The sequence below is a fragment of the Streptomyces sp. NPDC024555 genome, assembly GCF_055559335.1.
In genome coordinates, this window is record NZ_JBVHKV010000012.1 from 109,811 (window position 1) to 220,744 (window position 110,934).

Genomic DNA, 110,934 nt, shown 5'->3' on the forward strand with positions numbered 1-110,934 from the left:
AGCATCCCGGCCACCGAGAAGAGGACCAGCGGGAAAACCTCGGTGGTGGTGAACCCGGCCCGGACGGCGGCCTTCTCGCTGTCGCTGCCGGGCACCGAGGCGGCCTGGGCCGCGAAGGAGTCCACCCGGTTGCCGTGCGAGGCCGGGTCCAGCCGGCGCTCGGCGAAGGTGAAGACGGCCACCAGGGACGTCAGCAGGATGGTGCCCTGGAGGAACAGGGCGGGTCCGTCGACGGCGACGGCGCCCATCGCGGCGATGTGCGCGTCCGTCGTGCCGTATCCGGCGGCGGCCAGGCCGATCACCGCGGCGAAGGCGGCGACCAGCGCGGCGACGGTCAGCAGGACCTGGGTGTGGTAGCGGGCCCGGCGCGGCACGAAGGCCTCGACGAGGACGCCCAGGACGGCGACTCCGATCACGATCAGGACCGGGGACAGCTGGGTGTACTCGATGACCGGCGCCGTGAACTTCTCCTCGGGCGCGGCCGTCGTCACCCCGCCCGCCACGGTCCACAGGCTGTGGACAGCTGTTGCGCTCACTTGGCGGCCTCCACCTCGGGCTGGGGGTCCTTCTTCTGTACGTCCGACATGGTGTGCTGCACCGCCGGGTTGACGATCTCGGTGAGCGGCTTCGGATAGACGCCCAGGAAGATCAGCAGCGCGATCAGCGGGACGACCACCGTCAGCTCACGGACCTTGAGGTCCGCCATGCCCTGGACCTCGGCCTTGACCGGGCCCGTCATCGTCCGCTGGTAGAGGACGAGGACGTAGATCGCGGCGAGCACGATCCCGGTGGTGGCGATGATGCCGACCGCCGGATAGGCGGAGAACGCGCCGACCAGGACCAGGAACTCACTGACGAACGGGGCGAGCCCCGGCAGCGACAGCGTGGCGAGTCCGCCGATCAGGAAGGTGCCGGCCAGCACCGGGGCGACCTTCTGCACCCCGCCGTAGTCCGCGATGAGCCGCGAGCCGCGCCGGGTGATCAGGAAGCCGGCCACCAGCATCAGCGCGGCGGTCGAGATGCCGTGGTTGACCATGTAGAGCGTGGCGCCCGACTGGCCCTGGCTGGTCATCGCGAAGATGCCCAGGATGATGAAGCCGAAGTGCGAGATCGACGCGTAGGCGATCAGGCGCTTGATGTCGCGCTGGCCGACCGCGAGCAGCGCCCCGTAGACGATGCTGATCAGGGCCAGGACCAGGATCACCGGGGTGGCCCACTTGCTGGCCTCCGGGAAGAGCTGGAGGCAGAAGCGGAGCATCGCGAAGGTGCCGACCTTGTCGACCACGGCGGTGATCAGCACGGCGACCGGGGTGGTCGCCTCGCCCATCGCGTTGGGCAGCCAGGTGTGCAGCGGCCAGAGCGGGGCCTTCACCGCGAAGGCGAAGAAGAACCCGAGGAAGAGCCACCGCTCTGTGCCGGTCGCCATGGTGAGCGAGCCGTCGGCGCGGGCGTCGGCGATCTCGGAGAGCGAGAACGTCCCCGTGACCACGTGGAGCCCGATGACGGCGGCGAGCATGATGAGCCCGCCGACCAGGTTGTAGAGGAGGAACTTCACGGCCGCGTAGGAGCGCTGGGCCGAGGCGTTCTCGTCGGTGCCGGTGTGCGCCCGGTCCCCGAAGCCGCCGATGAGGAAGTACATCGGGATGAGCATGGCTTCGAAGAGGATGTAGAAGAGGAAGACGTCGGTGGCCTCGAAGGAGAGGATCACCATCGCTTCGACCATCAGGATCAGGGCGAAGAAGCCCTGGGTGGGGCGCCAGCGCGAGGAGCTCGTCTCCAGGGGGTCGGCGTCGTGCCAGCCGGCCAGGATCACGAACGGGATCAGCAGGGCCGTGAGCGCCATGAGCGCCAGGCCGATGCCGTCCACGCCCAGTTCGTACCGGACGCCGAAGTCCGCGATCCAGGCGTGGGACTCGGTGAGCTGGTAGCGCGCGCCGTTGGGCGTGAACCGGGCGAGCGCGATGCCCGCCAGGACCAGGGTGCCCAGCGAGAAGGCGAGCGCGACCCATTTGGCCGTGGTGCGCCGGGCGGCCGGGACGGCGGCGGTGGCCACCGCGCCGATCGCCGGGAGCGCCGCCGTCGCTGTCAGGAGGGGAAAGGACATGGGATCAGACCGCCCTCATCAGCAGGGTCGCGGCGATGAGAACCGCCGTACCGCCGAACATCGAGACCGCGTAGGAGCGGGCGTAGCCGTTCTGCAGTTTGCGCAGCCGGCCGGAGAGCCCGCCCATGGACGCGGCCGTGCCGTTGACGACGCCGTCGACCAGGGTGTGATCGACGTAGACCAGGGAGCGGGTGAGGTGCTCGCCACCGCGGACCAGGACCACGTGGTTGAAGTCGTCCTGGAGGAGATCGCGGCGGGCCGCCCGGGTGAGCAGCGAGCCGCGCGGGGCGACCGCGGGCACCGGCCTGCGCCCGTACATCGCCCAGGCGAGGGCGACACCGAGGACGAGCACCACCATGGTGGCGGCGGTGACGGTGGTCGCGCTGACCGGGGCGTCCCCGTGGCTGTGGCCGGTGACCGGCTCCAGCCAGTGCAGGAAGCGGTCGCCGATGGAGAAGAAGCCGCCGGCGAAGACCGAGCCGACCGCCAGGACGATCATGGGGATCGTCATGGAGCGCGGGGACTCGTGCGGGTGCGGCTCGTGGCCGTCCGCGTCCGGGACCCAGCGCTTCTCGCCGAAGAAGGTCATCAGCATCACGCGCGTCATGTAGAACGCGGTGATCGCGGCGCCCAGCAGGGTGACCGCGCCGAGGATCCAGCCCTCGGTGCCGCCCTTGGCGAAGGCCGCCTCGATGATCTTGTCCTTGGAGAAGAAGCCGGAGAGGCCGGGGAAGCCGATGATCGCCAGATAGCCGAGGCCGAAGGTGACGAAGGTGACCGGCATGTACGTCCGCAGGCCGCCGAACTTCCTCATGTCGACCTCGTCGTTCATGCCGTGCATGACCGAACCGGCGCCGAGGAAGAGCCCGGCCTTGAAGAAGCCGTGCGTCACCAGGTGCATGATCGCGAAGACGTAGCCGATCGGGCCGAGCCCGGCGGCCAGGATCATGTAGCCGATCTGCGACATCGTGGAACCGGCGAGGGCCTTCTTGATGTCGTCCTTGGCGCAACCGACGATCGCACCGAAGAGCAGCGTGACCGCGCCGACGACCACGACGACCAGCTGGGCGTCGGGGGCGCCGTTGAAGATCGCGCCGGAGCGGACGATCAGATAGACACCGGCGGTGACCATGGTCGCGGCGTGGATGAGGGCGGAGACCGGGGTCGGGCCCTCCATCGCGTCACCGAGCCAGGACTGCAGCGGCACCTGGGCGGACTTGCCGCAGGCGGCCAGCAGCAGCATCAGGCCGATCGCCGTCAGCTTGCCCTCGCTGGTCTCGCCGGTGGCCTCCAGGACCGGGCCGAAGGCGAAGGTGCCGAAGGTGGTGAACATCAGCATGATCGCGATCGACAGGCCCATGTCGCCGACCCGGTTGACCAGGAAGGCCTTCTTGGCGGCGGTGGCCGCGCTGGGCTTGTGCTGCCAGAAGCCGATGAGCAGGTACGACGCCAGACCGACGCCCTCCCACCCGACGTACAGCAGCAGGTAGTTGTCGGCGATGACCAGGATCAGCATCGCCGCGACGAACAGGTTGAGGTAGCCGAAGAAGCGGCGCCGGCGCTCGTCGTGCTCCATGTAGCCGATCGAGTAGATGTGGATCAGGGTGCCCACACTGGTGATCAGCAGTACGAAGGTCATCGACAACTGGTCGAGCTGGAAGGCCACATCGGCCTGGAAGCCCTCGACGGGGATCCAGCTGAACAGCTTCTGGTGCAGCGCGCGGTCCTCGGCGCCCTTGCCGAGCATGTCGGTGAAGAGCACCACGGCGACGACGAAGGAGACGGCGGCGAGCGCGGTGCCCAGCCAGTGGCCGGCGCGGTCGAGGCGCCGGCCTCCGCAGAGCAGCACCACCGCTCCGAGCAGGGGCGCCGCGACGAGCAGCGCAATCAGGTTGTTCACGGTCAAGCGCCCCTTACAGCTTCATCAGGCTGGCGTCGTCGACCGAGGCCGAGTGACGGGAACGGAACAGCGACACGATGATCGCGAGCCCGACCACGACCTCCGCGGCGGCGACGACCATCGTGAAGAAGGCGATGATCTGGCCGTCGAGGTTGCCGTGCATCCGGGAGAAGGTGACGAACGCGAGGTTGCAGGCGTTGAGCATCAGCTCCACGCACATGAACACCACGATCGCGTTCCGCCTGATCAGGACCCCGGCGGCGCCGATGGTGAACAGCAGAGCGGCGAGATAGAGGTAGTTGACCGGGTTCACTTGGCGACCTCCTCTTCTTCTGCGGTGTCCCGGCCCAGCCGCTCACCGGAGCGCTGCTCCAGTGCCTTGAGGCCGGCCAGCGACTCGTGGGACACGTCGCGCATCTGGCCGCGCTTGCGCAGCGTCTGCATGACGGTGAGTTCGGACGGGGTGCCGTCGGGGAGCAGACCGGCGATGTCCACGGCGTTGTGTCGGGCGTAGACGCCGGGGGCGGGCAGCGGCGGGAGGTGCGTGCCGCGCACGCGCTCCTCGGACAGCTCCCGCTGGGTCTTGGCCCGCTCGGTGCGCTCGCGGTGGGTCAGCACCATCGCGCCGACCGTCGCGGTGATCAGCAGCGCGCCGGTGATCTCGAAGGCGAAGACGTACTTGGTGAAGATGAGGCTGGCGAGCCCCTCCACGTTTCCGCCGTGCTCCGTGTTGGCGACACCCAGGCCGTTGAAGCTGTTCAGCGAGGCGTTGCCGATGCCGGCGATCAGCAGGACGCCGAAGCCGAGGCCGCAGCCGGCGGCGAGCCAGCGCTGGCCCTTGATGGTCTCCTTCAGGGAGTCCGCAGCCGTGACGCCGACGAGCATGACGACGAAGAGGAACAGCATCATGATCGCGCCCGTGTAGACGACGATCTGGACGATGCCGAGGAAGTAGGCACCGTTGGCGAGGTAGAACACCGCCAGGATGATCATGGTCCCGGCGAGGCTCAGCGCGCTGTGCACCGCCTTCTTCATGAGCACCGTGGACAGGGCGCCGAGCACGGCGACCGTGCCCAGCACCCAGAACTGGAAGGCCTCGCCGGTCGAGGTCTGGGAGGCCGCGGCGGCCAGGCCGGTCATGCGTCCACCTCCTGCGCGGAGCCGTTGCCCTCGCTGTGCGCGTCCTCGGGCTTCTCGCCCTTGGAGACGGCGGTCTGACGCTCCGTACCGGGGGCGGCCTCGGTCACCAGGCCCCGGTAGTAGTCCTGTTCGTCCATGCCCGGGAAGATCGCGTGCGGGCTGTCGACCATGCCTTCCTCCAGGCCCGCGAGCAGCTCGTCCTTGGTGTAGATGAGGCTCTCGCGGGTGGTGTTGGCGAGCTCGAACTCGTTGGTCATCGTGAGCGCCCGGGTCGGGCACGCCTCGATGCACAGACCGCAGAGAATGCAGCGCGCGTAGTTGATCTGGTAGACGCGGCCGTAGCGCTCCCCCGGGGAGTAGCGCTCCTCGTCCGTGTTGTCCGCGCCCTCGACGTAGATCGCGTCCGCCGGACAGGCCCAGGCGCACAGCTCGCAGCCGACGCACTTCTCCAGGCCGTCCGGGTGGCGGTTGAGCTGGTGCCGCCCGTGGAAGCGCGGCGCCGTCACCTTCGGCGTCTCGGGATACTGCTCGGTGAGCCGCTTCTTGAACATGGCCTTGAAGGTCACGCCGAAGCCGGCCACCGGATTGAGGAACTTCTCCTCCGAGGACGGGGAGGATCCCGACGCCCCGGAGCCGCCCGAGGGCGCGACCGCCCCCTTCGGCCCGGTGCGCTTCGCCGGCTTCCCGGACCCCGGGGACCCAGACAGTTCAGACACCGCCGGCCTCCTTTCCGTCACTCGGATTTCCGTCACTCTGAGTATCCACTCCGCCACTGACAACGAGCTCCCGCTCGCGGCGCGGAGTGCGCCGCGGTACCGGCGGCAGGGTCTGTCCGGGCAGCGGTGGCACCGGGAATCCGCCCGCCATCGGGTCGAACGCCGGTTCCGGCTCGGCCCGTCCGGCGGCGGCCTTGTCCTGCTTGTCGCGGAAGATGTCGACGACGAAGGAGATCAGCAGGACCGCGATCACGGCTCCGGCCACGTAGAGCAGGATCCTTGTGAAGTCGTAGCCCTCGTTGCGCAGCGCCCGCACGGTCGCGACCAGCATCAGCCAGACCACGGAGACCGGGATCAGGACCTTCCAGCCGAGCTTCATCAGCTGGTCGTAGCGGACGCGGGGCAGCGTGCCGCGCAGCCAGATGAAGAAGAACAGCAGCAGCTGGACCTTGACGACGAACCAGAGCATCGGCCACCAGCCCTGGTTCGCGCCCTCCCAGAAGGTGCTGATCGGCCACGGGGCCCGCCAGCCGCCCAGGAACAGGGTGGTGGAGACCGCCGAGACGGTGACCATGTTGACGTACTCGGCGAGCATGAACATCGCGAACTTGATCGACGAGTACTCGGTGTTGAAGCCGCCGACCAGGTCGCCCTCGGACTCCGGCATGTCGAACGGGGCGCGGTTGGTCTCGCCGACCATCGTGACGATGTAGATGATGAAGGAGACCGGCAGCAGGATGATGAACCAGCGGTCCTCCTGCGCCTCCACGATCTTCGAGGTCGACATCGACCCGGAGTAGAGGAAGACCGAGGCGAACGCGGCGCCCATCGCGATCTCGTACGAGATCATCTGCGCGCAGGAGCGCAGACCGCCCAGGAGCGGGTACGTCGATCCGGACGACCAGCCGGCCAGCACGATGCCGTAGATGCCGACCGAGGCGACCGCGAGGATGTAGAGCATCGCGATCGGCAGGTCGGTGAGCTGCATCGCCGTACGGTGGCCGAAGATCGAGACCTGGTTGTCGGACGGGCCGAAGGGGATCACGGCGATGGCCATGAACGCCGGGATGGCCGCGACGATCGGGGCGAGGACGTAGACGACCTTGTCCGCCCGCTTGACGATCACGTCCTCCTTCAGCATCAGCTTGATGCCGTCGGCGAGCGACTGGAGCATGCCCCAGGGACCGTGCCGGTTGGGGCCGATGCGCAGCTGCATCCAGGCGACGACCTTGCGCTCCCACACGATGGAGAAGAGCACCGTCACCATCAGGAACGCGAAGCAGAAGACCGCCTTGACGACGACGAGCCACCACGGGTCGTTGCCGAACATCGACAGGTCCTCGGCGGCGAGCACGGAGCCGTGCGGGGCCGCGGCGAGTTGAGCGAAGGCACTCACGCCCCCACCTCCGGTGCGTCGTCGGGAGTGCCGGCGGCGGGGCCGATGCGGACCAGACCACCGGGCTGTACGCCGGTGTCGCCCGGGACACCGCGCCCGGCGGAGTTCAGCGGCACCCAGACCACCCGGTCCGGCATGTCGGTGACCCGGAGCGGCAGTTCGACGGTGCCCGCCGGGCCGGAGACGGCGAGCAGGTCGCCGTCCTTGACGCCGGTCTCGGCGGCCGTGGCCGCGGAGAGCCGGGCGAGAGCGGCGTGCCGGGTCCCGGCCAGCGCGGTGTCGCCCTCCTGGAGCCGTCCCAGGTCGAGCAGCATCCGGTGGCCCGCGAGGATCGCCTCGCCGTCGCCGGGCCGGGGCAGCGGCTGCGCGGGGACGCGCGGCTCGTCGGCGTGGTCGCCCTGCCAGTGGCCGAGCCGGTCCAGCTCGCGGCGCACGGACTTGAGGTCCGGCAGCGCGAAGTGGACGTCGAGCGCGTCGGCCAGCATGTGCAGCACCCGGGCGTCGCCGGGGGCGAGCGTCCGCGTCATCTGCTCGGGCTTCAGCGCGGCCTCGAACATCCGGACCCTGCCCTCCCAGTCGAGGAAGGTCCCGGACTTCTCGGCGACCGCGGCCACCGGGAACACCACGTCGGCGCGGTCGGTGACCTCGCTGGGCCGCAGTTCCAGGGAGACCAGGAAGCCGACCGCGTCCAGCGCCTCCAGGGCACGGGCCGGGTCCGGCAGGTCCTCGGTGTTCACCCCGGCGACGAGCAGCGCGCCCAGCTCACCGGTGGCCGCGGCCTCGATGATCTGGCCGGTGTCGCGGCCGAAGCGGGAAGGGAGTTCGGCGACGCCCCAGACGGCCGCCACCTCGTCCCGGGCCCGCGGGTCGGTGGCCGGGCGGCCGCCGGGCAGCAGCGACGGGAGCGCGCCCGCCTCCACCGCGCCGCGCTCGCCGGCCCGGCGCGGGATCCACACCAGCCGGGCCCCGGTCGCGGTCGCCGTCCGCACCGCGGCGGTCAGCCCGCCGGGCACCCCGGCGAGCCGTTCGCCCACCACGATCACGGCGTCCTCGGCGCGCAGCGCCTCGGCGGCCGCGGCCCCGTCGCCCTCCAGTCCGACCCCGCCCGCGATGGCGTCCAGCCATTCGGTCTCGGTGCCGGGGGCGGCGGGAAGGAGCGTGCCGCCGGCCTTGCCGAGGCCCCGGGTGGCGTGCGTGGCGACGGAGAAGGTGCGCTGGCCGTGCTTGCGGTGGGCCTTGCGCAGCCTGAGGAAGACGCCCGGGGCCTCCTCCTCGGACTCGAAGCCGACCAGCAGCACGGTCGGGGCCTTCTCCAGCGCGGTGTACGTGACGCCCGAGCCGTCCAGGTCCGTGCCGCGTCCGGCGACGCGCGAGGCCAGGAAGTCGGCCTCCTCGCCGCTGTGCACCCGGGCCCGGAAGTCCACGTCGTTGGTGTCCAGGGCGATCCGGGCGAACTTCGCGTACGCGTACGCGTCCTCGACGGTCAGCCGGCCGCCGGTGAGGACACCGGTCCGGCCGCGGGCCGCGGAGAGTCCGGCGGCCGCCGCCTCCAGCGCCTCGGGCCAGCTCGCCGGCTCCAGCTCACCGGACTCGCCCCGCACCAGCGGGGTGGTGAGCCGGTCGCGCTGCTGCGCGTAGCGGAAGCCGAAGCGGCCCTTGTCGCAGAGCCATTCCTCGTTGACCTCGGGGTCGTTGGCGGCCATGCGGCGCATGACCTTGCCGCGCCGGTGGTCGGTGCGGGTGGCGCAGCCGCCCGCGCAGTGCTCGCAGACCGAGGGCGTCGACACCAGGTCGAAGGGGCGGGAGCGGAACCGGTACGCCGCCGAGGTGAGCGCTCCGACCGGGCAGATCTGGATGGTGTTGCCGGAGAAGTACGACTCGAAGGGGTCGCCCTCGCCGATGCCGACCTGCTGGAGCGCGCCGCGCTCGATCAGCTCGATCATCGGGTCGCCGGCCACCTGGTTGGAGAACCGGGTGCAGCGGGCGCAGAGCACACAGCGCTCGCGGTCCAGCAGCACCTGGGTGGAGATCGGCACGGGCTTCTCGTACGTCCGCTTCTTCCCCTCGAAGCGGGAGGTCGCGTCGCCGTGGGACATGGCCTGGTTCTGGAGCGGGCACTCGCCGCCCTTGTCGCAGACCGGACAGTCCAGCGGGTGGTTGATGAGCAGCAGCTCCATCACACCGCGCTGCGCCTTGTCGGCGACGGGCGAGGTGAGCTGCGATTTGACCACCATGCCGTCGGTGCAGGTGATGGTGCAGGACGCCATCGGCTTGCGCTGGCCCTCGACCTCGACGATGCACTGGCGGCAGGCGCCGGCCGGGTCGAGGAGCGGGTGGTCGCAGAAGCGCGGGATCTCGATGCCGAGGAGTTCGGCGGCCCGGATGACCAGGGTGCCCTTGGGCACGCTGATCTCGATGCCGTCGATGGTCAGCGTGACCAGGTCCTCGGGCGGGATCGCCGCTTCGCCGCCCCCGGAGGGCGCACTCGTGGTGACTGTCATGCGTTCACCCCCTGGGATGCGTTCTTGTCGTCGGCCCAGAGGGTCGATTTGGCGGGGTCGAAGGGGCAGCCCTTGCCCGTGATGTGCTGCTCGTACTCCTCGCGGAAGTACTTCAGCGAGGAGAAGATCGGCGAGGCGGCGCCGTCGCCCAGCGCGCAGAACGACTTGCCGTTGATGTTGTCGGCGATGTCGTTCAGCTTGTCCAGGTCGGACATCTGTCCCTTGCCGGCCTCGATGTCGCGGAGCAACTGGACGAGCCAGTAGGTGCCTTCGCGGCAGGGCGTGCACTTGCCGCAGGACTCGTGCGCGTAGAACTCGGTCCAGCGGGTGACGGCCCGCACCACGCAGGTCGTCTCGTCGAAGCACTGGAGCGCCTTGGTGCCGAGCATGGATCCGGCGGCGCCGACGCCCTCGTAGTCGAGGGGCACGTCGAGGTGCTCCTCGGTGAACATCGGGGTGGAGGAGCCGCCCGGGGTCCAGAACTTCAGCCGGTGGCCGGGGCGCATCCCGCCGCTCATGTCGAGGAGCTGGCGCAGGGTGATGCCGAGCGGGGCCTCGTACTGGCCGGGTCCGGCGACATGGCCGCTGAGCGAGTAGAGCGTGAAGCCCGGGGACTTCTCGCTGCCCATCGACTTGAACCAGTCCTTGCCCCGGTTCAGGATCGCGGGAACCGAGGCGATGGACTCGACGTTGTTCACCACGGTGGGGCAGGCGTAGAGACCGGCGACCGCGGGGAAGGGCGGGCGCAGCCGGGGCTGGCCGCGGCGTCCTTCGAGCGAGTCGAGCAGCGCGGTCTCCTCACCGCAGATGTACGCGCCGGCGCCCGCGTGCACGGTGAGTTCCAGATCGAGACCGGAGCCCAGGATGTCCTTGCCGAGGTAGCCCGCCTCGTACGCCTCGCGGACGGCTTCGTGGAGCCGTCGCAGGACGGGGACGACCTCGCCGCGCAGATAGATGAAGGCGTGCGAGGAGCGGATCGCGTAGCAGGCGATCACGATGCCCTCGATGAGGCTGTGCGGGTTGGCGAAGAGGAGCGGGATGTCCTTGCATGTGCCGGGCTCCGACTCGTCGGCGTTGACGACGAGGTAGTGCGGTTTGCCGTCGCCCTGCGGGATGAACTGCCACTTCATCCCGGTGGGGAAGCCGGCGCCGCCGCGGCCGCGCAGTCCGGAGTCCTTGACGTACGCGATGAGGTCGTCCGGGGACATGGCGAGGGCCTTGCGCAGGCCCTCGTAGCCCTCGTGGCGCCGGTAGGTGTCCAGGGTCCAGGACTCGGGCTGGTCCCAGAAGGCGGAGAGGACGGGGGCGAGCAGTTTCTCGGGGCTGTTCCCGTTGCCGCTGCCGTTGTCGTTGAGTTCGGTCGCCAACGTCATCACTCCCCTCCCTGTGGCTGCGGGCGTTCCCCTCGGGGCCCCACCACGCGGGCCTGCGGAGCGGTTTCGCCCTTGGCGAGCTTCAGGCCGATGAGCGAGGCCGGGCCGGCACCGCCGGAGGCGGCGACGGCGCCGGGGCGCTCGTCGGGGAAGCCGGCCAGGATCCTGGCGGTCTCCTTGTACGTGCAGAGGGGGGCGCCGCGGGTGGGCTCGACGGGACGTCCGGCGATGAGGTCGTCGACCAGCTGGGTCGCGCTCTCGGGCGTCTGGTTGTCGAAGAACTCCCAGTTGACCATCACGACGGGCGCGAAGTCGCAGGCGGCGTTGCACTCGATGTGTTCGAGCGTCACCTTGCCGTCGGCGGTCGTCTCGTCGTTGCCGACGTCGAGGTGTTCCTTGAGCCGGTCGAAGATCGCGTCGCCGCCCATCACCGCGCAGAGCGTGTTGGTGCAGACGCCGACCTGGTAGTCGCCGCTCGGCTTGCGCCGGTACATCGTGTAGAAGGTCGCGACCGCGGTGACCTCGGCGGTGGTGAGGCCGAGCATCTCGGCGCAGAAGGCCATGCCCGTACGCGAGACGTACCCCTCCTCGGACTGCACCAGGTGCAGCAGCGGGAGCAGCGCGGAGCGGCTGCCGGGGTAGCGGTCGATCACCTCCTTCGCATCCGCTTCGAGCCTGGCGCGCACCTCGGCCGGGTAGGCGGGGGCGGGGAGCTGCGGCATCCCCAGACTGACTTCCTGACGTGCTTCGGTCACCGGTCGACGCCTCCCATCACGGGGTCGATGGATGCGACGGCGACGATGACGTCGGCGACCTGGCCGCCCTCGCACATCGCCGCCATGGCCTGGAGGTTGGTGAAGGACGGGTCGCGGAAGTGGACCCGGTAGGGGCGGGTTCCGCCGTCCGAGACGACGTGCACGCCGAGCTCGCCCTTGGGCGATTCGACGGCGGCGTACGCCTGTCCGGCGGGGACCCGGAAGCCCTCGGTCACCAGCTTGAAGTGGTGGATCAGGGCCTCCATGGAGGTGCCCATGATCTTCTTGATGTGGTCCAGCGAGTTGCCGAGGCCGTCCGGGCCGAGCGCGAGCTGCGCGGGCCAGGCGATCTTCTTGTCGGCGACCATGACCGGTCCGGGTGCGAGCCGGTCGATGCACTGCTCGATGATCCGCAGCGACTGGCGCATCTCCTCCAGCCGGATGAGGAAGCGGCCGTAGGAGTCGCAGCTGTCCGCGGTGGGGACGTCGAACTCGTAGTTCTCGTATCCGCAGTACGGGTCGGTCTTGCGCAGGTCGTGCGGGAGTCCGGCGGAGCGCAGGATCGGGCCGGTGGCGCCGAGCGCCATGCAGCCGGTCAGGTCCAGATAGCCGACGTCCTGCATGCGGGCCTTGAAGATGGGGTTGCCGGTGGCGAGCTTGTCGTACTCCGGCAGGTTCTTCTTCATGGTCTTCACGAACTCGCGCAGCTGGTCGACCGCGCCCGGGGGCAGGTCCTGGGCGAGTCCGCCGGGGCGGACGAACGCGTGGTTCATCCGGAGTCCGGTGATCAGCTCGAAGAGGTCGAGAACGAGTTCACGATCGCGGAAGCCGTAGATCATGATCGTGGTGGCGCCCAGCTCCATGCCGCCGGTGGCGATGCACACCAGGTGCGAGGAGAGCCGGTTGAGCTCCATGAGGAGCACGCGCAGGACGCTGGCGCGGTCGGGGATCTGGTCCTCGATGCCGAGGAGCTTCTCCACGCCGAGGCAGTACGCCGTCTCGTTGAAGAACGGCGTCAGGTAGTCCATGCGCGTGACGAACGTGGTGCCCTGCGTCCAGCTGCGGTATTCGAGGTTCTTCTCGATGCCGGTGTGGAGGTAGCCGATGCCGCAGCGGGCCTCGGTGACGGTCTCGCCGTCGATCTCCAGGATGAGCCGGAGCACGCCGTGGGTGGACGGGTGCTGGGGGCCCATGTTGACGATGATGCGCTCGTCGTCGGAGGCGGTGGCGTTCTCGACGATCTCGTCCCAGTCGCCGCCGGTGACTGTATATACAGTCCCCTCCGTCGTCGCCCTGGGTGTCGCGTGGGGAGTGGTCATCAGGAGTACGACCTCCGCTGGTCCGGAGCCGGGATCTGGGCGCCCTTGTACTCGACGGCGATGCCGCCGAGCGGGTAGTCCTTGCGCTGCGGGAAGCCCTGCCAGTCGTCCGGCATCATGATCCGGGTGAGGGCGGGGTGCCCGTCGAAGATCAGTCCGAAGAAGTCGTAGGCCTCGCGCTCGTGCCAGTCGTTGGTCGGGTAGACCGGCACGAGGGACGGCAGGTGCCGGTCGGTGTCCGGGGTGGACACCTCCAGGCGGATCAGCCGTCCGTGGGTGAGCGAGCGCAGGTGGTAGACGGCGTGCAGCTCCCGTCCCTTGTCGCCGGGGAAGTGGACGCCGCTCACCCCCGTGCAGAGCTCGAAGCGCAGCGCCGGGTCGTCGCGCAGGGTCCGGGCGACGGTGAGCAGGTGCTCGCGGGCGATGTGGAAGGTGAGTTCACCGCGGTCCACGACGGTCTTCTCGATGGCGTTCTCGGGGAGCAGGTCCTGCTCCTCCAGCGCGCCCTCCAGCTCGTCGGCGACCTCGTCGAACCAGCCGCCGTAGGGCCGGGAGGACGCGCCGGGCAGGGCGACGGTGCGGACCAGGCCGCCGTAGCCGGTGGTGTCGCCGCCGTTGTCGGCACCGAACATGCCCTTGCGTACGCCGATGACCTCGCCGCGGTCGTCGCGCGGGGCGGGGACGCCGTTGGTGGTGTTCTGTTCGTCGCTCACCGCAGGAGCCCCTTCATGTCGATCAGGGGCAGGGCCTTGAGCGCCGCTTCCTCGGCCTCGCGGGCGGCCTCCTCGGCGTTGACCCCGAGCTTGGAGCCCTGGATCTTCTGGTGGAGCTTGAGGATGGCGTCCATCAGCATCTCGGGCCGCGGCGGGCAGCCCGGCAAATAGATATCAACCGGGACAATATGATCAACACCCTGAACAATGGCGTAATTATTGAACATTCCACCGGATGACGCGCAAACGCCCATGGAGATGACCCACTTGGGGTTGGGCATCTGGTCGTAGACCTGGCGAAGGACGGGCGCCATCTTCTGGCTCACCCGTCCCGCCACGATCATCAGGTCCGCCTGCCGCGGCGAACCGCGGAAGACCTCCATGCCGAACCGGGCCAGGTCGTAGCGCCCGGCTCCGGTCGTCATCATCTCGATGGCGCAGCAGGCGAGGCCGAAGGTGGCGGGGAAGACGGAGGACTTCCGCACCCAGCCGGCGGCCTGCTCGACAGTGGTCAGTACGAAGCCGCTGGGCAGCTTCTCTTCGAGTCCCATGGTGTGCCCCTCAGCCCCTCAGTCCCATTCCAGACCGCCGCGTCGCCACACGTACGCGTAGGCGACGAAGACGGTGAGCACGAAGAGCAGCATCTCCACGAGCCCGAAGATCCCCAGGGCGTCGAAGGTGACCGCCCAGGGATAGAGGAAGACGATCTCGATGTCGAAGACGATGAAGAGCATCGCCGTCAGGTAGTACTTGATGGGGAAGCGGCCGCCTCCGGCCGGAGTCGGGGTGGGTTCGATACCGCACTCGTACGCTTCGAGCTTCGCCCGGTTGTAGCGCTTGGGACCGATAAGCGTGGCCATGACCACGGAGAAGATCGCAAACCCTGCCCCGAGGGCGCCGAGCACGAGGATGGGCGCGTAGGCATTCACGCTCCTCGCTCCTTCCAGTCGTCCTTGACCGTTGGACCGCATCGGGCGAACCGGTTCCCCGCCTCACCAAGATCGTGTACATGTGAGGCAGTTCACAAGCCCGACTGCCCCGCATCCTATGCCCGCCGTCCTGTGATCTGCGACACGGGGTACGACAACGCCTTTGTGATCTCCACCACCTGACGAACGATCATGAAGTCGGATGAGCGGTGATCTTCGTACACGAAGCGGCCGAGTGATCACGAGACGTGACATCCACTGCCGTACATGCTGGTCAAACGGGTGTCGCCCTATCAAGCGGAGGCACCATCCGCCAAATTGGCCATGGACGCGAGGGGGTGATAAAGGAATCCTCCGCCGCTTCACAAGCGTTCCTTCACCCGCGCGAGGGCCCCGCATGGAACGAAGTGGACGGAAAGCCGCAACCGCCCCCTAGGGGGCGAATACCCCCTCGCGCGCCGCCCGTTCCGCGCCCCGGCCCCCGGGCCGCACACCTTCCGGCCGCGCACACCCTCCGGTGAGACCATCCTGTGACCTGCGTCACCCGTAGGGGAACGGCGGAAAACCGGGCTTGGCCAACCGTGTGAACGGATGGTAAGTGACGGGCAATTCGGGCGTATTGCTGAAAACCCGTGTTCACGGCCGTGATGACGACTGCCCGTTATGCCCGTTACGGCGTCAATAAAGGTCCTCAGAAAGCGGATTCACAGATTCCGGACGTAACTGTGTCGCAACACACGTTTCTTGATGGGACCCCTACGGCCCTGATAGCGCTAGTACCCATGTCCCACTCCGCTCTCATACCCAGCCACCGGAAGCCCCGCCGAAACGCCTCCAAGACGGCGCTGCGGGCCGGAGTTGCCGGTGGCGTCCTCAGCACGATCGCGGTCGCGGGTGCCGCCGGTCCGGCCCAGGCCGAGCCGGTGACCCAGACCATCGAGATGCCGACCCTCACGGACGGTCTCTCGACCACCGTCGCGGCGTCCGCCGAGGCCACGCAGCAGGTCGCCCTGGACCTGGAGACGCAGGCCCACGAGGACGCGGCCGCCACCAGCGCCGCCAAGGCCGCCAAGAAGGCCAAGGCCGAGGCCGTCCGCAAGGCCGAGGCCAAGAAGAAGGCCGAGGCCGCCGCCAAGGCCAAGGCGGAGGCCGCCGAGCGCGCCTCCCGCACGGCCGCCCGCACGACGCTCAGCACCACCTCGGGCTCCTCGTCCTCCTCGTCGTCGTCCGCCTCCACGGCCACGGCCTCGTACTCCTCCAGCGCCACCGGCTCCGCCGCCTCCGTCGTCGCCTTCGCGCAGGCCCAGGTCGGCGACGCCTACGTGGCCGGCGGCACCGGCCCCAACTCCTGGGACTGCTCCGGCCTCGTCCAGGCCGCGTTCCGCACGGTCGGCGTCGACCTGCCGCGCGTCTCGCAGAGCCAGTCGACCGCCGGCACCCAGGTCTCGCTGAGCAACCTCCAGCCCGGCGACATCCTGTACTGGGGCAGCGCGGGCAGCGCGTACCACGTCGGGATCTACGTGGGCAACGGCCAGTTCGTCGGCGCGCAGAACTCCTCCACCGGAGTCGTGCAGCGCCCGCTGTCCTACGACATGCCCACGGGCGCCGTCCGCGTGCTCTGAGTTCACGGATTCACAAGCGTTCCGGAACCCTTGTTCCGAAACGCTTCGAAGGGCCACCGCTCCCCGCTCGGGGCGGTGGCCCTTCGGCGTCTCCGTTGACGTCGCGAACCTGCCGGACATCATCCGCGTGTGCTTGTGAACTGGAGGGAACAGCCCCCGTTCCACCGAGCACAGGACGGCCCTCCATGCACCGCACGGCCACCACGCCCCCGCCCGTCTCCGGCCGTCCCACCGGCACCCCGTTACGCGGCCGGTCCTCGGTGGGCGCGTTGACCCTGGCCCTCTTCGCCATCGTCACCACCGAGATCCTGCCGATCGGTCTGCTGACCCCGATCGGCGCCGACTTCGGCGTCGCGGACGGTACTGCGGGCCTGATGATGACCATGCCCGGCCTCCTGGCCGCCGTCGCCGCCCCGGCGGTGACCCTCACGACGGCCCGCGTCAACCGCAGGGTGATGCTCTGCGCCCTGATCCTGCTGCTCGCGGTGGCCAACTTCCTCACCGCCGCGGCGACGGCCTACTGGCTCGTACTCGTCGCCCGGGTGCTCGTCGGCGTCACCATCGGCGGCTTCTGGTCGATCGGCGCCGGACTCGCCGGCCGACTGGTCCGCCCCGAGTCGGCCGGGCGCGCGACGGCGGTCATCTTCGCGGCCGTCCCCCTCGGTTCCGTCCTCGGCGTCCCCGCCGGCACGCTCGTCGGTGATCTGGCGGGCTGGCGCACCGCGTTCGCGGTGATGGGACTGCTGAGCACCGGCGCGCTCGCCCTGCTGCTGACGCTCCCCACCCTGCCCCCGGAGGGGGGCGGCACCCGCACCTCGGTGCTCCGCTCCCTGCTGCGCGGCACGGACACCCGGTACGCCCTGCTGATGACGTTCCTCGTCGTCATGGCGCATTTCGCCACGTACACCTACGTAACGCCCCTCCTCCAGCAGATCACCGGGGCCGGTCCGGCACGGATCACCGGGTACCTGCTGATCTACGGCACCGCCGGCGTGGCCGGCAACTTCATCGGGGGCGCACTGGTCACGCGAGCGCCCCGCCTCGCGTTCGGGGCGGCCGCCGCGACGATCGCCGCCGCGACCGCGCTGGCGCCCGTCCTCGGCCGCACCGACGCGGGCGCGCTCACCGTGCTCGTCGTCTGGGGACTCGGCTACGGCGCGGTGCCGGTCTGCTCCCAGACCTGGTTCGTCCGCGCGGCCCCGCGCGCGCCCGAGGCCGCCACGGTCCTGTTCACCGCGTCCTTCCAGGCGACGCTCGCCGCCGGCGCCCTCACCGGGGGCGCGGTCGTCGACCACACCTCGCTCCGCGCCGTCATGTGGTGCGGGGCGGGGGCGGCGGGCCTGGCGGTGCTCGTCGCGTCGCGGACGAGGACCGCCCGGCCCGGCCGCCGCCTCCGCCGGAACACCGAACCGGCCGGGGACGGTCGCTCCCCCGCTCGGAAGTGACGGCTCCCCCGTCCGTGGACGGGCGGCGGGCTTTCGGCGTCACCTGGGCGGAGCGGGCGGAGCGGGCGGAACACGAGGGGCGACACCGCGGGGGTACTCAGCGGGGCCCGAGTCCGGTCCGGCCGTCGAGGAGTTCACGGACGATGTCCAGATGGCCGGCGTGCCGTGCCGTCTCTTCCACGAGGTGCAGGACGATCCCGCGCAGGTCGGCGACCTCGTCGCCCATGGATTCCGGGAGGCGGCCCTTCGGGAGCGCCGACAACGGGGTGCGGGCGATCACCGCGTCGGAACGCCGGCACTGCTCCTCGTAGAACGCGAGAACCGCCTCCGGCGTCCGCGGTGTCGTCAGCGGCGCGTGGTCGTCGCTCCACGGCAGCGGCTCGGCCGTGCCGGTGACGATCTCCTGGAACCAGTACCTCTCCGCGTGCCCCAGATGTTCTATCAGCCCCAGCGGCGTCCAGCCCGACGGCAGGACCGGCGTGGTCAGCGACCGCGCGTCGAGCCCCTCGACAATGGCCAGCACACTGGCCCGCTGCGCCGCGAGGAACGCCGACAAGGTCGCCTTCTCCTTGCTCTCTGTGTCCATGGGCGCATGGTGCCAGGAGGCACTGACAAGGGGGGCGGGGCGGCCCTGACCGCACCTCGGGTGAGCCTTGAGGATCGCCGCGCGCCCCCGTCTCGGAGACGCCCGATCGAGGAGGTCTCCCCGGCCGAGTGGTCAGCGGGCGCCGACCGTCACCGTCGGCGCGGGCTTCGGCTGCGCGGTCTTCGTCACCGTCACCGTCGGGGCCGGCTTCGGCTTCGCGGTCTTCGTGATGACCACCGTCACCGTCGGCGCGGGCTTGGCCTTGAGGCCGGCCACGGTCTGGGCGTTGGCCAGGGCGGTCGGCACCAGCACGGCGAGAGTCGGCAGCACGATCATGCCGGTGACCGCGAGCGCCACACGCCTCCTGCTGACAAGCTTCATGGTGTCCTCCGGGAACCGGCCCTCGTGGATGGCCTGATGGCTTCGGGGCCATCCCAGCAGAACCGGCCGCTCCGCAAGTCCGTGCCCGGGGAAGTCCGCACCGCTTTCACTCCAGGGGGGTACCGGTCGAAACGGGAATCGACCCGGGGCGGAGTTCCCCGGGCCGATCCGTGCTCGCTCCGGCCGTCGAACCGGTGTCAGGCGTTCGGAGCGACCTTCGCCAGGCCGTTGATGATGCGGTCCATCGCGTCGCCGCCCGTGGGGTCGGTGAGGTTGGCGAGCATCTTGAGGGTGAACTTCATGAGCACCGGGTGGGTGAGGCCGCGCTGGGTGGCGACCTTCATGACCTTCGGGTTGCCGATCAGCTTCACGAAGGCGCGGCCCATCGTGTAGTAGCCGCCGTAGGTCTCCTTGAGGACCTTCGGGTAGTTGTTCAGGGCCAGTTCGCGCTGGGCGGGGGTGGCGCGGGCGTGGGCCTGGACGATGACGTCGGCGGCGATGCGGCCGGACTCCATGGCGTACGCGATGCCCTCGCCGTTGAACGGGTTGACCATGCCGCCGGCGTCACCGACGAGCAGCAGGCCCTTGGTGTAGTGCGGCTGGCGGTTGAAGGCCATGGGGAGGGCGGCGCCGCGGATGGGCGTCGTCATGTTGTCCGGGGTGTAGCCCCAGTCCTCGGGCATGGAGGCGCACCACGCCTTCAGGACCTCGCGCCAGTCCAGTTCCTTGAAGGCGGAGGAGGAGTTGAGGATGCCGAGGCCGACGTTGGAGGTGCCGTCGCCCATGCCGAAGATCCAGCCGTAGCCGGGCAGCAGCCGGTCCTGGGGGCCGCGCCGGTCCCACAGCTCCAGCCAGGACTCCAGGTAGTCGTCGTCGTGGCGGGGCGAGGTGAAGTACGTGCGCACGGCGACGCCCATGGGGCGGTCCTCGCGGCGGTGGAGGCCCATCGCCAGGGAGAGCCGCGTGGAGTTGCCGTCGGCGGCGACGACGAGCGGGGCGTGGAAGGTGACCGGGGTCTTCTCCTCGCCGAGCTTGGCGTGCACCCCGGTGATGCGGCCGGTGCGCTCGTCCACGATCGGGGCGCCGACGTTGCACCGCTCGTACAGCCGGGCGCCGCCCTTCTGCGCCTGCCGGGCCAGCTGCTCGTCGAAGTCGTCGCGCTTGCGGACCAGTCCGTAGTCCGGGAAGGAGGCGAGGTCCGGCCAGTCGAGCTGGAGGCGGACGCCGCCGCCGATGATGCGCAGGCCCTTGTTGCGCAGCCAGCCCGCCTCTTCGGAGATGTCGATCCCCATGGCGACGAGCTGCTTGGTGGCGCGCGGGGTGAGGCCGTCGCCGCAGACCTTCTCGCGCGGGAACGCCGTCTTCTCCAGCAGGAGGACGTCGAGTCCGGCCTTGGCGAGGTAGTAGGCGGTCGTGGAGCCGGCCGGGCCCGCCCCGACGACGATCACGTCCGCGCTGTGTTCGGACAGGGGCTCGGTCACGATCGGCTCTCCCGGAGACTCGCATTCGCGTGCCGCGCGGCACTTGTCCCCCGCAGTCTATGGGGGACGCGGGCGCGTCCTCGGAAGGGCTCCCCCATGTCCGCGCCCGCCGCCGCGCCGCCCGCCGTCAGGCGCGTACGCCCCGGTGCAGGGCGACGATGCCCCCGCTCAGGTTGCGCCAGGCGACCTTCGACCAGCCGGCCCGCTGGAGCAGCGCGGCGAGGCCCGGCTGGTCGGGCCAGGCGCGGATGGACTCCGCGAGGTACACGTACGCGTCGGGGTTGGACGACACCGCCCGCGCGACCGGGGGCAGCGCCCGCATCAGGTACTCCGTGTACACCGTGCGGAACGGTGCCCAGACCGGCTGGGAGAACTCGCAGATGACGACCCGGCCGCCGGGCTTCGTCACCCGGTACAGCTCGCGCAGCGCCGCGTCCGTGTCCTGGACGTTGCGCAGCCCGAAGGAGATCGTCACCGCGTCGAAGGTCTCGTCGCGGAACGGCAGCCTCGTCGCGTCGCCCGCCGTGAACGGCAGCCAGGAGTGGCGCTTCTTGCCCTCGCTCAGCATGCCGATGGAGAAGTCGCAGGGCACGACGTACGCCCCGGTCGCGGCGAACGGCAGCGAGGACGTCGCCGTCCCGGCCGCCAGGTCGAGGACCTTCTCCGCGGGCCGCGCGTGCACCGCCGCGGCGACCTCCTTGCGCCACAGCCGGGCCTGGCCGAGCGAGAGCACGTCGTTGGTCAGGTCGTAGTTGGCCGCCACGCCGTCGAACATGGAGGCGACTTCGTGCGGCTGCTTGTCCAGGGAGGCTCGGGTCACCCGTCCATTCAAGCAGCCCGGCCGTACGGGGACGGGGCGGGTCACCGGCGCAGGGCCTCGGCCGGTTCGACGCGGGCGGCACGCCAGGCCGGGTAGAGACCGGCCACCACCCCGGTGATCAGGCCGATGACGGGGGCGGCGGCCACCGTCCCGGGGTGGACGACCGGGGTCCAGTCCCGGAGCACCGCCACACCGACGACGGTCACGGTGCCGAGCGAGGTGCCCACCAGGCCGCCCAGCGCGCCCAGCGCCCCGGACTCGGCCAGGAACTGGGCGGTGATGTGCCGACCCCGGGCGCCGAGCGCGCGCCGCAGGCCGATCTCCCCGGTCCGTTCGAGCACCGCGACCAGGGTGGTGTTGGCGATGCCGACGGCCCCGATGACCAGACAGATCCCGGCGAGCAGCAGGAACAGCTGGTCGAGGTCGGAGGTGACGTGGGAGCGCAGCGCCCTGGGGTCGGGCGGCGGTTCGGCCTTCAGATAGTCCGGGTGGTCGGGGCGCAGCGCCGTCGGTGCCTCCCGGGCCGCCTGACGGGCGGCGCCGGTCTCCGTGGCGACCAGCATCTGCGCCTCCTGGGGGTCCGGGGCGCCCCAGATCCGCTCGGCGGCGGTCCGGGGCACGACGACGGAGAGCAGCAGATCGGCCTTGCGCGCGACGTTCTCGACGATGCCGACGACGGTGAAGGGCTCCTCCCCGATGAAGACCGCCGGGTGGGTCTCCAGGGTGGTGATGCCGAGCCGGGCGGCGACGCCGGAGCCGATGACCGCGACGGGTTCGCCGGATTCGGAGAGGTAGTCGTCGTAGACCCGGCCCTGGGCGAGGGTGGGCCCTGCCGCGGCGAAGACTCCGGGGGAGGCGGCGACGACGTCGATGTCCTGTCCGCCGCCCGGTCCGTCGGCGCCGATCGGTGCGGACCGTACGGTGACGGAGTCACGGAGGCGGACCGTCCAGTACACCCCGGCCGCCTTCACCCCGTTCACCCGGTCCATGCGGTCGTCGGCGTCCTCGGGGAAGACCGGGCCGGACTGCGCGGCGCCCTCGGCCCCGGTCTCCTCGACGGTCACCTCGGTGGCGGTCAGGGCGTTGAACCGGGAGTCGATCTGGGAGGACGTGGTGGCGGTCAGTCCCAGGACCGCCACGAAGGTCCCGACGCCCAGCACCGTGCCGAGCGCGGTCAGCGCCGAACGGGCGGGCCGCTGGAGGATGCCCGCCGTGGCCTCGGACAGCAGGTCCCGGGGCCGGAACCCGGACGGCTCCACGGCCGGCCGCGCCGCCGCGTCCGCCGCACGTCCCCGCCGCCGGAGGAACCGGGGCCCCCGCGCGTTCACACCGCCGCCCGCTGTTCGGCGAGGACCCCGTCGCGGATGGTGACGGTGCGCTCGCCGCGTTCGGCGATGCCGGGGTCGTGCGTGATCATCAGTACGGTCATGCCCTCGGCGTGGAGTTCGGTGAGCAGGGCGAGCACGGTCGCGGCGTTCGCGGTGTCCAGGTTGCCGGTCGGCTCGTCGCACAGCAGCAGGGACGGTCCGGCCGCCAGGGCACGCGCGATGGCGACGCGCTGGCGCTCGCCGCCGGAGAGCCGGGTGGGCAGGCTGTCCGTCCGGTGGCCGAGGCCCACCCGGTCCAGCGCCTCGCGGGCGCGGGGGCGGCGTTCGGCGCGCGGCGTGCCGTTGTAGACCATCGCCAGGGTGACGTTCTCCAGCGCGGAGCGGTGCGGCAGCAGGTGGAAGGACTGGAAGACGAAGCCGATCCGGCGGCCGCGCAGCGCGGTGCGGTCCGCGTCCCTGAGCGCGCCCGTGTCGTACCCGTCGAGGAGGTACGTGCCGTGGGTCGGGGCGTCGAGCAGTCCGGCGATGTTCAGGAAGGTGGACTTGCCGGAGCCGGAGGGGCCGACGACCGTCACGAACTCCCCCGCGTCCACGCGCAGATCGCACGGCCGGAACGCGGCGACCGGCGGCGGCCCCGGATAGGTGAGGCCGACCCGGCGGAACTCGATGACGGGCGGTGCGGCGGTCCGGGTCGTGCCACCGGGCCCGGTCACTGTCCCGCCCCCGTGCCCGTGGTCTTCCGCACGCCGGTGACGACCTTGTCGCCGGGGTGGAGTGCGCCGGAGCCGACGGGGGTGACGGCGACGAAGCCGTCGCCGACGGTGCCGGGTTCGACGGCCACCTGCCGGCGGGCGCCGCTCCCGGTGAGCACGGTGACGGTCGTCCGACCGTCGGCCCCGGCGGTGATCGCGGTGACGGGGACGACCAGGGCCTTGCCGTCGGTGGTCGCCGCCTCGATGGTCAGCCGGACGTCCTGCCCCGCAAGTCTGGGGTCGAGGGGGCGGTCGGGACGGACCTCCAGCAGATATCCGGACTCTCCGGCGGGCGCGTCGCCGCCCCCCTGGCCGTTCCCCTGCTGGTCCCCGCCGCCCGGGGCATCCGCTCCGGCGTCCTGCCCAGCGGTGGAGAGCGTGCCGGAGAGCGAGGTGACACGGGCCCCGGCGCGGATGCCGGTCAGCTCGGAGAAGACCTGGGCCCTGAGTCCCTTCCTGACGAGACCCGTCTGGTGTTCCTGGAGGTACGCGTGGACGACCAGCCGCCCCGCGGAGACGGTCATGACCGTGCCCGAGACCCGCGCCCCCACCGTGCCGGGCACCGAGTCGACCCGTGCCGGGAAGCCCTGGAGGAAGACGACCTCACCCGCCGGCAGCCTCGGCCCGTCGGCGGCACGCGCGGCGGCCAGGGCGGTACGGGCGGCGGCCAGATCCTCCCGGGCACGGGCGAGCTGCCGGCCGGGGGCGGGGGCGCCGGTGCTCTTGGCTGTGGGATCGGTGCTCTTGCCGGTGGGGTCGGTGCTCTTGCCGGTGGGGTCGGTGCTCGTACTGGTGGTGGTGCCGGTGCTCTTGGCGGCGGGGGTGGTGCTCTTGGCGTCCGTGGTACCCGCGTCCCCGGAGGTCTTCCCGTTCGCGGTCCCGTTCGCGGTCCCGTCCGGGGATCCGTCCGTGGTCCCGTTCGTGCTCCCCTCAGAAGGCCCGTCCGCCGGCGTGCTCGCGTCCTCGATGTCCTGGACGGCCCGTTCGGCGGCGGTGACCGCGTCGCGCGCGGCCTTGAGACCGGCGCCGTGGTCGTCGAGCGCGGGCAGCGGGTCGTAGCCGATCGACGCGTAGAAGGCGGTGAGCGCGGCCTTGGTCCCCTCGCCGAAGGTGCCGCGCGGGTCCGAGCCGGTGCCGTGACCGAGTCCGCTCAGCGCCTTCTGGAGCTGGGCGACGTCGTCGCCGGTGGCGCCGGGCTTGAGGTCGCGGTAGACGGGGAGCGTGCCGGGCAGGGCGAAGACCGGCCGCCCGGAGATCTCCAGGAGCACCTTCCCGGCGGTGACCTTCCCGCCGGCCGGCACCCCGATCTTGGTGACCACCGGACTCCCGGAGCCTTCCCCGCCGGAGATCTGCGGGGCGATCCGCACCGACTGCCCGGCGATCACCTGCCCCCGTGTGATCACGGTCGACGCCAGGACCCGGTACTCGACCTCGGCGGTGAGCACACTCGGCGCGGGCGGCTCCGCGTCGGCGGCGGCCTGCGCGGGCGACTTCACGAACGCGGCGGCGGCGACCCCCGCCACCGCCAGGGCCACGGCTCCGGCGGCGAGCACGGCGACCCAGCGCCTGCGCCGGGAGAGCCCGGAGGCCGCGTCCTCGGGCCCCTCTCCGTCGGAGGGGCGCCCGGGGGCGCGCCCGGTGCGGCGGGAGGTGGTCGGAGCCGTCATGTCAACTTTCCTTCGTAGGGCGGCACATCGGCCGGTACGCGGTCGTGGTGGCCGGTCCGGGTTCAGCCGCCGACCGTCGCCCCACCGCTCCCACCCGCCTCACCGCCACCGGAGTTCGCATGTGCGACGGGTCGCAGCGGCTCCGGGGCACCGTCCGTCGCGCCGCTCCCGCAGCCGCCCGGCGGCGCCGACGCGAGGAGCACGACCAGGGCCGCACCTCGGGCGGTGCGGGCGGGGCGCTGCATCGGGACTCCTGGAGCGGGCGGGCCGGACAGGGACGGGCGCGGCGGAACGGGCTGCCGGCCGGGAGCGATGCGCAAGGCGCCCCGTACCGGCCAACCACCTTGGGAACACGAGGCGTTGACCTGGGCTTGTGCGGTTGTCCCGCGGTCGACGCTAGGGGGCGGCCCAGCCCGTGTCCACTGTCCCCGAGGCCAGTAGACGGCCCCTCGGGCGCTGCGCTTTGCTGAGTCCGCTTGCTCCGACATCAGCCGCGGGGACGGCTCGCCACGCCGGGCGGTCGCCGCTGGACCGAAGGAATGACTCAGTGTTCAAGAACAACCTGGCGCGCCGCGCCGCCACCCTCACGCTGGCCGCGGCCGCGCTGACCGGTGCCGGTGTGTTCACTGCCGGCAACGCCTTCGCCGTGTACGCGCCGAAGGACGGATACCTCGACGCGGAGGAGTTCGGCCTGTACTACAGCCCGAACCAGCAGGGCTGTGTCTTCGACCTGTACTCCTACGACTCGGACTTCTCGGACGACTACTTCAAGCCGTTCGTCGGCAGCTGCAACGGGCAGGGCCAGAGCGTGAACGACAACACGGCGTCGTACTACAACCGCGACACCCTGACCTGGTGGGTGTACACCGACGCCAACGCCGGGGGCGGCGAGGGCTCACTGCCCCCCGGCCACATCGGCAACGCGTCGACGTCCTTCCGGAACAAGATCAGCTCGGCCTTCCACTACCACCCCCAGCGGTAGGGACGAGCCGTAGGACCCGAGCCTCACCCCTCCGCAACGCCGTCCCGCCCGTTGGAGCCGGGCGGGACGGCGCCGCGAGCACCCTACAACCCGTCGTCGCCCCCTCCGAGTGCAAGGACCGCCCCATGCCCGCTGTCCCCGGCCGCCTCCGTGCCGTATGCCTGGCCGCAGCCGTCGCGGCCGTCCTGACCGGCTGTTCCTCCTCCGGCGACGGCTCCGGTTCTGGCAGTGGTGAGCCCCCGGTGGCGAAGACCCCGAGGATGACGCTCACCGCGGGAGCGGAGTTCCCGCTCGACGCGTACGAGCGGTCCGAGGACGATGTGTACGCGCTGGCGAAGGCGCAGAACGTCCTCACCGAACAGTGCATGCAGCGCTACAGCTTCGCGTACCGCGCCCCGGACCCCGCGCCGCCGAGCCACAGCCGGCCGAACGCCCGGGTCTTCGGTCTCGTCGACGCGGCGGAGGCCGCCCGCCACGGCTACGGATCGGTGGCCCGGACCGGCGGGGCCCCCGCGAAGCCGAAGACCGCCGCCCTCGGGGAGACCGCCAAGTCGGTGCTGTTCGGGCCGAAGGAGGCCAAGGGCGCCGAGGCGCTCGCCGCAATGCCCATGAGCCAGGCCGCCGCCGAGAAGAAGAGGAGCGGACTCGTCGTGGACGGCCGTCCCGTTCCGGTGGGCGGCTGTCTGCGGGAGTCGTATCTGAAGCTGTACGCCCCCACCTCGTCCAGCGTGGACATCATGTACGTGTTCAACCTCAAGGGCGAGGCGGAGTCCCGCGCCCTGAGCGATTCGCGGGTGAAGAAGGCGACGAAGGCCTGGTCCGCGTGCATGAAGAAGGCCGGATACGTCACGGCCGCCCCCGCATCGGCCGCCCGGGACCTCGGTTTCTCGGGGGCCTCCGCCACCGGTCCCAAGGCGGTGACGGCCGCCGGGGCGGACGTGTCCTGCAAGGCCGAGGTCAACTACGCGGGAATCCGGTTCGCCGTCCAGAGCGCGTACGAGAAGCGGTCCGCGGAGAAGAACGCCGAGACGCTCGGCCTCCTGCGGAAGCAGGCGCAGGACCGGCTCCGGCTCGCCTCGGAGCTGACCTCCTGACGACATTCCGGATCCTGATATCCCCCCGGGGAATCCGCCGGCCCCGTGCTAGTTTCGCGGCGTTGTGCCGGCTTCCCGGGGGGGAACATGATGGACCGATGTGTGGTTTGCGCTGCCCACGGCATGGTCAGCGCGTGCAGGTGCTTACCGGAGCCGCCGCTGGTGACGGTGCCGGTCGCCCATCTGACGCCGACGGAACTCCGTATCTTCGAGGGGCTGCACAGCGCCCCCGCCCATGAGGACATCGCCGCGTCGCTGTTCATCACCACGCGCACGGTCAAATTCCATCTGGCCAATCTCCGCCAGAAGTCGGGTGGTCTCTCCCACCTTCAGCTCTGTCTGCTCTCCGCGCTGCACCACCGGGGTATCCCGGCCCTCTGCGAACCGTGCGCGTCGGAATTCACGGACGGCCCCTTCGTGGCGCGGTCCGCCTGAGCCCTCCGGAGCCCTCGCGCGGACACCGAAGCCCGTGGACCCGCCCGGCCGGCGGGCCCCCGGGTTTCCCCGGTCCGCGGACCCGGCACCGGAAATCTCTTCGCGTCCGTTCTCAACCTTTCCGGCGTGAGGGCGCTCTGAACTGGGTGGAAGCCGACCGTGGAGGACCAGCGGCTCCTGAAGCCGACGCGCTACGCAGACGAACACCCCGTGCTCAAGGACAGTGGAATCACCGGATGAACAGCGAACGACACGACCGAGGCATATCCGGGAGCCGGCCGGCCCCCTCGCGGCGCGCCCGCGGGCGGCGACCGGGGCGCGGGCGGCGGGTGCTGCTCGCCGTCTCCGTCCTCGCCGCAGTGGTCCTCGCGGCGTATCTCGTCACCACGCCGCCGTGGGAGCCGGCGGAGCCCGCCGCGGCCGCCGACCGCGCGACGGCGGGCCCCTCGCCCGACTCCCCGGTCTCCCCCTCCCCCCGCGAGGCGTCCCCCAGGACCTCCCCCGTCACCTCCCCCTCCCCGTCCCCGTCCCCCCGGAAGACCCGGACGGCCCCGCCCGTCGTCCCGGCCTCCGGGCCCGGCACCTTCACGGTGGCGCGGGCGGGCGCATCGGCCGGGGGCGGGAACGCGTACCGGGTGGAGGTGGAGGACGGGTCCGGGGTCGACCCGGACGAGGCGGCGGACCGGATCGCGGACATCCTGGCGTCGCCGCGCGGCTGGACGCACGGTGGGGCGCGCTCGTTCCGGCAGGTCGCCGAGGGGCCGGCCGGGATGGTGGTGAAGATCGCGACGGCGGCGACGACCGACCGGATCTGCGGCTCGGGCGGCATGAACACGCGCGGCGAGGTCAACTGCCGGCTGGGCGAGACGGTGGTGGTCAACCTCAAGCGCTGGCAGACCGGTTCACCGGAGTTCGACGGCCCGCTGGACGAGTACCGGGCGCTGATCATCAACCACGAGGTCGGGCACTGGCTCGGCCACGGCCACGAGACCTGCCCCGGGAAGGGCCGCCCGGCCCCCGCGATGATGCAGCAGATCTACGGCCTCAAGGGCTGCGTCGCCAACGCCTGGCCGTACGACGGCCACGGGTCCTACCTCGGCGGGCCCTCCGTGCCCTGAGTCACGGTGCGCGTGGCCCTTAGTCACGGTACGCGTGTGGACTGAACCCATTGCCCCCGACACCGGTCATACCAACGGGGAGCGGAAACACACGCGGGACCGGGGAGGGTACGGATGTCCACGAGTACGGGGCGCCGGAAACGGATGCATACGGGCGGAGGGCGGCGTCGGCTGGTGCTGACGGCCGCCGTCCCCCTGGTGCTGGTCGCGGCCGGTGTCGTGGGGCTGCGGTGGAACGCCGGGCACGGCGGGGACACGTTCGAGGTGGCCCACGCGGGCGTCTCGAAGGGCACGACGGGCCATGCCTACCGGGTCGAGGTGGAGAAGGACTCCGGGCTCGACCCGGACGAGGCCGCCGCCGAGGTGGCCTCGGTCCTCGCCGCGCCGCGCGGCTGGGCGCACGGCGGCGAGCAGTCCTTCCGCCAGGTCGACGACGCCTCGGCGGGGCTCGTCGTCCGCATCGCGACACCGGGCACCACCGACCGCATCTGCGCCAAGAGCGGTCTGAACACCCACGGCGAGGTGAACTGCCGGGTCGGGACCGATGTCATGGTCAACCTGAAGCGCTGGACGAAGGGTTCACCCGAGTTCCACGGCCCGCTCGCCGAGTACCGGGCGCTGATCATCAACCACGAGGTCGGGCACTGGCTCGGCCACGGCCACGAGACCTGCCCCGGGAAGGGCCGCCCGGCGCCCGCCATGATGCAGCAGATCGACGGGCTGAAGGGCTGCGTCGCCAACGCCTGGCCGTACGACGCGCACGGGCGCTACCTCGGCGGACCCCCCGTTCCGTGATGCCGCGCGCGCTGTGAGCCGCGTCTCACCCGTCGCGTACTGGCCCGAGGGACAGTGGTCGAGAACCGGTGGAGGTTGCTTCAATTCTCAACGGCCCTGAACACCGATCAAGGCCGAACCGACCACCGAGACCCCCGGAAGGGGAGCGATCATGCGCACCGGAACCCGTTCAGCGGCCCTGGTCCCCGCGGCCCTCGCCGCCACCGCCGCCGTGCTCTGTCTCGTCACGGCCGGCACGGCCTCGGCCGCGGAGAAGGACGGCTGGCTGACCGCCGGGGAGATGGGCCTGTACTGCACGCCGAACCAAGGCAGTTCCGTCTTCGACCTCGGCGCGTACAGCTCCGACGACAACCTCGCCGACGACTTCTTCAAGGGGTCGCTGAGCTGCGCCGGACAGCGGGTGGACAACAACACCGCCTCGTACTGGAACCGCAGCGCGGGCAGCCGGATGGTCGTATACACGGGCGCGGGCTTCAGCGGCTCCTACGGAAGTCTTCCGCCGGGTTACGTCGGCAACGCGTCGAGCACCTTCCGGAACACGATCTCGTCGGTGAGCGCGGCCTGGGCCGAGTAGCCGCGTACCGGCCACCACCAAGCACTCCGGAACACTCGCCTCCAGGGCGCGGGCCCGACCACCCCGTTGTCCGTGCGAGGTTCCGGGATCTGAACTGGCTCCCGGGGGGGAATCATGAGGATTCGCTGTCTCGTATGTGCGGACGGCGCGAGCGCCGGCCACCCGCAGGTCAAGCAGCGGACCCCGCTGACGCGCGTCCCGCTCGATCATCTGACCCCGATGGAACGGCAGGTGTTCGCCGCGCTGTACAGCGGACCGTCCAACGAGGAGCTCGCGGCGCGGCTCCACATCACCCCGCGCACCGTGAAGTTCCACATCGTCAATCTCCGCACCAAGCTGGGCGGTCTGACCCGGCTGCGGCTCCATCTGCTGGCGGCCCTGGAGCGGCTGGAGCTGCCGGCGGTCTGCCCGGCCTGCGCCCGGGTCCTGGCGGAGCCGGCCGGTCTGGCCCAGTGCGCGTAGGCGGCCGGTGCACCGGCGGACTCAGCGCCGCCGGTGCACCAGCCGTCCGCCCAGCACCGTGCCGACGCAGCTGCCGGCCCCCTCCGCGAGGAGGGCCGGTTCGTCCGGGGCGTCGAAGGCGGCGAAGTCGGCGCGGGCGCCCTCGGTGAGCGGCCCGTGGGCGGCGGCGGCCAGGTCGCGTCCGTGTGCGAACGGATCAAGACACGGGGCGCCCCCGGTCGTCCGGGCCGGCGGGAGGACGGTGAGGCCCGAGCGGACGACGGGCCCGCGCAGGGTCCCGTCGTCGAAGCGGCCCGCGAGATGGGTCGTGCCGAGGCCGAGCATCCGGTGGAGACCGCGCCGGACGCTGCCGGGACGCCAGACGGAGTCCGGGCCGAGGGCGTCGAGGGCGGCTCCGGTGAGGGGTTCGGTGCCCAGGGCCCCGGCCTCGCGCGGGTCGGGGAAGTACCACTCGGTCAGCAGCCGGACGGCGTCGTACTGGACGAGGCCGGGGGCCAGCAGTCCGGGCCAGCGCCGCACCCGGGCCTCCGGATGGGCGGCGGCCAGCTCCTCGTACGGTCCGAGGGCCGCGACCACCGTGTCCCGCACGGCCACCGCCCCGCCGGGCACGGGCGGACGGCCGCCGCCCGGCAGCAGCAGGGCGGCGGTGTGGATCGTCAGCAAGGCGCGGTCAGCGGGCGTCGAGGAGCTTCAGCTCCGGATGCGCGGTGCCGCCCTCGATCGCGGTGGACGAGATGTGCGAGACGACGCGCTCGTCGACCGGGTCGTTCGCCGGGTCGTCGTGGACGACCAGGTGCTCGTACGTGGTGGAGCGCTGGGCCGGCACCCGGTCCGCCTTGCGGATCAGGTCGATGATCTCCAGACGGTTGGAGCGGTGCTTGGCCCCGGCGGAGGAGACGACGTTCTCCTCCAGCATGATCGAGCCCAGGTCGTCGGCGCCGTAGTGCAGCGACAGCTGGCCGACCTCCTTGCCCGTGGTGAGCCAGGAGCCCTGGATGTGGGCGACGTTGTCCAGGAAGATCCGGGCGATGGCGATCATCCGCAGGTACTCGAAGAGCGTGGCCTGCGTACGGCCCTTCAGCTTGTTGTTCTCCGGCTGGTAGGTGTACGGGATGAACGCGCGGAAGCCGCCGGTGCGGTCCTGGACGTCCCGGATCATCCGCAGGTGCTCGATGCGCTCGGCGTTCGTCTCGCCGGTGCCCATGAGCATCGTCGACGTGGACTCGACGCCCAGACCGTGGGCGATCTCCATGATCTCCAGCCAGCGCTCGCCGGACTCCTTGAGCGGGGCGATGGCCGTACGCGGCCGGGCCGGCAGCAGCTCCGCGCCGGCGCCCGCGAAGGAGTCGAGGCCCGCCGCGTGGATCCGGGCGATGGCCTCCTCGGCGGAGACCTGGGAGATCCGGGCCATGTGCTCGATCTCGGAGGCCCCGAGCGAGTGGATGACCAGCTGCGGGAACTCCTTCTTGATCGCCGAGAAGTGCTTCTCGTAGTACTCGACGCCGTAGTCCGGGTGGTGCCCGCCCTGGAACATGATCTGGGTGCCGCCCAGCTCGACGGTCTCCGCGCAGCGGCGCAGGATGTCGTCCAGGTCCCGGGACCAGCCCTTGTCGGTGTCCTTGGGCGCGGCGTAGAACGCGCAGAACTTGCACGCCGTGACGCACACGTTGGTGTAGTTGATGTTCCGCTCGATGATGTACGTCGCGATGTGCTCCGTACCCGCGTAACGCCTCCGGCGCACGGCGTCGGCCGCCGCGCCCAGGGCGTGCAGGGGCGCGGACCGGTAGAGGTCGAGGGCCTCCTCCGGAGTGATCCGGCCGCCCGCGGCGGCGCGGTCGAGGATGGGCTGGAGGTCGGCCTTCTCGGTCACCGGGCTGTCACCTTTCGGCGGTTTTTCAACGGATCCATGGACCGGCTCAGCGTACGCCAGCCCCGCCGGACCTCAGCGGCCGGACCTGGTCAGCGTGCCGTACGGAAGCCCGGCGGCCCGCTCCTCGGACCGGAAGCGCAGGGTGCCGTCGGCGGCGCGCGTGTAGTGGAGGACGGCCGGGTCGGTGGTGCAGAGGCCGGGGGTGCCGGCGCGGTCCGGGTCGGCCCGTTCCCGCAGGGTGAGCGCCTGGTCGGTGGCGGAGGTGAGGGAGGCGACGCTGTAGCAGCGCACCTCCACGCCGAGGCTTTCGATCGTCGTCGTCATACGGACCACGTCGGCGCCCTCGCGGCCCTTGCCGATCACCGCGGTGAGCGTGCCGTGCGGGGCGCCGGTCGTCTTCTCGGTGAGCGGACCGCGCCAGGTGCCGAGGAAGGCGGCCGGGACCTCGGCGGACCGGCCCGGGGTGGCGGTGCCCGAGCCGGACGGGGTCTCCGGCTCGGAGGTGGCGGAGTCGCCCGGGGTGCCTGGCGAGGTCTCGGCGCCGGTGGTCGGCCGGGATCCGGCGTTCTCGGTGCCGCCCCCGCCCGGCATCAGGTCGTAGAGGAACGCGGCTCCGACGGTCACCCCCGCCAGCGCCCCGGCCACCGCGAGCGCGACGGTGCAGCTGAGCCGGCGCCCGCGCCGCCCGTCCGGCCGGGAGCCCGCGTCCATGGTGAGGGCGAACCGGGGGTCGGCGGTGCGCGGGCCGGGCACTCCGCCGGTCCCGGCCCCGGCCCCGTACGGCCCCGGCTGCGGAGCGGACCCGGTCCGCGGTTCGACCGGCGGCCCGAAGACCCCGAGCACCCCGCCGCCCGCCGCACCCGCCCCCTCGGTGCCGCCCGCGCCGCCCGCGCCTCCGGCGCCGAACGAGGCGCTGCTGAACGGCACCGGGCCCGACTGGACCGGCGCGTCCTGCGGTTCCAGGTCCAGCAGGGCGACCGCCGAGCGGCTGACCTCGCGTTCCAGGAAGGCGGGGAGCCAGCCCGCCGCCACCGCGGCCGCCGCGCCGCCGGGCATCAGCCGGCGGGCCAGCTCGGCCGGGGTCGGGCGGTGCGCCGGGTCCTTGGCGAGGCAGGCGGCGATCACCTCGCGCAGCTCGCCCTCCAGCTCGCCCAGCTCGGGCTCCTCGTGCACCACCTTGTAGAGGAGGACCGCCGAGGAGTCGCCGAGGAAGGGGGCCGAGCCCGTCGCCGCGTACGCCAGCACCGCGCCCAGCGAGAAGAGGTCGGCCTCGCCGGAGATCTCCTGGCCCCGGATCTGCTCGGGCGACATGTAGCCGGGCGAGCCGACGGAGACCCCGGTGGAGGTGAGGGAGACGGTCGCGTCGATGGCGCGGGCGATGCCGAAGTCGATCAGCCGGGGGCCGTCGAGGGCGAGCAGCACATTGGACGGCTTCACATCGCGGTGGATGAGCCCCTGCCCGTGGACGGCGGCCAGCGCCTCGGCGAGCCCGGCGCCCAGGGTGCGGACCGCCTGCTCGGGCAGCGGCCCGTGGTCGGTCACCGCGGACGAGAGCGGCGGCCCGGCCACGTAGCCGTGGGCGACCCAGGGCACGGGGGCGTCCGGGTCGGCGTCCAGGACGGGCGCGGTCCACTGGCCGCCGATGCGCCGCGCCGCGTCCACCTCGCGGCGGAAGCGGGCGCGGAACTGCTCGTCGAGCGCGAAGTGCGGATGGACGACCTTGACCGCGACCGTGCGGCCGCCCGCGCTGCGTCCGAGATAGACGCGGCCCATGCCGCCGGCCCCGAGTCTGCCGAGCAGCCGGTAGGCACCGATGCTCAGCGGGTCGCCGGCTTCGAGCGGCTGCATATGCGGACTCCCCCTGTGGACCGGCCTGACCTCGGACCGAAGCCTAGGCTCTGAAGGTCATCGGCTCACAGAGGAAACCATCCGACGATTTCGCCCCGGAGGGAACGAACGACATCATTCGCCACAACAAAAGGCGTGAATGTGTCGTTCCGCCGGTCGGTTATCGAAGAGATCCGGTCGATTGATCGAGACCTCCGGTCGATTGATCGAACGGCGCCGCCGATTGCGGAATTCAGCCGCCGAGCAGTTCGACCCGCACATCCGACGGGAAGCCGGTCGTCGGACCGGTGCGGCGGGCGAACTCCTCGACCCCGGCGAGCTGCGCCGGACCGAATCGGAAATCGAGGGTGGTGAAGTAGCGCTCCAGCACCTCCGCGTCGAAGGCCTCCCAGCGCGCGGCCTGCTCCGCGACCTTGGTGACCTCTTCCAGGGAGAGGTCCCGCGAGGCGAGGAACGCCTCGTGCACCTGGCGCACGGCGGTCGGCTCGGCGGCCAGATAGTCCTTGCGCGCGGCCCAGACGGCGAAGACGAAGGGCAGCCCCGTCCACTCCTTCCACATCGCGCCCAGATCGTGGACCTGGAGCCCGAGCCGGGGCGCGTCGTGCAGATTGGCGCGGAGCGCGGCGTCGCCGATGAGGACGGCGGCGTCGGCCTCCTGCATCATCAGGCCGAGGTCCGGCGGGCAGGTGTAGTAGTCGGGGGTGACCCCGTACCGCTCGGCGAGCAGCAACTGCGCCAGGCGTACGGAGGTGCGGGAGGTGGAGCCGAGCGCGACCCGGGCCCGGTCCAGGTCCTCCAGGGGACGCTGCGACACGATGACGCACGACATGACGGGGCCGTCGCAGCCGACGGCGATGTCGGGGAAGGCGACCAGGTCGTCGGCGTTGCGGAGGTACTCCACGAGGGTGACCGGACCCATGTCCAGCTCGCCTCGGATCAGCTGCTCGCTGAGCTTCTCCGGGGTGTCCTTCGACAGCTCCAGATCGAGCAGGGTTCCGGTCCGTGCGAGGCCCCAGTAGAGGGGAAGGCAGTTCAGGAACTGGATGTGGCCGACGCGCGGCCGGCTGCGACGGTCGTCGCCTGCGACGGTTGAGACGGTTGAATTGTCCACATCGCGAGGCTAGACCCGTACCCCTCGGCGCGCCCCACCGGGGGCGCGCGGTGTCGCGCACCACTTCTTCACGAAGACCGCGCATTGGCTCTGCGAGCGGCCCTCCGGAAGGCCTCGCGAGTCACCCGGAAGACGCTCTCGGGACGGTCATCCGCACGGCAATCAAACATCCGGGTGAAGTGATCTTTCCCTCTACCCCTCGGCACACGCTGCGTGCTAGGCTCGTCGCCAAGTTGCAGTTTGGTTTCCCTTGCAGTACAGAGCCTGCGGAGCATGTAACCCCGCAGGCTTTTGTAGTTTTCAGACTTCTTTGCAGGTTCTGGAGCAGGGCAACCCTTTGGCCCAAGGAGGGCTTATGGCTACCGGAACCGTCAAGTGGTTCAACGCTGAAAAGGGCTTCGGCTTCATCGCCCAGGACGGCGGCGGCCCGGATGTCTTCGTCCACTACTCCGCGATCAACGCGTCCGGGTTCCGCTCCCTCGAGGAGAACCAGGTCGTGAACTTCGACGTCACTCAGGGCCCGAAGGGCCCGCAGGCTGAGAACGTCACCCCGGCCTAGTTGCCAGGTCGGCCGATCGCGGCCGCATAGAGCAGTACCCAAGGAGCCCCGCTCCTCCGTTCCGGCGGAGAAGCGGGGCTCCTGCCCGTGTACGGCCCCGGGCGGATGCGGCGGAATCGCGGTCATTCCGCCGGCACCCGTCATCCGGGTGTGCGATTACTTCCCGGGGGTCTCGTCGCGGCTGTTCACGACACCCCGGTCGAGTACCGCCTGCATTTCGGTGACGGTGCCCTTCTTGCCCAGTTCGGTGTTCCGGACGAGATAGGAACGCAGTCCCAGATAGTCGTAACTGTTGGCGTCGAACACCAGCTCCTTGCGTTCGTGCGTCCGCTCGTCGGTGCGGGCGAGTGCGACACCGGGCCGGCCGTCGCCGTCCTGGGCCTTCTTCACCATGACGACGCCGGGGATCCCGGCGGCGGCGCGGTAGAGCGCGGCACCGGTCTCGGGCGGCAGGATCGACTCACCGATCAGACCGCCGACGTAGTCGAAGAGGTCCTGGTCGGAGGAGCCGGTGTACGCGGCGTCCGCGCGGAGCTTCCGCAGCAGGGCGCCCTTCTCGGTGGGCAGCTTCTCCAGCGCGGCGTAGGTGTGGTTCCGGTTGTACTGGCGCAGTCCCTCCTCGTCGGGCTCGGACCAGACGAGGTCGTCGCCGGGCTGCTTGAGCCGGCTCTGCACCTCGTCGGGGTTCTGGGAGGTCCAGGACTCGCGGTAGAACGTCTTCAGCCGGAAGGGCCCGTCGTCCTCCGCCTGCATCTGGGAGTAGTGCGAGCGCACGTACACGAACTGGTCCGCGCGGACGCGGGAGGCCGGGCCCTGTTCGGCGTGGCGGGCGACGTTCTCCATGAGCGCGCCCACGCCGTCGGCCGAGGCGACCTCGACCTGGACGACCGGGGCGGCGCTGAGGTGGTAGCCGGTGTCCCCGCCGCCCTGGCCGGGACCGGCCAGGAAGGTGAAGGCCAGCGCCCCGGCGGCGACCATGCCGACCGGCACGGCGTACCAGCCGCGCAGCCGGCGCGGGCGGGCGCTGCCCGCCGTCGCCGTCTTCTCCCCGGCCCCGGCCTGGTGGATCTCGTTCATCACGTACTCCTTGAGCAGCCGTTGGCGGTCGCTCGGCAGGACCGGTCCGTGCGGCTCGGGCAGCCGCGCCCGGAGCTCCCGGGCGACCTTCTCGGCGTCGGCACTCATCGGTTCCCCTCCCTTTCGTTCGACCGGACCGCGGTGGCGCGGTCACTCAGGTACTGTCCGGCTGATCCCGGTAGTTCCATGTTTCTTGCGGTTTTCTCAATTTTCTTGATCTCGTCCTCGGTGAGGTCGCGCAGCCGCTTCCTGGCCCGGGAGAGCCGGGAGCGGACGGTGCCGACGGGGACGCCGAGCGCGCGGGCGGCCTGCCGGTAGTCCAGTCCGTCCCAGACGCAGAGCAGGAAGACCTCCCGCTCCTTGGGGCGCAGCCGGGCGAGCGCGGCGCGCGCCGCCGTGAGCTGCTCCGCGTCGTGGATGCGGCCCACGAGTTCGTCGGCGAAGTCGGGCACGGCGGGCCGGACCGGGACGCGGGTCAGGGCCGCGTCGTGGCGGCGGGCGGCGCGCCGGGTGTTGCGCAGGACGTTGGTGGCGATGCCGAGCAGCCAGGGCTTCAGCTCCTCGTCGGAGTCGCGCAGGGTGGTGCGCAGCCGCCACGCCTCCAGGAAGGTCAGCGAGACGATGTCCTCCGCCCCGGCCGCGTCGCCCGTCGACCGCGCCGCGTAACGGAAGACCGTGCGGGCGTGGTCGTCGAAGAGGGTGCCGAAGGCGTCCGGGTCGCCTGCCCGTATCCGGGCTCTCAGGGAATGCTCCACGTCAGGTCCTGTCCGCGGCGGGCGCCGGGTTCCGGTGACCTGGGTCACAGCCCTCGGGGCGACGGGGGATGCTTGACCCTGACACCGTGTGAGGCCGTGCACTGGGAGACATCATGTTCACCATCGGAGACTTCGCCCGGTACGGGCGGGTGTCGGTCCGCATGCTGCGTCATTACGACGCGGTCGGACTGCTGCATCCCGACCGTACCGACCCCGCCAACGGCTACCGCCACTACGGTGCCGCCCAGCTCGCCCGGCTCAACCGGATCATCGCCCTCAAGGACCTCGGCTTCACGCTCCAGCAGGTGCGGGCCGTCCTGGACGAGGAGGTGGACCCGGAGGAGCTGCGGGGCATGCTGCGGCTGCGCCGGGCGGAGCTGGAGGAGGCGATGGCGCGGGCCGCGGCGCGGCTCGTCCAGGTCGAGGCGAGGCTCCGGTCGATCGAGAGCGAGGGACACATGTCCACGGACGATGTCGTGATCAAGACCATCCCGGCGGTGCGGGTCGCGGAGCTGACGGGGATCGCCGCGAGCTATGAGCCGGAGGACATCACTCCGGTGATCGCGCCGCTGTACGAGCGGCTCTTCCCGCTGCTGGAGGGGGCCGGGGTCCGGCCGTCGGGCCCGGGGATCGCCCGGTACGAGGACGCCCCGGAGGGCGGCGGCGCGATCGTCGTGCACGCCGGGGTGACGGTGTCGGCCCCGGTGGGGCCGGTGGGTGACACGGGCGTCACGGTGGTGGAGTTGGAGCCGGTGGAGGCGGCGACCGTCGTGCACCGGGGTCCGATGGCCACGGTGCTGCCGACGGCGCAGACGCTGGCCCGGTGGATCGACGCGAGCGGACGCGGTTCGGCGGGGTACGCGCGCGAGGTCAGCCTGGAGTGCCCCGAGGACGAGTCGCAGTGGGTGACGGAGCTTCAGGAGCCGCTGACCGCGGGCTGATCGGGGCGGGGCGGGGGCCCGGCCGAGTACTGCCCGGCCGGGGCCGGGCCCCCCTCCCTCGAAGGGCCCCTGTCCGAGGCCCTTGCGGGGCCCTGGTTCAGGCCCCTGTACCGGGCCCCGCCCATAGTCCTTCGGCGGTCAGACCCAGCAGGTCGATGGCGTTGCCCCGCACGATGCGGTCCACCACGTGGGCGTCCAGGTGGCCCATCTGCGCCTCGCCGACCTCGCGCGACTTGGGCCAGGTCGAGTCGGAGTGCGGGTAGTCCGTCTCGTACAGTACGTTCCCCACCCCGATCGCGTCGAGGTTCTTGAGCCCGAAAGCATCGTCGAAGAAGCAGCCGAAGACGTGATCGGCGAAGAGCTCCGACGGCGGGCGGTGGACCTTGTCGGCGACGCCGCCCCAGGCGCGGTTCTCCTCCCAGACCACGTCGGCGCGCTCCAGGATGTAGGGGATCCAGCCGATCTGGCCCTCCGCGTACATGATCCGCAGGTTCGGGAAGCGTTCGAACTTGCCGCTCATCAGCCAGTCCACCATCGAGAAGCAGCAGTTGGCGAAGGTGATGGTGGAGCCGACGGCCGGCGGGGCGTCGGCGGAGGTGGACGGCATCTTCGAGGACGAGCCGATGTGCATGGCGATCACCGTCCCCGTCTCGTCGCAGGCCCGCAGGAAGGGGTCCCAGTCGTCCGTGTGGATGGACGGCAGCCCCAGATGCGGGGGTATCTCGGAGAAGGCGACGGCGCGCACCCCGCGGGCGGCGTTGCGGCGGACCTCGGCGGCGGCCAGTTCCGCGTCCCAGAGCGGGATGAGGGTGAGCGGGATGAGGCGGCCGTGCGCGTCGGGGCCGCACCACTCCTCGACCATCCAGTCGTTGTACGCGCGCACCGCGAGCAGTCCCAGCTCCCGGTCCTTGGCCTCGGTGAAGGTCTGGCCGCAGAAGCGGGGGAAGGTCGGGAAGCAGAGGGCGGACTGGACGTGGTTGACGTCCATGTCGGCGAGGCGCTCGGGCACGGAGAACGAACCGGGGCGCATCTGCTCGTATGTGATGACTTCGAGCCTGATCTCGTCCCTGTCGTAGCCGACGGCGGTGTCCAGCCGGGTGAGCGGGCGGTGCAGGTCCTCGTACACCCACCAGTCGCCGATCGGCCCGTCGTCGCCCCTGGCGCCCATCACGGGGGCGAACTTGCCGCCCATGAAGGTCATTTCCTTGAGCGGGGCGCGGACGATGCGCGGTCCGGAGTCGGCGTACCGGGACGGGAGCCGGTCCCGCCAGACATGAGCGGGCTCCACCGTGTGGTCGTCCACCGAGATGATCTTCGGGAAGGTCTCCATGCGTTCCACGGTAGCGCTGATCTGACGAACCGTCAGCTATCTGTGCGGGGGCCCGTTCCACAATCGTTGTCGAGGGCTTGTGCAGAGAGTCACCCGTGGCTGACGATTCGCCCCTTCACAAGGCAGACTGTTGACGGCGATACCAACGGTATGGAGCAATCCGGATGGCCCCGGAGGGATCGGGACATCTGCGGATCGTGCCGGGCAGCGCACAAGGTGGGACAGGAGGCAGCAATGGGCCGTGATGTCGGGCCGCGGATACGTGTTCCGGAGCAGCGCGCCCCGGAGCGGGAGGCCGTACAGGACACGGGGCTGCACTTCTCCGTGCTCGGTCCGGTACGGGCCCGGCGCGGGGAGGAGACGCTGCCGTCCGGATCACCCCAGCAGCGCGCCCTGCTCACCGCGCTGCTGCTGCGGAGCGGCCGGACGGCCACCGCCGCCGAACTCATCGACGCCATCTGGGGCGAGGACCCGCCCTCCCAGGCGCTGGCCGCCGTACGCACCTACGCCTCCCGGCTCCGCAAGACCCTGGGCCCGCTGACCCTGGCCAGCGACTCCGGCGGCTACGCGATGCGGGTCGCCCCGGACGCGCTCGATCTGACGCGCGCCCAGGAGCGGGCCGCCGAGGCGGAGAAGGCCCGCGCCTTGGGCGACCGCTGCCGGGCGCGGGTGCTGCTGAACGAGGCGCTGGCGCTGTGGGACGGCGAGGCGCTGGCCTCCGTGCCCGGCCCCTACGCCGACAACCAGCGCACCCGGCTGGAGGAGTGGCGGCTCCAGCTCACCGAGACCCGGCTCGATCTGGACCTGGAGGTCGGCTGCCACGCGGAGGCGGTCTCCGAACTGACCGCGCTCACCGCCGCCCACCCGCTGCGCGAGCGGCTGCGCGAGCTGCTGATGGTGGCGCTGTACCGCAGCGGCCGGCAGGCCGAGGCGCTGGCCGTCTACGCGGACACCCGCCGGCTGCTCGCCGAGGAGCTGGGCGTCGACCCGCGCCCCGAGCTGGCCCAGCTCCAGCAGCGCATCCTGCGCGCCGACGAGGAACTGGCCCGCCCGGCGGACGAACCGGCCCCGCCGCCCGCGCCGGTCCGCCCGGCCCAGCTCCCGGCGACGGTCCCGGACTTCACCGGCCGCGCCTCCTTCGTCCGCGAACTCGGCGACCGCCTCGCCACCGCCGAGGGCTCCGTGATGGCCGTCTCCGCCCTGGCCGGCATCGGGGGCGTCGGCAAGACGACGCTCGCCGTGCACGTCGCCCACCAGGCCCGCCGGCACTTCCCCGACGGACAGCTCTACGTCGACCTCCAGGGCGCCGGCTCCCGGGCCGCCGAGCCGGAGACGGTGCTCGGCGCGTTCCTGCGGGCGCTGGGCACGGCGGACTCCGCGATCCCCGACTCGCTGGACGAGCGCGCCGCGCTCTACCGCTCCGCGCTGGACGGCCGCCGGGTCCTGGTCCTCCTGGACAACGCCCACGACGCGGCCCAGATCCGCCCGCTGCTGCCCGGCACCGAGGGCTGCGCCGCGCTGGTCACCAGCCGGGTCCGGATGGTCGACCTGGCGGGCGCGCACCTCGTCGACCTCGATGTGATGTCCCCCGAGGAGGCGCTCCAGCTCTTCACCCGCATCGTGGGCGAGGAGCGCATCAACTCCGAGCGCGAGGCCGCCCTCGACGTGGTCGCCGCCTGCGGCTTCCTCCCCCTCGCCATCCGCATCGCCGCCTCCCGGCTGGCCTCCCGCCGCACCTGGACGGTCTCCGTCCTCGCCGCCAAGCTCGCCGACGAGCGGCGCCGCCTGGACGAGCTCCAGGCCGGCGACCTCGCGGTCAAGGCCACCTTCGAACTCGGCTACGGCCAGCTCGAACCCGCCCAGGCCCGCGCCTTCCGCCTCCTGGGCCTCGCCGACGGCCCCGACATCTCCCTGGCCGCCGCGGCCGCCCTCCTCGACCTCGACGTCCACGCGGCCGAGGACCTCCTCGAAGCCCTCGTCGACACCAGCCTCCTCGAATCCGCCGCCCCGGGCCGCTACCGCTACCACGACCTGGTCCGCCTCTACGCCCGCTCCTGCGCCGACCGCGACGAACAGCCCCCGGAGGAGAAGGACCGGGCGCTGTCGCGGCTGCTGGACTTCTATCTGGCGACGGCGGCGGGGGTGTACGCGCTGGAGAAGCCGGGCGACACCCTGGTCGACCACCTCATGCCCACGGCGCACCAGGGGCTCGGCTTCCCCGGCCGGCGCGAAGCGCAGGACTGGCTGTACGCCGAGGCGGGAACTCTGCTGGCCTGCGCCAGGCAGTCCGCCTCGGGCCGGGCCCTTCCGCACGCGGTGGACCTGCTGTGGATCGCCATCGACCTCGCGGAGTCGGGCGCCATCTCCAAGGAGTACGAGACGACCGTCACCGCAGCCGCGGAGGCCGCGCGCCTGGCGGGTGACGCCCGGTCGGAGGGCCGGGCGCTGCTGACCCTGGCCAATGTGCACCACGTCTCCGGCCGCTTCGACCTGATCAAGCAGGAGTGCGACCGAGTCCTCCAGACGTCGGGCGTCGCCGGTGACCCGCTCCCCGCCTGCTGGGCGAGCAACCTGCTCGGCATCATCGCCCTTTACGAGAACCGGCACACGGACGGCGAGAGGCATCTCACCCGTGCCATAGCGCGGTTCCGCGATCTGGGCGACCGTCCGGGCCAGGCGTCCGCCCTGTGCAATCTGTCGCGCGTCCATCTGGCCATGGGCCGGACGCCGACCGCCGTCTCGGTCGCGCGCCAGGGGACGGCAATGTACGACGAGATGAACCACGCGCTGAAGGGTGCGAACGGCCGGTACGCGCTGGGGCTGGCCCTCACGCAGAGCGGGCAACTGGAGGCCGCGGCCGAGACCCTCCAGCAGGCGTACCAGGTCTTCAAGGACAGCCGGCAGCGGCTCTGGGAGGGCATGGCGCTCTTCCGCCTCGCCGAGGTCGACATCGCGGCCGAACGCCCCGCGCAGGCGGCGGCCAGCGCGGAGGTGGCCCTCACCGTTCTGCGGGGTATTGGTGGTGAGTGGCGGCGCGCCAACGTGCTGACAGTGCTGGGCCGTTCGCTGGCCGGAATCGGTCAGACGGGCCGGGCCCAGGTCTGCTGGCACGAGGCCCTGGGCATCTTCGAGACGCTCGGTTCCCCCGAAGCGGAAGAGGTTCGTACGCTCTTGCGCTCCAGCGCGGTGGTCTGACCGGCTCCCGTCAGGCCGTTCATCGTTCGTTTATCGCGACGCGACAGTCTCTGACCAGTCGAACCGTCGCGTCGGGGGGCAGACGGTACGACCGAAGGCCGTGGCACTAATGTGAGCGGCCCCGACAGGCCCGTCCGGCAGTCCACGGGGGAACAGCCGGACGGGCCTTGCCGACCCAGCACGCCGAACCACCAACGGGAGCAGACGATCATGGCCGACGCACAGAGCAACGACCCGATCATCAAGCCGCTGAACACCCACGCGACCAGCGAACCGCTGAACCTGGGCACGGACGGCGGGATCAAGCCGCTGAACACCCACGCCACCAGCGAACCGCTGAACCTGGGCACGGACGGCGGGATCAAGCCGCTGAACACCCACGCCACCAGCGAACCCGCCGGTGGGACCGAGGAGTCCACGGACAACACGCACGCCACGTCGGAGCCGGCCAACTGACGACTTCTCTCGACGGGGGAACGGCCGCGGTGGCGCGGAGGGGGAGCCACCGCGGCCGTTGCATGCCCGGTGGCGGTCGGTGCGATCGCGTCAACGTTCTGCTGTTTCCCGCCAGAGGGATACCGGCATCGCCCCCCCTGTCACTAGCGTCTCCTTACGTCCGGAAGCTCGCTCCCATCACAGGAGTTGGAATGACCCGCACAAAGAAGATGCTCACCGCCACCGCGTTCGCCGTCGCCCTCGGTATCGGTGCCGCGTCGCCGGCTCTGGCCGATGCACACGCCTCATCCATCGAGGCACTCAAGCCGGCCGACAGCCACATGACGGGCGAGTCGGAGATCGCGCCGCTGGACAGCCACATGACCGGCGAGCCGATCGTGGTCAAGCCCACCGACAGCCACATGACGGGCGAGCCCGAAATCACACCGCTGGACAGCCACATGACCGACGCCGATCCGCGCTGAGCCACCCGAGGCGTACGCGGGGACACCGGAACAGCCGCGGCGGCGCGGAAGGCAACGTTGCTCGTCCGGGACCGGTCGGTTCGACCGTCGACGGAGCTCGCAGGTCGGCTGATAACGCAGAGGGGCCCGAGCCACCCGGCTCGGGCCCCTCTGCGTTACCCCTACACGCCCCGCACCAGCACCCCCGCCCCGCACAGCTTCCCCATGTCGTCCTCGTCCGAGGTGAACACGACCACGCGCCCGCGCTGACGTCCGGCGATCACCGCAAGGGCCGCGTCGATCGCGTACTTGTGGCCGTGGAGGCCGGTGGCGCGGAGGAGGCGGACGGCCTCGTCGGCGACGTCCTTGGTGACGGGTTCGACCACGACGCGCGACATCGCCCAGTCCCAGACGGGCTGCCGGATCCTGCTGTGGTACGCCTCGATGAGGGTCATCGAGCTCGTCACGACGCGGATGCCGGACCGGTGGGCATCCTTCAGGAGAGCCACCGTCGCGGGATTGCCGAGCGCGGCCCGGGACAGTCCTTCGCTGTCCAGGACATAGGTGAGTTCGGGCATCACGCCGCCTGCCGCCGGGACGCCGGTCCGGACTCCCGGTCCTCGAACCACTGCTCGATCTCACGGCGCTCGGCCTCGGCGGCGGCCAGATCCGCATCGGCCACCGGACCGAACTCCGCCTCCAGCCGCTCCACCAGCTCCCCCAGCCGGTCGTGCTCGCGCTGCCGCTCTATGGCCCGGGTGACATACGCGCTGAAGGCCCCGGGACCGACCTCCTTGCGGATCTCCTCCGCGAGCTCCTCGGGCAGCGTGACGGTGTACTTCTTGGTTGCCATACCTTGCACCATACTCCGGACCCGTTCGACCGAATAGGCCGGTTCATCACATAGAGTGACCGGTTCACCCTGCGGAGTGATCGCCCCGCCCCCGCAACTCCCCCTTCAGCACCTTCCCGCTCGCGTTGCGCGGCAGCTCGGGTACGAACTCCACCGCGCGGGGGACCTTGTAGTTGGCCATCTCGCGCCGGGACCAGGCGATGAGGTCGTCCGCCGTCAGGGTCGCCCCCGGCCGGCGGACCGCGTAGGCCTTGCCGACCTCGCCGAGGCGGGGGTCGGGGACGCCGATGACCGCCACGTCGGCCACGTCCGGGTGGAGGCCGAGGAGCTGTTCGATCTCGGCGGGGTAGGCGTTGAAGCCGCCGACGATGAACATGTCCTTGATGCGGTCGGTGATGCGGAGGTTGCCCGACGCGTCGAGGACGCCGACGTCGCCGGTGTGCAGCCAGCCGTCGGGGGTGACCGTGGCGGCCGTGGTCTCGGGGTCCTCGAAGTAGCCGCGCATGACGTGGAAGCCGCGGACGAGGATCTCGCCGGGTTCGCCGGGGGCGGCCAGGACGCGGAGTTCGGTGCCGGGGATGGCGCGGCCGGAGGTGGAGGCGATGACCTCGGCGGGGTCGCCGCGGCGGCACATGGTGACGATGCCGCTCGCCTCGGAGAGGCCGTAGGCGGTGAGGACCGTGGCGATGTTCAGTTCCGTGCGGAGCCGTTCGACCAGCCGGAGGGGGACCACGGCGGCGCCGGTCACGACGAGGCGGAGGGCCGAGAGGTCGTGGGAGGAGCGGGCGGGGTGGTCCAGGAGTGACTGGTGGAGCGTGGGCGGGCCGGGGAGGACCGAGACGCGTTCGGCGGCGATGTTGGCGAGGACCGTGTCCACGTTGAAGACCGGCTGCGGGATCATCGTCGCCCCGCGCATCAGGCAGGCGATGACGCCGGCCTTGTAGCCGAAGGTGTGGAAGAACGGGTTCACGATCAGATAGCGGTCGCCCTCGCGCAGCCCGGCCAGTTCGCTCCAGATCGCGTAGCAGCGCAGGGTCTGGGCGTGGGTGATGACGGCGCCCTTGGGGCGGCCGGTGGTGCCCGAGGTGTAGATGATGTCGGAGGGGGCCGAGGCGGGGACGGCGTCGGCCCGTTCCCACACCCGCCCGGCGGATATCCCCTCCCCCGTCGCCAGGAAGTCCTTCCAGGTGAGGTAGTCCTCCGCCTCCGGCGCGGTGTCGGCGAGGACCACCACCTTCTCCAGATGCGGCAGGTCCGCCTCGGCCCGGCGCAGGGACGCCACGTACGAGGTGCCGAGGAAGGTGCCCGTGACGAACAGGAGCTTGGCGCGGCTGCGTTCCAGGACGTACGCCGCCTCCGTCCCCTTGAAGCGGGTGTTCAGCGGGACGAGGACCGCGCCCGCGGTCACCGCGCCGAGCGCGGAGACGATCCAGTCCAGGGTGTTCGGCGCCCAGATCGCGACCCGGTCCCCCGGCTCCACGCCCGAGGCCATGCACGCGGCGGCGGCGCGCTCCACGCGCTCGCCCAGTTCCGCGTACGTGACGCGGGTCCGGCCCTCCACCACCGCCTCGCGGTCGCGGTGGCGGCGCGCCGCCGCGCGCACCAGGTCGGGGACGGTGGACCATTCCTCGTCGCCGCGCATCTCGTGCCCTCCCGCCGAACGGAATCCCCACCGGACAACCGCTGGAGCCCTCGTAGCTGACTATCCGTCAGATTAGCTGTAGCCTCTGCCGCTGTCAGCAGTCGTGACGGCCTCGGAGGTGGCGGTGGGGACGCTCAAGGACAAGGCGGCGATAGCCGGGATCGGGCAGACGGCGTTCGCGAAACACCTGCCCGAGTCGGAGAAGACCCTGGCGTGCCGGGCGATCCTCGCCGCGCTCGACGACGCGGGCATCGCCCCGTCGGAGGTGGACGCGTTCGCCTCGTACACCATGGAGGAGACGGACGAGGTCGAGATCGCCAAGGCGATCGGCGCCGGGGACGTCACCTTCTTCAGCAAGGTCGGCTACGGCGGCGGCGGTTCCTGCGCGACGCTCGCGCATCTGGCCGCCGCCGTCGCCACCGGGCAGGCGAGCGTCGGCGTCGCCTGGCGCTCGCGCAAACGCGGTTCGGGCCCGCGCCCCTGGAAGAACACCGCGGTGCAGCTGCCCACCCCCGCCCAGTGGACCCGGCCCTACGGGCTGCTGCGCCCCGCCGACGAGATCGGCATGCTCGCCCGGCGCTACATGCACGAGTACGGGGCCACCCGCGACCACCTCTTCAACGTGGCCCTCGCCTGCCGCAACCGCGCCAACCAGAACCCGGACGCCGTGATGTACGAACGGCCACTGACCCGCGACATGTATATGACCTCGCGCTGGATCAGCGAGCCGCTCTGCCTCTTCGACAACTGCCTGGAGACCGACGGGGCGCTGGCCTGCGTGATCGTCTCCGCCGAACGGGCCCGCGACTGCCGGCAGCGGCCCGTCTACCTCCACTCGGTCGCCCAGGGCCTGCCCGCCCAGCACCACGGGATGGTCAACTACTGGAACGACGACCCGCTCACCGGCCCCGCCTGGGCCGCCGCCCGGCAGCTCTGGAAACAGGCCGACTTCGGGCCCGGGGACGTCGACGTCGCCCAGATCTACGACGCCTTCACCCCGCTCATCCCGCTCTCGCTGGAGGGGTACGGCTTCTGCGGACGCGGCGAGGGCGGCGCGTTCACCGAGGGCGGGGCGCTGGAGAGCGGCGGCCGGCTGCCGATCAACACCGGCGGCGGCGGACTGAGCGAGGGCTACGTCCACGGCTTCAACCTCATCAACGAGGGCGTCAAACAACTGCGCGGCACCTCCACCGCCCAGGTCCCCGACGCCTCGACCTGCCTGGTCACCGCCGGGGAAGGCGTCCCCACCTCCGCCGTACTGCTGAGGAGCTGAACCGCGATGGACGATCTTCTGCTGCCCGTCGTCGACGACGACGGCGCCCCCTTCTGGGAGTACGCGGCCCGCGGCGAACTGCGCGTCCAGGCGTGCGCCGCCCCGGACTGCGGCCGGCTCCGCTTCCCGCCCCGGCCGTGCTGCCCGCACTGCGGCTCGTTCGACAGCGAGTGGCGGGAGACCAGCGGCCGCGGCCGCATCTGGTCGTACGTGCTGCCGCACCCCCCGCTCCTTCCGGCGTACGCCGCCCAGGCCCCGTACAACGCGGTCGTCGTCGAACTCGCCGAGGCCCCGCACATCCGGCTGGTCGGCAATGTGGTCAGCGGCCCGGACGCGCCCCTGGACTCCGTCGACCCGGCGCGGCTGCGGATCGGGGCCCCGGTGCGAGCCGTGTTCTGCCCCGTCGCGCCCGGGACCGTGCTGGTCCGCTGGCTGCTGGAGCGGTGAACGGATGAGCCTGCGCACGGAGACCGACGAGGCGACCGGGGTGGCCCTGCTCACCCTGGACCGGCCCGAGCGGCACAACGCGATCGATCTGGCCACCGCGGCCGAACTCGTCGCCGCCTGGCGGGCGTTCCGGTACGACGACACGGTCAGGGCGGTGGTGCTCACCGGGGCCGGCGGCCGGGCGTTCTGCACGGGGATCGACCGGGACGCCGAGGTCCCGCAGCCCTCCTCGCCGTTCACCATCGACGACCCGCTGCTCACGATCGGGCCGAAGGCGAACGACCTGTGGAAGCCGGTGATCGCCGCCGTGGAGGGGATGGCGTGCGGCGGGGCGTTCTATCTGCTGGGCGAGGCGGAGTTCGTCGTCGCCTCCGAGGACGCCACGTTCTTCGATCCGCACACCACGTACGGCATGGTCAGCGCGTACGAGGCGATCGCCATGGCGCAGCGGATGCCGTTCGGCGAGGTGGCCCGGATGGCGCTGATGGGCACGGCGGAACGGGTCACGGCCCGCAGGGCGTACGAGACCGGGCTGGTCAGCGAGGTGACGGAGGCCGGGGGCGCGGTGGCGGCGGCGCTGCGGGCCGCCGGGGTGATCGCCTCGTACCCCACCGGGGCGGTGCAGGGCACCGTGCGGGCGGTGTGGTCGGCGAAGGAGGCGGCGCGGGCGCAGGCGTTCGCCCACGCCCCGCACCTGATCGCGCTCGGGAATCTGGCGCCCGGGGAGCAGGCCGGGCTGTTCGCGGGGCGGGGCAGGGGCGGTGGGGGGTTCCGCCTGCGGTGAGGGCCGCGGTGGGGGGTGGCCGCGCGGCCCCCGGTCAGTAGAGGAGTTCGGCGGTGGCCGAGCACTTCTTGACGCGGGACACCTTCGAGGGGTGGTCCATGCGCACGGAGACGGTCTTCGTCTCGTTGCCCTCCACCGTCGTGGAGGCGGAGCCGGTGTCGACGGTGTTGCCGATCGCGTCGAGGAACGTCACCTCGACCTCGTAGGTGTGGCTGCCGGTCGCCGTCGCGTTCGGGGTGAGCCGCGCGGTGGAGACGGTGACGGCCTTGCGCTTGCCCTTGCGGGGCGAGGCGCAGCGGAAGACGTACACCTGGGGCGCGTCCGTCGCGGTGGCGGTCGGGGTGGTGCTGACCGAACCGGAGGTGCCACCGCTCGACGAGGAGTAGTCGGTGTCGGAGTCCGTGTCGTGGTAGGTGCCGTTGCTCTTCTTGGAGTTGGAGCACCCGCCCCCGCCCCCGCTGCTGCTGTGCGACTTGCTCTTGCCGCTGCCGCCCCGGCCCTTGCCGCTGGTGGAGAATCCGGTGAGGGCGAGGACCACCGCCACCAGAACCACCGTCAGTTTCACATGCTGCTTCACCATCGCCATGTCCCCCTCGGGTGCCCGCTTCTCGTTCCCTGCGTGCCGTCCGTCGGCGCATTGTCGAACGGGCGCGCGACAACGTAGCGCACAGCATCTCGCCGTGTTCCGGCCACCCCGGTCATGGTCCTGTCACAGTTGCGTCATGGTCCGTCTGGTGGCGGCACCCGGGGGCCCGGCGTAGCGTCGGAGCGAGGGCGATGGCAATCGTCCGCGGGAGGCCGGAGATGATCCGCAACGTCCTGGGTTCCGTCGTCGCTCTCCTAGGAGCGGCGGCCGCCGTGCAGAGCCCCTTCCGTGACTGGTACGACGGCCGCCTCGGACGCTACTACCGCGTCGACGACCTGTTCACCGGCATCACCGGGGCCCGCCCCGCCGTCCTCGGCTCGATCCTGCTGCCCTTCCTCGTGGCCGCCGTCCTGGCGGTCGTGGGCGTCGTGCTGCGCTTCCGGCCGCTGGTGGCGGTCGCGGGCGTGCTGGTGCTCGGCTTCACCGTGCTGTGGATGGTGCGCCAGGGGCAGGCGGAGGGGAGCCTGACGGTCGCGTCCGACGGATCGGGGCTCGACGAGGGCGTGGCGACCGCCGCGGCCGGCGGGGTGCTGCTCCTGCTGGGCGCCGCGCTGATGTCCGGGCGGCCCCGCGAGGTCCGCGCCGAGCCGCCGTACACCCCGCCGGATTCGGCGGATCCCGACACCTGGCCGCCCACCCGCGAGCCGGGCCCGTCGGTCCAGACGAGCCCCTGGCCGGAGCCGGAGGCGGATCCGTACGTGGGGCCGGAGGCCGGTCCGGGCCGGGACGCGGGTCCGGGGACCGGCAGCCGCCCGGCCCCGCCGCCCGGGGAGCGGCGCCCGCCGGAGGACTCCGGCTGAGGGGCCGGGGCCCGGCGGACGGGACGGGCCGGACAGGCCCTACCGCGCCCTGTTCCCCGTGCCCGTGCCCTTGACCGCGTCCAGCGCGTAGACGCAGCGGTCCTTGCTGCAGGCGTAGACGACGCCGCCCTGGGCGACGGGCGAGCCGGTGATCTCGCCGCCGGTGGCGAGCTTCCAGCGGAGCTGACCGCCCGCCGCGTCCAGGGTGTAGAGGACATGGTCGGCGGAGCCGAAGTGGACCCGGCCGTCGGCGACGACCGGGGCGCCCACGACCTCGCCGCCCGCGGCGAACCGCCACTTCGGGGTGCCCGTGACGGCGTCCAGGGTGTAGAGCGCGCTGCCGCTGCCGACGTGCACGTTGCCCGCCTCCACCAGCACCGGTTCGATCGACTGGCGGGACTCCGTGGCGATGCGCCAGCGGTCCTTGCCGGTGGAGGCGTCCAGGGCGTAGACGGTGCCGAGGTAGTCCGCGAGGTAGACCCCGCCGCCGGTCACCGCCGGGCCGGGCGCGAAGGCGGGCGGGGAGAGGAAGACCGCGGGGGCCTCGAAGTGCCAGCGGACGTGGCCGGCGGCGATGTCCACGGCGAGGACGCGGGTCCCGGCCGCGATGTACGCGTAGCCGTCCGCGGCCGGGGTCACCCGGACCGGCACACCGCCGCAGGAGGCGGCGTCGCCGACCGGATAGGACCAGCGCTCGGTGCCGGTGCGGGCGTCGACGGCCCGCAGCCGGGCGTCCTGCCAGAGGTAGACCGTGCCGTCGTGGAGCGCCGGTCCGGCCTCCGCCGTCTCGAAGTCCGTCTGCGCCCCGGCGATCTCCCAGAGCCGTTCGCCGGTGGCCGCCTCCCAGGCCTGGACGCCGCCGCCGCGGGTGGCGGTGACGACGGTGCCGCGCTCGGCGCGCAGCGCGTACACCCAGGCCTCGCACTGCACCCGCCAGCGCTCGGCGCCGCTCGTCGCGTCCAGGGCGTAGAGCGAGGGGCCGTCGGAGGCGTGGATGCTGCCGCCGTCCACGGCCATCGCCCAGGCCACGTCCCGGGTCTTGAACTGGCGCCGCCCGTTGCCGGTGTCCAGCGCGTGCACCTCGAAGGACGTCACGTAGAGCAGATCGCCGACGACGACCGGGGTGCCCCACACATCGTTCGACATGCGGAAACGCCAGGGCCGCCAGCGGTCCGGCGCGGCAGGCCCGGCCTCGGGCGCGGGGGCCGGGGCGGGCACGGGGGCATGTGTGGCGGCGGCGGGGGCGGCGCCGTTCATCCCGGCGGGCGGGCGCACCCAGTCGGTCGCCGGACCGGCCTCGGCCGCACCTGCGGAGGCGCGCACGTCCTGGGCGCGGGGGCCGGGCCCGATCGGCACGGCGGCGCCCTGGAGGCGTACGGGACCGCCGGCGTCGGGCACCGGGGCGGGGGCGGGCGGGACGGCGGGCGGCGGCGGGGGCGGGTTCTCGCCGGGGCGCCAGGCGTTGTCCCAGTCGGCGCTCCGCTGCGGCGGGGCGGCGGGGGCGGGCCGGGCGGCGGGGGCGCGGCCACCGCCCCGGCGCTGCTCGATCATCGCGGTGGCCTCGGCGGGCAGCCAGGCCGACGCGGTGCCGCTGTCGTCGCCGCCGGAGGCGAAGAGGTGCGGGGCGAGCTGGGCCTGGAGCTCGGCCGGGGTGGGGCGCAGCGCGGCGTCCATCTGCATGCAGGAATCGATGAGCGGGCGCAGGTCCTCGGGCAGTCCGGCGAGGTCGGGGCCCTCGCGCAGCAGCATGAAGACGGTCTCGACGGGGTTGGCCCCGTGGAACGGGGCGTGCCCGGTCGCGGCGAAGACCAGGGTCGAGCCGAGCGAGAAGATGTCGCTGGCCCCGGTGACGCTGCGGGAGTCCCGGGCCTGCTCGGGCGACATGTAGGCGGGGGTGCCCACGGCGACGTTCGTCATGGTGAGCCGGGTGTTGGAGACCCCGGAGGCGATGCCGAAGTCGATGACCCGGGGGCCGTCCTCGACGACCAGCACGTTGGAGGGCTTCATGTCGCGGTGGACGAGCTTCGCGCCGTGGATGGACTGGAGGGCCTCGGCGATGCCCGCGGCGAGCCAGCGCACGGCCTGCGTCGGCATCGGCCCGCACTCATTCACTATCTCTTCGAGCGAGGGGGCCGGCACATAGGCGGTGGCGAGCCACGGCACGGCGGCGCGCGGGTCCGCGTCGACCACGGCGGCCGTGTAGAAACCGCTGACCGCGCGGGCCGCCTCGACCTCGCGCGTGAAGCGGACCCGGAACAGCTGGTCCTCGGCCAGTTCCGTACGGACCGTCTTGATCGCCACCCGCCGGCCGGACGCCGAGCGGGCGAGATAGACCAGCCCCATGCCGCCGGCCCCGAGCCGTCCCAGCACCTCGAACGGGCCGATCCGCCTCGGGTCGTGCTGCGTCAGCTGCTCCACCACTTGCCTGCCACCTCCCCGTACGGACCCCAAAGATCTGAGGTCCGCGAAAAACCCGCCGTGTGCAGCGTCTCATCCGTGGGCACCACCCGGCGGTGCGCACCCCGATTCTTCCTGGCGGAGGCTCCGGTGGCGAACCCGGGGGCGGATCGGGGTGTCCCGTACCACTCCGGCTGTTTTCGGGACACGGGAAGCCTTCGGGACGGCGGGGCCCTCGGACGCGCCCGGGGAGGCGGGGGCGCGTCAGGACGGGGGCGGCTGGAGTACGGCGAAGACGGCGCCCTGGTCGTCCTGGACGACGGCCATCCGCCCGTACGGGATGTCGAAGGGCTCCGCCGAGATCCGGCCGCCGAGCCGCTGGACGGTCTCGGCGGTGGTGTCGCAGTCGGCGACGGCGAAGTAGCTGAGGAAGTAGCTGGGCATCTCGGCGGGGAAGGCGTCGGTGATGACGCTGCGCCCGCCGACGGCGGTGTCGGGGCCCGGTTCGGTGCCCTCCGGGGACCACATGCGGAAGTCGACGCCGGATTCGGCGGTGCCGGGGTCGCCGGGTCCCGACGCGTCGAGGTCCGTGGAGCGGAAGCCGAAGACGGCCTCGTAGAAGGCGTCCACGTGCTCCTTGTCGCGGGTGTAGACCTCGGTCCAGCAGAAGGAGCCGGGCTCGTTCTGCTTCTGGAAGCCCTTGCGTTCGGCGGCCTGCCAGAGGCCGAAGACCGCGCCGCCGGGGTCGGCGGCCTGGGCGAGGACTCCGGACAGCCCGGCCCGGACGGGGGTGGTGATGATCTGGCCGCCGTGCTCGCGGATCAGGGCGACGGTGGCGCCGATGTCGTCGGTGGCGAAGTAGACGCCCCAGGCGGTGGGCATCCGGCCGTCCTGCTTGGCGGCGAGGGCGGCGACGAGCCGGCCCTCGCTGAGCGCGTCGGCGTACGGGCCGTCGCCGGGCCGGAAGGTCCAGCCGAACAGTTCCCCGTAGAAGCGCTTGCCGGCTTCGAGGTCGGGGAGCTGCACATCCACCCAGCACGGGGCGGACCGTGCGAATGCGGCCATGGCCCGGCTCCTTCCGTAGCGGTGACGCTCGTCACACCCAACGTAGCCGCGCGGCCCGCGGCGCGCTCCCCGGCCCACCGAATGCGAACACACATTCGATACACAGCACCCCGCGCACCCGGGTCACCCCGTCCTCACGGAAAGTTATCCACCATAGTTGTCCACAGGCTGTTGATAACACTAATCACTCCGTGGGGAAGGGCCGGGAGAGCCCGGGGCGCACCCCCCGAAATCCTCCCGTTCCCCCCATCACACCTGCCCCGCACCCCATTTGCACTCGGCCGAATCGCGCTCCGATCACCCGTCGGTAAGCTGACGGCATGACAGGACAAGTACGCACCGTCGACGGCCGCGTGGCCGGTCGACGCGGTCAGGCGACGCGGCAGAAGCTGCTCGACTGCCTCAGCGAGATGCTCAGCTCCTCGCCGTACCGGGACGTCAAAGTCATCGACGTCGCCCGGAAGGCGGGGACTTCACCCGCGACCTTCTACCAGTACTTCCCGGACGTCGAGGGCGCCGTTCTCGAAATCGCCGAGGAAATGGCCAAGGAGGGGGCCGGACTGACCGAACTGGTCGCCGGGCGCTCCTGGGTCGGCAAGTCGGGCTGGCACGCGGCCGAAGAACTGGTCGAGGGCTTCCTCGACTTCTGGCGCCGCAACGACGCCATCCTCCGCGTGGTGGACCTCGGCGCGGCCGAGGGCGACAAGCGGTTCTACAAGATCCGCATGAAGATCCTGAACTCGGTCACCAACTCCCTTACGGACTCGGTGAAGGAGCTCCAGGCCAAGGGCAAGGTCGACAAGGACGTCAGCGCCGCGGCGATGGCCGGTTCCCTGGTCGCGATGCTCGCCGCCGTCGCCTCGCACCAGAAGGGCTTCACCACCTGGGGCGTCAAGCAGGCCGAACTGAAGCCGAACCTGGCGCTGTTGGTGCATCTGGGCATCACCGGCAAGAAGCCGCCGAAGTAACGCGCGGCCGGTCTCCCACGGGGCGACGCGCGGCGGCCCCGCGCGCCCCGGGTCCTGTCTCACCGACGGCGGACCACGCCTGTGGTCCGCCGTCGGCGTACCCGGACGGGACACTCCCGCGGCCCCGGCCACTCCCCGCTCAGACCTCCCGGGCCGGAGCGCCCCCGCTCTCCCGCCGCTCCAGCCGGAACAGCCGGATCTCCCGGTCGATCCGGGACTGGTACGCGGCATAGGGCGGCCAGAACCGCAGCGCCAGCGCCCAGACACCGGCGCGCTCCTCGCCCGCCAGCAGCCGGGCCGCCACCGGGATGTCGCGCCCCTTCCAGTTGATGACGGCCGCCTCCGGGTGCGCCAGCAGATTGGCCGTCCACGCCGGATGGCCGGGGCGGCCGAAGTTGCTGCCCACCAGGACCCACCCCTCACCGCCGTCCGCACCGGAGTGCGGCATGCAGGCCAGCGGGGTCGTCCGCGGCTGCCCGCTGCGCGCCCCCGGCACCGTGAGCACCACCCCGGGCAGCATCCGGGCGCTGAGCAGCACTCTGCCCCGGGTGAGCCGGTGGACCGTGCGGTCCATGGCGGGCACGACGTGCGGGGCGATCCGCGCGAAGACCCGGGTCGAGGAGACCTTCTGGACGAGCCGGACGCCGGGCGCCATCAGACCGCCACCCGCCCGGACGCGGCCCCGTGCCCGGCGCCCCCGCACGGCCGCGCGCCGAACATTCCGGCCCGGTGGGCCGCGTGGTCGCGGAGCAGCTGGACGGGGCCGAGGAGGAGTTCGTCCCCGGCGGCCCGTTCGAAGTAGCCCCGGGTCCCGCCTTCCCGGGCGGCCCCCGGGCCGCCGGCCAGATGCGCGGTCTCGGCGGTGGTGGCGCGCAGCACCTCCAGGGCCTGGGCGAGCGCCAGCCCGCCGGATTCCGGTTCCCCGACGGCGTGGTGGGCGGCGGTCCGGGCCGACCGCACCCGGGCGTACAGCTCGGCGAGGCGCAGCCGGGCGGCCGGGAACGCGCCGGCCGCTCCGCTTCCGCCCGCCCGGCTTCCGGCCGCGTCGGCGGCCTCCGCGCGGGCGACGGCCCGTTCCAGCGCGCCCGCCGCGGCGCCCGCGGCCTCGGCGGCGAGGGCGACGGCGGCGGTGCGGCCCGCCTCCGCGAGGGCCTCGGTCACGTCCGCGCCGTCGTCGGCGCCGAGCAGCACCGCCCCGGTGTCGCGCAACTGGACCCGGGCGAGGGGCCGGGTCGGGTCGAGGGAGGGGTGCGGGGTGCGGACGAGTCCGGCGGGCGGGACCGGCCCGTCGGCGGCGACCAGGAAGAGCAGGGTGCGGCTGCGCGGGAAGCCGCCCGCGTGGGCGGCGACCACGAGCAGTCCGGCGCTCGCGCCGTCGGGCACCGGGACGGCCTCGCCGTACAGCCGCCAGCCGCCCTCGCCCCCGGCGGGCCTGGCCTGCACCCCGCCGGCCCGGCCGCCGCCCGCCCAGGCGCCCCCGGTGGGGTCGCCGGTGAGGCCGAGTGCGGTGGGGAGCGAGCCGCCGGGCACGGCCAGGGCGGCGGTGAGGGTGCCGTCGGCGATCCTCGGCAGCAGGGCGGTGCGCTGCTCCTCGGTACCGAGGGCGAGGACCAGGGGCGCGGCCAGCGCGGCGGTGGCGAGCAGCGGGGAGGGGAGCAGGGCGCGGCCGGTCTCCTCCAGGGCGGCGGCGAGCCCGGCGGTCCCGCGGCCGCCCCCTCCGTACGCCTCGGGCAGGGCGATGCCGGGCAGCCCGGGGTCGCGGGCGAGGGCGCGCCACACCTCCGGGTCGTAGCCGTCCGGCGCACCGCTCCCGTCCCCGGGGCCGTCCGGCGCGGCGGTGCCCCCGGGGCCGTCCGGCGCCGGGGAGCGGTGCGCGGCCGGCAGGGCGCGCAGGGTGCGGCGGATCGCTTCCTGGTCCGCGGTGAAGGCGGCGTCCATCATCGGGCTCCTTCCCCTCAGGGGCCGACGGCCTCTGATCTGACGGGCCGTCATGCTAGGGGTGAAGCACGGAGATTCCCAGAGTCGCGCAGGGCGACGGGGGCCACACGGCCACCCCGTTCCGCACGGGTTCCCCTCCCCACTATCTGATGTACCGTCAGATCCATGCCGACCACTCCCACGCACCCCTCCCCCTCCCGCGGGCGCCGCCGGGTCGCCGTCGTCGGGGTCGCCCTGTCCGACTGCGGGCGCGTCGACACGGCCACGCCGTACGCCCTGCACGCCCAGGCGGCCCGCCGCGCGCTGGCCGATTCGGGGCTGGACCGCTCGGTCGTGGACGGGTTCGCCTCGGCCGGGCTGGGCACGCTGGCCCCGGTGGAGGTGGCCGAATACCTGGGGCTGCGGCCGACCTGGGTGGACTCGACCTCGGTGGGCGGTGCCACCTGGGAGGTGATGGCGGCCCACGCGGCGGACGCGATAGCCGAGGGCCGGGCCAACGCCGTGCTCCTGGCGTACGGGTCGACGGCCCGCGCGGACATCAGGGCGGGCCGCCGCACCTCGAACCTGTCGTTCGGCGCGCGGGGCCCCCTCCAGTTCGAGGTGCCGTACGGGCACTCGCTGATCGCCAAGTACGCGATGGCGGCCCGCCGTCACATGCACACGTACGGGACCACGCTGGAACAGCTCGCGGAGGTCGCGGTGCGGGCGCGGGCGAACGCGGCGGCCAATCCGGACGCGATGTTCCGCGACCCGGTCACCGTGGACGACGTGCTGTCCGGCCCGATGATCGCGGACCCGTTCACCAAACTGCACTGCTGCATCCGCAGCGACGGCGGCTGCGCGGTGCTGCTGGCCGCCGAGGAGTACGTCCCCGACACGGCGAGGACCCCCGTCTGGGTCCTCGGCACCGGCGAGCACGTCTCCCACTCCACGATGTCCGAATGGGACGACTTCACCGTCTCCCCCGCCGCCGTCTCCGGCCGCCTCGCCTTCGAACGGGCGGGGGTGCGCCCGGCGGACATCGATCTGGCCGAGATCTACGACGCCTTCACCTATATGACGCTGGTGACCCTGGAGGACCTGGGCTTCTGCGCGAAGGGCGAGGGCGGCCCCTTCGTCGAGAAGGGCCGTACGGGCCTGACCGGCGAGCTCCCCGTCAACACCGACGGCGGCGGCCTCTCCGCCTGCCACCCCGGCATGCGCGGCCTCTTCCTCCTCGTCGAGGCCGTCCGCCAGCTCCGTGGCGAGGCCGGCGCCCGCCAGGTCCGCAAGCCCGGCGACCGCCTCCCGGAACTCGCCGTCGCCTCGGGCACGGGCGGCTGGTTCTGCTCGTCGGGGACCGTGGTGCTGGGGCGGGGGTGAGGGGCGGAAACCCGGAGGACCGGCGCGGGGCACGTCCGGCTCAGAGGGCGACCACGGTGAGCATGTCCTCCAGCCCCTTGAAGTCGTCCGCGTTGCGGGTGAAGAGCGGCAGGTCCCGCGCCGACGCGATGGACGCGATCATCAGATCCATACGCCGGGGGCTCCGGCCGGCCGCGAGGACCAGCGACACCAGGCTTCCGTACCGGGCGGCCGCGTCACCGTCGAAGGGCAGGGGCTCGAAGTCGGCCACGGCGGCCCCCAGCTTCTCCATCCGTGCCGCCCGCTCGGACGGATGGGCGGCCATCGCCACCCCCTGCTGGAGTTCGGCCATCGTCACGGCGGTGAGCACGGGGAAGGACGGCAGGTCCTTCGGACTCAGCTGCCCGAGGTCGATGTACGCGCAGGTATCGAGGACGCCCTGCTCATAGCGCTCAGCCACGCGGGCGCTCCCACGGATCGCCGTCTCCGGCCCGGTCCTCGCCGCCGAACAGCTGGTCCGCCTCACGGCGCATCACTGCGGCGTCCACCCTCGGAAGGCGCCGGTGGCGGGCCACCAGCTCCTCCGCGCTCCGACTTCGCCTGCGCGCGAGGGGTCGCAGCTCGGCAACCTCTATCCCGTTGCGCGTGATGTGGAAGACCTCGCCCTCCTCCACTGCGTTCATGACATCCGCGGACCGGTTACGGAACTCCCGCTGCGTAATGGTCTTCATACAGTCAGCGCAGCTCCACGTGTCTCACGGTGCTACACCGTCTCGCCTCTCCTGCCCCGCCACACCCTGTGGAATGACCCCATGACCACCGACGCATCGCACCGCTTCCCCGCCCTGCTCCACGCCCAGCGCGTCTGGGACGTCGAGCTGCCCGGCTTCGCCCCGGAGGCGGCCCCCGCCGCGCCCCTTCCCCTCTTCCACGCCTGGTTCGCGGACGCCGTCGCGGCCGGGCAGACGGAGCCGCACACGATGAGTCTGGCGACGGTGGACGAGGAGGGGCTGCCGGACGTGCGGACGGTGATGCTGCACGGGGCGGACGGGCGGGGGTGGCACTTCGCGACGCACGCGACGAGCGCGAAGGGGCGGCAGCTGGCGGCCCGTCCGCAGGCGGCGCTCGGCTTCTACTGGCCGGCGCTCGGGCGGCAGGTGCGGGTGCGGGGGCCGGTCGCGGTCTGTTCGCCGGCCGAGAGCGCGGCCGATCTGCACGCCCGCTCGACGGGGGCCCTGGCCTCGGCGCTGGTCGGGCGGCAGAGCGAGGTGCTGGGGTCGGTGGCGGAGCTGGAGCGCGCCTCGGACGCGGCGTGGGAGCGGGCGGGGGCGGAGCCGGACGCGGAGGTGGCGAGCTGGACGCGGTACGTGGTGGAGCCGCGCGAGGCCGAGTTCTTCCAGGGCGACGCCCGCCGCCGGCACGTGCGGCTGCGGTACCGCGCGGAGGGCGCCGCCTGGATCCGTGAACTGCTCTGGCCGTGAGGCCCCGCCCGGCGGGCGGGGCCGGTGGGCGGGGGCGGCGGAGGGCACCGCCCGGATCCGTGAACCCCACCGGCCCCGAGGGCCCGGCCCCGCCGGATCAGCCGAGCGTGATCGCCCGTACGGGACAGGCGCGGGCGGCCTCGCGGACCATGGGGCCGGGCTCGGCGTCGGCGAGCAGTTCGCTGAGCCCGTCCTCGTCCTGGGTGAAGACCCGGGGCGCGGCGAGCGCGCACTGCCCGGCCCCGATGCACACGTCCTTGTCGATGTCGATCCGCAGCTCCACGGCCGCCTCCCCTTCCGCGCTCACCACGTCACCGGCAGTTCCAGGAGCCCCTGGACGGTGTCCCCGGGTTTGAAGGGGATCTCCGCCACGGGCACCGCCGTCCGCAGCCCCGGCAGCCGCTCGAAGAGCGCGGGCAGCGCGATCTCCAGCTCGGCGCGGGCGAGGTTCTGCCCCAGGCACTGGTGGATGCCGAAGCCGAAGGCCACGTGGTTGCGGGCGCCGCGCTCCAGGTCGAGCGCGTCCGGGGCGGGGTACACGGTCGCGTCCCGGTTGCTCACCGCCGTGGAGAGCAGGACCCCGTCCCCGGCGCGCAGCACCACCCCGCCGACCTCGATGTCCTCGACGGCGATCCGGGAGAGCCCGTCGGCGATGGACAGGAACCGCAGCAGCTCCTCCACGGCCGTCCCCACCCCGTCCGGCCCCGCCGCCCGCAGCAGCGCCAGCTGGTCCGGGTGCTGGAGCAGCGTGAGGGTGCCCAGCGAGATCATGTTGGCGGTGGTCTCGTGGCCGGCCACCAGCAGGATCTGGGCCAGCCGCACCAGCGCGTCCAGGTCCAGCTCCCCGGTCTCCAGCCGCTGGGCGATCAGCTCGTCGAGCAGCCCGTCCCCCGGTTCCCGCCGCTTGTGCGCGATCAGCGTCCGGAAGTACCCGGTCAGCGCGTCCCGGGCCGCCTCCACGTCCGAGCCCTCCGGCCCGCGCAGCAGCTTGCGCGACTGCGCCTCGAAGAACGCGTGGTCCTCGTACGGCACGCCGAGCAGGGCGCAGATGACCATGGACGGGACGGGCAGCGCGAAGGACGTGACCAGTTCGGCGGGCGGTCCCTGCGCGACCATCGCGTCCAGGAGCCCGTCCACGATCTCCCGGATGCGCGGCCGCAGCGCGGCGGTCCTGCGGAGCGTGAAGCTCGGGATGAGCATCCGGCGCTGGGTGTGGTGCTCCGGATCGTCGACGCCGAGCAGTTCCACCCGGCGCTGGGTGGTGTCGGCCAGCCGCCGGGCGAAGACCGGGAACTCCGGGTGCTCCCGGTCGGAGGACAGCCTCGGGTCCACGAGCAGCGCCCGCGCCTCGGCGTGTCCGGTCACCAGCCAGACCGTACGGCCGTCGAAGAGCCGGACCCGGGAGACGGGCCCGTCGCCCCTGCTCGGGCGGGGGTAGCCGGACGGCGGGTGGTAGGGGCAGCTGCGGTTCTGCGGGAAGACGACGCCAGGGGTCTCGGTGGGTGTCTCTGTCACGGCGGACCTCGCAGGGAGAGGGGGGTGTCGTACCGATCACTCCCCACTAGATGCCTGAGGCACCTAAACAACCAGGTGCTGTTCGGCCAAACCGCCCGAACGGAGTGCGCACGTCCACTTTCGGCCGCCGAGGAGCACCATGGAAGACAGGCGAGGACTGGAGGTCACCCATGACCCGAACCCGGAGCCGTTACGCCTCCGACCGGGGGCTGACGACGCGCATGGTCACCACCATGTTCCTGATCGGCCTGCTGTACGTGGTGCTGGTCGGCGTGCTGCTGGCCGTCCTGCGGGGCGCCTGGCCGATCATCCTGATCATCACCGGCGGCATGTTCGTCGCCCAGTTCTGGTTCAGCGACCGCATCGCCGCGTTCAGCATGGGCGCCCGCGAGGTCACCCCCGAACAGGCCCCGGAACTGCACGGCGCGATCGACCGGATCTGCGCCCTTGCCGATATGGCCAAACCACGGGTGGCGATCGCGGAGAGCGACGTCCCGAACGCCTTCGCGACGGGCCGCAACGAGAAGACCGCCCTCGTCTGCGCCACCACCGGTCTGCTCCGCAGACTGGAGCCGGAGGAGCTGGAGGGCGTCCTCGCCCACGAGATGTCCCACGTCGCGCACCGGGATGTCGCCGTCATGACGATCGCCTCGTTCCTCGGCGTCCTCGCCGGGATCATGACCCGCGTCGCCCTCTGGGGCGGCTTCGCCCGGGGCGGCCGCAGCAACGACCCCTCCGGCATCGTCCTCATGCTCATCCCGCTGGTCAGCGCGGTCGTCTACGCCCTCAGCTTCCTGCTCACCCGGCTGCTCTCCCGCTACCGCGAACTCTCCGCCGACCGCGCCGCGGCCCTCCTCACCGGCCGCCCCTCCGCCCTGGCCTCCGCCCTCACCAAGGTGAGCGGCCAGATGGCCCGCATCCCCACGGAGGACCTGCGGAAGGCGGAGCCGTACAACGCCTTCTACTTCGTCCCGGCGTTCTCCTCCAAGGAGAGCCTGAGCCAGCTGCTCTCCTCGCACCCGACCCTCGAACAGCGCCTGGACCAGCTGGCCCGCATCTCCGCCGACCTGTCCCGCCCGTAGAACCGTCCCCGCCCCCCAGGGAGTCCCCGTGGGCCTGCTCGACACCATCCTCGGCCGCAGCAAACCGGTCCGCCCCGACCTCGACCAGCTCTTCGCCGTCCCCTCCGCCGCCCTCACCCTCCAGGCCGCCACCGGCTTCACCCCCACCGGCCTGGGCTCGGTCTGCTTCGCGGGCGTGGAGGGCGCCACCTTCGCCCGCCTCCAGCAGGACGTACGCGACCTCCTCGACGCCGACACCGCGCGCGGCGGCATCCCCGTCGAGTTCAGCCGCGACTCCTACGGCTACACCTGGCTCCTCGCCCGCCAGTCCCCCGACGACACCGCCGCCCTCGTCAACGACCTCCACGCCGTCAACACCCTCCTCCAGGACGGCGGCTTCGGCCCACAGCTCCTCTGCTCCCTCATCGCCTTCCACGACGACCAGGGCCGCTCCCTGGCCCTCGTCTACCTCTACAAGCGCGGCACCTTCTACCCCTTCGCCCCGCTCCCCGGCGGTACCGAGAAACGCGACAACCCCCTGGAACTCTCCGTCCGCGCCGCCCTCGGCGACGACCTCCGGGTGGAGAAGGACCTGGCGCGGTGGTTCCCGGTGTGGGGGGCGCCGGGGCTGTGAGGGGGGCCGCCCGGCTCGTCAGAGCGCGAGCACGTGCCGGAGTGCTGTGGACACCTGCATCATCGTCTGGTTCGAGAGCGCGCCGAGATCGGCCTTGATCTCGTCCCTGTACAGCGGCCCGAGGTCGTCACAGAGCACCCGCCCGACAAGCGGGTCATGGGCGCCCAGCTCGACAATGCTCGCCAGCGCAGGCTTGGGCGACGTCGTGATGCGTACGACAAGGACGTCGTTGAGTGCACGATTGCGCGCATTGTTCGAGACGACGAGCCAGGGCTTGAGGCCCGAACCGAGGTCGGCGCGGTAGACCCGCCCTCGGACGGGGACTACGTCACTCATTCACCAGCCCCGACCCGGCTACGACGCCGGGCTCCGCGAGCCCGCATGGCCGCCTCGTGCTCCCGGTCCTCCTCGTCCTGAGCAGCCGCGAGGGCGGCGTAGCCGTTCTCCATGACCTTCTCCTGAACCGCGAGCCGCCCCGCGTTCAGCAGCGCGCGCAGCGCTTCGGCCTCGGACGTGTCATCGTCCACGCGTATGCCGGTCACCTGGCACAGAGCTTCGTTCTCAGGCGTGTCGTGGCGCCGGATGCGCCGGAGCATGTCTTCGACGTGCGCGTCTATGGGGATGCTCTTACGAATCACCGATGCCATGCATCACATCATGCAGCACTATATGCAGCACGCAAAGGAATCGGCCCTACAAACGCGTGGAGGCTTACGGGGCCCGGCCCCGGCCTCGCCGTGAGAAGCAACTCCCACGGCTACCGCGTCGCATACCCGGGCAAGGGACTCATCGACTGCGTGGACCTCCGGCAGTGGCTGGAGCAGCACGAAAGCCGACTGGCGCAGGAGCCGCCCTCCTTCTCGTAGCGGCCCCCGGTGCCCACGCCACGCGTACCTCCGTGTCAGCCGTTGACGGCGTGCTTCAGGAACGGAGTGGTCACCGCACAGCTCGTGCCCGAGGAGCAGGGGCGTCCGTATCATCGCGTCCATGACTGGCGCATCCGACCACTCACCCGACCGTTCGCCCGGCAGCATGCGGGCCTCCGACGCCGACCGCGAGGCGGTCGTGGAACAGCTGCGGGAGGCGGCGGCCGAGGGGCGGATCGATCTCGACGAGCTGGACGAACGGGTCGGTGCCGCGCTGACGGCGAAGACGTACGGCGAACTCGCCCCGCTCACCGGCGATCTGGGGCCCGTGGTCATCGACTCCGGCGAACCGCTCACCCTCCGGGGCGGCATGCACAGCGTGTCCCGCAAGGGCCGCTGGAAGGTGCCGCCGCGCATCGTCGCGTACGGCGGCATGGGCGGCGTCCTGCTCGACTTCACGCAGACGGAGTGCCGGCTGCGGGAGATCGAGGTCGAGGTGGACGCACAGATGGCGGGTGTGGTGTTCGTCGTTCCCGAGGGCTGGGGTTCGGACACCGACGCGCTCGATCCCGGCATGGGCGGCTTCAAGGACAAGACCTCCGGCGGGCGGCTGCCCGGAACCCCGCTGCTCAGGCTCTCGGGCACGTGCGGCATGGGCGGCGTCGTGATCCGCCACTCCAGCGGCCGGGAACGCCGCAAGCAGCGCAAGGAGCTTCCGCGCTGACCCGGATCAGTGGTGCGGGACGGGCGCGCGGCGGCCGGCGCTGCGGTGGATGCTGAGGCCGAGGGCGAGCATCCAGTAGCTGAAGACCGCGCCCATCAGGGCGGTGGTGCCCCAGCCGTTCGCCGCGTAGAAGTGCGCGGGGGTGTTGCCGAAGAAGAGCGAGGGCACGAAGGCCAGGTTGATCCCCGCCAGGACGTACGCGGAGCGGGCGGTCCAGCGCGGCAGCAGGTCCGTACGCGCGATGGCGTGGCCCACGGCGGTCAGGAACAGCGCGAGCAGGAGCCGGCCGATCGTCCCGTACAGGATGTAGGTGCCGCTGACGGTGATCGTCGGGTCGATCGGACGGTCGGCGGCGATGACCGCACCGGCCTCCAGTCCGCTGGAGACCAGAGTGACCGTCGTGTAGACCAGTCCGGCGACGAAGGCCAGGTTGCCCGCCCATTCATGGGCGGGGCTCACCGCCTTGACGAGTTCGCGGAAGGCGGTCACGAAGAGGAGCAGGAACGCCAGCGCGAGGATTCCGATCAGCAGGCGGGCCAGGACGTTGGTGTCCGGCGGCGGTCCCGAGTAGATGAAGTACAACGGCACTTCGACGATGAAGGCGGCTGCGGCGGCGATCCCGGCGAAGCCCGTCAGGCGCCGGGCGGTGGTCTCGTTCATGGCTGTCCCCCTGCTGATCCGCGTGGTGGGTTCCGCGTAGCTGCGGTGCCATGAATTCTTCCGGCGCACACCGGGCCGGTCACTGGGCCTGGACACCGGACGGCGGGGGTGGTTTCGCCACCCACGGCGAGGTGGGGCCAGGCCCCCGGCCGGACTCCGCCGGTCTCACAGCCTGAGGCCGGAGACCCCCCGCCCGCCGTTCATCACCATCACGGACCCGTACTTCTTCGCGTCGTTGAGCGGGCGCACCGTGGTGTGGAACTCCACGTCCGGGACCTGGATCGCGTACAGGATCGCGTCGGCGATCAGGCGCAGGTCCTCCAGGCCGGACCGGGTGACGACCAGGCGGGAGCCTCCGGCAGTCTCCACCACGAGGACGGGCTTCGATGTGCCGATGCCCAGGACGACGACGACCAGGGCGGCCACGGCGACGAGGGCCAGGACGTTGCCGTTCTCCCCGACGTCGACCCCGTTGCCGTTGGCCGAGCTGATGACGGCGACGAGTACGACCGCGCCGAGCAGCCATTTCAGGACGCGCATCACCGTCTCGCCCCAGTCGGGGCCGAACCGGAACGCGTCGACCATGGTGATGGCGGTCAGCGGTATCGCGGCCGACCCGACCCGCAGGGCCCGGCGGTCGATCCAGAGGTCGAGCACCCGGCCCTTGCGCGTGGCCGCCGGGAGGGGCGGCGGCGGGAGCGGGACGGGGCCCGGGGGCGGCATCGGAGGCGGGGCCTGGGGCGGAACAGGGGGCACGGGCGGGGGCGGTTCGTCCGGCGGCGGCGTCCCGGCGTTACCGTTGTCGGCCATGGCTCCCCCAGCTCTCGTCACGGGATGACCATTAAGCGGCACCGGCCCGCCCTACGGCAGACGAGAAGTGGCCAACCCGGTTCCGCTGGCCGGATGTTCCCCTTGCAGCGGCCGGACCGTGAGGATCTGCTCCGCCCGGCCGACCGGGCCGTGGACGTCGTGCAGGAGTGTGCTGGGTCGAGCGGGTGGAGACCCAGGCGGCCAGACAAGGCCGGAAAGCAACGGCCGGGCCCGACATCACCATGCCGATAATCAGCCCCATGGAACCCACCGAGTTAACAACATGGATCGCGGCCCTGTTGTCCCAGGCATCGAGTGGCGCGGCGGGTGCCATCGGCGGCGCGGCCGGCGCCGAGGCCTCTCGTCTGGTGCGGGAGCGGCTGGGATCCTCCCCCGAAGGGCGTGCCGCTCTCGACCCGGCGGACGGCGACCCGGACGAGGCCGCGCGGCTCCTGACCGTCGTGCTCACGGAGGACCCCGCGTTCGCCCGCCGGCTGGAGCAGTTGCACGAGGCGGCGCAGCAGCGGCCCTCGGCGGCACCGTCCGCCGGGCGCGATGTGTACCAGGCCACGATCGGCGACCGGTCCAGGCACAACACCATCGCGTTCGGTCCGCTGACCCTGCGCAAGGACCGGGCGCCGGTCACCGTCACGGCGCTGCTCCTGGTCGTGGCACTGGTCCTCGGCTTCGCCGTCTACGGGATCGTCCAGGCCCTGGGCGGTGACGACGGCGAGGTGCCGCTGTCGGTCACCGGCGGGGCGAGCGGAGCCATGGACGGTGACGGTTCGGGCGTCGATGCGGAGCAGCGCGAGAACGGGACGGGCCGGGGCGGGAAGACCGCGCCCGTGACGGACCTGGAGCTCGCGAAGGGCATCCTCCCGGACCTTCGGAGCATGCCGTCGGGATGGTCGGTGTCCGAGGCGGCCGAGACGGAGGGAAAGCCGGACCTCTGCTCGGACGACTGCGGCGGACTGCTCAGCAAGGGCCAGGTGACGTACGAGCCCTCCGGGACGTCCGACCTGGCGTCGATCCTGGTCGAGACCTACGAGTCGGCCGACGCGGCGGCCACGGGCTACGAGACGCGCGTCGGCGACATCGGCACGGGGGACGGCATCGCCTCGATGTCCCTGGACCCACTCGGGGACGTGAGCGCCGCGTTCTCCCGGAAGGAGTACACCGGCTCGGCGTACAAGTACTCCATGGCCTCGGTCGTCCGGGCCGGGACCGTGGTGATCCGGGTCGCGTACGGCGGTGGTTACGACGAGCTCAACTCGTCGGTCCTGACAGGCATCGCGGGCATGGTGACCGAACGCGCGCGCCAGGCCCAGAACGGCGAGCAGCCGTCCGCCGCGTTCGCCGAGGCGCCCTGACCACTCCTCGCCGGAGCGCCCTTCCCACGCTCTGTCGGGGCGCCCTGAGCGGTCGGGGCCAGGCGGCAAGCGTGCGTGCCGGGCCTCGGCCCGCAGGCGGGAACTCGCTACGGCCCTACAGCGGCCGCACCGTGAGGATCTGCTCCGCCCGGCCGACCGGGCCGTGGACGTCGTGCAGGACCGTGCTGGTGAGTCCCTGGCCGGCCGGACCGAAGACGACCGTGGTGTCCAGGCCGGTCCAGCCGCCCTCGGGGAGGCGGTGCAGGTGCACGGTCAGGTCGACGTTCGGGAACATCCACGCCGTGGGCTGCTCGCGGACGGCGATGCCGTTGGCCGTGTCGACCAGGGCGATGAACGAGGCGAGCGGGCCCGCCTTCTCGCCCGCGACGAGGTCGAGCGGGGTGGAGATCCAGGCGGTCGCACGGCCGGGGCGCGGGGTGCCGACCGGGCGGACGTCCACGGAGGCGATGTAGCCGCCGGGCCAGAGGTCGGCCATCGCCCAGGACGCGAGGGTGTCGGGGTGGGCGAGCCGGTCGTCCCCGCCGCCCTCGACGGCGGTGGTGTCCACGGCGGCCAGGCACCAGGCGCGGGCCCGCACGACGGGGCGGCCCGCGATGGTCGCGACGGCCTCGACCAGTTCGATCGTGCGGCCGGGGCGGACCGTCTCGACCCGGATCTCCACCTCGTCCAGCGCGATCCGGCCGAGGATGTCGAAGCTGATCCGGGACAGCAGCAGCCCCTCGCCCGGCCGGTCCGCCAGATGCCGTTCGATCGCGTGCGTGACCAGGCCGCCGAACGGGCTGAAGTGCACCTCGTCCGTGCTCCAGGCACCGCTCGCGTGGGCGGTGGGCTTGTAGCGGTGGTCGTCGATGCGCTCGTAGTAGCTGGCGGTGCCCATGGCGTCGTTCCCTCGCGGCCGTACGGTTCAGGAGCCCCCAGCGTGACATCGCTCGGTCACCGGCCGGTCGGCGGGTCCGGTGTATGGGGCACGCATGCCCGCCGCGCCGCGCCGCAGCCGCCCCGCCGGACCGTTACGGCAGCTCCGGGGCCCAGGCGACACCGTTGATGTGCGCCCCGCCGTCGACGAAGAGCGTGTTGCCGGTGACGTACCGCGCGCCCTCGCTCGCCAGGAACAGCGCGGCCGGGGCGATGTCGTCCGCCGGGTCGCCGATGCGGCCCATGGGGTTCGCCGCGTTCGCCTGCGCCTCCAACTCCGGGTGCTCGCCCATCATCCGGACGTACGCGGCACTCTTCGCCCCCGGGCAGATCGCGTTCACCACCACGCCCGTCGGCGCCCACTCGCGGGCCGCCGTCCGGGTCAGGGTGCGCAGGGCCTCCTTGGCCGCGTTGTACTCCAGGGTGCCGACGTGGGCGTTGACGCCGTTGAGGCTGCACATGTTCACCACCCGGCCCCAGCCGCGCTCCCTCATGTGCGGAAACGCCGCCTTCATCGCCCAGAACGGGCCGTAGAACCCGACCCCGAAGCCCCGCTCCAGCATCTCGTCCGTCTTGTTCTCCACCCGGCCCACATCGCCCGCGCCCCAGGCGTTGTTCACCAGGATGTCGACCCGGCCCCACTCCCGTACCGCCGCGTCGACCATCGCGCCCACCTGCGCCCTGTCCCCGACATCGGTCCGGACGAACAGCCCGCCCGTCTCCCCGGCCACCGCCCGGCCGCTCTCCTCGTTCAGCTCGGCGACCAGGACGTGCGCGCCCTCGGCCGCGTACGCACGGGCCACGGCAGCCCCGATCCCGTCCCCTGCGCCGGTGACGATCGCGACGCGTCCGGTGAGTGACATGCGCTCTCCTTGCACGGGAGGGGTGGCGACGGAGGTCCGTCCTGGACCTCATCCAAACCACCGCGCGCGGGCCGTGCGGGGCGCTGTCCCGGCCACCGGGACGGGGGCGCCGTGGGGTGGGCCCGTGCGCCTGTGTCCGGTGGGTGGGGGCGGGGTCCCTCCGGGGTGACTCCTCAGAAATGGCGTGTTCACCCGGGTACGTAAGGGACCCGGGTCGTACGCCATTTCCTGCGGGGACACCCCTGCACGCCCCCACCCGGGCCGGTTCGGCGTCTGCATGCCGGTGGGACCCGCTGCCACGGACAGACCCCCGCCCGGCCTTCGCGTCTCTCTCCCCGCCGGTGAATCACGCTGTCGCAGACGCACGACGGCCGGGGCCGGGGGCGTGCAGGGGAGTCCCCGCAGAACGACGAACACAGACCCGGACGCCCTTACGTCGGGCCCGCACGTTCGTCGTTCGAGGAGTCTCCCCGGAGGGACCCCGGACCCCCACCCACCGAACATCAGGCGCCCTGCGGGGAACCCGCACAAACAAGCCCGTCCGGCGATTGAGGACGGAACCCCGAGCCCCGGGACCCCGCACCACGTCAGGGCCGGAACACCGCCACCGCCTCCCGCCCCTCCTCCCGCTCGAACGTCACCCTCAGCTCCATCCCGATCGCGAGCGCGGACTCCTCGCACTCCACGATCCGCGTCATCATCCGGGGCCCCTCCGCCAGGTCCACGACGGCGGCGACATACGGAACGCGGCCACCGAAGGGCGGCAGGTCGTTGCGGTGGACGACGGACCAGGTGTACAGCGTGGCGCGCCCGCTCGCCCGCTCCCAGGCCACGTCCTCGCTCCAGCAGTACGGGCAGAACTCGCGCGGGTAGTGGTGCGCCCGCCCGCACCCCCGGCACCGGCGCACGAGCAGCAACCCCTCGGCGGCGGCGTCCCAGTAGGGCTGGGTGAACGCGTCGGGTTCGGGGAGGTCGTAGCGGGGGCCGGGGGCCGGGGGCGACACGGGGGCAACGGACGCCGGGTCCGGGCTCGCGGCGGTCACAGGAACAGTCCGATCGCGTGGTCGAGGGACCAGGTCTGCCAGGCCATGGCGAACAGGGCGACGAGCGAGATGAGCGCCATCATCGCGTTCTGCCCCTGCTCGGCCCAGTCGTGGATCATCAGGACCAGGTAGAGGAGGTTCAGCAGGAGCCCCGCGACGAGGGCGACCGGGGTGAGGAAGCCGGCGACCAGGCCGAGGCCCAGGGCGAGTTCCGCGTACACGACGACGTAGGCCATGAGCCGGGGGCGCGGGGCGACGACCTTCGTGAAGCCTGTGCGGACGACCGCCCAGCGGTGCTTGCCCGCGACGCCGGCCGCCCAGGCGATGCCGGTGCCCCGCTCGAACCAGCCCTTCTTGTCCTTGTGGCGCCAGCTCTCCAGCCACCACAGGCCGAGGCCGATTCGGAGCACGGCGAGCCACTGGGCCCCGTCGAGCCAGACCGTCCGCATGAGGTCCTCCGTTCACCGGATCTGACGGTACGTCAGTTCACCGGATGGCGGCGGACTCCGCAAGGGGCGCGCACCCGTGATCAATTCGCAATCGATTCCGGGCTTGACCGAGACCCATCAACAAATCACGCCATTACGCTCCGAACCATGTCCGACAGCACACCCCCCTCCGGCACCACTCCCCTCCCGGCCCCCACCGACCTCACCGAGGACCGCCCCGTCTACGTCATCGGCGGCGGACCCGGCGGTCTGGCCGCCGCTGCCGCGCTGCGCGAGCAGGGCGTACGGGCGGTGGTCCTGGAGAAGGCGGCGGACGTCGGCGCCTCCTGGCGCGGCCACTACGACCGGCTGCACCTGCACACCACACGGCGCTGGTCGGCCCTGCCGGGGCTGGCGATGCCCCGCAGGTTCGGCCGCTGGGTCTCCCGGGACGACGTGGTGCGCTACCTGGAGAAGTACGTCGAGCACCACGGCCTGGAGGTCGTGACGGGGGTCGAGGTCTCCCGCGTCGACCGGGCGGACGACGGCTCCGGGTGGCGGCTGACCGCGACCGGCGGACGGGAACTGACCGGCCGCGCGGTCGTCGTGGCCACCGGCTTCAACCACACCCCGCGCATCCCGGACTGGCCCGGACGCTCCGGCTTCACCGGCGAACTGGTCCACGCCTCCGCCTACCGCAACCCCGCCCCGTACGCCGGCAAGGACGTCCTCGTCGTGGGCGTCGGCAACACGGGGGCCGAGATCGCCGTCGACCTCGTGGAGGGCGGCGCAGGGCGCGTACGGCTCGCGGTACGCACCGCCCCGCACATCGTGCGCCGGTCCACGGCGGGCTGGCCCGCCCAGGCGACCGGCATCCTGGTGCGCCGGCTGCCCGTCCCCCTCGTCGACCGGGCGGGCGGGCTGATGGCCAGGGTCGCGGTGCCCGATCTCGCCGAGCACGGGCTGCCCCGGCCGGACACGGGCCTCTACTCCCGGGTCAAGGAGGGCGCGATCCCGGTCCAGGACGTCGGGCTCATCGACGCGGTCAAGGGCGGCCTGGTCCAGCCGGTGGCCGCCGTCGCCTCCTTCGACGGGGACGCGGTGGTCCTGGCCGACGGGACCCGGGTCACCCCGGACGCGGTGATCGCCGCGACCGGCTACCTCCGGGCGCTGGAGCCGCTGGTCGGCCATCTGGGAGTCCTGGACGACCGGGGCCGCCCGGTCGTCCACGGCGCCCGCACCCCGAAGCAGGCCCCCGGGCTCTACTTCACCGGGTTCACCAACCCCATCAGCGGCATGTTCCGCGAAATGGCCCTGGACGCCCGCAAGATCGCCCGCCGCCTGGCCCGCACGGCCTGACCGGCCACCCGACCACCCGACCACCCGACCACCCGACCACCCGACCACCCAATCAACCGATCAACCGGCCGTCCGGGACCACAGCACGCCACCCAACCTGCCACCCGGCCGCCCGCGACCGCCCCAGGCCGCCCGCCCGGCCAACCGCGACCACCCCAAGCCACCCGACCACCCGCCCGACCCGAATCGCCCCGCCCCACCCCCGTCCCCCACGAGAGCGGCGGCCCGGACCCCTCCGGGCCGCCGCTCTCAGTCTTTGCCTGCACACCCATTCCTGACGGGCCGTCAGTTCAGTAACCTGACAGAGCGTCAGTTATGTGGTCCGGGCACCCCGTGTGCCGAAGCACTGTCGAGCAGGAGTGGGCGGAACGATGCTTGGATCGACTCACGGCACCCTCACCACCGACTTCCGCGCCCGGGTGGTCGCCTGCGGCGAGGAACCGCACGCCGCCGTCCACAGCATGGCGGCCGCCGCCGCGGAGGGCGACCTCGACGTCAGCGGCCGGCCGCTGCACGCCCCCGTACCGGACCTGGACCGCTTCTTCCGGCCCCGGTCGGTCGCCGTCGTCGGCGCCTCCGACACCGAGGGACGGCCCAACACCGGCATCACCCGCCAGCTCATCGCCTGGGCCGAACGCGTCGGCGCCCGCCTCCACCCCGTCCACCCCACCCGCACCACCGTCTTCGGCCGGGACTGCTTCCCGTCCGTCGCGGAGCTGCCCGAGGAGGTCGATCTGGCGGTCCTGCTGGTCGGTGACCCCCTTCCGGTCATCGAGGAACTCGCCCAGGCCAAGGTGCGGTTCGCCGTCGCCTTCGCCTCCGGCTTCGCCGAGACCGGGGCCGAGGGCGCGGCCGCCCAGGCCCGGCTGTCCGCCGCCGTCGAACGCTCGGGGCTGCGCCTGCTCGGCCCCAACACCAACCTGAACGCCTTCGAGGAGTTCCGCGAGGACCTGGACGGCCCGGCGATCGCCCTGATCACCCAGTCCGGCCACCAGGGGCGCCCCGTCTACACCCTCCAGGAGCTGGGCGTGCGGCTCTCGCACTGGGCGCCCACCGGCAACGAGGCGGATCTGGAGACCGCCGACTTCATCGCGTACTTCTCGCAGCAGCCCGAGGTCGGGGCCATCGCCTGCTACGTCGAGGGGCTCAAGGACGGGCGCTCCTTCCTGCTCGCGGCGGACCGGGCGGCGCGGGCCGGGGTTCCGGTGGTGGCGGTGAAGGTGGGGCGGACGGAGGCGGGAGCCCGGATGGCTGCCTCACACACGGGGAAGCTGACCGGGGCCGACCAGGTCGTCGACGCGGCGATGCGGCAGTTCGGCGTGATCCGGGTGGACGGGCTCGACGAACTCCAGGACACCGCCGCCCTGCTGGCCCGCGCCCGCACACCGCGGGCCGAGGGCGTCGTCGTCTATTCGATCTCGGGCGGCACGGGTGCGCACTTCTCGGACCTGGCGACGGACGCCGGGCTCTCGCTCCCGGTGCTGTCCGAGGCCAAGCAGGCCGAACTGCACACCTGGATCCCCGACTACCTGAACGTGGCCAACCCCGTCGACAACGGCGGCCACCCGGTCGGCGACTGGCGCGGCCGGAAGATCATCGACGCGATCCTCGCGGACCCGGAGGTGGGGGTGCTGATCTGTCCGATCACCGGCCCCTTCCCGCCGATGAGCGACAAGCTGGCCCAGGATCTCGTGGACGCGGCGGAGACCACGGACAAGCTGGTGTGCGTGGTGTGGGGGTCGCCCGTGGGCACCGAGGAGGCGTACCGCACGACGCTGCTCGGCTCCTCCCGGGTCGCCACCTTCCGCACCTTCGGCAACTGCATCACCGCCGTGAAGGCCTATCTGGACCACCACCGCTTCGCGGCCTCCTACCGCTCGCCCTTCGACGAGGCCCCGCGCACCCCGTCCCCGTCCTTCCGCAAGGCGCAGGCCCTGATGCGGCCGGGGCACCAGCTGAGCGAGCACGCGGCGAAGCAGCTGCTGCGCGCGTACGGGATCCGGGTGCCCCGCGAGCAGTTGGTGACGAGCGCCGCGGCGGCCGTCCGGGCGGCCGGGCTCGTCGGCTACCCCGTCGTCATGAAGGCGTCCGGGGCGCGGCTGGCCCACAAGACGGAGCTGGGCCTGGTCAAGGTCGGGCTCACCTCGGCCAGCCAGGTGCGCGACGCCTATCGCGAGCTGACGGACATCGCCCGCTACGAGGGCATCGATCTGGACGGCATCCTGGTCTGCCAGATGGTGGAGCGGGGCGTCGAGATGATGGTCGGGGTCACGCACGACCCGCTGTTCGGCCCGACGGTGACGGTGGGGCTCGGGGGTGTGCTCGTCGAGGTGCTGCACGACGCGGCGGTGCGGGTGCCGCCCTTCGGTGAGGACCAGGCGCGGGCGATGCTCGGCGAACTGCGCGGCCGGGCCCTGCTGGAAGGCGTGCGCGGCGGGGCCCCCGTGGACGTGGACGCGCTCGTCGAAGTCGTCCTGCGCGTCCAGCGGATGGCGCTCGAACTCGGCGACGACCTCAGCGAACTCGACATCAATCCGCTGATGGTGCTGGGGCGCGGGCAGGGCGCGGTCGCCCTGGACGCACTGGCCGTCTGCCGCTGAGGGGGCGGAGCGGCGGTCCGCCGACGGCCCGCCGCCGCCCCGCGCACCGGCGCGCCACCCCACCGTCCGCCGCCACCGCGCACGCCCGCCCTCGCGGCCACGCGTCCGCGTCCGCCACCTGTCCAGGAGCTGCCTCATGCCGTCCTCCCCCGAAGACACCACGACCCCCCGCGACGCGAACGGTCACGCCGGCGGGTCCGATCCGTCCGGATCGCCTGAATCATTGATACTCCACGCCACTGACAACGGGGTCTCGTGGATCACCCTCAACCGGCCCGAGGCGATGAACGCCGTCACCTGGGACCAGCGCGAACGCATCATCGCGCTGCTGGCCGAGGCCTCCGCCGACCCCGCCGTCCGGGCCGTCGTCCTCACCGCCACCGGGCGCGGCTTCTGCGCCGGGGCGGACCTGCGCGGAGCCCCCTCCACCGGAGCCTCCGCCGGCGGCGACCGGGTCCCCGGCGACGTGGCCCGTACGATCCGGCTGGGCGCGCAGCGGCTGATCGCCGCCGTCCAGGACTGCGAGAAGCCGGTGATCGCCGCGGTCAACGGCACCGCGGCCGGCATCGGCGCCCATCTCGCCCTGGCCTGCGATCTGGTGCTGGCCGCCGAATCGGCACGGTTCATCGAGGTGTTCGTCCGCCGCGGCCTCGTACCGGACGGCGGCGGCGCCTATCTGCTGCCGCGCCTGATCGGTCCGCAGCGCGCCAAGGAGCTGATGTTCTTCGGCGACGCCCTCCCGGCGGCCGACGCCGAACGCCTCGGCCTCGTCAACCGGACCGTCCCCGACGCCGACCTGCACGCCACGGCCCGCGCCTGGGCCCAGCGCCTCGCCGACGGCCCGACCCGCTCCCTCGCCCTCACCAAACAGCTGGTCAACGCCTCCCTCGACACCGACCGCGCCACCGCCTTCGCCGCCGAGGCGATGGCCCAGGAGATCAACATGACCACCCAGGACGCCAACGAGGGCGTGGCGAGCTTCGTGGAGCGGCGGACGCCGAAGTACCGGGGGATGTAGGGCGAAGTACCGGGGGATGCAGCGCGCGGTCAGAGGGGCGTCGGCCCGCCGGTGTCCAGGTCGGGGCCGAAGGGCGCGGGCAACCGCAGAACCGTACCGAAGGGGTGCGGTCCGTCCGCCCTCTCCTCGTCGCCCCCACCCCCGACTTTCGGCAGTGCCGCCACCGCCCGGCGGTGCGTACGGTCGGAGGGTGGACGGAGCGAGGAGCGGTGGGGCGGCGCGGCGGGCGGTCGTGCGGGGGCAGGTGCTGACGGGCGCGGCGGCGGTCTGTGTGGCGCTGAGCGCGGTGAGCGCGTGGTGGGCGGTGCCCGCGGCGGTGCTGGCGTTCCTGGCGGGGCGGGAGCCGGGGCGGACGGGGCCGACGCTGCTGGTGCTGGTCGCGGTGGTGGCGGGCGGGGTGGTGGCGGTGGCGCTGGTGCCGTCGTGGCTGCTGATGGCGGGGCGGTTCGTCGCGGTGGTGGCGGTGGCGGCGATGCTGCCGTGGTGCGCGGGCCGCTTCTGGCGGCAGTACCAGGAGCTGGTGCGGGCGGGCTGGGAGCGGGCGGCGCGGCTGGAGCGCGAGCAGCGGCTCGTCGCCGAGCAGGCGCGGTCGCGCGAACGGGCCCGCATCGCCCAGGACATGCACGATCTGCTGGGGCACGACCTCAGCCTGATCGCCCTGTCGGCGGGCGCCCTCAAGCTCGCCCCGGGGCTGGACGCGTCCCACCGCGAGGCGGCCGGCGAGATCCGTGCCAGGGCGGCGGCCTCGGTGGAACGGCTCGGCGAGGTGATCGGGCTGCTGCGCGAGGAGACCGGCGACGACGCCGAGGACGGTCCGCCCGGCGCGGGCGTCCCCCGCCTGGTCGCGGACGCCTCGGCCGCCGGTCTCCCGGTCGCCCTGCACATCGAGGGCGACCCCGCCGCGCTGCCCGGTCCGGCCGCGCGGGCCGCCCACCGGGTCGTGCAGGAGGCCCTGACGAACGCGGCCAAGCACGCGCCCGGCGCCCCGGTCTCCGTCCGGCTGGCGCACACACCGGGGGCGACGACGGTCCGCGTCGAGAACGGTCCCCCGGCCGCGCACCCGGACCGCGCGGGCGATCCGTACGACGGTCGGCGCGACGCCCCCTTCGACCTCCCCGGCACTGGGCGCGGGCTGATCGGACTGGACGAGCGCGTACGGCTGGCGGGCGGCACGTTCACCCACGGCCCGTACGACGGCGGCTTCGCGGTCACCGCCCGTCTTCCGCACACCACCCCCGCCCGTCCGCCGGCCGCGGCCCCCTCCCCCGGCCGGGACGCCCTGCCGCCGGAGCACCGGCACGCCCGCGGCCGGGTCCGCCGGGCGCTGGCGCTGGCCGTCGTGCTGCCCCTGGCCGTGTGGGCGCTGCTCAGCGCGGCGCTCCTGGGCTGGGACGTCCACTCCGCCCGGCAGTCCGTTCTGGAGCCGGGCGACTACGCGCGGCTGCGGGTGGGTCAGGAGCGCTCCGCCGTCGAACGCCTGCTGCCCGTCCGCGAGACCAGACAGCGGCGGGTGGCCGGTGAGCCGGCGGGGGCGGGTGTGTCGTGCGCGTACTACGCGATGACGGCGGACCGTTTCGACGACCGCTCCGGCGACACGTACCGCCTCTGCTTCCGGGACGGGCGGCTGATGTCCAAGGAGGCGCTGGCCCCGTGATCCCCCGCAGAAGCTCCGAGCGGGCACCGGCCCCCGTGATCCCTGAGGGCGGCTCCGAGGAGCCGTGTCCGCCCGGGATCCCTCATGCCGGCTCCGAGGAAAGGTGTCCGCATGCCGGCTCCGAGGAAAGGTGTCCGCCCGTGATCCGGGTGCTCGTCGCCGACGACGAACCGATGATCCGTGCCGGGGTGCGCTCCGTGCTGTCCACCGATCCGGGGATCGAGGTCGTCGCGGAGGCGGGCGACGGGCGCGAGGCGGTGGACCTCGTGCAGCGGCACCGCCCGGACGTGGCCGTCCTCGACATCCGGATGCCCGGGACGAACGGCATCGAGGCGGCCGCCGAGATCCACCGCACGGTGCCGGGGACGGGGGTCGTGATGCTGACGACGTTCGGCGAGGACGACTACATCCTGCGGGCGCTGTCCGGCGGGGCCGCCGCCTTCCTCATCAAGTCGGGCGAACCCGAGGAGCTGATCGCGGGGGTCCGGGCGGTGGCCGGGGGCGCCGCCTATCTGTCACCGAAGGTCGCGGCCCGGGTCGTCGCCCATCTCTCGGCGACGGGTGCGGGCGCCCTGGCCGGCCGGCGCACCGCCGCCCGCGAACGGGTCCGCGCCCTCACGGCCCGGGAACGCGATGTGCTGGCCCTCCTCGGCGGCGGCCTGTCCAACGGGCAGATCGCCCGCCGCCTCCACCTCGTCGAAGGAACGGTCAAGGCGCACGTCAGCTCGATCCTGGCCCGGCTGGGCGTGGACAACCGGGTCGCGGCGGCCGTCGTCGCCCACGAGGCCGGCGTCGCCGTCCCCGCGCAGCCGCCCGGCGAGCGCTGACACCGCGGACTCGGCACGGGGCAGGAGCGCCAGCAGGGCGGCCGCGGCCACCGCACCGCCGAGCGCCGCTCCGGCCAGCACGTCGTGCGGGTAGTGCGCCCCGGCCACGACCCGCAGCGCGGCGGCGACGACGGCCAGCGGCAGGGTGAGGGCCGCCAGGCGGGGGCGCGTCAGGGCGAGTCCGACGGCCAGTCCGGCGGCGAGGGTGGCGTGGTTGCTCGGGAAGGACCAGTCGCCGGGCGGCGGGCACTCGGCCACCGCCGCCGCCCCGCGCGGCAGGACCCGGCAGGGGCGCTCCTCGTCCACGACGAGCTTCAGGGCCTCGCTGACCGCGTAGGCCAGAACGGTGCCGATACCGGTGAGCACGGCCCCGGCGACGAAGCGGGCGGCGGTACGCCGGGAGGAGCCGGTGGGCGGGACGGTATCGGAGCCGGTACGCCGGGAGGCGCCGGAGCCGGTGGGCGGGGAGGCGACGGTGCGCCGGACGACCTCGGAGCCCGTACGCCGGGAGGCACCGGAACCGGTGCGCGCGTCCCGCCCGTCCGCCGGGGACACGACGCCCATGCCCCGGCGTACGCCCCGTACCCCCAGCCCCCGCACTCCCAGCCCCCGTACCCCCAACCCCCTCACCGCGCTCCAGCACACCCACGCCCACACCAGCCCCAGCATCACCAGCGTCCCGTCGCAGGCCGCCTCCAGCAGGGGGCCGGTCCAGGAGGGGGAGTGGGCGACCGCCTCCGTCACCGAGCGGTACGCGGACGCCGAGGCGCCGTCGGTCACGCGTACCGCGTGTTCCGTGCCCAGGCCGCCGGGGGCGAGGGCCAGGACGGCGGCGGCTCCGGCGCCCAGGACGGCACAGGCGAGCAGGGGCCGGGCGGGCCGGGTGCGGCGTGCGTTCTCTCGTCTCATGGGCGCCGAACCTAGGCGCGCCGGGGACGCGTTCCCCGGGTCGAAGGGCAGGGCCGACCCCTGACGAAGGTCGGGGGCCGGGCGGGGAACCGTGCCCGGCCGGCCGCTCCCCGGGGTTCCGCCGGGCGGGTCCGCCGCCGCCCTTCCCATCTGACGCTCCGTCAGCTCTAATCGAAGCATGATGGGACACGCAGGAATGGCCGCGACCGCCGTCCGCTACCTCCGCTCCGTCGGCGCCCCGACGGCCGCCGGGACCGGGCCGGTGGACGCGATGCCGCGTCCGTCGCTGCGGGCCGTCGGCGAGGACGAGCGGCTGCCGCTCGATCCGGCCGAGTTCCGCCGGGTGCTGGGGCATTTCGCCAGCGGTGTCACCGTCGTCACGGCGTACGACCCGGCCGACCCGGAGGGGCCCGCGGGCTTCGCCTGCCAGTCGTTCGCCTCGCTGTCGCTCGATCCGCCGCTGGTGGCGTTCATGGTCGCCCGTACGTCGACGACCTGGCCGCGCATCGCCCGTGCCGGGGTCTTCTGCGTCAACATCCTGGGCGAGGACCAGGGCGCGCTCTGCCGGGGCTTCGCGGTGAGCGGGGCCGACAAGTTCGCCGGGGTGGCCCACTCGCCCGCCCCCGCGACCGGTTCACCCCGGCTCGACTCCGTACCCGCCTGGATCGACTGCCGCGTCCAGGCCGTCCACACCGGCGGCGACCACCTCATCGTGGTGGGCCGGGTGGAGGCGCTGGGCGCGGCGGACGGGGCGGACGGGACGGGGCCGCTGCTGTTCCACCGGGGGGCGTTCGGCCGCTTCAGCGCGTGAGGCCGTCGGCGGCCGGGACCGGCTCCCCGCTTCCGCCGCGGCGGATCAGCAGCGCCATCAGCGCGGCCGACGCGCACAGCGCGCCGGCGGTGTACCAGACGACGTCGTACGAGCCGAAGTGGTCGCGCGCCACCCCGCCGAGGAAGGCGACGAGCGCCGCGCCGACCTGGTGGGAGGCGAGGACCCAGCCGAAGACGATGGCGCTGTCGTCGCCGTACTGCTCGCGGCACAGGGCGATCGTCGGGGGCACGGTGGCCACCCAGTCCAGGCCGTAGAAGACGATGAAGAAGACCATCGGCGGCTCCACGGACGGCTGGAGCAGCATCGGCAGGAAGAGCAGCGAGATCCCGCGCAGGGAGTAGTAGACCGCCAGCAGCCGGCGGGCGTCGAAGCGGTCGGTGAGCCAGCCGGAGAAGATCGTGCCGATGATGTCGAAGATCCCGATCACGGCGAGGAGCGAGGCGGCGGCGGTGACGGGCATGTGGTGGTCGTGCGCCGAGGGCACGAAGTGGGTGCGGATGAGGCCGTTGGTGGAGGCCCCGCAGATCGCGAACGATCCGGCCAGCAGCCAGAACGGTCCGGTGCGGGCCGCGTCGAACAGCACCCGGAGGGTCCGGCGCGCGGCGCCGCGTTCGGGTGCGGGCTTCTCGGCGTACACGCCGCCGTACGGGGCGAGGCCCACGTCGGCCGGGTGGTCGCGCAGCAGCAGCCAGACGAACGGGACGACGACCAGGGCGGCCATCGCGACGGTCACGGACGCGGGCTGCCAGCCGTGCCGGTCGACGATCCAGGCGCAGAGCGGCAGGAAGACCAGCTGCCCCGACGCACCGGCCGCCGTGAGGATGCCGGTCACCAGGCCGCGCCGGGCGACGAACCAGCGGTTGGTGACCGTCGCCGAGAACGACATGGCCATCGCGCCGGTTCCGAGGCCGACGAGCAGCCCCCAATAGACCATCAGCTGCCAGGCGGCCGTCATCCACACGCTCGCCAGCGCACCGGCGGCGACCGCCGTCAGCGCGGCGACCACGACGCGGCGGATGCCGAAACGGTCCATCAGCGCGGCGGCGAACGGCGCGCTGAGCCCGTACAGCGCCATGTCGATGGAGACGGCCAGGCCGATCTGGCCGCGCGACCAGTGGAACTCCTCGTGGAGCGGGTCGATGAGCAGCCCCGGCAGGGCGTTGAACGCGGCGCCGCCGATGATCGTCAGGAACGCGACGGCGGCGACGAGCCAGGCGCGGTGCACACGGAACCGGGCGGGACGCGGCGCACGCGCCCCGGGCGCCTCGGTGCCCTCGTCACGGGTGGCGGGTTCGATTGTCTGGGTCACGGCACACAGCATCCGGGGCCCACCATCTTCCCCACGAGTGGCCCGAGGGACACGGTTCGCAAGATTCGGGCCAGGGGCCCGGCTCCGGCGGCTTGGCTACGCTGCGCAGATGCACGCGGTGGAGAAGAGCGACCTGACCGGACGGGCACGGCTGCGCGAGGCGGCGCTCGAACTGTTCGCCGAGCGGGGCTTCGAGGCGACGTCGACGCGCGCGGTCGCGGCCGCCGCCGGGCTGTCGCCGGCGCTGGTGACCCGTCACTTCGGGTCGAAGGAGGGGCTGCGCGCGGCCGTCGACGAGCACGTGCTGCTGCGGATCTCCGAGCAGTTGGCCGGGGTGGATCGGGACGCCGACGTGATGGAGTCGCTGGGCCGGGTGTCGGCCGGGCTCTTCGGCGCGGATCCGGTCCTGCGCGGCTATCTGCGGCACGCCCTGACGGAGGGCGGCGAGGCGGGGGCCGCACTGTTCGAACGGCTGCTGAGCGGGGCCCGTACCGAGCTGGCGCGGTTGTCGGCGGCCCACGGCGGGAGGGGCGGCGGGGTGGACGAGGAGTGGGCCCCGTTCCAGATGCTGTGCCTGATCCTCGGCCCGCTCCTGCTGGAGCGGGTGATGCAGCCCGGCCTGGACGAGCCGATGTTCGCGCCGGAGCCGCTGGCGCGGCGCAGCGCGGCCAATCAACACCTGCTCCTGCACGGCTTCTTCGGCTCCGTCACGGGCCCGGCGGCCGCTGCGCCCTCCGGCTGCCCCCAGGGTGGCGACGGGGGGTAGCACCAGTGCGGTGTGTACACCTGTTGAGGATTCTCTTCATATGCACACACTCACATCGGGACCCACCGCCCCCGGCACACGCCCCGCCCTCCGCCTCGCCTGGCTCGACAACCTCCGCATCGCGCTCACCGTGCTGGTCGTCCTGCACCACGCGGCGCAGCCGTACGGCCCCTCGGACTGGTGGTACGTGGAGGGCGGCGGCTCCCGTTCCCCGGCGCTCGCGACGCTCTCGGCCGTCGACGGGGCGTTCTTCATGAGCCTGTTCTTCTTCGTCTCGGCGGTCCTGGTCCCCGCCTCGTACGAACGGCGGGGTGCCCGGCGCTTCGTGACGGGGCGACTCCTCCGGCTCGGCGTCCCGGTGGTGGCGGGCGCGCTGACGATCGTGCCGGGGCTGATGTACGCGTACTACGTCCACTACCGCGACCTCCCGCCGATCACGTTCGGGCGCTACTTCACCGAGGTGTACCTCGGGCTGGGCGACGAACCGGCGGGCTGGACGGGCCCCTCGTGGCCGGACCTCCAGTTCGGGCATCTGTGGTTCATCCAGAACCTGCTGGCCTACAGCCTGTTGTACGCGGTCTGCCGCGCGGTGGCCGTGCGCGTGGGACGCCGCCGCGCCGGTACGCGGACACCGGCGCCCGCCCCCGCCGCGCCGCCCGGCCATCGCGCCCTGCTCGCTCTCACCGCCGCACTCGCGCTGGCCGCCTTCCTGGTCCGTCTGCGGTACCCGCTGGACACCTGGATCCCGTTCCTCGACTTCCTCCAGGTCGAACCCGCCCGGTTCCCGCAGTACGCGGCCTTCTTCGTGCTGGGCGTCCTCGCCCACCGCCACGACTGGCTGAGCCGCTTCGACGCCCGCACCGGATGGCTGTGGCTGACGGGCGGGCTCCTCGCGGTGGCCGTGCTCGCGGCGGTCGGCACCGACGCGCCGGCCTTCGGCGCGGGCGGGGCGAACGGCCCGTCGGCCCTGTGGGCGGCCTACGAGAGCTTCCTCTGCGTGGCGCTGTGCGTGGGGCTGACGACCCTGTTCCGCGAGGCCGCCACCGCGAGCGGCCCCTTCCTGGGGGAACTGGCCCGGGACGGATACGCCGTCTACATCGTCCACGTCCCCCTGGTCGTCGCGGTCCAGTACGCGCTCGTCGGCCGGGGACTCCCCTCGGCGGCCGCCTGGGCCGTCGCCTCCCTCACCGCGCTCCCGGCCGCCTTCCTCCTCGCGGCGGCCCTGCGCCGGCTCCCCCTGCTGCGACGGGTCCTGTGACGGCGGGAACCGGGCGTCCCGGGACCCGCCCGCCGCCAACCGGCGGTCACAGAACCCGCCCGCCGTCAGCCGATCCGCTCCAGGCGCCGGATCGGCCTCGCCGCCAGCAGGACGCCGACCGCCAGCATGTTGATGACGGCACCGGCCAGCAGGACCTCCGAGGTGCCGAGCTGTTCGGCGACGGGGCCGGCGAGCGCGCGGCCGGCGGCGACCATGAGGAGGGAGCCGGCGACGTCGTAGGCGTGGAGGCGGTTGAGGGCCTCCGGCGGGACGTGGGTCTGGACGGTGGTGGACCACATGACGAGCCAGAACGCGAAGGCGGCGCCGGCCACGAGCTGCCCGGCCCCGAGGGCGGCCACCGGGAGGCCGAGCCCCAGCACGACCAGGTTGAGGCAGACGCCGGTGAGGGCGAAGGCGCCGGCCGTCAGGGGGCGGCGCGGGCGCAGCCGGAGCGCGAGGAGGCCGCCGACGACGCTGCCCGCGCCGTTGACGGCCATCAGCACGCCGTAGGTCCCCGAGCCGTGTGCCTCGGTGACCTCGACCGCGGTCAGCGGGAGCATCGGGCCGAGCACGGTGAAGCCGTACACCGTCCAGATCGCGATCACGCCCCACAGCCAGCTGCGGGCCCGGAACTCGCGCCAGCCGTCGACGAGTTCCGCGGTGAACGTGCCGCGCGGCGCCTCGTCCGAGGGAGCGGGCGCCAGGCGCAGCAGAAAGAGGCAGACGCCGGAGACGAGGAAGGTCGCCGCGTTGGCCACGTAGACCGCGCCGGCGCTCGCCAGCCCGACCAGCAGACCGGCGAGGGCCGGGCCCGCCATCGTCATCAGGGCCTCGGAGACCCGCAGCACCGCGTTGCCGCGCTGGACGTCCGACGCCACCCGGGGGGTGGTCGACGCGACGCCCGGCTGGAAGAGCGCCGCGCCCACACCGGCGACCGCGCTGAGCGCGTACACCGCCCACAGGGGCGGGTTGCCGGTGAGGAAGAGGACCGCGAGGACCGAGGCCCCGACGAGCCGCAGCACATCGGCGATGATCATCATCCGGCGCGGGGTGAAACGATCCGCCAGCACACCGCCGAAGAGGACGAACAGCGCCAGCGGGCCCATCCAGGCCGCCAGGGCGTACCCCACGGAGGAGCCGGGCCGTCCGGCGCCCAGCAGCCCGGCGGAGAGGGCCACCGGGATCATGCCGTCCCCGAGCAGCGCCACCGTGCGGGCGATGAAGAACAGCCGGAAGTTGCGGTTCCAGAGACGGTCCGGCTCCACCGGCAGGGGTGGCAGGTCCCCGGACGGGGAGCGGGGCGGGGAGGACGGGGACGGGGACGAGGGGGGCGTCGACGGGGACGGGGCCCGCACCGCGCTCGCGTGGTCCGCGGCGGGAATGTGCGCGGGCTCTGCTGACTTTTCCTTCACACCGATGACATGTATCAGCTTATGGTCTATACCAGCTAGAAGTGAAGGGAGTCCGCTGTGCCGCACCGCGTCGTCGTACTCGCCCTGGACGGGCTTCTCCCCTTCGAACTGGGCATTCCCCAAAGGATCTTCGGCCGTTCGCTCGGCTCGGAGCCCCTGAACCGGGGCCGCAAACTCTATGAAGTCGTGACCTGTTCCGTCCGCCCGCCCGGCCCGGTCCGCACCGACGCCGATTTCTCGATCACCGTCGAGAACGGGCCGGAGGCCCTGGCCACCGCCGACACGGTGGTCATCCCGGCCAGCTACGAGCTGGGCCCGGTCTACACCGAGGGCCGGCTCACCGACGAGCTGGCCGCCGCCTTCGCGTACATCAGACCGGGCACCCGCATGGTGTCCATCTGCACCGGCAGCTATGTGCTGGCCGCGGCCGGGTACCTCGACGGCCGCCCGGCCACCACGCACTGGTCCTCCGCCGACCACTTCCAGTCGCTCTTCCCCCGCGTCCGGGTCGATCCGGACGTCCTGTTCATCGACGACGGGGACGTCCTGACCTCCGCCGGGGTCGCCGCCGGCATCGACCTCTGCCTGCACATGGTCCGCCGCGACCACGGCACCGCCGTCGCCAACGACGTCGCCCGGCGCACGGTCGTACCGCCGCACCGCGACGGCGGCCAGGCGCAGTACATCCAGCGCCCGGTCCCCGATCCGGACCTGGCCACCACGACCTCCGCCCGCGCCTGGGCGCTCGGCCGGCTGGAGCGGCCGATCCTGCTGCGCGACATGGCGCAGCAGGAGTCGATGAGCGTACGGACGTTCACCCGCCGGTTCCGCGAAGAGGTCGGCGTCAGCCCCGTCCAGTGGCTGACCCAGCAGCGCGTGGAGCTGGCCCGGCGGCTGCTGGAGTCCAGCGATCTGTCGATCGACCGGATCGCCCGGGACGCCGGCTTCGGCACGGCCACCTCGCTCCGCCAGCACCTCCAGGCCGCCCTGGGGGTGTCCCCGACCGTCTACCGGCGCACGTTCCGGGCCACGGACCGGCCGACGGTGCGGGGATAGGAACGGTGCGGGCAGCGGGGGCGGGAGCGGTGCGGGCGGCGAAGGTCCGCGCGGGTCAGAACACCAGGACGCCCCGCGCCACCCTCCCGTGGTGCGCGTCGTCCGCCGCCTTGGCGAAGTCCTCCACCGGGTAGGTCTCGGTGACGAGTTCGTCCAGCAGCAGCCGGCCGTCCCGGTAGAGGTCCGCGTAGAGGGCGATGTCGCGCTGCGGGCGCGAGGAGCCGTAGCGGCAGCCCAGGATCGACTTGTCCAGGTACATCGAGGAGACGAGGAAGGACGCCTCGGCGGTGGCCGCCGGGACGCCCAGCAGGACCGCCTGGCCGTGCCGGTCGAGCAGGTCGATCGCGGTGCGGATCAGCTCGGTGCGGCCCACGCACTCGAAGGCGTGGTCCGCGCCGTGCGGCAGGATCTCGCGGACCCCGTCGGCGGAGGTCAGGAAGTGCGTGGCGCCGAACTGCCGGGCCACCGCCTCCTTGTCCGGGTTGGAGTCGACGGCCACGATCGTCAGGGCCCCGGCCAGCCGGGCGCCCTGGATCACGTTGAGCCCGATGCCGCCGGTGCCGATCACGACGACGCTGTCGCCGCGGTCGACCCGGGCCCGGTTGAGTACGGCCCCGACCCCGGTGAGCACCCCGCAGCCGATCAGCGCGGCCGAGGTCAGCGGCAGGTCGTCGGGGATCTTCACGGCCTGGACTGCCTTCACGAGAGTGCGCTCCGCGAAGGCCGAGTTGGACGCGAACTGGTAGAGCGGTGTGCCGCGCCGCGAGAACGGCTGGGCCGGCATGCCGATCGCCTTGCGGCACATCGTCGGCCGCCCCCGGTCGCACTGCGCGCAGGCGCCGCAGCTGGCCAGCGTGGACAGGGACACGTGGTCCCCCGGGGCGACATGGCGTACGCCCGCGCCGACCGCCTCCACGACGCCCGCGCCCTCGTGCCCGAGCACCGCCGGCACGGGGAAGGGGATCGTTCCGTCGATCACCGACAGATCGCTGTGGCACAGACCGGCCGCGGCGATCGCCACCAGCACCTCGCCGGGTCCCGGATCCCGTATCTCCAGATCGTCGACGACCTCGGTCCTTCTGCCGTCGAAGACGACGCCTCTCATTCTCGGCTCCCTCGATAGGCCGAGCCCGCGCCCGGCGATGGGGTGTTCCTCAGGACTCGCGTGCGTCCGTGCCCGCGCATGCGTACGTGCCTACGTGCACGCCGTACGCGTACGGGCACGGCCCACGCGCACGAGCACGCCCTACGCGTTCGGCCGGGCCGCCGCCTTCGCGGCCGCCGCCATCTCCTCCAGCCGCGCCAGCATCGGCATCGGGTCCTGGCCCACCGTCCCGGGCAGGAAGTCCGCGATGCGCTCGGGGGTCCACGCCTCCCCCTCCGCGTAGCCCGCGCGCAGTTCCCTCGGCTGGGCCCAGACCGCGATCTTCGGACCGGCGATGGTGTACACCTGGCCGGTGATCTTCTCGGCGCGCGCCCGGTCGCTGAGGAGGTAGACGACCAGCGCGGCCACGTCCTCCGGCTCGCCGATCTCCTTCAGCTCCATGGGCACGTTGGCGGACATCCGGGTGCGGGCGACGGGCGCGACCGCGTTCGCGGTGACGCCGTACTTGTGCAGGCCGAGCGCGGCGCTGCGGACCAGCGAGATGATGCCGCCCTTGGCCGCGCTGTAGTTGGCCTGGGCGACGCTGCCCTGGTGGTTGCCGCTGGTGAAGCCGATGAGCGTGCCGGCGCCCTCCTGTTTGCGCATGACCGCCGACGCGGCCCGGAAAACGGTGAAGGTGCCCTTGAGGTGGGTGGCGACCACCGGGTCCCACTCCTCCTCGGACATGTTGAACAGCATCCGTTCGCGCAGGATCCCGGCGACGCAGACGACGCCGTCGATGCGGCCGAAGTGCGTCAGCGCGGTGTCCACGACGCGCTGCCCGCCGGCCATCGTGGAGATGTCGTCGGCGACGGCGACCGCCTCGCCGCCGGCCGCCTCGATCTCCTTCACGACGGACTCGGCGATCTCGCTGGTGGGTTCGCCGCCCTCGACGGAGACGCCGTAGTCGTTGACGACGACTTTCGCCCCCTCCGCCGCCGCGGCCAGCGCCACGGCCCGGCCGATGCCGCGCCCGGCCCCGGTCACGGCGACGACCTTGCCTGCCAAGAAGTTCCCCATGCCCGGCCCCTTCCCGCGGTTTCTGACGGACCGTTAGATTTTATGGGTCATCAGGTCCACCGGCACAAGCCCCAGGAGGCGCCATGTCTTTGCCGGCCGAGTTCCACGACCTCGCCAAGCGCGTGAACAACTGGGGCCGTTGGGGGGCCGACGACGAGATCGGCACCCTGAACCTCATCACCGACGAGGTCGTCCGCGAGGCCGCCGCCACCATCCGCTCCGGACTGCGGATCCCCCTCGCCCTGCCGCTCCAGCAGGACGGCGTGCAGAACGGCCTGATCCCGGGACGCGTCAACCCGCTGCACACCATGGTCCAGATCAACCAGGAGCTGTTCGGCCCCGGCACGGTCGCCACCAGCGACGACACCGCCGTCCTGAGCCTCCAGACCGCCACCCACTGGGACGCGCTCACGCACGCCTCGTACGCGGGGAGGATCTACAACGGCCGGCCCGCCGCCACCATCACCGCGCACGGCGGCGCGCAGTTCAGCGGGATCGACAAGGCGCCGCACATCGTCTCGCGCGGCGTCCTGCTCGACGTCGCCCGCGCCCACGGCGTGGACCGGCTGCCGGGGAGCCACGCGGTCACCCCCGAGGACCTGGAGGCCGCCGAGGAACTGGCCGGGGTGCGGGTGCGCTCCGGGGACATCGTGCTCGTACGCACGGGGCAGGTGCAGGTCTATCTGTCGGGGGACAAGAACGCGTACGGCTACCCCTCACCGGGGCTGTCGATCCGGACGCCCGAGTGGTTCCGGGCGCGGGACGCGGCCGCGGTCGCCAACGACACGCTGACCTTCGAGATCTTCCCGCCGGAGATCGACGACCTGTGGCTGGGCGTGCACGCGCTCGACCTGGTGGACATGGGCATGCTCCAGGGCCAGAACTGGAACCTGGAGGGCCTGTCCACCGCCTGCGCGGAGGAGGGGCGCTACGCCTTCCTGCTCTCCGCCATGCCGGAGCCGTTCGTCGGCGCCACGGGCACCCCGGTCGCCCCGGTCGCGATCCTCTGATCGGCGGTGGCCTGCGGGCCCACGACGGGGGTGCCCGCGCCCTGCGTCGCCACCGCGTGCGGGCCGGGCCGCATCTGGACCTGGATCAGCGGGGCCGAGCGGTCGACCTCGCACCAGATGCGCTTGCCCGCACCCTCCGGCTGCCAGCCCCAGCGGTCGGCCAGCCCGTCGACGAGCTCCAGGCCCCGGCCGTTGGTGTCGTCGCCCTCGGCATGGCGCTGGAGCGGCGGGCGGCAGCTGGCGTCGGCCACCTCGACCCGGACGGTCCCGGGGCTGCCCGCGCCCCCCGGTGAACCGAACAGCATGCGCAGCACGGCCGGACAGCCGGTGTGCACGACCGCGTTGGTGACCAGCTCCGAGATCAGCAGGATGAGCGTCTCGGCCAGTGGCTCGTCAGCTCCTATCCCGGACCCGACGAGCCTCGAACGCGCCCATCTGCGAGCCCGTCCGACCTCCGCCGGATCGGGCCCGACCTCCAACTGAACCTGAAGCACCTGCACCGCTCACACCATCCGAACCGGCGGACACATCGCCTCGCGCCTCCTGAGGATCACGGAACGTGATTCCCTTACGAGACAGCATGGTTGACGTACAGTCACCGCAACAAGCGCTTCGGGCATATTCCAGCGCGAAGGAGTACGCGTAGTGCATACTGTGCGACGCGTGTCACGGGGATTCGAACATAGGCGCGCAGCCGCCCCGGGAATCGTTTCCCCGGCTGGCCCGACGCCTCCCTGCGGATCACGAGCAGGGCACCTCTCGCGGACCGGAGTCGCCGTACAGGCCACAACCGGATCGACAGGTTCCAGAACCACTCGCATCCAACGGAGCGTACCCGAGCCGACGGCGACTGCGGCCCGTGACGAATCACGCAAAGGACACAAGCCGGTATCGGCGCTCACCGACTGCACTGAGTCACTGCGCAGAGTGAACCTCATGGGTCCATCGCGTCACATACGTTCACCAGCCACCCACCCGTAACGATTCAGGCCAGATCGGCCGCCAGCAGCTCCTCCGCCTCGGCCGCCGCGAGCCACTCCCCGGACCGCAGCCAGGCCCGTTTGAGCCGCAGATGGACATCGGACTCCCAGGTGAAGCCCATGCCGCCGTGCACCTGGAGACAGTCGCGGGCATTGCCCACCGCCGCCTCGTCGGCCAGCAGCTTGGCCCCGGCCGCCTCCACCGGATCGCCGGTCACGGCCGCCGCGTAGACCGCCGTCCTGGCCGGTCCGGAACGCAGCAGCTGCCCGGCGCAGAGGTGTTTCACCGCCTGGAACGATCCGATGGGCGCGCCGAACTGCTCACGGTCCCGGGCGTGCCGGACCGCCTCCTCCAGGCTCCGCTCCGCGTTGCCGAGCTGTTCGGCCGCCGCCAGCAGCGCGCCCTCGTACCGCAGCCGCTCCCCGCCCTCCAGCACCTCGCCCGCCGCCCCGGACAGCTCCTGCACCCGCCACAGCGGTGTCCCCGGATCGAGTGAACGCACGGGGCGCGCCTCGTCCACCACCCGCCGCAGCCCGGAGCCGGTCACCAGCCGGGTCCGTTCCCCGTCCAGCACGAGCAGGGCGTCGGCCCCCGCCAGATGCGCCACCGGCCGCCCCGGCTCGGCGAGCGCCACCACGGCCTCCCCCTCGGCCGCGCCCTTCACCGCCCCGGCGGCGAGCTGGGTCGCGGCGAGCGGTCCGGGCAGCAGTGCCCGCCCGATCTCTTCGAACAGAAGTACGGATTCGGCGAGGCCCAGTCCGACCCCGCCCGCCGCCTCCGGCAGCCGCAGCGCGAAGAACCCCGCCCCGCCCAGCTCCCGCCACAGCGCCCGGTCCACACCCCCCGCGCCGCCGTCGTGCGCCGCCCGCATCCGGTCGCGGCCGAACCGCCCGGCGAGCAGGTCCCGTATCCCCGCCCGCAGGGCCCGCTGGTCCTCCGAGAGCTGGAAGTCCACCGTCCGCTCACCGCCCCTTCGGCAGGCCGAGGATCCGCTCGGCGACGATGTTCCGCTGGATCTGCGAGGTGCCCGCCGCGATCGTGTACGAGAGCGAGGAGAGCCGGTCCAGCACCCATTCCCGGTCCAGATCGAGGGCGTCGCCCGCGCCGAGCACCTCGGCCGCCGCCTCGTACAGCTCCTGGCGGGCGTGCGAATAGCGCAGCTTGAAGACCGAACCGCCGGTCCCGGGCACCCCGCCGCTCGCCTGCGCCTCGCTGACGTTCCACTGGGTGAGCCGCCACAGCGCCCGGAACTCGGCGTTGAGCCTGCCCAGCCGGCGGCGCAGCACCGCGTCGTCCCAGCGGCCGGTGCGCCGCGCCTCGGCGGCCAGGGTGTCCAGGGTGCGGCGGCAGGCGACGACCTCTCCGACGAACGCGGTGCCGCGTTCGAAGGAGAGCGTGACCATGGTGACCCGCCAGCCGTCGTTCTCCGCGCCGACCCGGTGTGCGACGGGCACCCGCACCTCGTCGAGGAACATCTCCGCGAACTCGGTCGACCCGGCGAGGGTGCGCAGCGGCCGGACGGTGATCCCGGGGCTGTCCATGCGCATGGCCAGCCAGCTGATGCCCCGGTGGCGGGGGGCGCCGGGGTCGGTGCGCACCAGCAGTTCGCACCAGTCGGCGACCTCGGCGTGCGAGGTCCAGATCTTGCTGCCGCTGACCACGTAGTCGTCGCCGTCGCGGACCGCCCGGGTCCGCAGCGAGGCCAGGTCCGAGCCCGCGTCCGGCTCGCTGAAGCCCTGGCACCACATCTCGTCGCCGCGCAGCACCGGCGGCAGCCAGCGGGCGCGCTGCTCCGGGGTGCCCTCGGCGGCGACGGTCGGCCCGGCGTGCAGCAGCCCGACGAAGTTCGCGCCGACGTAGGGCGCCCCGGCGCGTTCGGTCTCCTCCAGGAAGATCAGGTGCTGGGTGGGGGTGGCGCCCCGGCCGCCGGCGTCCTCGGGCCAGTGCAGACCCGCGTAACCGGCGTCGTACAGCAGCCGCTGCCAGCCGGCGTCGTACGCCCGGCGCCCCGGCCAGTCGCCGGGGTCCGGTCGCGGCGGCAGTCCGGGGAGCACCGAGCCCAGCCACTCCCTCAGCCGCACCCGGAACGCTTCCTCCTCCTCCGTGTACGAGAGGTCCATCGCCGCCTACTTGTCGAGGTCCAGGCCGAGCATCCGGATCGCGTTCCCGCGCATCAGTTTGTAGACGGTCTCGTCGTCCAGTCCCTTGACGTGGTCCAGCGCGACCTCCTTGGTGTGCGGGAAGGTCGAGTCCACGTGCGGGTAGTCGGTCTCGAAGGTGGCGTTGTCGCGCCCGACGACGTCGAGCGAGGCGACGCCGTGCTTGTCGCGGAAGAAGCAGCAGAACATCTGCCGGTAGTAGTACGTGGACGGCGGCTCGGGGATCAGATCGCGCACCCCGCCCCAGGCCCGGTGCTCCTCCCAGACGTCGTCCGCGCGCTCCAGGGCGTACGGGATCCAGCCCATCTGGCCCTCGCTGTAGGCGAGCTTGAGCTGCGGGAACTTCACCAGGACGCCGCTGAAGAGGAAGTCCATCATCGAGGCCATCGCGTTGTTGAAGGAGAGCGAGGCCTGGACGGCGGGCGGGGCGTCCGGGGAGGCGGCCGGCATCTGGGAGCTGGAGCCGATGTGCATGTTGACGACCGTGCCGGTCTCCTGGCAGACGGCGAAGAACGGGTCCCAGTAGCCGGAGTGGATCGACGGCAGGCCGAGATAGGTGGGGATCTCCGAGAACGTCACCGCCCGCACCCCGCGCGCCGCGTTCCGCCGGATCTCGGCGACGGCCAGGCCGATGTCCCAGAGCGGGATGATGCAGAGCGGGATCAGCCGTCCGCCGCTGTCCCCGCACCACTCCTCGACCATCCAGTCGTTGTAGGCGCGCACACAGGCGAGTGCGACCTCCTTGTCGTGCGCCTCGGCGAAGGTCTGCCCGCAGAACCGGGGGAAGGTCGGGAAGCAGAGGCTCGCCTCGACATGGTTGAGGTCCATGTCCTTCAGCCGCTCCACGGGGTCCCAGCAGCCGCGCCGCATCTCGGCCCGGGTGATCCCCTCCAGCGTCATGTCGTCCCGGTCGAAGCCGACCGCCGCGATGTTGCGCTTGTACGGGAACTTGAGGTCCTCGTAGATCCACCAGTCGGTCGGCGGACCGTCCGGGTCCATCGTGATGACGTACTTGCCGCCGGTGTACTCCAGCTCGCCGATGCCCGCCGTCAGGGGCTGCGGGCCGCGCTCGCGGTACTTGGCGGGCAGCCAGGTGGAGAAGAGGTGCGGCGGCTCGATCACATGGTCGTCGACGCTGACGATCCGAGGCAGTTCCGTCATGGTGTCCCCTCCGGCGCACATTTCTGATGACCCGTCAGATTGACGTCGCACTCAGGCTAGCCCCGCACCCCTGGACCGACAAGGCGCATCGCTCTACGCTCTCCGCACGATCTGACTACCCGTCAGCTGTGAGGGGTTCGCCGTGAACGAGACCGCACACGCCCTGGGTGCATCGGGCACCTTCTGGGAACTGATCGAACGCCGGGCCGCCCTGACGCCGGACCGGGCCTTCCTGATCCAGGACGACCGCACGCTCACCTTCGGCGGACTGCGCGACCGCGCCGAACGGGTGGCCGCCGGACTGTACGCCCTGGGCGTGCGCCCCGGCACGGTCGTCGCCTGGCAGCTGCCGACCCGGCTGGAGACGGCCCTGCTGTCCTTCGCGCTGGCCCGGATCGGGGCGGTGCAGACGCCCGTCATCCCCTTCTACCGCGACCGCGAGGTCGGCTTCGCGCTCCGCGAGTCGAAGGCGGAGTTCTTCGCCGTGCCGGGGACCTGGCGCGGCTTCGACCACACGGCGATGGCCGCCCGCGTCACCTCGGGCCTCGACCGGCCGCCGCACGTCTTCGAGGCGTACGACACACTTCCGGACGGCGACCCCGCGATCCTGCCGCCACCTCCCGCCGACGGCACGGCGGTGCGCTGGATCTACTGGACCTCCGGCACGACGTCCGACCCCAAGGGCGTCCTGCACACCGACCGCAGCCTCATCGCCGGAGGCGCCTGCCTGGCCCACGCGCTGCACCTGTCCCCGGACGACGTCGGCTCCATGGCCTTCCCCTTCGCCCACGTCGCCGGGCCCGACTACTCCGTGATGCTCCTCCTGTACGGCTTCCCCGCCGTCCTCTTCGAGCACTTCACGATGGCCGACGCGGTGCCGGAGTACCGGCGCCACGGGGTGACGGTGGCCGGCGGCTCCACGGCCTTCTACTCCATGTTCCTGGCCGAGCAGCGCAAGACCCCGGACGTCCCGCTGATCCCCACCCTCCGGCTGCTGGCGGGCGGCGGGGCGCCGAAGCCGCCGGAGATCTACCACGCGGTGGTCCGCGAGATGGGCGTCCAGCTCACCCACGGCTACGGCATGACCGAGGTCCCCATGATCACGATGGGCGCCCCCGACGACACCCCCGAGCACCTGGCCGAGACCGAGGGCCGTCCGCCCTCCGGCATGGAGGTCCGCATCACCGACGAGGACGGCAAGCAGCTGCCGTACGGCACGGACGGCGAGGTCCGGCTGCGGGGCGAGGCGGTCTGCCAGGGCTATCTGGGAGCGCCCTCCCCCTTCGACGAGGACGGCTTCCTGATCACCGGCGACGTCGGACACGTCCTCCCCAGCGGGCACGTCGTGCTCACCGGACGCCTCAAGGACATCATCATCCGCAAGGGCGAGAACATCTCCGCGAAGGAGATAGAGGACCTGCTGGCCCGCCACCCCGCCGTCGGCGACGCGGCGGTCATCGGCCTCCCCGACGCGTCCCGCGGCGAACGCGTCTGCGCGGTCGTGGAGCAGCGGGAGGGGGCGTCCGCGCTCACCCTTCCCGAACTCACCGCCTACCTCCGCGGCGAGGGGCTGTCCGTCCACAAGCTGCCCGAACAACTGGAGGTCGTGGACGCCCTGCCCCGCAACGAGACGCTCCGCAAGGTCCTGAAGTACCGGTTGCGGGAGCGGTTCGGGGGGTGAGCGTGTGCGGGTTCCCCGCAGGGTGCGCCTGATGTTCGTCGTGTGGGGTTCGGGGTTTCACCGGCGGAAAGACGCAAAACCGGCCGGGTGGGGGCGTGCAGGGGTGTCCCCGCAGGAAATGGCGTACGACCCCGGTCCCATACCCACCCAGCCGCACACGCCATTTCTGAGGAGTCACCCCGGAGGGACCCCGCCCCCACCCACCGGACAGAGGCGCACCCCCACCCCAGGGCGCCCGGCGCCTACTCCGGTGCGATCACCGTGAAGTACGCGGCGAAGGCCGTCACCACGTCCGTCTCGGTGACGCGCCCGTCGGCGTCGGTGTCCAGGGCCCCGGCGGCGAGGGCGGCGGTGTCGGCGGGCGCCCCGAGGACCCGCAGGGCCCGTTCGACGGAGGTCACGGCGGCGGCACCGCTGTTGTCCGGGTCCGCGACGGCCAGCGCCGCGCGGAGGAAGGGCCGGGCGATCTCCGCGAAGCGCTCGGGGTTGTCGCGGAGGCGTTTGACCGCGCCGCCCACGAACTCCTCGCGGGTGACCCGCTGGTCCCCGTCCACGTCGGCGATGCCCGCGAGCCCCTGCCAGAACGCCTCGGCCCCGCTGTAGAGCGCCTGGCCCTTGTCGCAGCGGGCCGTGGTGCCGAATTCGGTGAGCAGCCGCGCCGCGGCGGCGTTGAAGTCCGCGCGATCGATGTATCCGTTGCCGTCCTGGTCGAAGGCGGCGAAGCGGAAGGCGATCTTGCGCTCGTACTCTGCGCTGTCCATGCGGGGAGCGTACGACGCCCGCAGGCGTCACGTGTCACTTACGCGCTTCACCGCGGTGACAACCCGGTACCGGTCCGGGTCCCGCGGGCCACGACCAGGCCGTAATCGGGCCGCGGTCAGGCCGAAAGAGGCTGGGATCCGCCGTCGACGGCGGCCTCGCAGTCGGGGTAGACGTCGAACAGCCGGCGGACGCCGAGCGCCGCGAGCACCCGGTTGACGTGCGAGCCCTCCTCCGCGCCCCGGGCGGGCAGGATGAGGCGGAGCCGGCCGCCGCAGGAGCGCATCAGGCGGCGGGAGGCGATGAGGACGCCGACGCCGCTGGAGTCGCAGAAGAAGACCTCGGAGAGGTCGAGCACGACGTCATGGCGTCCGACGGCGACCGCGTCGTGCACGGACTGCCGGACCATGGGTGAGGTCACCAGGTCGAGTTCGCCGCGCATGCGCAGCACGGTCCACCCGCCCTGCTCGGTCGCGGCCACTTTCAGTGTCACGTGACGGGCCTCTCGTTCCGGGGAATCCCATTGATCCGGAAGTTTCCGTTCCCCCTCGCGGCTGCCCCGGCTCACGCTCCATGAAACACGGGGCGCTCCAAGAAGGCCCAGAACCGTTTCGGGCATAAATGATCACTTCCCGTCTGATTCTGTCACCAGGTGGGCCCCATTCCCTACCATCCAGGGCTCCCGCAGGGACGTACTTGCCGTAAAGGGACGTGCCCGGTCAGCCTTGCCGACTACATTCGACGGGACGAGGGGTACCGGGCCGGAGCGCCCGACGGCAACAGGGCTGGGGGTCGCATGGCCAAAAACGCACCACCCCGCTGGGACCGCACGATGCAGCAGCGTCTGGCCCGCGGCGAGGCGGCGGCGCTCGGCGAGCTGTACGACCGGTTCGCCGCCCTCGTCCACAGCCAGGCCAACCGGATGCTCGACGACGAGGACGCAGCGGACCTCGTCACCCGCGAGGTGTTCGGGTACGTGTGGGAGAACCCCGACGCCTACGACCCCAAGCAGGGCTCGATGCGCGCCTGGGTCGCCCGGATCACGCACCGCCAGTCCGTACGGAGGCTGCGCGACGCCGCGGACGACGACGGCTACGGCTCCGACGGGCCGGTCGACGTGGAGGAGCGGGTGCGCCGGGCCACCGCCGCGGCCCGTGCCGACTACATCGTCGCGTCCATGCCCGCCTCGCTGCGGGCCGCCCTGGAGCTGGCGTACATCCAGCGCCGGGACTACCGGCAGACGGCGGCGGATCTCGGCGTCACCGAGGACGAGGCGCGCCGCCGGCTCCGGCTGGGGCTCCAGCTGCTGTCCACCGCCCGCGCCCGGCCGCTGGAGGGCTCCTCGCCCCCGGGATACGGAAGGGCGCTGTGAGCGACGCGACGGACGGGCACGGCGACGGCGGCCGGGAGGGGGCGGGGCGCGACGACGAGGTGCGGGGCGCCCCGCGCATACCGGGCCCCCGGGCCGCCGCCGACGACCTCGACGCCGGACGGCTCGCACGGCCGGTCGTTCCGCCGGAGCGGAGGGAACCTCCCCGGGCCGGAGACGGCGACGGGGACGGGGACGGGACCGGGGACGACGGGGACGACGGGGACGACGACGAGGAATCGGACGCGGAGGAAGGGGAAGAGGGAACGGGCGTGGACGTGTCGGAGCGGGCTCCGAGGGGCGACGGGTCACCGCCGCCTCCGTCTCGTCTGCCGCACCGTGTGCTGAAGGCGCTGCTCGGCGCCTGGGCGCTGGCCGCCTGCTCGGCCGAGGAGACCGAGGCCGTGGAGGCGCACCTCACCGAGTGCGCGCCCTGTGCGGACGAGGCGCTGCGGCTGCGCGACGCGGTCGGCCTGCTGCACACCGACCGCTCCCTGGACCTCGATCCGTCGCTGCGGACCCGGGTGCTGGAGAACTGCCTGAGCCGCAGGCCCGCCAAGATCCCGGTGCCGGAGTGGGCCGCGCCGTTCGACGCGGAGACGGCCCGGCTCGACGCGCTGCTGCGCGACATCGGGGACTCCGAGTGGCACGCGCCGGTGCGTCTGAAGTGGTTCGAGGGCGAGCGCCGGGTGAACCGCAAGACGACGGTGGCCGGCGTCATCGGCCATCTGACCGCGGTCGACGGGCTGGTCAGCGCGGCGCTGGGGCTGGACGATCCGCTCGCCGCGAGCCTCGCACAGGTCCCGGAGGACGGTGGCGGGCCTCCGCCCTCGCCGACCGGGCGGACCGAGGCGTACTGGTCGTCGGCCCGCCGTCCGTTCACCCGGACCGTGCGCGAGCCGTGGCGGGCGCAGAGCCATACGCTCATCCGCACCGTGTCCTTCGCGGGGCGCGGCGCCTCGGACCTCTCCGTGTCCTACGGCGGCTTCGCGCTGCCGCTCCAGGACGCGATGCTGGACCGGGCCTTCGAGTGCTGGCTGCACGCGGGCGACATCGCGGAGGCGGTGGACTATCCGTACGAGGCGCCGGCCGCCGCGCATCTCCACCGGATGATCGACCTGGCGGCGCGGCTGCTTCCGGCCGCGCTGGCCGTGCGCCGCAGGGCGGGGCTCGCCGCTCCGGCCCGGCGGCTGGTGACGGCCGGGTCGCCGGGGCGTTCGCTGCATCTGGAGGTGGAGGGTTCCGGCGGCGGGAACTGGTACATCCCGCTGGACTCCCCCGCCGCCCTCGGCTCCGCCGAGCACACCGTGGCGCAGGTCGCCCTGGACGGGGTGGAGTTCTGCCGGCTGGTGGCGGGGCACGTACCGCCCGTGGAGGCGGCCGCCGGTCAGAGCGGGGACCGCGAGGCGGTCCGGGACGTGCTCTTCGCGGCGGCCTCGCTCAGCCGGCTGTGAACGCAGCTACGCGAAGACGACCGTACGGCGGCCGTTGAGCAGGATGCGGCGCTCGGCGTGCCACTTGACCGCGCGGGCCAGGGCCTGGCACTCGACGTCGCGGCCGATGGCGACCAGCTGGTCGGGGGTGACGCCGTGGCCGACCCGCTCGACCTCCTGCTCGATGATCGGGCCCTCGTCGAGGTCGGCGGTGACGTAGTGCGCCGTCGCGCCGATCAGCTTCACCCCGCGCGCGTGCGCCTGGTGGTAGGGCTTGGCACCCTTGAAGCTCGGCAGGAACGAGTGGTGGATGTTGATGATCCGGCCGCTGAGCTGCTTGCAGAGGTTGTCGGAGAGGACCTGCATGTAGCGGGCGAGGACGACCAGTTCCACGTTCTCCTCGCGGACCAGCTCCAGCAGCTCCGCCTCGGCCTGCGGCTTGTTCTCCCTGGTCACCGGGATGTGCCGGAAGGGCACGTCGTACGAGGCGACGAGTTCGGCGAAGTCGGTGTGGTTGGAGACGACGGCGGCGATCTCGACCGGCAGGGCGCCGATGCGAGAGCGGAACAGCAGGTCGTTGAGGCAGTGGCCGAACTTGCTGACCATGAGCACGATCCGCATCCGCTCGGCGGACTGGTGGATCTGCCAGTCCATGGCGAAGGAGTCGCCGATGGCGGCGAAGCTCGCCCGCAGCTTGTCCACCGTGACCGGGCTGACCGCCGAGAAGTGGACGCGCATGAAGAAGAGACCCGTGTCGTGGTCCCCGAACTGCTGGCTGTCCTCGATGTTGCAGCCGGTCATGAAGAGGTAGCTCGACACGGCGTGCACGATGCCCTGTTTGTCCGGGCAGGAGAGCGTGAGGACGTACTGCTCGGGGGCGGTCTCAGCGGGCTTCGGGTCGGTCATCCCCGTAGCGTGCCACACCCTCCGGGGATCAGGCAGACCTGGTCATGATGCGGAGGACGTCGAGGGAACGCGGTGGCACGTCCGGGTCCTCGCCGTCGTTCGTGGCCAGGAGGACATGGGCGTCGCGGGCGGCCCGGACGGCCTCCGGCCAGCCGTGGTGCTCCATGTAGGCGGAGACGGGGGCGTCCGCGCCGACCTGGTGCATGATGCGCAGCACCCGGAGCACGGCGGTGTCGACGAGGGCGGCCTCGCCGGTGTCGCGGAAGATCGTGCCGACGTACTTCTCGGCGGACCAGTTGTCGAGCCAGGTGTCCTCGACCAGGCGGTACACGGCGTCGGTGACGTCGCCGTACCCCTCCCGGCCGGCGAGCCAGCACTCGTGGTGGAAGACGGGGTCGGAGAGCATGTGCAGCGCCGAGCGCACGTTGCTGCGCCAGCGCCACCACGGAAGGTCGTTGAGCGGCATGCCGCCCATGGTGGAGGAGCGACGGCCACGACGGGAAGAGTTCTCGGAACCTTGCTGCACGGTTGTCGATCGTACGTTCCCCTCATCACCCGCCGGAGGGCCCCCTGTAATTCACCTGGGCGTCACCCTGCGTTGAACGCGGCACACTCCGGCGTTACCCGGCGGCCGGAAGTGTCTGTGTCCATGACCGGACGGCGACGCCCCCCATTTCCCCGCCCCCTCGGACTGCTCACCGGCGCGGTGGCGGCAGGGGCCCTGCTGCTGACCGGTTGCGGCGTACTCCCTGGGGCATCGGGGGGCTCCAGGGAGCCCGTCACCGTCATGACCTGGGCGCCCGGCGACGCCTCGGGCCCGGACGCCGACACCATGGCCGGCATGACGGCGATGGCGCAGACCTTCGCCCGCTGGATCAACGGCGCGGGCGGCATCGACGGCCACACGCTGCGCGTGGTCACCTGTGACGAACAGGACACCTCCGTCGGCGCGGGCAACTGCGCCCGCCGGGCCGTCAAGGAGAAGGCCGTCGCGGTCGTCGGCTCCTACAGCCGCCACGGCCGCGCCTTCATGGCCCCGCTCGAAGTCGCCGGGATCCCCTACATAGGCGGGTACGGCGCCTCCGACGAGGAGTTCCGCAGCTATATGTCCTACCCGGTGACGGGCGGGCAGTCGGCGCTCATGGCGGGCAACGCCAAACAGCTGGCCCGCACCTGCGACCGGGTCTCCCTGGTCCGGCCGGACACGCTGGGCGGCGACGGTCTGGCCTGGCTGCTGCACACCGGCCTCTCCGAGACCCGCAAGCACGCCCCCGTGGACGTCCGGGCGGCGGAGGACGCGAACTCCTACGACGAACCGGCCAGCCGGGCGCTGAACGGCGCGGGGGCGCGCGGCGGCTGTGTGACGGCGGTGCTCGGGGAGCGCACGGAGACCTTCTTCGACGCGTTCCGCCGGCTGGAGCCGTCGGACGGTTCGGTACGGGTCTCCTCGGTCCTCGGCAGCATCGGCCAGCCGCTCATCGACCGCACCGGCGGCCGGAACAGCCCCTTCGAGGGCGCGTACGTCACCGGCTGGTACCCGGCGCCGGGCGATGCCCGCTGGGACACCATGCGGAAGGTGATCGGCGAGCACGCCTTCGGCGACAACAGCATCGACCCGGAGGACACCGGGGTGCAGACGACCTGGATCGCGTACACCGTGCTGAAGTCGCTCGTCGAGTCGCTGCACACCTCGGAGATCACCGCCGGCAAGGTCACCAAGGCGCTCAACGAGGGCACCCCGGTCGACACCGGCGGTCTCACGCCCGAACTGCGCTGGCGCTACGAGGACATGATCGGCTCGGACTCCTACCCGCGGATCGTCAACAGCAAGGTGACGTTCCAAGTGGTGCGCGACGGGCGGCTCGTCGCGGACACGAAGGGCTTCGTGGACGTGGCGGAGACCCTGTCGGACGCCAGCGCGACCGGCTGAGACCCACCGCGGGTCCCAGCCGGGCCGCGCCCGCTCACAGGGCGGTCGCGGCGCGCTTCGTCAGTCCGTACTTGGTCGCGATCGCGTTCCACAGGACGGCCGCCTGCTGCTTGGCCTTGGTCGCCTCACCGCTCTGCGCGTTCGCCTGGCGGTAGTGCGAGGTCGGCCGGGCCTTGCCGTGCTTGCAGACCTTCTTGCTCTTGGCCTGCGCGGCCCAGCCCGCGTAGTGGTCGTCCGCGGAGGCGGAGGCCTGCCAGGCCTTGGTGAGCGCGGCGTTCAACTGGGCGTGTTGGGGCAGTTTGTCGACCGTCAGGGCCTGGAGCCGGGTGACCAGATCGCGGCGCTGCTGGGCGGCGCCCTTGAGATCGGCGACGGCCTTGTCGAGGTCCGTGCAGTTCTTGGTCTTCTCCACGGCGCCGATGACGGCGGCCCGGCTGTTGTTGCTGTCGGCGAGCAGCTTGTCGAGCGCCTCGGCCTGCGGCTTCGCCGGGTCGGCCGCCGGCTCGGAGGATTCCTTCGCGGCCGGCGAACTCGCCGCGGCGACCGGCTGCTTGGCGTCCTTGTCCTTGTCGTCCCCGCCCCCGCTCATCAGCGCGCCGGCGCCGAGCCCGATGACGGCGCAGCCGACGACGACCGCGGCGATCAGCGGGATGTGCGCGGACCGGCGGCGCGGCGCCTCGTCCATGCCGTCCCGGGCCAGACCGTGCTCGGGACCGGAGTAGGGCGGGTCCTGGTGGTACCCCTGCTGCGGCGGGCCGCCGTGGTACGGCTGCTGCTGCGCCGGGTCGAAGCGGGGGATCTGCTGGGTGGCGCCGGCCGGCTCGTCGTCGCGGAAGAGGTTGTCGAACTCGGCGGGCGGCTGCCGGTCACCGGGCTCGCCCGGCCGGATGCCGTACGGGGCGCCGCCGGGCACCGGGGGTATGTACTGCGTCGCGTCGGCGTCCTGGCCGCCGGGCGGCGCCTGGTGCGCGGCCGGCTGCCGGGGGTTACGCGGCGTGACGCGGCCGAGCATCGTGGTCGACTCCGCCGGGCTCTCCGGCGGCAGCCCGCCCGGTCCGGGACCGGCCGGGATCGGCGCGATGTACTGCGTCGCGTCGGCGTCGCCGCCGGGCCCGGCCTCGGGCGGCAGCGGCTGCGCGTAGGGCTGCGGCTGCTGGTGCTGCGGGGCGGGCGGCGTCGGTCCGTACGGGGACGGCTGCCCCTGCCCGTAGGTGCCGTGCTGCGGGGGCTGCTGCCCGTACGGGGCGGGCGGCGGCTGCTGTCCGTACTGCGGGGGCTGCTGCTGTCCGTACGCACCCTGGGGCGCGCCCTGTGCCGGACCGTTCTGCGCCGGAGCGTTCTGGGGCGGTGTCTGCGGTCCCCAGGGCTGTCCCCACGGCTGGCCGCCCGCCGGGGCCGCCCCGTCCGCCGCTCCCCCGGGCGCCCAGGGCTCGCCGCCGCCCGCGGGCAGCACGACGCCCTCGTGCGCGGGTCGTACAGCAGGGAGCTGCTGCTCGTCACCCTGTCCGCTCTGTGTCACCGGGGACTCCTACGTGGTCAACCTATGGAATCGTCGGCTCACGCTATCGGGTGGTCCCCGCCGTTCGCCAAGCGCGTGAGAGGGGTCACCATCCCTTCACAGGCGCTGTAACGCCCGGCGGCCCCGGGACGCAGTTAACGGGGCACCCGGGTCCGGCGGCCCGGGGCGCCCCCCGCGGTCACGCCGCCTGGAGCTCCAGCCGGGCCCCGAACTCCCGCACCGCGGGCTCGTCCCCGTACGGCACCAGCCGCTGCTGGAGATCGTCCAGATACTCCGCGCCCCGGCTGGAGCGCACCGTGCCCAGCAGCTCCATCGCCCGGGTCCCGGTGTGGCAGGCCTGCTCCACCTCGCGCAACTGCACCTGGGCGGCGGCGAGGAGGGCCAGTCCGATGCCCCGGCGGCGGGTCCGGGACTCCGGAAGGCCGCCCAGGGCCTCCTTCGCCCGGCGCGCGGCCGCCTCGGCCTGGCCGAGGTCGCGGTGGCAGTGCGCCAGCTCGTCCGCCAGATAGGCGTGGTCGAAGTGGCCGATCCAGTCCGGGTCGTCGCCGCTCTCCGGATCCGCCTGCTCCAGCGCCGTCAGCGCCCGGTTCGCGACCAGCTGCGTGGTGCGGGCGTCGCCGAGCAGGGCGTGGCCGCGCGCCTCGGCCGCGTAGAACATCGCCTCGGCCCGGGGCGTGACCCGGCCGCGCGCCCCCTCCTGCGCCGCCCTGGCGAGCTGGGCGATCTCCCGGGGGTTGCCGAGCTGCGCGGCGAGATGGCTCATCGAGGCGGCCAGCACATAGCCGCCGTAGGCGCGGTCGCCCGCGGCCTGCGCCAGGCGCAGGGCCTGGATGTAGTAGCGCTGGGCGAGACCCGGCTGACCCGTGTCGATCGCCATGTACCCGGCGAGTTCGGTGAGCCGGGCGACCGCGGCGAACAGCTGCCGCCCGGTCGATTCGCGGTACGCCCCCGAGAGCAGCCCGGAGACCACGCTGTTCAGATAGTGCACGAGGACCGGCCGGACGTGGCCGCTGCCGAAGCGGTGGTCCAGGTCGACCAGCGCGGCCGTGGTGGCCCGCACGGCCTCCACGTCCGACATCCCGACCCGGGAGCCGGCCGCCCGCGCGACCTGCGCGTCGGCTCCGGTGATCAGCCAGTCGCGGCTGGGCTCGACGAGCGCCGAGGAGGCGACGGCGGAGCCGGACAGGAAGTCGCGGCGGCCGACGTCGCTGCGCCACAGCTCGCAGACCTGCTCGATCGCCCCGATCACCGTCGGGGCGAACTGGAGGCCCACGCCGGAGGCGAGGTTCTTGCCGTTGGCCATCCCGATCTCGTCGATCGTGACCGTACGGCCGAGCTTGCGGCCGAGCGCCTCGGCGATGATGCCCGGGGCCCTGCCGCGCGGCTGCTGTCCGCGCAGCCAGCGGGCCACGGAGGTCTTGTCGTAGCGCAGGTCGAGCCCGCGCTCGGCCCCGACCATGTTGACGCGGCGGGCGAGGCCCGCGTTGGAGCATCCGGCTTCCTGAATGAGCGCCTGGAGCCGTTCGTTCGGCTGACGTGCGACGAGAGGCCTGGCTGCCATGTATCTCCCCCTGAGGCCGCAGTGATCGGTGAGCGGATCACTGCCCGACATGTGTCCGAGAAATGCGCCGATTCATCGTGTTGGTCACTTTCATCGCATCTCTTGCGCTTTCTCCCGGCACGCACCCTAAGATGCCGAGCCCACTGTGCCGGATCTCCGGTAGGTGGCTACCCTTCCGCCGCCACCGCCCCTCCCGCGCGCCCCCGCCGGTGCATCGGTGCGCCCCATGTGCCGGTGCGGACCCCCCCAAACCGCTCCGGTACGCCCGTAACCCCGAGCGCTGGCCACAGTTGTACGGTGCGTGGAAGAAGCCATCGGAGTCAGGGAAGCGGCGCCGGTCCCCCAGCAGCGGACCGAGCACCTGCTGGAAGCCGCGGTGCGGTACGCGGAGGAGCGGCACTGGGACGTGTGCCCGGGTGCCTGGCTGGAGCCGTCCGGCCCCACGGAGCGGTGCTCGTGCGGTGAGTCCAAGTGCGCGGCACCGGGCGCCCATCCGACCCGGACCGACTGGGCGGACCGCTCCACGGGCAGCGGCGCGGCGGCCCGCCGGATGTGGAGCCGGCAGCCCCGGTCCTCGATCCTCCTGCCGACCGGACGCTCCTTCGACGCCGTCGACGTGCCGGAGGCGGCCGGCTTCCTGGCCCTGGCCCGGATGGAGCGGATGAGCCTGCCGCTCGGCCCCGTCACCCGCACCCCGGACCGCCGGATGCAGTTCTTCGTCCTGCCGGGCGCCGCCGCCAGGATCGACACCCTGGTCCGCAGGCTCGGCTGGGACGCGGCGGGCATCGGTCTGCGCGGGCGCGGCGAGGGGAGTTACGTCCCGGCGCCGCCGACCCGGGTGGGCGGGGCGGGCACGGTGCAGTGGGCCCGCGGCCCGTCCACCGCCAACCGCTGGCTGCCCGAAGTGGAGGAGCTGATCAGCCCGCTCGCCTACGCCTGCGGCCGCGAAGCCGCCGATGCCCGCGGACGCGTTTCGTAGGGTGTCCCCGGGGGGCCTGTCGCCGCCCGGCGGACGGCGGCCCGACGACAGGCCCCGGACCCGGGCTTCGGAGGGCGAGTGGCATGACGGACAGGACGGACGCGTCGGACGTGGCGGACGGGGCCGCCGTGCCCGCGGTGCGGGTGGCGGGGCTCTGGAAGCGCTTCGGTGAGCACACCGCCGTCGCCGGCATCGATCTGGAGCTGCCCGCGGGCAAGTTCATCGGCCTCGTCGGACCCAACGGCGCGGGGAAGACCACCACGCTCTCCATGGTCACCGGGCTCCTCCGCCCCGATCTGGGACGGATCGAGATCGGCGGGCGCGACGTCTGGCGCGACCCCGTCGAGGTCAAGTCCCGGATCGGGGTGCTGCCCGAGGGACTGCGGCTCTTCGAGCGCCTCTCCGGCCGTGAGCTCCTCGGTTACACCGGCCGCCTGCGCGGACTGCCCGGCGCCGAGGTCGACAGCCGGGCCACCCAGCTGCTGGACGTGCTGGACCTGGCGGGCGCCCAGCACAAGCTGGTCATCGACTACTCGACGGGCATGCGGAAGAAGATCGGGCTCGCCGCCGCGCTGCTCCACAACCCCGAAGTGCTCTTCCTCGACGAGCCGTTCGAGGGCGTCGACCCGGTCTCGGCGCAGACCATCCGCGGGGTGCTGGAGCGCTACACCGGCTCGGGGGCGACCGTCGTCTTCTCCAGCCATGTGATGGAGCTGGTCGAATCGCTCTGCGACTGGGTGGCCGTGATGGCCGCGGGCACCATCCGCGCCCAGGGCACCCTGGAGCAGGTGCGCGGCGAGGCCTCCTCGCTGCAGAACGCGTTCCTGGAACTCGTCGGCGCGGGCGACCGCGACAACGGCGCCGCCCTAGACTGGCTGGGCGGTGCCCGATGAGCGTCCTCGACGCCCCGGCCGGTTCCGGCCCGCGCACCGACCGCGACCGGGCAGCCCCGGACCTGATCCCCGTCCTCGTCCGCCTCAAGCTCTCCCTGCTGCGCAACGGGCTGCGCCAGTCGGCCGGCCGCCGGGCCGTGTACATCCTCTCCTTCGTGGGCGCCGTACTGCTCGCCCTCGGCCAGGTCGCCGGGCTGATCGCGATGCGCGGCGAGGACCACGTCGTCTCCGTCACCGTCCTCGCCGCCGGGGTCCTCGCCGTCGGCTGGGCCGTGATGCCGCTGTTCTTCGCCGCCGGGGACGAGACCCTGGACCCGGGCCGGCTCGTGATGCTCCCGCTGCGCCCGCGCCCGCTGGTGACGGCGCTCCTGGTCTCCTCGCTGGCCGGTATCGGCCCGCTGTTCACCCTGTGCCTGGCGGCCGGTTCGGTGGCCGCGACGGCCCGGGGGGCGGCCGGGGCCGCGTTCGCCGTGGTCGCGGCCCCGCTGACCCTGCTGGTCTGCGTGGCGCTGGCACGGGCCGTCGCCACGGCCAACACCCGGCTGCTGACCTCCCGCAAGGGGCGCGATCTGGCCGTGCTGTCCGGGCTGGTCATCGCGGTCGGCATCCAGGTCGTCAACTTCGGCGCCCAGCGGCTCGGCCGCTCCGGCGGACTGTCCGCGCTCGATCCCGTCGCCGACGTGGTGCGCTGGCTGCCGCCCGCCTCGGCGATCGGCTCGGTGGACTCCGCCTCGCAGGGCGCGTACGGGCGGGCCGCCGTGCAGCTGCTGCTCTCGGCCGCCGCACTGGCCCTGCTGATGGTGGTGTGGCGGCGCAGCCTGGAGCGGCTGATGACGGCCCCGGACGGTTCGACGCTGGCCGCCGCCGATCCGGGCCGCGCCGCGTCGGCCCCGGAGGGCTCGGGCTTCTGGTCTCTGTTCCCCGAGGGGCGTACGGGCACGGTGATGCGCCGCAGTCTGCGCTATGTCGCCCGGGACCCGAAGACGAAGGCCGCGTGGGTGACGGCGCTGGCGATCGGGCTGATCGTGCCGGTGCTGAACGCGGTGCAGGGCACCGGGTCGGTCTACTTCGCGTGCTTCGGCGCGGGGATGCTCGGGATCCAGATGTACAACCAGTTCGGCCAGGACACCTCCGCGTTCTGGATGGTCGCGATGACCATCTCGTCGACCCGCGACGCGTATCTCGAACTGCGGGCGCGGGCACTGGCGCTGCTGCTGATCACCCTTCCGTACACGGTGCTGGTCGCGGTGGTGACGGCGGCGGTGCTCGGGGACTGGGAGGCGCTGCCGGGTGTGGTGGGCCTGTCGCTCGCGCTGCTGGGCGCGATGCTGGCGACCGGGGCGGTGGCCTCGGCGAACTTCCCGTACTCGGTGCCGCAGGACGCGGGCTTCAAGAACGTGGCGCCCGGTCAGGCCGGGCTGGCCTGGATCTCGGTCTTCGGCGGCATGGTCTCGGCGGCCCTGCTCTCCGCGCCGGTGATCGGTCTGACGGTCTGGCTGCACGTCACCGGCGCGGAGGAGCTGCTGTGGGTCGTGGTGCCGGTGGGGGCGGTGTACGGGGCGCTGATCGCCTGGGCGGGGCTGCGGATCGCCGCACCGCGCACGGCGGAGCGGCTGCCGGAGATCCTGGCGGCGGTCAGCAAGGGGTGAGGCGGGGCGGTGGTTCTACGGGGCGACCGGCTCCCGGTCGTCGCCGGCGTCCTCGGTGAGCTGGTCAAGGAAGGGTTCGACGGCGGCGCGCCAGCCCTCGGGCTGGTCGTAGTGGATGAGGTGTCCGGCGTCGGCGACCTCCGCGTACTGCCCCCGGGGCAGCACCCGGACCATCTCCTGGGCCTCCGCCCGCCCCAGTTCGCCGTCGAGTCCGCGCAGCACCAGCGTGGGGCAGCGGACCTGGGCCAGCTCCTCCCAGTGCGCGTCGAAGACCCAGGTGGCACGGGAGCGGAGCATCTGGCTCCGGGAGAAGACCGGCCGCCAGCCGTCGGCACGTTCGGCCATGACCTCGGCGTAGAACTCGCCCCGGGCCGGATTGGGCCGCTCCACCCAGGGATCGTCCTCGCCGAACCACTTCCGTACGTCGGCGAGCGTCGCGAAGGGCACCGGCCAGGAGGCGAACCAGTCCTCCCATTCGCGCTGCGAGGCGGCGCCGAGGGCGGAGGCCCGCATATCGCAGATGACCAGGGCGCGGACGAGGTCGGGGCGCTTGGCGGCGAGCTGCCAGGCGGTGAGCGCGCCCATCGCGTGTCCGACGAGGGTGACGGGGGCGAGACCGAGCTGTTCGACCGCGGCCTCGGCGTCGGCCACGTACGCGTCGCGGGTGTAGGGCCCGTCGGCCGGTTTCTCGCTGCGGCCGTGTCCGCGCTGGTCGAGGCCGACCGCGCGGTGCCGCTCGGCGAGCCAGCGGGTGGTCGCCGCCCAGTGGGACGCCCGGCCCATCAGCCCGTGGAGCAGTAAGACACCTCCGGGGCTCGCGCTGTCCGCGCGCTCCTTGGGCGGGTCCGCGTACTCCCAGGCCGCGAGGCGTACGCCGTCGGTTCCGGTCACTTCGATGCGCCGCACCATCTGTTCTGGCACCCCCTTCTGGTCCCCCGACCACCATCCCGGTCACTGTCCCGATCACGGTCGCGATCACATGGGCTCGCAACGGCCAGACTATCGAACCTTTATTCGAAAACCGGGTTCCGGCACTCAACACCGCTCGTTCGAGTGACCGCCTCCCAGGATTGACGACGGCCCCGCAGGGGAGATCTTCTGCGGGAGGCGGGCCACTCGGGGATGAGGGCCCGCGGGAACCGACCTAGAGAGCTCGGGGCTCCAGGTCGGGACAGGGGGAGACAGGCCCCGGCGCCTTGCGGCGCCGGGGCCATCCGCTGTTCCGGGGGCGTGTGCGCGTACGGGGACGTGGCGGCCCCACCCCGGTGCGCGGACCGGACGCGCTGGTACGACGGGCGCATTCCCCGCTCCCTCCCCGACCGTGCGACCCCCTCGGCCCGCACTCTCAGGCATGCCTCCGCCACAGCCTGGCACGCGATCCGCCGGAGCGCTGCGGTTCCGTACGGAAATGGGGACGGAAAAACGGAAAACGGACGCGAGAGAGCGCCCGGGTGCTGTACACCCGGTCCGCGTCTCCCGCGCCCGTAACCGTGTCCGCGAAGCTTCCGCGTACGTACGCCCGGCGGCGCCGCTTCCTACCGCTTGGCCACGAAGACGTGCGAGGCGACCTCGTCGTCCAGCTCCGCCGCCTCACCGCTGCTGCCCACCAGCACGCCACCGGGCGACTGGTTGACACTGACCACGGAACCGGGCTGGACGCCCGCGCGCCGCAGCGTGTACATCAACTGGGCGTCTGTCTGGATCGGCTCACCGATCCGCCGGACGACCACCGTCTTGCCGTCGGACCCCGGGTCGAGCTCCGACAGGCTCACCATGCCCTCGTCGATGAACGGGTCGGCCTCCGCCTTCTCGCCCAGCTCCTCCAGCCCCGGGATGGGATTGCCGTACGGAGACTCCGTCGGGTGGCGCAGCAGCTCCAGCACCCGCCGCTCCACGGCCTCGCTCATCACGTGCTCCCACCGGCAGGCCTCGGCGTGGACCTGCTCCCACTCCAGGCCGATCACGTCCACGAGCAGGCACTCGGCGAGCCGGTGCTTGCGCATGACACGGGTCGCCAGCCGGCGGCCCTCCTCCGTGAGCTCCAGGTGCCGGTCGCCCGCGACCTGCACCAGACCGTCGCGCTCCATCCGCGCCACCGTCTGGCTGACCGTCGGACCGCTCTGATCGAGCCGTTCCGCGATCCGGGCGCGCATGGGGACCACACCTTCCTCTTCGAGTTCGAGGATGGTGCGGAGATACATCTCCGTGGTGTCGATCAGTCCGGACATTCGTGCCCCTCGATGCAGTCGTGCGCTGGCCCTGTACCAATTCTGACGCATGGCACCGACAACCGTGCCTCACCGGCGGAACCCGGCCCCGATCTCCGGCCGGAACAGCGGCCGGAAGGGACGGTGCGGTATTGACATGTCACTGGTCCAGACCGCACCGTGATCGACGGTATCGACGCCCCCGGGCGCCCCCTCCCGCCGGAAAGGTGCTCCTCGATGAGCGAAAGCAAGCTGGCCGGACAGTTCTTCGACGCAGCGATCGGCCTGCTGGAGCGCGTACGCGACGAGGAGTCCGCGACCATCGCCGAAGCGGGTGCCGCGATCGCGGACACCGTCGTGGCGGGCGGCCGGCTCTTCGCCTTCGGCGCCGGGCACTCCTCACTGGCCGCGCAGGACGTCGTCTACCGCGCCGGCGGGCTCGCCCTGATGAACCTGCTGACCGTCCCCGGCGCCCTCGGCGTCGACGTCATGCCGGCCACGCTCGGCTCCGCCCTGGAACGGGTGGACGGCCTGGCGGGCGCGGTCCTCGACTCCAGCCCCGCGACGGAGGGCGACCTCATCGTCATCATCTCGCTCTCCGGCCGCAACGCGCTGCCCGTGGAGATGGCGATGAACGCGCGGGCGCTCGGCATGAAGGTCATCGGCATCACCTCGGTCGCGTATGCGGAGAACACCCGGTCCCGGCACAGCTCCGGCGGCTTCCTGCGGGACCACTGCGACATCGTCCTCGACAGCAAGATCGCCATCGGTGACGCGGAGCTGGAGGTCGACGGCATCGAGGCACCGTTCGCCCCCGCCTCCACCGTCGTCACCAGCGCGATCATGCAGTCGATGATGGCCGCGGCGGCGGAGCGGCTGCTGGAGCACGGCGTGGAGCCGCCGCTGCTGCGCTCGGGCAACGTGGACGGCGGCCACGAGTGGAACGGGCGCGTGATGACGGAGTACGCGGACCGCATCTTCTACCGGCACTGACGCGGAAGCCGGGCGCCGCGGCTCACCCGCCCAGCGCCCGGTGCAGGTCCACCGAGGCCGCC

The 110,934-nt window shown here is 72.5% G+C and carries 108 protein-coding genes and 1 pseudogene (2 of these 109 only partly in view); 43 read left to right on the top strand and 66 right to left on the bottom strand.

Translation table 11 applies throughout. From position 1 onward, the window contains the following. The 14 genes in view from nuoN to ACZ4FH_RS21910 are tightly spaced (at most 29 nt apart) and all read right to left on the bottom strand, a layout consistent with a single transcriptional unit that may run on beyond the window. A protein-coding gene (gene nuoN, locus ACZ4FH_RS21845; RefSeq protein WP_467306670.1) for an NADH-quinone oxidoreductase subunit NuoN crosses the window boundary here: on the bottom strand, positions 1–536 show its 5' portion. The gene continues 1,129 nt to the left of window position 1, outside the view; only the first 536 of its 1,665 coding nucleotides appear in the window; its start codon is at positions 534–536; its stop codon lies off the left edge, out of view. Then, complete coding sequence (locus ACZ4FH_RS21850; protein ID WP_383643054.1) at positions 533–2,104, bottom strand: NADH-quinone oxidoreductase subunit M; 1,572 nt, start codon at positions 2,102–2,104, stop codon at positions 533–535. Before ACZ4FH_RS21850 ends, nuoN begins: the two co-directional genes overlap by 4 nt. A 4-nt stretch (positions 2,105–2,108) precedes the next feature. Further along, positions 2,109–4,004: an NADH-quinone oxidoreductase subunit L gene (gene nuoL, locus ACZ4FH_RS21855; RefSeq protein ID WP_467306671.1), complete on the bottom strand. Its 1,896-nt coding sequence runs from the start codon at positions 4,002–4,004 to the stop codon at positions 2,109–2,111. Between the two features lie 13 nt (positions 4,005–4,017). Further along, a complete protein-coding gene (gene nuoK, locus ACZ4FH_RS21860; RefSeq protein WP_018101339.1) occupies positions 4,018–4,317 on the bottom strand; it encodes an NADH-quinone oxidoreductase subunit NuoK in 300 nt (99 codons plus the stop codon). Then, positions 4,314–5,144 (bottom strand): NADH-quinone oxidoreductase subunit J, encoded by an 831-nt coding sequence (locus tag ACZ4FH_RS21865; protein WP_383643048.1) that lies wholly within the window; start codon positions 5,142–5,144, stop codon positions 4,314–4,316. The genes nuoK and ACZ4FH_RS21865 overlap by 4 nt, the downstream gene beginning before the upstream one ends. Beyond that, positions 5,141–5,860, bottom strand: coding sequence for an NADH-quinone oxidoreductase subunit NuoI (gene nuoI, locus ACZ4FH_RS21870; protein WP_467306673.1), 720 nt, complete (start codon positions 5,858–5,860; stop codon positions 5,141–5,143). The genes ACZ4FH_RS21865 and nuoI overlap by 4 nt, the downstream gene beginning before the upstream one ends. Then, positions 5,853–7,256 (bottom strand): NADH-quinone oxidoreductase subunit NuoH, encoded by a 1,404-nt coding sequence (nuoH, locus tag ACZ4FH_RS21875; protein ID WP_467306674.1) that lies wholly within the window; start codon positions 7,254–7,256, stop codon positions 5,853–5,855. The genes nuoI and nuoH overlap by 8 nt, the downstream gene beginning before the upstream one ends. Further along, positions 7,253–9,757, bottom strand: a complete 2,505-nt coding sequence (locus ACZ4FH_RS21880; RefSeq protein WP_467306675.1) for an NADH-quinone oxidoreductase subunit G — start codon at positions 9,755–9,757, stop codon at positions 7,253–7,255. Before ACZ4FH_RS21880 ends, nuoH begins: the two co-directional genes overlap by 4 nt. Beyond that, positions 9,754–11,130, bottom strand: coding sequence for an NADH-quinone oxidoreductase subunit NuoF (nuoF, locus tag ACZ4FH_RS21885; RefSeq protein ID WP_467306676.1), 1,377 nt, complete (start codon positions 11,128–11,130; stop codon positions 9,754–9,756). The genes ACZ4FH_RS21880 and nuoF overlap by 4 nt, the downstream gene beginning before the upstream one ends. Further along, positions 11,130–11,852 (bottom strand): NADH-quinone oxidoreductase subunit NuoE, encoded by a 723-nt coding sequence (gene nuoE / locus ACZ4FH_RS21890; RefSeq protein ID WP_383643255.1) that lies wholly within the window; start codon positions 11,850–11,852, stop codon positions 11,130–11,132. The genes nuoF and nuoE overlap by 1 nt, the downstream gene beginning before the upstream one ends. Positions 11,853–11,881: 29 nt before the next feature. Beyond that, complete coding sequence (locus ACZ4FH_RS21895) at positions 11,882–13,204, bottom strand: NADH-quinone oxidoreductase subunit D (RefSeq protein WP_383643032.1); 1,323 nt, start codon at positions 13,202–13,204, stop codon at positions 11,882–11,884. After that, entirely contained in the window at positions 13,204–13,917 is a 714-nt protein-coding gene (locus ACZ4FH_RS21900) for an NADH-quinone oxidoreductase subunit C (RefSeq protein WP_467306678.1), read from the bottom strand. The genes ACZ4FH_RS21895 and ACZ4FH_RS21900 overlap by 1 nt, the downstream gene beginning before the upstream one ends. Continuing rightward, positions 13,914–14,468 carry a NuoB/complex I 20 kDa subunit family protein gene (locus tag ACZ4FH_RS21905; RefSeq protein WP_383643026.1) on the bottom strand — a complete coding sequence of 185 codons (555 nt, stop codon included), beginning with the start codon at positions 14,466–14,468 and terminating at the stop codon, positions 13,914–13,916. Before ACZ4FH_RS21905 ends, ACZ4FH_RS21900 begins: the two co-directional genes overlap by 4 nt. An 18-nt stretch (positions 14,469–14,486) precedes the next feature. Then, a complete protein-coding gene (locus ACZ4FH_RS21910) occupies positions 14,487–14,846 on the bottom strand; it encodes an NADH-quinone oxidoreductase subunit A (protein WP_003992243.1) in 360 nt (119 codons plus the stop codon). Positions 14,847–15,628: 782 nt separating this feature from the next. Here ACZ4FH_RS21910 and ACZ4FH_RS21915 point away from each other — a divergent pair. Both ACZ4FH_RS21915 and ACZ4FH_RS21920 read left to right on the top strand, forming a co-directional pair. Beyond that, positions 15,629–16,468 carry a C40 family peptidase gene (locus ACZ4FH_RS21915; protein ID WP_450684684.1) on the top strand — a complete coding sequence of 280 codons (840 nt, stop codon included), beginning with the start codon at positions 15,629–15,631 and terminating at the stop codon, positions 16,466–16,468. 185 nt (positions 16,469–16,653) lie between these two features. Next, positions 16,654–17,913 carry an MFS transporter gene (locus ACZ4FH_RS21920; RefSeq protein ID WP_467306681.1) on the top strand — a complete coding sequence of 420 codons (1,260 nt, stop codon included), beginning with the start codon at positions 16,654–16,656 and terminating at the stop codon, positions 17,911–17,913. Between the two features lie 97 nt (positions 17,914–18,010). Here the strand turns inward: ACZ4FH_RS21920 and ACZ4FH_RS21925 are convergent, their stop codons facing one another. The 7 genes from ACZ4FH_RS21925 to ACZ4FH_RS21955 all read right to left on the bottom strand — a co-directional run bounded on the left by ACZ4FH_RS21925 (position 18,011) and on the right by ACZ4FH_RS21955 (position 24,928). Continuing rightward, entirely contained in the window at positions 18,011–18,499 is a 489-nt protein-coding gene (locus tag ACZ4FH_RS21925; RefSeq protein WP_467306682.1) for a DinB family protein, read from the bottom strand. Between the two features lie 132 nt (positions 18,500–18,631). Continuing rightward, complete coding sequence (locus tag ACZ4FH_RS21930; protein WP_467306684.1) at positions 18,632–18,880, bottom strand: hypothetical protein; 249 nt, start codon at positions 18,878–18,880, stop codon at positions 18,632–18,634. Between the two features lie 197 nt (positions 18,881–19,077). Beyond that, a complete protein-coding gene (locus ACZ4FH_RS21935; protein ID WP_383643012.1) occupies positions 19,078–20,361 on the bottom strand; it encodes a geranylgeranyl reductase family protein in 1,284 nt (427 codons plus the stop codon). Positions 20,362–20,488: 127 nt separating this feature from the next. Beyond that, positions 20,489–21,181 carry a demethylmenaquinone methyltransferase gene (locus ACZ4FH_RS21940; protein WP_467306685.1) on the bottom strand — a complete coding sequence of 231 codons (693 nt, stop codon included), beginning with the start codon at positions 21,179–21,181 and terminating at the stop codon, positions 20,489–20,491. 41 nt (positions 21,182–21,222) lie between these two features. Next, the gene (locus ACZ4FH_RS21945; protein ID WP_467306687.1) at positions 21,223–22,440 is read right to left on the bottom strand and encodes an ABC transporter permease; all 1,218 of its coding nucleotides are present in this window, start codon (positions 22,438–22,440) and stop codon (positions 21,223–21,225) included. A 65-nt stretch (positions 22,441–22,505) separates the two neighbouring features. Further along, positions 22,506–23,222 (bottom strand): ABC transporter ATP-binding protein, encoded by a 717-nt coding sequence (locus ACZ4FH_RS21950; protein WP_467306688.1) that lies wholly within the window; start codon positions 23,220–23,222, stop codon positions 22,506–22,508. Next, entirely contained in the window at positions 23,219–24,928 is a 1,710-nt protein-coding gene (locus ACZ4FH_RS21955) for a peptidoglycan-binding protein (RefSeq protein ID WP_467306689.1), read from the bottom strand. The genes ACZ4FH_RS21950 and ACZ4FH_RS21955 overlap by 4 nt, the downstream gene beginning before the upstream one ends. Before the next feature lie 547 nt (positions 24,929–25,475). On the opposite strand from ACZ4FH_RS21955, the gene ACZ4FH_RS21960 reads away from it, so the two are divergent. From ACZ4FH_RS21960 to ACZ4FH_RS21990, 7 genes are all read left to right on the top strand, one after another. Further along, positions 25,476–25,910 carry a peptidase inhibitor family I36 protein gene (locus tag ACZ4FH_RS21960; protein ID WP_467306690.1) on the top strand — a complete coding sequence of 145 codons (435 nt, stop codon included), beginning with the start codon at positions 25,476–25,478 and terminating at the stop codon, positions 25,908–25,910. 125 nt (positions 25,911–26,035) lie between these two features. Continuing rightward, positions 26,036–27,004, top strand: a complete 969-nt coding sequence (locus tag ACZ4FH_RS21965; RefSeq protein ID WP_467306691.1) for a hypothetical protein — start codon at positions 26,036–26,038, stop codon at positions 27,002–27,004. 162 nt (positions 27,005–27,166) lie between these two features. Next, positions 27,167–27,439, top strand: coding sequence for a LuxR C-terminal-related transcriptional regulator (locus ACZ4FH_RS21970; RefSeq protein ID WP_467306692.1), 273 nt, complete (start codon positions 27,167–27,169; stop codon positions 27,437–27,439). Positions 27,440–27,675: 236 nt separating this feature from the next. Then, positions 27,676–28,557, top strand: a complete 882-nt coding sequence (locus tag ACZ4FH_RS21975) for a DUF3152 domain-containing protein (protein ID WP_467306694.1) — start codon at positions 27,676–27,678, stop codon at positions 28,555–28,557. A gap of 114 nt (positions 28,558–28,671) precedes the next feature. Continuing rightward, positions 28,672–29,352: a DUF3152 domain-containing protein gene (locus tag ACZ4FH_RS21980; RefSeq protein WP_467306696.1), complete on the top strand. Its 681-nt coding sequence runs from the start codon at positions 28,672–28,674 to the stop codon at positions 29,350–29,352. Positions 29,353–29,503: 151 nt separating this feature from the next. Beyond that, complete coding sequence (locus ACZ4FH_RS21985; RefSeq protein WP_467306697.1) at positions 29,504–29,926, top strand: peptidase inhibitor family I36 protein; 423 nt, start codon at positions 29,504–29,506, stop codon at positions 29,924–29,926. Positions 29,927–30,040: 114 nt separating this feature from the next. Beyond that, complete coding sequence (locus ACZ4FH_RS21990; protein WP_467306698.1) at positions 30,041–30,388, top strand: helix-turn-helix domain-containing protein; 348 nt, start codon at positions 30,041–30,043, stop codon at positions 30,386–30,388. Between the two features lie 21 nt (positions 30,389–30,409). Here ACZ4FH_RS21990 and ACZ4FH_RS21995 read toward each other — a convergent pair whose 3' ends face one another. From ACZ4FH_RS21995 to ACZ4FH_RS22010, 4 genes are all read right to left on the bottom strand, one after another. Further along, positions 30,410–31,051, bottom strand: a complete 642-nt coding sequence (locus ACZ4FH_RS21995) for an imidazolonepropionase-like domain-containing protein (RefSeq protein WP_467306700.1) — start codon at positions 31,049–31,051, stop codon at positions 30,410–30,412. Between the two features lie 7 nt (positions 31,052–31,058). Then, positions 31,059–32,258: a cyclic dehypoxanthinyl futalosine synthase gene (gene mqnC / locus ACZ4FH_RS22000; RefSeq protein WP_467306701.1), complete on the bottom strand. Its 1,200-nt coding sequence runs from the start codon at positions 32,256–32,258 to the stop codon at positions 31,059–31,061. Positions 32,259–32,330: 72 nt separating this feature from the next. Beyond that, positions 32,331–34,106 carry a serine/threonine-protein kinase gene (locus ACZ4FH_RS22005; protein ID WP_467306703.1) on the bottom strand — a complete coding sequence of 592 codons (1,776 nt, stop codon included), beginning with the start codon at positions 34,104–34,106 and terminating at the stop codon, positions 32,331–32,333. Between the two features lie 232 nt (positions 34,107–34,338). Further along, positions 34,339–35,217 carry a menaquinone biosynthetic enzyme MqnA/MqnD family protein gene (locus ACZ4FH_RS22010; protein WP_383642962.1) on the bottom strand — a complete coding sequence of 293 codons (879 nt, stop codon included), beginning with the start codon at positions 35,215–35,217 and terminating at the stop codon, positions 34,339–34,341. A gap of 355 nt (positions 35,218–35,572) precedes the next feature. On the opposite strand from ACZ4FH_RS22010, the gene ACZ4FH_RS22015 reads away from it, so the two are divergent. Next, positions 35,573–35,776, top strand: coding sequence for a cold-shock protein (locus ACZ4FH_RS22015; protein WP_003967102.1), 204 nt, complete (start codon positions 35,573–35,575; stop codon positions 35,774–35,776). Positions 35,777–35,932: 156 nt separating this feature from the next. On the opposite strand, the gene ACZ4FH_RS22020 is transcribed toward ACZ4FH_RS22015, so the two are convergent. Both ACZ4FH_RS22020 and ACZ4FH_RS22025 read right to left on the bottom strand, forming a co-directional pair. Continuing rightward, positions 35,933–36,961, bottom strand: coding sequence for a CU044_5270 family protein (locus tag ACZ4FH_RS22020; protein ID WP_467306704.1), 1,029 nt, complete (start codon positions 36,959–36,961; stop codon positions 35,933–35,935). Further along, the gene (locus tag ACZ4FH_RS22025; protein WP_467306706.1) at positions 36,958–37,608 is read right to left on the bottom strand and encodes an RNA polymerase sigma factor; all 651 of its coding nucleotides are present in this window, start codon (positions 37,606–37,608) and stop codon (positions 36,958–36,960) included. The genes ACZ4FH_RS22020 and ACZ4FH_RS22025 overlap by 4 nt, the downstream gene beginning before the upstream one ends. A gap of 113 nt (positions 37,609–37,721) precedes the next feature. Between ACZ4FH_RS22025 and ACZ4FH_RS22030 the strand changes: the two genes are divergently transcribed. Next, positions 37,722–38,549, top strand: a complete 828-nt coding sequence (locus ACZ4FH_RS22030) for a MerR family transcriptional regulator (RefSeq protein WP_467306707.1) — start codon at positions 37,722–37,724, stop codon at positions 38,547–38,549. 97 nt (positions 38,550–38,646) lie between these two features. Here the strand turns inward: ACZ4FH_RS22030 and ACZ4FH_RS22035 are convergent, their stop codons facing one another. After that, positions 38,647–39,879: an amidohydrolase family protein gene (locus tag ACZ4FH_RS22035; RefSeq protein WP_467306708.1), complete on the bottom strand. Its 1,233-nt coding sequence runs from the start codon at positions 39,877–39,879 to the stop codon at positions 38,647–38,649. 234 nt (positions 39,880–40,113) lie between these two features. On the opposite strand from ACZ4FH_RS22035, the gene afsR reads away from it, so the two are divergent. From afsR to ACZ4FH_RS22050, 3 genes are all read left to right on the top strand, one after another. After that, complete coding sequence (afsR, locus tag ACZ4FH_RS22040) at positions 40,114–43,074, top strand: SARP-family global regulator AfsR (RefSeq protein ID WP_467306710.1); 2,961 nt, start codon at positions 40,114–40,116, stop codon at positions 43,072–43,074. Positions 43,075–43,284: 210 nt separating this feature from the next. Then, entirely contained in the window at positions 43,285–43,530 is a 246-nt protein-coding gene (locus ACZ4FH_RS22045; RefSeq protein WP_467306712.1) for a hypothetical protein, read from the top strand. A 191-nt stretch (positions 43,531–43,721) separates the two neighbouring features. After that, positions 43,722–43,994 (top strand): hypothetical protein, encoded by a 273-nt coding sequence (locus tag ACZ4FH_RS22050; RefSeq protein WP_467306713.1) that lies wholly within the window; start codon positions 43,722–43,724, stop codon positions 43,992–43,994. Positions 43,995–44,155: 161 nt separating this feature from the next. Here the strand turns inward: ACZ4FH_RS22050 and ACZ4FH_RS22055 are convergent, their stop codons facing one another. From ACZ4FH_RS22055 to ACZ4FH_RS22065, 3 genes are all read right to left on the bottom strand, one after another. Beyond that, entirely contained in the window at positions 44,156–44,551 is a 396-nt protein-coding gene (locus ACZ4FH_RS22055) for a PIN domain-containing protein (RefSeq protein WP_467306714.1), read from the bottom strand. Continuing rightward, positions 44,551–44,826, bottom strand: a complete 276-nt coding sequence (locus ACZ4FH_RS22060) for a hypothetical protein (protein ID WP_467306716.1) — start codon at positions 44,824–44,826, stop codon at positions 44,551–44,553. Before ACZ4FH_RS22060 ends, ACZ4FH_RS22055 begins: the two co-directional genes overlap by 1 nt. A 64-nt stretch (positions 44,827–44,890) precedes the next feature. Further along, positions 44,891–46,468 (bottom strand): FadD3 family acyl-CoA ligase, encoded by a 1,578-nt coding sequence (locus tag ACZ4FH_RS22065; RefSeq protein WP_467306718.1) that lies wholly within the window; start codon positions 46,466–46,468, stop codon positions 44,891–44,893. Between the two features lie 124 nt (positions 46,469–46,592). On the opposite strand from ACZ4FH_RS22065, the gene ACZ4FH_RS22070 reads away from it, so the two are divergent. The 3 genes from ACZ4FH_RS22070 to ACZ4FH_RS22080 are packed head-to-tail and all read left to right on the top strand — an operon-like array spanning position 46,593 to position 48,972. Further along, positions 46,593–47,741 (top strand): lipid-transfer protein, encoded by a 1,149-nt coding sequence (locus tag ACZ4FH_RS22070; RefSeq protein ID WP_467306943.1) that lies wholly within the window; start codon positions 46,593–46,595, stop codon positions 47,739–47,741. 6 nt (positions 47,742–47,747) lie between these two features. Beyond that, entirely contained in the window at positions 47,748–48,188 is a 441-nt protein-coding gene (locus ACZ4FH_RS22075; protein WP_383642932.1) for a Zn-ribbon domain-containing OB-fold protein, read from the top strand. A gap of 4 nt (positions 48,189–48,192) precedes the next feature. After that, positions 48,193–48,972, top strand: a complete 780-nt coding sequence (locus tag ACZ4FH_RS22080; RefSeq protein WP_467306720.1) for an enoyl-CoA hydratase/isomerase family protein — start codon at positions 48,193–48,195, stop codon at positions 48,970–48,972. A 34-nt stretch (positions 48,973–49,006) separates the two neighbouring features. Here the strand turns inward: ACZ4FH_RS22080 and ACZ4FH_RS22085 are convergent, their stop codons facing one another. After that, entirely contained in the window at positions 49,007–49,552 is a 546-nt protein-coding gene (locus ACZ4FH_RS22085) for a hypothetical protein (RefSeq protein WP_385108537.1), read from the bottom strand. 224 nt (positions 49,553–49,776) lie between these two features. Here ACZ4FH_RS22085 and ACZ4FH_RS22090 point away from each other — a divergent pair, with 224 nt between their 5' ends. Continuing rightward, positions 49,777–50,418 (top strand): hypothetical protein, encoded by a 642-nt coding sequence (locus tag ACZ4FH_RS22090; protein WP_467306722.1) that lies wholly within the window; start codon positions 49,777–49,779, stop codon positions 50,416–50,418. A 39-nt stretch (positions 50,419–50,457) separates the two neighbouring features. Here the strand turns inward: ACZ4FH_RS22090 and afsK are convergent, their stop codons facing one another. Together afsK and ACZ4FH_RS22100 are read right to left on the bottom strand one after the other, a co-directional pair. Then, entirely contained in the window at positions 50,458–52,836 is a 2,379-nt protein-coding gene (gene afsK, locus ACZ4FH_RS22095) for a protein serine/threonine kinase AfsK (RefSeq protein WP_467306945.1), read from the bottom strand. A gap of 243 nt (positions 52,837–53,079) precedes the next feature. After that, positions 53,080–53,880: a VOC family protein gene (locus tag ACZ4FH_RS22100; RefSeq protein WP_467306723.1), complete on the bottom strand. Its 801-nt coding sequence runs from the start codon at positions 53,878–53,880 to the stop codon at positions 53,080–53,082. Between the two features lie 320 nt (positions 53,881–54,200). Here ACZ4FH_RS22100 and ACZ4FH_RS22105 point away from each other — a divergent pair, with 320 nt between their 5' ends. Beyond that, positions 54,201–54,848, top strand: a complete 648-nt coding sequence (locus tag ACZ4FH_RS22105; RefSeq protein WP_383642917.1) for a TetR family transcriptional regulator — start codon at positions 54,201–54,203, stop codon at positions 54,846–54,848. A 139-nt stretch (positions 54,849–54,987) separates the two neighbouring features. On the opposite strand, the gene ACZ4FH_RS22110 is transcribed toward ACZ4FH_RS22105, so the two are convergent. Further along, the gene (locus tag ACZ4FH_RS22110) at positions 54,988–55,503 is read right to left on the bottom strand and encodes a nitroreductase family deazaflavin-dependent oxidoreductase (RefSeq protein ID WP_467306724.1); all 516 of its coding nucleotides are present in this window, start codon (positions 55,501–55,503) and stop codon (positions 54,988–54,990) included. Beyond that, positions 55,503–56,786, bottom strand: coding sequence for an acyl-CoA dehydrogenase family protein (locus ACZ4FH_RS22115; protein WP_467306947.1), 1,284 nt, complete (start codon positions 56,784–56,786; stop codon positions 55,503–55,505). Before ACZ4FH_RS22115 ends, ACZ4FH_RS22110 begins: the two co-directional genes overlap by 1 nt. A gap of 165 nt (positions 56,787–56,951) precedes the next feature. Here ACZ4FH_RS22115 and ACZ4FH_RS22120 point away from each other — a divergent pair, with 165 nt between their 5' ends. Continuing rightward, positions 56,952–58,148: a thiolase C-terminal domain-containing protein gene (locus ACZ4FH_RS22120; protein ID WP_467306725.1), complete on the top strand. Its 1,197-nt coding sequence runs from the start codon at positions 56,952–56,954 to the stop codon at positions 58,146–58,148. 40 nt (positions 58,149–58,188) lie between these two features. Here ACZ4FH_RS22120 and ACZ4FH_RS22125 read toward each other — a convergent pair whose 3' ends face one another. Further along, positions 58,189–58,587, bottom strand: a complete 399-nt coding sequence (locus ACZ4FH_RS22125; RefSeq protein WP_467306726.1) for a type II toxin-antitoxin system VapC family toxin — start codon at positions 58,585–58,587, stop codon at positions 58,189–58,191. After that, the gene (locus ACZ4FH_RS22130) at positions 58,580–58,858 is read right to left on the bottom strand and encodes a type II toxin-antitoxin system Phd/YefM family antitoxin (RefSeq protein WP_467306727.1); all 279 of its coding nucleotides are present in this window, start codon (positions 58,856–58,858) and stop codon (positions 58,580–58,582) included. The genes ACZ4FH_RS22125 and ACZ4FH_RS22130 overlap by 8 nt, the downstream gene beginning before the upstream one ends. A gap of 81 nt (positions 58,859–58,939) precedes the next feature. Between ACZ4FH_RS22130 and ACZ4FH_RS22135 the strand changes: the two genes are divergently transcribed. Further along, on the top strand, positions 58,940–59,608 hold the full coding sequence (locus ACZ4FH_RS22135) for a pyridoxine/pyridoxamine 5'-phosphate oxidase (protein ID WP_467306729.1): 669 nt from the start codon (positions 58,940–58,942) through the stop codon (positions 59,606–59,608). A 97-nt stretch (positions 59,609–59,705) separates the two neighbouring features. Here the strand turns inward: ACZ4FH_RS22135 and ACZ4FH_RS22140 are convergent, their stop codons facing one another. Both ACZ4FH_RS22140 and ACZ4FH_RS22145 read right to left on the bottom strand, forming a co-directional pair. Next, positions 59,706–59,885: a ferredoxin gene (locus ACZ4FH_RS22140; RefSeq protein ID WP_383643244.1), complete on the bottom strand. Its 180-nt coding sequence runs from the start codon at positions 59,883–59,885 to the stop codon at positions 59,706–59,708. 26 nt (positions 59,886–59,911) lie between these two features. Then, entirely contained in the window at positions 59,912–61,123 is a 1,212-nt protein-coding gene (locus ACZ4FH_RS22145; RefSeq protein ID WP_467306731.1) for a cytochrome P450, read from the bottom strand. A 170-nt stretch (positions 61,124–61,293) separates the two neighbouring features. On the opposite strand from ACZ4FH_RS22145, the gene htpX reads away from it, so the two are divergent. Together htpX and pspAB are read left to right on the top strand one after the other, a co-directional pair. Next, on the top strand, positions 61,294–62,205 hold the full coding sequence (gene htpX / locus ACZ4FH_RS22150; protein WP_467306732.1) for a zinc metalloprotease HtpX: 912 nt from the start codon (positions 61,294–61,296) through the stop codon (positions 62,203–62,205). Positions 62,206–62,233: 28 nt separating this feature from the next. Continuing rightward, positions 62,234–62,818 (top strand): PspA-associated protein PspAB, encoded by a 585-nt coding sequence (pspAB, locus tag ACZ4FH_RS22155; protein ID WP_467306733.1) that lies wholly within the window; start codon positions 62,234–62,236, stop codon positions 62,816–62,818. Positions 62,819–62,836: 18 nt separating this feature from the next. On the opposite strand, the gene ACZ4FH_RS22160 is transcribed toward pspAB, so the two are convergent. Together ACZ4FH_RS22160 and ACZ4FH_RS22165 are read right to left on the bottom strand one after the other, a co-directional pair. Beyond that, positions 62,837–63,154, bottom strand: coding sequence for a type II toxin-antitoxin system PemK/MazF family toxin (locus ACZ4FH_RS22160; RefSeq protein WP_467306734.1), 318 nt, complete (start codon positions 63,152–63,154; stop codon positions 62,837–62,839). Further along, positions 63,151–63,465: a hypothetical protein gene (locus tag ACZ4FH_RS22165; RefSeq protein WP_467306735.1), complete on the bottom strand. Its 315-nt coding sequence runs from the start codon at positions 63,463–63,465 to the stop codon at positions 63,151–63,153. The genes ACZ4FH_RS22160 and ACZ4FH_RS22165 overlap by 4 nt, the downstream gene beginning before the upstream one ends. 340 nt (positions 63,466–63,805) lie before the next feature. On the opposite strand from ACZ4FH_RS22165, the gene ACZ4FH_RS22170 reads away from it, so the two are divergent. Continuing rightward, complete coding sequence (locus ACZ4FH_RS22170) at positions 63,806–64,408, top strand: DUF1707 SHOCT-like domain-containing protein (RefSeq protein ID WP_467306736.1); 603 nt, start codon at positions 63,806–63,808, stop codon at positions 64,406–64,408. Between the two features lie 6 nt (positions 64,409–64,414). Here ACZ4FH_RS22170 and ACZ4FH_RS22175 read toward each other — a convergent pair whose 3' ends face one another. Further along, positions 64,415–65,068: a hypothetical protein gene (locus ACZ4FH_RS22175; RefSeq protein ID WP_467306737.1), complete on the bottom strand. Its 654-nt coding sequence runs from the start codon at positions 65,066–65,068 to the stop codon at positions 64,415–64,417. Between the two features lie 165 nt (positions 65,069–65,233). Beyond that, entirely contained in the window at positions 65,234–65,878 is a 645-nt protein-coding gene (locus tag ACZ4FH_RS22180; RefSeq protein WP_467306739.1) for a DUF6232 family protein, read from the bottom strand. Between the two features lie 260 nt (positions 65,879–66,138). Here ACZ4FH_RS22180 and ACZ4FH_RS22185 point away from each other — a divergent pair, with 260 nt between their 5' ends. Then, on the top strand, positions 66,139–67,248 hold the full coding sequence (locus ACZ4FH_RS22185) for a hypothetical protein (protein ID WP_467306741.1): 1,110 nt from the start codon (positions 66,139–66,141) through the stop codon (positions 67,246–67,248). Between the two features lie 115 nt (positions 67,249–67,363). On the opposite strand, the gene ACZ4FH_RS22190 is transcribed toward ACZ4FH_RS22185, so the two are convergent. From ACZ4FH_RS22190 to ACZ4FH_RS22205, 4 genes are all read right to left on the bottom strand, one after another. Next, on the bottom strand, positions 67,364–68,146 hold the full coding sequence (locus ACZ4FH_RS22190) for a thioesterase family protein (RefSeq protein ID WP_467306742.1): 783 nt from the start codon (positions 68,144–68,146) through the stop codon (positions 67,364–67,366). Between the two features lie 133 nt (positions 68,147–68,279). Then, positions 68,280–69,047, bottom strand: a complete 768-nt coding sequence (locus tag ACZ4FH_RS22195; protein WP_467306743.1) for an SDR family NAD(P)-dependent oxidoreductase — start codon at positions 69,045–69,047, stop codon at positions 68,280–68,282. A 587-nt stretch (positions 69,048–69,634) separates the two neighbouring features. After that, positions 69,635–70,051, bottom strand: coding sequence for a Zn-ribbon domain-containing OB-fold protein (locus ACZ4FH_RS22200; protein WP_467306745.1), 417 nt, complete (start codon positions 70,049–70,051; stop codon positions 69,635–69,637). Between the two features lie 35 nt (positions 70,052–70,086). Continuing rightward, on the bottom strand, positions 70,087–70,539 hold the full coding sequence (locus ACZ4FH_RS22205) for a DoxX family protein (RefSeq protein WP_467306747.1): 453 nt from the start codon (positions 70,537–70,539) through the stop codon (positions 70,087–70,089). A 147-nt stretch (positions 70,540–70,686) separates the two neighbouring features. Between ACZ4FH_RS22205 and ACZ4FH_RS22210 the strand changes: the two genes are divergently transcribed. The 5 genes from ACZ4FH_RS22210 to ACZ4FH_RS22230 all read left to right on the top strand — a co-directional run bounded on the left by ACZ4FH_RS22210 (position 70,687) and on the right by ACZ4FH_RS22230 (position 77,976). Beyond that, positions 70,687–71,877, top strand: a complete 1,191-nt coding sequence (locus tag ACZ4FH_RS22210; RefSeq protein WP_467306749.1) for a flavin-containing monooxygenase — start codon at positions 70,687–70,689, stop codon at positions 71,875–71,877. Positions 71,878–72,248: 371 nt separating this feature from the next. Continuing rightward, the gene (locus ACZ4FH_RS22215) at positions 72,249–74,477 is read left to right on the top strand and encodes an acetate--CoA ligase family protein (RefSeq protein ID WP_467306751.1); all 2,229 of its coding nucleotides are present in this window, start codon (positions 72,249–72,251) and stop codon (positions 74,475–74,477) included. A gap of 136 nt (positions 74,478–74,613) precedes the next feature. After that, on the top strand, positions 74,614–75,495 hold the full coding sequence (locus ACZ4FH_RS22220) for an enoyl-CoA hydratase/isomerase family protein (RefSeq protein ID WP_467306753.1): 882 nt from the start codon (positions 74,614–74,616) through the stop codon (positions 75,493–75,495). Between the two features lie 190 nt (positions 75,496–75,685). After that, a complete protein-coding gene (locus ACZ4FH_RS22225; protein WP_467306755.1) occupies positions 75,686–77,149 on the top strand; it encodes a sensor histidine kinase in 1,464 nt (487 codons plus the stop codon). A 140-nt stretch (positions 77,150–77,289) separates the two neighbouring features. Then, positions 77,290–77,976, top strand: a complete 687-nt coding sequence (locus tag ACZ4FH_RS22230; RefSeq protein WP_467306756.1) for a response regulator transcription factor — start codon at positions 77,290–77,292, stop codon at positions 77,974–77,976. Here the strand turns inward: ACZ4FH_RS22230 and ACZ4FH_RS22235 are convergent. Then, a pseudogene (locus tag ACZ4FH_RS22235) lies at positions 77,953–78,375 on the bottom strand (phosphatase PAP2 family protein); the annotation flags it as partial. The gene ACZ4FH_RS22230 and the pseudogene ACZ4FH_RS22235 sit on opposite strands and share 24 nt — an antisense overlap. Positions 78,376–79,081: 706 nt before the next feature. Between ACZ4FH_RS22235 and ACZ4FH_RS22240 the strand changes: the two are divergent. After that, complete coding sequence (locus tag ACZ4FH_RS22240; RefSeq protein ID WP_467306948.1) at positions 79,082–79,696, top strand: flavin reductase family protein; 615 nt, start codon at positions 79,082–79,084, stop codon at positions 79,694–79,696. Here the strand turns inward: ACZ4FH_RS22240 and ACZ4FH_RS22245 are convergent. Next, on the bottom strand, positions 79,686–81,038 hold the full coding sequence (locus tag ACZ4FH_RS22245; RefSeq protein WP_467306758.1) for an MFS transporter: 1,353 nt from the start codon (positions 81,036–81,038) through the stop codon (positions 79,686–79,688). The genes ACZ4FH_RS22240 and ACZ4FH_RS22245 overlap by 11 nt on opposite strands. A 97-nt stretch (positions 81,039–81,135) precedes the next feature. Here ACZ4FH_RS22245 and ACZ4FH_RS22250 point away from each other — a divergent pair, with 97 nt between their 5' ends. Together ACZ4FH_RS22250 and ACZ4FH_RS22255 are read left to right on the top strand one after the other, a co-directional pair. Next, positions 81,136–81,792: a TetR/AcrR family transcriptional regulator gene (locus tag ACZ4FH_RS22250; RefSeq protein ID WP_467306760.1), complete on the top strand. Its 657-nt coding sequence runs from the start codon at positions 81,136–81,138 to the stop codon at positions 81,790–81,792. Positions 81,793–81,832: 40 nt separating this feature from the next. Next, complete coding sequence (locus tag ACZ4FH_RS22255; protein ID WP_467306762.1) at positions 81,833–83,050, top strand: acyltransferase family protein; 1,218 nt, start codon at positions 81,833–81,835, stop codon at positions 83,048–83,050. Between the two features lie 65 nt (positions 83,051–83,115). On the opposite strand, the gene ACZ4FH_RS22260 is transcribed toward ACZ4FH_RS22255, so the two are convergent. Continuing rightward, positions 83,116–84,405, bottom strand: coding sequence for an MFS transporter (locus ACZ4FH_RS22260; protein WP_467306950.1), 1,290 nt, complete (start codon positions 84,403–84,405; stop codon positions 83,116–83,118). A gap of 114 nt (positions 84,406–84,519) precedes the next feature. Between ACZ4FH_RS22260 and ACZ4FH_RS22265 the strand changes: the two genes are divergently transcribed. Continuing rightward, on the top strand, positions 84,520–85,518 hold the full coding sequence (locus ACZ4FH_RS22265; protein WP_467306763.1) for a GlxA family transcriptional regulator: 999 nt from the start codon (positions 84,520–84,522) through the stop codon (positions 85,516–85,518). Positions 85,519–85,573: 55 nt separating this feature from the next. Here ACZ4FH_RS22265 and ACZ4FH_RS22270 read toward each other — a convergent pair whose 3' ends face one another. Both ACZ4FH_RS22270 and ACZ4FH_RS22275 read right to left on the bottom strand, forming a co-directional pair. Next, on the bottom strand, positions 85,574–86,623 hold the full coding sequence (locus ACZ4FH_RS22270) for a Zn-dependent alcohol dehydrogenase (RefSeq protein ID WP_467306765.1): 1,050 nt from the start codon (positions 86,621–86,623) through the stop codon (positions 85,574–85,576). A 141-nt stretch (positions 86,624–86,764) separates the two neighbouring features. Next, positions 86,765–87,682, bottom strand: coding sequence for an SDR family oxidoreductase (locus ACZ4FH_RS22275; RefSeq protein WP_383642823.1), 918 nt, complete (start codon positions 87,680–87,682; stop codon positions 86,765–86,767). An 83-nt stretch (positions 87,683–87,765) separates the two neighbouring features. Here ACZ4FH_RS22275 and ACZ4FH_RS22280 point away from each other — a divergent pair, with 83 nt between their 5' ends. Further along, positions 87,766–88,692: a cyclase family protein gene (locus ACZ4FH_RS22280; RefSeq protein ID WP_467306767.1), complete on the top strand. Its 927-nt coding sequence runs from the start codon at positions 87,766–87,768 to the stop codon at positions 88,690–88,692. Here the strand turns inward: ACZ4FH_RS22280 and ACZ4FH_RS22285 are convergent. The 4 genes from ACZ4FH_RS22285 to ACZ4FH_RS22300 form a co-directional block, all read right to left on the bottom strand. Continuing rightward, entirely contained in the window at positions 88,611–89,192 is a 582-nt protein-coding gene (locus ACZ4FH_RS22285) for an ATP-binding protein (RefSeq protein WP_467306768.1), read from the bottom strand. The two genes, ACZ4FH_RS22280 and ACZ4FH_RS22285, sit on opposite strands and share 82 nt — an antisense overlap. A 485-nt stretch (positions 89,193–89,677) precedes the next feature. Next, positions 89,678–90,628 carry an acyl-CoA dehydrogenase family protein gene (locus ACZ4FH_RS22290; protein WP_467306770.1) on the bottom strand — a complete coding sequence of 317 codons (951 nt, stop codon included), beginning with the start codon at positions 90,626–90,628 and terminating at the stop codon, positions 89,678–89,680. 7 nt (positions 90,629–90,635) lie between these two features. Next, a complete protein-coding gene (locus ACZ4FH_RS22295; protein WP_467306772.1) occupies positions 90,636–91,793 on the bottom strand; it encodes an acyl-CoA dehydrogenase in 1,158 nt (385 codons plus the stop codon). A gap of 6 nt (positions 91,794–91,799) precedes the next feature. After that, complete coding sequence (locus ACZ4FH_RS22300; RefSeq protein WP_383642808.1) at positions 91,800–92,993, bottom strand: amidohydrolase family protein; 1,194 nt, start codon at positions 92,991–92,993, stop codon at positions 91,800–91,802. Positions 92,994–93,135: 142 nt separating this feature from the next. On the opposite strand from ACZ4FH_RS22300, the gene ACZ4FH_RS22305 reads away from it, so the two are divergent. After that, complete coding sequence (locus ACZ4FH_RS22305) at positions 93,136–94,674, top strand: class I adenylate-forming enzyme family protein (RefSeq protein ID WP_467306775.1); 1,539 nt, start codon at positions 93,136–93,138, stop codon at positions 94,672–94,674. 242 nt (positions 94,675–94,916) lie between these two features. Here ACZ4FH_RS22305 and ACZ4FH_RS22310 read toward each other — a convergent pair whose 3' ends face one another. Then, positions 94,917–95,435, bottom strand: a complete 519-nt coding sequence (locus ACZ4FH_RS22310; RefSeq protein ID WP_467306777.1) for an EF-hand domain-containing protein — start codon at positions 95,433–95,435, stop codon at positions 94,917–94,919. 116 nt (positions 95,436–95,551) lie between these two features. Continuing rightward, entirely contained in the window at positions 95,552–95,926 is a 375-nt protein-coding gene (locus ACZ4FH_RS22315; RefSeq protein WP_383642799.1) for an STAS domain-containing protein, read from the bottom strand. 303 nt (positions 95,927–96,229) lie between these two features. Here ACZ4FH_RS22315 and ACZ4FH_RS22320 point away from each other — a divergent pair, with 303 nt between their 5' ends. Both ACZ4FH_RS22320 and ACZ4FH_RS22325 read left to right on the top strand, forming a co-directional pair. Further along, positions 96,230–96,805: an RNA polymerase sigma factor gene (locus ACZ4FH_RS22320; protein WP_467306778.1), complete on the top strand. Its 576-nt coding sequence runs from the start codon at positions 96,230–96,232 to the stop codon at positions 96,803–96,805. Further along, positions 96,802–98,256 (top strand): zf-HC2 domain-containing protein, encoded by a 1,455-nt coding sequence (locus ACZ4FH_RS22325; RefSeq protein WP_467306780.1) that lies wholly within the window; start codon positions 96,802–96,804, stop codon positions 98,254–98,256. The genes ACZ4FH_RS22320 and ACZ4FH_RS22325 overlap by 4 nt, the downstream gene beginning before the upstream one ends. A gap of 6 nt (positions 98,257–98,262) precedes the next feature. Here ACZ4FH_RS22325 and purU read toward each other — a convergent pair whose 3' ends face one another. Together purU and ACZ4FH_RS22335 are read right to left on the bottom strand one after the other, a co-directional pair. Further along, on the bottom strand, positions 98,263–99,141 hold the full coding sequence (purU, locus tag ACZ4FH_RS22330; protein WP_467306781.1) for a formyltetrahydrofolate deformylase: 879 nt from the start codon (positions 99,139–99,141) through the stop codon (positions 98,263–98,265). Between the two features lie 28 nt (positions 99,142–99,169). Further along, on the bottom strand, positions 99,170–99,616 hold the full coding sequence (locus tag ACZ4FH_RS22335; protein WP_383643241.1) for an SCO4402 family protein: 447 nt from the start codon (positions 99,614–99,616) through the stop codon (positions 99,170–99,172). Positions 99,617–99,790: 174 nt separating this feature from the next. Here ACZ4FH_RS22335 and ACZ4FH_RS22340 point away from each other — a divergent pair, with 174 nt between their 5' ends. Continuing rightward, positions 99,791–101,071: an ABC transporter substrate-binding protein gene (locus ACZ4FH_RS22340; RefSeq protein WP_467306782.1), complete on the top strand. Its 1,281-nt coding sequence runs from the start codon at positions 99,791–99,793 to the stop codon at positions 101,069–101,071. Positions 101,072–101,105: 34 nt separating this feature from the next. Here ACZ4FH_RS22340 and ACZ4FH_RS22345 read toward each other — a convergent pair whose 3' ends face one another. Then, complete coding sequence (locus ACZ4FH_RS22345; RefSeq protein ID WP_467306783.1) at positions 101,106–102,590, bottom strand: hypothetical protein; 1,485 nt, start codon at positions 102,588–102,590, stop codon at positions 101,106–101,108. Positions 102,591–102,768: 178 nt separating this feature from the next. Further along, a complete protein-coding gene (locus tag ACZ4FH_RS22350) occupies positions 102,769–104,151 on the bottom strand; it encodes a transcriptional regulator (RefSeq protein WP_467306784.1) in 1,383 nt (460 codons plus the stop codon). A 301-nt stretch (positions 104,152–104,452) separates the two neighbouring features. Here ACZ4FH_RS22350 and ACZ4FH_RS22355 point away from each other — a divergent pair, with 301 nt between their 5' ends. From ACZ4FH_RS22355 to ACZ4FH_RS22365, 3 genes are all read left to right on the top strand, one after another. Continuing rightward, the gene (locus ACZ4FH_RS22355) at positions 104,453–105,130 is read left to right on the top strand and encodes a bifunctional DNA primase/polymerase (protein WP_467306786.1); all 678 of its coding nucleotides are present in this window, start codon (positions 104,453–104,455) and stop codon (positions 105,128–105,130) included. Between the two features lie 83 nt (positions 105,131–105,213). Then, a complete protein-coding gene (locus ACZ4FH_RS22360) occupies positions 105,214–106,023 on the top strand; it encodes an ABC transporter ATP-binding protein (protein WP_467306787.1) in 810 nt (269 codons plus the stop codon). Beyond that, positions 106,020–107,672, top strand: a complete 1,653-nt coding sequence (locus ACZ4FH_RS22365) for a transporter (protein WP_467306789.1) — start codon at positions 106,020–106,022, stop codon at positions 107,670–107,672. The genes ACZ4FH_RS22360 and ACZ4FH_RS22365 overlap by 4 nt, the downstream gene beginning before the upstream one ends. A 15-nt stretch (positions 107,673–107,687) precedes the next feature. Here ACZ4FH_RS22365 and ACZ4FH_RS22370 read toward each other — a convergent pair whose 3' ends face one another. Both ACZ4FH_RS22370 and ACZ4FH_RS22375 read right to left on the bottom strand, forming a co-directional pair. After that, positions 107,688–108,581: an alpha/beta fold hydrolase gene (locus tag ACZ4FH_RS22370; RefSeq protein ID WP_467306952.1), complete on the bottom strand. Its 894-nt coding sequence runs from the start codon at positions 108,579–108,581 to the stop codon at positions 107,688–107,690. Positions 108,582–109,207: 626 nt separating this feature from the next. Further along, positions 109,208–109,900 carry a metal-dependent transcriptional regulator gene (locus ACZ4FH_RS22375; protein ID WP_467306790.1) on the bottom strand — a complete coding sequence of 231 codons (693 nt, stop codon included), beginning with the start codon at positions 109,898–109,900 and terminating at the stop codon, positions 109,208–109,210. Positions 109,901–110,116: 216 nt separating this feature from the next. Here ACZ4FH_RS22375 and ACZ4FH_RS22380 point away from each other — a divergent pair, with 216 nt between their 5' ends. After that, on the top strand, positions 110,117–110,872 hold the full coding sequence (locus ACZ4FH_RS22380; RefSeq protein ID WP_467306792.1) for an SIS domain-containing protein: 756 nt from the start codon (positions 110,117–110,119) through the stop codon (positions 110,870–110,872). Between the two features lie 22 nt (positions 110,873–110,894). Here ACZ4FH_RS22380 and ACZ4FH_RS22385 read toward each other — a convergent pair whose 3' ends face one another. Beyond that, on the bottom strand, positions 110,895–110,934 hold the 3' portion of the coding sequence (locus tag ACZ4FH_RS22385) for a PAS domain-containing protein (RefSeq protein ID WP_467306794.1). It continues 1,298 nt past the right edge of the window; only the last 40 of its 1,338 coding nucleotides appear in the window; its start codon lies off the right edge, out of view; it ends in the stop codon at positions 110,895–110,897.

Excerpts from the sequence above, each read along its gene's own strand:
- ACZ4FH_RS22115 (WP_467306947.1), bottom strand. The coding sequence starts at position 56,786 with ATGGACGCCGCCTTCACCGCGGACCAGGAAGCGATCCGCCGCACCCTG.
- ACZ4FH_RS22195 (WP_467306743.1), bottom strand. The coding sequence starts at position 69,047 with ATGTCACTCACCGGACGCGTCGCGATCGTCACCGGCGCAGGGGACGGG.
- ACZ4FH_RS22350 (WP_467306784.1), bottom strand. The coding sequence starts at position 104,151 with ATGGCAGCCAGGCCTCTCGTCGCACGTCAGCCGAACGAACGGCTCCAG.
- ACZ4FH_RS22105 (WP_383642917.1), top strand. The coding sequence starts at position 54,201 with ATGACAGGACAAGTACGCACCGTCGACGGCCGCGTGGCCGGTCGACGC.
- ACZ4FH_RS22175 (WP_467306737.1), bottom strand. The coding sequence starts at position 65,068 with ATGAACGAGACCACCGCCCGGCGCCTGACGGGCTTCGCCGGGATCGCC.
- htpX (WP_467306732.1), top strand. The coding sequence starts at position 61,294 with ATGACCCGAACCCGGAGCCGTTACGCCTCCGACCGGGGGCTGACGACG.
- ACZ4FH_RS21915 (WP_450684684.1), top strand. The coding sequence starts at position 15,629 with ATGTCCCACTCCGCTCTCATACCCAGCCACCGGAAGCCCCGCCGAAAC.
- ACZ4FH_RS22065 (WP_467306718.1), bottom strand. The coding sequence starts at position 46,468 with ATGCGCGGCGACGAGGAATGGTCCACCGTCCCCGACCTGGTGCGCGCG.
- ACZ4FH_RS22340 (WP_467306782.1), top strand. The coding sequence starts at position 99,791 with ATGACCGGACGGCGACGCCCCCCATTTCCCCGCCCCCTCGGACTGCTC.
- ACZ4FH_RS22120 (WP_467306725.1), top strand. The coding sequence starts at position 56,952 with ATGCCGACCACTCCCACGCACCCCTCCCCCTCCCGCGGGCGCCGCCGG.
- nuoE (WP_383643255.1), bottom strand. The coding sequence starts at position 11,852 with ATGCCGCAGCTCCCCGCCCCCGCCTACCCGGCCGAGGTGCGCGCCAGG.
- ACZ4FH_RS22090 (WP_467306722.1), top strand. The coding sequence starts at position 49,777 with ATGATCCGCAACGTCCTGGGTTCCGTCGTCGCTCTCCTAGGAGCGGCG.
- ACZ4FH_RS22255 (WP_467306762.1), top strand. The coding sequence starts at position 81,833 with ATGCACACACTCACATCGGGACCCACCGCCCCCGGCACACGCCCCGCC.
- ACZ4FH_RS21905 (WP_383643026.1), bottom strand. The coding sequence starts at position 14,468 with ATGGGACTCGAAGAGAAGCTGCCCAGCGGCTTCGTACTGACCACTGTC.
- ACZ4FH_RS22320 (WP_467306778.1), top strand. The coding sequence starts at position 96,230 with ATGGCCAAAAACGCACCACCCCGCTGGGACCGCACGATGCAGCAGCGT.
- ACZ4FH_RS22245 (WP_467306758.1), bottom strand. The coding sequence starts at position 81,038 with ATGCTGTGTGCCGTGACCCAGACAATCGAACCCGCCACCCGTGACGAG.
- ACZ4FH_RS21990 (WP_467306698.1), top strand. The coding sequence starts at position 30,041 with ATGAGGATTCGCTGTCTCGTATGTGCGGACGGCGCGAGCGCCGGCCAC.
- ACZ4FH_RS22335 (WP_383643241.1), bottom strand. The coding sequence starts at position 99,616 with ATGGGCGGCATGCCGCTCAACGACCTTCCGTGGTGGCGCTGGCGCAGC.
- ACZ4FH_RS22375 (WP_467306790.1), bottom strand. The coding sequence starts at position 109,900 with ATGTCCGGACTGATCGACACCACGGAGATGTATCTCCGCACCATCCTC.
- ACZ4FH_RS22020 (WP_467306704.1), bottom strand. The coding sequence starts at position 36,961 with ATGAGTGCCGACGCCGAGAAGGTCGCCCGGGAGCTCCGGGCGCGGCTG.
- ACZ4FH_RS22210 (WP_467306749.1), top strand. The coding sequence starts at position 70,687 with ATGTCCGACAGCACACCCCCCTCCGGCACCACTCCCCTCCCGGCCCCC.
- ACZ4FH_RS22160 (WP_467306734.1), bottom strand. The coding sequence starts at position 63,154 with ATGAGTGACGTAGTCCCCGTCCGAGGGCGGGTCTACCGCGCCGACCTC.
- ACZ4FH_RS21850 (WP_383643054.1), bottom strand. The coding sequence starts at position 2,104 with ATGTCCTTTCCCCTCCTGACAGCGACGGCGGCGCTCCCGGCGATCGGC.
- ACZ4FH_RS22035 (WP_467306708.1), bottom strand. The coding sequence starts at position 39,879 with ATGGAGACCTTCCCGAAGATCATCTCGGTGGACGACCACACGGTGGAG.
- ACZ4FH_RS22270 (WP_467306765.1), bottom strand. The coding sequence starts at position 86,623 with ATGAGAGGCGTCGTCTTCGACGGCAGAAGGACCGAGGTCGTCGACGAT.
- ACZ4FH_RS22360 (WP_467306787.1), top strand. The coding sequence starts at position 105,214 with ATGACGGACAGGACGGACGCGTCGGACGTGGCGGACGGGGCCGCCGTG.
- ACZ4FH_RS22215 (WP_467306751.1), top strand. The coding sequence starts at position 72,249 with ATGCTTGGATCGACTCACGGCACCCTCACCACCGACTTCCGCGCCCGG.
- ACZ4FH_RS22380 (WP_467306792.1), top strand. The coding sequence starts at position 110,117 with ATGAGCGAAAGCAAGCTGGCCGGACAGTTCTTCGACGCAGCGATCGGC.
- ACZ4FH_RS22205 (WP_467306747.1), bottom strand. The coding sequence starts at position 70,539 with ATGCGGACGGTCTGGCTCGACGGGGCCCAGTGGCTCGCCGTGCTCCGA.
- ACZ4FH_RS22005 (WP_467306703.1), bottom strand. The coding sequence starts at position 34,106 with ATGCAGCCGCTCGAAGCCGGCGACCCGCTGAGCATCGGTGCCTACCGG.
- ACZ4FH_RS22030 (WP_467306707.1), top strand. The coding sequence starts at position 37,722 with ATGTTCACCATCGGAGACTTCGCCCGGTACGGGCGGGTGTCGGTCCGC.
- ACZ4FH_RS22100 (WP_467306723.1), bottom strand. The coding sequence starts at position 53,880 with ATGGCCGCATTCGCACGGTCCGCCCCGTGCTGGGTGGATGTGCAGCTC.
- ACZ4FH_RS22045 (WP_467306712.1), top strand. The coding sequence starts at position 43,285 with ATGGCCGACGCACAGAGCAACGACCCGATCATCAAGCCGCTGAACACC.
- ACZ4FH_RS21975 (WP_467306694.1), top strand. The coding sequence starts at position 27,676 with ATGAACAGCGAACGACACGACCGAGGCATATCCGGGAGCCGGCCGGCC.
- ACZ4FH_RS21965 (WP_467306691.1), top strand. The coding sequence starts at position 26,036 with ATGCCCGCTGTCCCCGGCCGCCTCCGTGCCGTATGCCTGGCCGCAGCC.
- ACZ4FH_RS22185 (WP_467306741.1), top strand. The coding sequence starts at position 66,139 with ATGGAACCCACCGAGTTAACAACATGGATCGCGGCCCTGTTGTCCCAG.
- ACZ4FH_RS22250 (WP_467306760.1), top strand. The coding sequence starts at position 81,136 with ATGCACGCGGTGGAGAAGAGCGACCTGACCGGACGGGCACGGCTGCGC.
- ACZ4FH_RS22110 (WP_467306724.1), bottom strand. The coding sequence starts at position 55,503 with ATGGCGCCCGGCGTCCGGCTCGTCCAGAAGGTCTCCTCGACCCGGGTC.
- ACZ4FH_RS22190 (WP_467306742.1), bottom strand. The coding sequence starts at position 68,146 with ATGGGCACCGCCAGCTACTACGAGCGCATCGACGACCACCGCTACAAG.
- ACZ4FH_RS22310 (WP_467306777.1), bottom strand. The coding sequence starts at position 95,435 with ATGGACAGCGCAGAGTACGAGCGCAAGATCGCCTTCCGCTTCGCCGCC.
- ACZ4FH_RS22130 (WP_467306727.1), bottom strand. The coding sequence starts at position 58,858 with ATGAAGACCATTACGCAGCGGGAGTTCCGTAACCGGTCCGCGGATGTC.
- ACZ4FH_RS21865 (WP_383643048.1), bottom strand. The coding sequence starts at position 5,144 with ATGACCGGCCTGGCCGCCGCGGCCTCCCAGACCTCGACCGGCGAGGCC.
- ACZ4FH_RS22050 (WP_467306713.1), top strand. The coding sequence starts at position 43,722 with ATGACCCGCACAAAGAAGATGCTCACCGCCACCGCGTTCGCCGTCGCC.
- ACZ4FH_RS22075 (WP_383642932.1), top strand. The coding sequence starts at position 47,748 with ATGGACGATCTTCTGCTGCCCGTCGTCGACGACGACGGCGCCCCCTTC.
- ACZ4FH_RS22300 (WP_383642808.1), bottom strand. The coding sequence starts at position 92,993 with ATGACGGAACTGCCTCGGATCGTCAGCGTCGACGACCATGTGATCGAG.
- ACZ4FH_RS22295 (WP_467306772.1), bottom strand. The coding sequence starts at position 91,793 with ATGGACCTCTCGTACACGGAGGAGGAGGAAGCGTTCCGGGTGCGGCTG.
- ACZ4FH_RS21880 (WP_467306675.1), bottom strand. The coding sequence starts at position 9,757 with ATGACAGTCACCACGAGTGCGCCCTCCGGGGGCGGCGAAGCGGCGATC.
- ACZ4FH_RS22085 (WP_385108537.1), bottom strand. The coding sequence starts at position 49,552 with ATGGTGAAGCAGCATGTGAAACTGACGGTGGTTCTGGTGGCGGTGGTC.
- ACZ4FH_RS22055 (WP_467306714.1), bottom strand. The coding sequence starts at position 44,551 with ATGCCCGAACTCACCTATGTCCTGGACAGCGAAGGACTGTCCCGGGCC.
- ACZ4FH_RS21955 (WP_467306689.1), bottom strand. The coding sequence starts at position 24,928 with ATGACGGCTCCGACCACCTCCCGCCGCACCGGGCGCGCCCCCGGGCGC.
- ACZ4FH_RS21925 (WP_467306682.1), bottom strand. The coding sequence starts at position 18,499 with ATGGACACAGAGAGCAAGGAGAAGGCGACCTTGTCGGCGTTCCTCGCG.
- ACZ4FH_RS22275 (WP_383642823.1), bottom strand. The coding sequence starts at position 87,682 with ATGGGGAACTTCTTGGCAGGCAAGGTCGTCGCCGTGACCGGGGCCGGG.
- ACZ4FH_RS22135 (WP_467306729.1), top strand. The coding sequence starts at position 58,940 with ATGACCACCGACGCATCGCACCGCTTCCCCGCCCTGCTCCACGCCCAG.
- ACZ4FH_RS22280 (WP_467306767.1), top strand. The coding sequence starts at position 87,766 with ATGTCTTTGCCGGCCGAGTTCCACGACCTCGCCAAGCGCGTGAACAAC.
- ACZ4FH_RS22170 (WP_467306736.1), top strand. The coding sequence starts at position 63,806 with ATGACTGGCGCATCCGACCACTCACCCGACCGTTCGCCCGGCAGCATG.
- ACZ4FH_RS22370 (WP_467306952.1), bottom strand. The coding sequence starts at position 108,581 with ATGGTGCGGCGCATCGAAGTGACCGGAACCGACGGCGTACGCCTCGCG.
- ACZ4FH_RS21980 (WP_467306696.1), top strand. The coding sequence starts at position 28,672 with ATGTCCACGAGTACGGGGCGCCGGAAACGGATGCATACGGGCGGAGGG.
- ACZ4FH_RS22165 (WP_467306735.1), bottom strand. The coding sequence starts at position 63,465 with ATGGCATCGGTGATTCGTAAGAGCATCCCCATAGACGCGCACGTCGAA.
- ACZ4FH_RS21985 (WP_467306697.1), top strand. The coding sequence starts at position 29,504 with ATGCGCACCGGAACCCGTTCAGCGGCCCTGGTCCCCGCGGCCCTCGCC.
- nuoF (WP_467306676.1), bottom strand. The coding sequence starts at position 11,130 with ATGACGTTGGCGACCGAACTCAACGACAACGGCAGCGGCAACGGGAAC.
- afsR (WP_467306710.1), top strand. The coding sequence starts at position 40,114 with ATGGGCCGTGATGTCGGGCCGCGGATACGTGTTCCGGAGCAGCGCGCC.
- ACZ4FH_RS22220 (WP_467306753.1), top strand. The coding sequence starts at position 74,614 with ATGCCGTCCTCCCCCGAAGACACCACGACCCCCCGCGACGCGAACGGT.
- ACZ4FH_RS21895 (WP_383643032.1), bottom strand. The coding sequence starts at position 13,204 with ATGACCACTCCCCACGCGACACCCAGGGCGACGACGGAGGGGACTGTA.
- ACZ4FH_RS22365 (WP_467306789.1), top strand. The coding sequence starts at position 106,020 with ATGAGCGTCCTCGACGCCCCGGCCGGTTCCGGCCCGCGCACCGACCGC.
- ACZ4FH_RS22180 (WP_467306739.1), bottom strand. The coding sequence starts at position 65,878 with ATGGCCGACAACGGTAACGCCGGGACGCCGCCGCCGGACGAACCGCCC.
- ACZ4FH_RS22240 (WP_467306948.1), top strand. The coding sequence starts at position 79,082 with ATGGCCGCGACCGCCGTCCGCTACCTCCGCTCCGTCGGCGCCCCGACG.
- purU (WP_467306781.1), bottom strand. The coding sequence starts at position 99,141 with ATGACCGACCCGAAGCCCGCTGAGACCGCCCCCGAGCAGTACGTCCTC.
- ACZ4FH_RS21930 (WP_467306684.1), bottom strand. The coding sequence starts at position 18,880 with ATGAAGCTTGTCAGCAGGAGGCGTGTGGCGCTCGCGGTCACCGGCATG.
- ACZ4FH_RS22015 (WP_003967102.1), top strand. The coding sequence starts at position 35,573 with ATGGCTACCGGAACCGTCAAGTGGTTCAACGCTGAAAAGGGCTTCGGC.
- ACZ4FH_RS22060 (WP_467306716.1), bottom strand. The coding sequence starts at position 44,826 with ATGGCAACCAAGAAGTACACCGTCACGCTGCCCGAGGAGCTCGCGGAG.
- ACZ4FH_RS21920 (WP_467306681.1), top strand. The coding sequence starts at position 16,654 with ATGCACCGCACGGCCACCACGCCCCCGCCCGTCTCCGGCCGTCCCACC.
- ACZ4FH_RS22080 (WP_467306720.1), top strand. The coding sequence starts at position 48,193 with ATGAGCCTGCGCACGGAGACCGACGAGGCGACCGGGGTGGCCCTGCTC.